Genomic DNA, 114,559 nt, shown 5'->3' with positions numbered 1-114,559 from the left:
CTCAGCACGAGGAAGCACTCCAGCTCGCGGATCTCCAACCCGGTCATGGCCTCCCACCGACACCGATCACCGTCACCGATTGATGGGCCCCCACCGATCGTCGAGCCCCCACCGATCGTCGAGCCTCCACCGATTGATGAGCCTCCACCGATCGTCGAGCCTCCACCGATCGTCGAGCCTCGCTCATGGAAGGCTGAAAACTTCGGCGTTGTTCCCGCCGGGGCACAGCTGTTCGCTAAAGGCATGTCCAATAGCACGGAACTCACCGCTCCGGCAGGCACATCCGGGTCACCTCCGGCGGTGCGCTCGCCGCTCGGAGCCCGGCTCGGGGGCTGGCTCGCCGTCGTCGCCGTCGCGGTCGGCACCTTCGGGGTGGTCACCACCGAGATGCTGCCGGTCGGCCTGCTCACCTCGATCGGCTCCGCGCTCGGGGTCTCGGACGGTACGGCGGGGCTGGCCATGACCGTGCCCGGCCTGGTCGCCGCGCTCGCCGCCCCGCTGCTCACCGTCACCGTAGGCCGCTACGACCGGCGGCTGGTGCTGTGCGGTCTGATGGTGCTGCTGGCCGTCGCCAATCTGCTCTCCGCGCTCGCGCCCGGCTTCGCCGTCCTGCTGTTCGCCCGCGTGCTGGTAGGGGTGAGCATCGGCGGGGTGTGGTCCATCGCGGGCGGGCTCGCGGTGCGGCTGGTGCCCGAGCGTTCCGCGGGCCATGCCACCACGTTGATCTTCAGCGGTATCGCGGTGGCCTCGGTGCTCGGGGTGCCGATCGGGACGGTCATCGGCGATCTGGTCCATTGGCGGGTCGCGTTCGCGGCCTTCGCCGCCCTGTCGCTGGCCGTGGCCGCCGCCATGGCCGTCACCCTGCCGCCGCTGCCCGCCACCGGGACCATCCGGCTGCGCGAGGTGCCGGGCCTGTTCCGCAACGTCCGGCTGCGGACCGGCCTCATCACCACCCTGCTGCTGGTCACCGGCCACTTCGGCGCGTACACCTACGTCCGCCCGGTGCTCGAGGAGGTCGCCGAGGCCGGTACGGGCCTGATCAGCACCCTGCTGCTGACGTACGGCGTGGCGGGCATCGCCGGGAACTTCCTGGCCGGCGCCACCGCCCACCGTGATCCGCGCCGCACCCTCATGGTCATCTTCACCCTGCTGGCGGCGGCCGAGCTGCTGGTCCCGCTCGCCGGCGCCACGACGGCGGGGGCGGCCGTACTGCTGCTGGTGTGGGGCCTGGCGTACGGCGGGGTGTCGGTGACCTGCCAGACCTGGGTGCTGCGCGCGGCACCGGACGCGCGGGAGGCGGCGTCGGCGCTGTACGTCGGCGTCTTCAACGTGGCGATATCGCTGGGCGCGCTGCTCGGCGGCCGGGCGGCGGACGGGGTGGCGGTCCCGAGTGTGATGTGGTTCGGGGGCGCGCTGGTGGTCCTCGCCTTGGCGAACGTGGCGCTGTTCGGGAAACGGAGGTGAGGGGGCGGGGAGGTGTGAGGGGAGTGAGGGGAGTGAGGGGAGTGAGGGGAGTGCGGAGGTCGTCGAGGGCCACGTCAGGTCATGAGGGCCACGTCAGGCCATGTGGACCTGGCGATCAGGTGAGACCCTGAAACCAGGGGACTCGTCGGCGGGAGTGGGTCCGATGGCAGTGAGCATGCACGTGGTCTGGAGCAAGTGCGAGCCGGGACGCGTCATCTACGAGACGCATTCCATCGAGACGGTCACCGACGGCTCGGGCGTCCACGCGACCGTCGACAGCCATACGTACGAGATCTCCCTCCGCAGCCAGGCCCAGGCGGAGTCCATCGCGGACGAGGAGGGCTTCGAGCTGTACCGGAAGGGCGAGGCGTGGGAGAGCCTCCCCGAGGAGGAGGGCTTCTCGGAGGGCTTCTCCGAGGAGAGCCTCTCTGAGGAGAGCCTCTCCGAGAAGGACGAATGAGTAAGGAGCAGCGCCCAGGGCGCTGCTCCTTACATTCCGCTCTTTACATCCTTTAAGTCCTTTACGTCACGCTCTGCCGGGCCCTCCCACTGAGGGCCCGGACTCACTCGTCGCCGTCGCCGTCGCCGTGCCCCAGCAGGAAGTCCACATCCCGCCGCTCGGTGCCCGCCGCGCCGCCAACCGTGATCTGGCGGGTCGCCGGGGCGTAACCGCTGGCCACCACCGTGTAGTGGTCGCCGGTCAGCGCCTCGAAGCCGAAGGACCCGTCCGTGCCGGTGATGGCCTGGCCGACCACGTCCCCGGAGGCGTCCAGCAGCGAGACCCGCGCATCCCCGAGCGGCCGGCCGCCCCGGTTCCGTACGGTGCCCCGGACCCGGGCCGCGGGCGGCAGCTCGGCGTCCACGCGCACCGGCTCACCGGCGGTGAGCTCCACCTGGGTGGCGTACGGCCGGTACCCGGCGGCGGCCACGGTCAGCGTGTAGCTTCCCGGGGCCAGCTCCGGCAGCGCGAACTCGCCCTTCTCGTCGGCGGTCACCGACCCCGCGACCTCGCCCTCGGGCCCGGTGGCGGTGGCGGTCGCACCGGTCAGCGGCTGCCCGCCGACGGCGCGTACGGACCCGGTCAGCCCGCCGCCCTCGCCGGACAGCCGCAGATCGCAGACGAGTGGCAGGTCCGACACCAGCAGCGTGGCGGCCTGCGGCTGATGCCCGGCGGCCGAGCCGATGAGGACGACGCTCGCGGTGTCGGGGGCGGGTAGGTGGTACCGGCCGTCGCGGCCGGTGACCGTACGGCCGAGCTGGCGGCCGCCCGTGTCGATGAGGGTGACGGCGGCGTCGGCGAGCGGGGTGTCGCCGGTGCCGAGGACACGGCCGTGGATGACGCTGCCGACGAGGTCGGGGAGGTCGTCGGCGACCTCGGCGACCGCGGCGCCGACGGCGACCGGAACGCCCGCGGGAACGGAGTCGGGGACCGGAACGGAATCAACCACAGGACCGGATTCGGCCACCGGGGCCGAAGTGGCCACCGGGCCCGAGCTGGCCGTCCGCTTGCCCCGCTGCCGCCCGGGCAGGCAGAGGGCGATCAGCAGACCGGCGATCGAGGCGGCGCACGCCACCATGAACGAGACCTTGAACCCGTCCTTGCTCGGCAGCGCCACCCCACCGAAGTCGATGGTCTGGTGCGCCAGGATCACGCCCACCACCGCGCTGGAGGTGGACATGCCGATCGACCGCATGAGGGTGTTGAGCCCGTTCGCCGCACCGGTCTCGGCGGCGGGGACGGCGCTGACGATCAGGGTGGGCATCGCCGAGTACGCGATGCCGATACCGACGCCGAGCGCGGTGGAGAGCACCACGATCTGCCAGATGTGGTCGATCATGACGAGCCCCGCACCGTACGTCGCGCCGATGACGAGCAGCCCGAGGACCAGCGAGACCTTCGGCCCGCTCGCGGCGTTGATCCGCGCGGACAGCGGGGAGACCAGCATCATCGCGACGCCCATGGGGGCGAAGTAGAGCCCGGCCATGACCATCGACTGGCCCAGGCCGTACCCGGTGGCCTCCGGCAGCTGCAGGAGCTGCGGAAGGATCAGCGACATCGCGTAGAACGAGAAGCCGACCATGATCGAGGTGAGGTTGGTCAGCAGCACCTGGCGCCGCGCCGTGGTCCGCAGATCGACCAGCGGCTCGGCGGTACGCAGCTCGAAGACGCCCCACAGCAGCAGGATCACGACGGCCGCGCCGAGCAGCCCGAGCGTGGTGCCGCTCGTCCACCCCCAGTCACCGCCCTTGGTGATGGGCAGCAGCAGACAGACGAGACCGGCCGTCAGCCCGAGCGCGCCGATGACGTCGAAGCGGCTGGGCGTGCGGACGGAGGACTCCGGGACGACGGCGAGCACCAGGGCGATGGATATCGCGCCCAGGCCCGCGGCCCCGTAGAAGAGCACATGCCAGTTGGTGTGCTGCGCCACGAACGCGGCGGCGGGCAGCCCCAGCGCGCCGCCGATGCCGAGTGACGAGCTCATCAGGGCCATCGCCGAGCCGAGCTTGTGCGGCGGAAGCTCGTCCCGCATGACGCTGATGCCGAGCGGAATGGCCCCCATGGCCCCGCCCTGGATGGCCCGGCCGACCACCATCATCACCAGGTCGGAGGTGACGGCGCAGGTCAGCGAGCCGATGACCATCAGCGCCAGCGCGACCATCAGCATCCGGCGCTTGCCGAACATGTCCCCGAGCCGCCCCATGACGGGCGTGGAGACGGCACCGGCGAGCAGGGTGGCGGTGACCACCCAGGACGCGTTGGAACTGGTGGTGTGCAGCAGCTGGGGCAGCTCGGTGACCAGTGGAACGACCAGCGTCTGCATGACGGACACGGCGATGCCGCAGAACGCGAGCACCGCCACGAAGCCGCCGCCGACCTCCCGCGGGAGCGGCGTGCCGGACGGCGCGGCGCTCAGAGGTTCCGCGACGCGAGGTGGGGCTGACTGGGGCATGCGAATGCCGCCTCCAAAGAAAGTTCAGTTGAGGAGATTGATGGAAGCATGAGAGATGTGCATCCTACACATGGTGTGTATCGTGCACACTTCCATTGAGGGGCGCGGGGGAGACGAGGAGGAATCGTGCTGGATCGTCGGCTGGAGCGGCTGGAACGCGAGCTGATGCTGGTGGCCAGGTGCTCAGTCCTGACCCCTCGGGAACGAAAGGGCCAGGGGCCGGACCCCGAGACCCCCCAGGCCCCCACGGCAAAACCGGACACCGGCGCGACTCCCCGCACCGAATCATGCATCCCCACCCGCCTGGACCGCTCCGGCTACCTGCTCCTCTCCCGCCTGGACGCGGAGGGCGCGATGACCATCGGCCGGCTGGCCGACGCGCTCCAGCTGGACGTCTCGACCGTCAACCGCCAGACCGGCGCCCTGCTCCGGGCCGGCCTCGTGGAACGCATCCCGGACCCGGAGGGCGGTCTGGCCCGCAAGCTCCGGGTCACCCCACAGGGCGCCGACCGCATGGCGGCGGAACGGACCTGCAGGCAGACCGATCTGTCCCGGCTCCTGGAGTCGTGGGCCCCGGAGGACGTGGCCCGCTTCGAGGACGTCCTGACCCGCTTCAACCGCGAGGTGGAACGCCAGGAGGGCCGGGCCTGGCCACGGGAGCCGGGCGAGGCGGCAAGCGCTCCGGAATGAGCGCGCCGCGAGGCGCGTTGCCACAAACAGGCAAGAACATGACGTCTGTCACACCCACCGAGGAGGCCAGGAAGAAATGCCCACCCCCGCTTCCCACCCCAAGACCACCGGCACCAGCGGCGGACACCGCGTGGACGTGGAACGCGGCGCGCAGCACGTCACGGTCACGATCGACGGCCGTGTCGTAGCGGAGTCGACCCGCCCCCTGCTGGTCCACGAGACCGGTCTCCCGGTCCGCTACTACCTCCCCCCGGAGGACGTGGACCTGACCCTCTTCGAGCCCACCGACACCCACACCACCTGCCCCTTCAAGGGCGAGGCCGCGTACTGGACCTACCGTGGCCCGGCAGGCGAGGGCGCGGAGCCGCGGCCGGACGTGGTGTGGGCGTACCCGCAGCCGATCGAGAAGGTGTCGGAGATCAAGGACCACCTGTCGTTCTACGACGAGGTGGCCAAGATCGACGTAGCCAAGTAAGAGAACCCCAGCAGGGCGGGTGGACCCTCGACATCACCCCATCAGGGGCCTTCCAGGAACCCCCCAGGGGGAACCTCTGACGCGTGCACATCCACGCGTACTCGTGGCTGGGCGAGAAGGAGCTGTTCGACCGGGAGGCCCTCCGCCGCCCACCCGACCGCCCCCACCCGCCCGTCACGGCGGAGGACGAGGAGCACTACCGCGCGCTCCTGGAAACGTTCCGCCGCTCGGAGCTCCCCCCACTGGAAACGTCCCTCTGGCTCCTGAAGACCCCCACCCTGATCCGCGCCACCTTCGAGGAACCGAAGGACGCGGCGGCGTGGCTGGGCCGCGAACTGACCGAACACGCCCCCGGCTTCCTCTCCCACCAGGAAGCCGACACCGCCCGCCTGGCCCGCCTGGTCACCACGGCCACCACTCGCCTGACCCACGGCACGGACGTCTCCTTCGGCTTCTACCTGGGCCGCACATCGTTCCTCTCCCTGGCCCTGGTGACGTGCACCCCCAACCACTGGACCCGGGCCCTCCGGTGCCCCCTCACCTGACCGGCGCCTTGGAGAGCGCGGCGGGTCTCAGCGCCGAGACGCGATGAGCCTCAAGGCTGGGCCGTCCACGAGGCATCGTCGATCCGGCTCCGCAGCTCGACTGCCCGCGCATCGTCGAACGCGGCCAACGTGCGCGACGCCTCCTCCCAGTGCCGCCGCGCCTCTTCCTCCACACCGTTCACCCCGGACCCGCGCAGCGCGCTCGCCAGACCGTCGAGCGCGAGCGCCAACTGCCAGGGGTCGTCGAAAGCCGCTCCAACCCACTGGTCCGGTTCACGAATCCGCGTATGTCTCCCGGAAGCTGCCGCGGCCGAGGAGTATCACCGTCAGTACCGTGTCGGCCCATCCCATGGAAGTGCACCCCGCCGCTCACATCGCGGGGCCTGCACCACATCCCCCGCGGACCCCGACAGCCGCGACTGCGTGCCATGTGGGCCCTGGGGCTGCGGGGATCGCGGAGATTCCTCCTGATGGCCTTCCCGCCCCATGTCCTCGTTGATCGTCTACTCCGCGGGTGTCGGAGGTGGCAGAGGCGCCACTTCGCGTTCGAAGTAGGACGCCATCTCTTCCCCGGCGTCAAAGAGCCCCTTGATGAAATCCTCCCAGGGGCTCAGTACATCCGGATCGACGAAGCGAAGCGCGCCGTCGCTCATCGCCCGGCTGTCGTAGATGACCTTGTACAAGGTCATCCCACCCAGCGAAACCAGCTCCGGAAGCGGCCCATTTTTCTCGAACCCTCGGATATGCTCAGGCCCGACCACCCTGATCCGCTCACCGCACTCCGCCCGCAGCCGCAACATATTCAGCTCCCACTGGAGATACGGGGTGAGAGGCTCCCGCACGACCCGCACCCGGTAGAGGCTGAAGTTGCGCTTGGCTGCCTCGCCCATAAATACCATGAGCTCATCGCGCCGTTTCTCGATCAGCTCCAGGGCGCCGCGCCAGTCACCCTGGGAGAACGCCTTCCAGCATCTGCCTCCCCCCGGCCCAGCTCGACCTCATCCTGGACGTCGGCATGGTCACGGATGCCGTCGAAGCGACCAAGCTCGCCCTTGTCGGTATCGACGTCCTCGGTGCCCTGGTTCCCTGGCGCACGGTCGTCCTCACGGCGGGGGCCTTCCCCCGCGACCGCGAGCACCTGGAGGTGCGACCGACGCGCATCGCGGAACGCCACGACCGGCAGGTCCACCAAACGGTCCGCGCCGCCCGCCCCGAACTCCCGGCCCCGCTGCTCTACGGCGACTACTCCGTGGAACACGCGCACAGCGCCAACATCTCCGCCCGCCCCTACGGCCCCCCTTACGGTCTGCTTCGCTACACCGCACCGCACGACTTCCTCATCGTTCGGGCGCCCCTCAGAGGCCCCGACCGTGCCGACCGCGTTCGTGCCATGGCCCGGCGCATAGTGACGTACGACGCCTTCCGCGGCATCGAGGACGCCACCTCCAGCGACGGTGAACGCTGGCTGCACACCTGCGCCTACGGCGACGGCTCGGTCGGCTCGGGCAACGCCGAGAAGTGGATCCAGGTGGGCCATCTGCAGCACATGAACTACGTCGCACGGCAGTCGCCCCATACGAAGTAACCCCGCCGGAGGGTCAATATCCGGCGGGGCCGTGGTGCGGGTGCCTGAGCCGTGGGGTGCCGCTCAGCCGAAGTTCACGTCACTGCACAGGAAGTACGTCTGGTCCATGTGCGAGGCCTGCCAGATGGTGTAGACGACGTGGCGGCCGGTGTAGCCGGAGGTGCTGACGTCGATCGAGTAGTTCTGGCTGGGGGCGTACTTGCCGGTCGTGGTGACCAGTTGCAGGTCACTCCACTTGAGCGGCTGGGTGGTGGGGTCGTACCCCTGGCGGGACACGTACACCTTGAAGTAGTCCGCGCCGTGGCTGGCCTGGTCGTACAGCTTGACGGTGAACTTGCCGCCGATCTTCGTCGTCTGCCAGGCGCCCGGCTTGTCCAGCGAGTTGTAGCGGCCGCCCTCGGTGTGGCCACCACTGCACAGCTGCCCGTCCGGGATCGCCGCCGGGAAGTTGCCGGCCGAGCCGTTGCGGTACAGCCCGTTCCAGTTCCACATGGCGTTCGGGTTGTCCTGCCACGCCTGCCAGCACATGGGGTCCAACCGCGCCATCTCCGGGTTCTGGAAGTCGCCTCCCCAGCGCAGCCAGCAGCCGTAGTTGCGGGACGCGGGGTCGACGACGGATCCATGGGCGCTCGCGGTGGTGGACCACGGGATCAGGCACAGCAGCGCCGCGGCCAGCAGGCCGAGGGCGCGAGATGCCCAACGTAAGGAACTGCCGCGTTCATGACAAATCATTTCGCGATCTTCCTCCATCGTCCTAGGGGGAGTGGGAGAGCGAGTGGGAGCGCTCCCAACCTGGCGGTTCCCCAAGAGGAAGTCCCCGAAACGTAGGGCTGCGGGCCACGTACCGAAAGGAACTTTTGGCACCCACCCCGACCAGGGGTAGTCGGCAGAGCATGGGCAAGATTCTGGTCGGCACGTGTTCATGGACGGACCGCGCTCTGGTGTCCAGCGGCTGGTACCCACCGGGGCTGCGCGACGCGGAGGGAAGACTGCGGCACTACGCCGCCCAATTCCCGGTGGTGGAGGTCGACGCCACGTACTACTCCCTGCCCAGCGCCCGCAACAGCACCCTGTGGACCGAGCGCACCCCGGACGGCTTCCGCTTCGACGTCAAGGCGTTCTCCCTCCTCACTGGCCACCCGACAAGCCCGAAGGCTCTACCTGGGGATCTGCGCGGCACACTGACCGGACGAAGGGCCGGACACCCGAGGCCCGCGGACATCGATCCGGAGCTGCTCGACGAGGTATGGCAGCGCTTCAGCGGAGCGTTGGAACCCCTGAAGAGGTCAGGACGGCTCGGCACCCTGCTCTTCCAGTTCCCGCCCTGGTTCACCCCCGGCGAGGCACAGTCAAAGGCGTTCCTCGCCCAATGCGCGCAGCGCACGGAGGGCTGGCCCGTCGCCGTGGAGTTCCGGCACCCCGCCTGGTGGCAGGAGGGCGAGCGGGCCAACACCGAGGCGGCGCTGAGGGACTGGGGCATGTCCGCCGTGGCGGTGGACATGACCCAGAAACTGCCCACCTCCATACCCCCGGTCACCCCAGTCGCCTCACCCCGCCTGGCCGTGGCCCGCTTCCACGGCCGCAACGACGCCTGGGGCACCGGCACCAAGGAGGAGCGCTTTCGCCACACCTACGCCACGGAGGAACTGAGGGAGTGGATCCCCCGCCTCCACGAAATGGCCGAACAGGCCGACGAGGTCCACGCCCTGTTCAACAACTGCTGCGCCGACGCGGCAGTCCGCGCGGCGGAGTCGATGCGGCATTTGCTCGGGACACCCGCGGGCTAGGGGTTGTCACATGGCCGCCGTCAGCGGCCAGCCTGACATCCCGTATCAGACAAGACAACGGCATACATCCCCGCCTGCGTGGCGTCCCAAAAGTACGCCACAATAAGTTACTTCACCGACTGAATCGGGGAGGGGCAGCGGAGTGACGTTCGCGCAAGAGTGGACCCAGCTCAAGCAGAATGCCGCGGGGCGGATGAGGCTGGACAGTGCCGAGACGGAGTCAACGGGCGGAGCGGGGGACCTGAAATCCAGCCAGGCGGCGTGGCGCAGGGCGGGTGAGGGCGTCGGGTCATTACGTGAGGGCATTCGCAAGGCGCTGACGAAGCTCGATGAGGGGCAGAAAGGGTTGGGCAAGGACGCGGGGTGCCAGACTGCTGCCGCCCAGCAGGCGGTCCTTGACTCCTGGAAGCGCTATGCCAAGGACGTGAGCAAGCGGTGCGGTGAGCTCAGGAAGGCGATGGAGCAGACGGGGCACGACCACGCGAACATCGACCAAGCGGTCAAGGACGAGGTCGACAAGCTGAAGACCAAGTACGAGGACACGCCCGCGGTCGGCGGCCGGACCGGGCACGGGTGAGACGGGCATGGACTTCAAGACGCTCAAGGCGCTCAAGCCATCGGAGTTCGAAGACGCTGCCGACGGGTATCGCGCGATGGGGAACATGGCATCAGCGGCCAAAGACCATATCGACAACCAGATCGCGGTCGAGATGCGGAATTCCCTGAAAGGGGAAGCTCTGGCGGCGGCGCAGGGACAGTTACGGCAGCTGTCGCAGAACTTCCACTACACACAGGTGGAATGCGGGCTGATCAGGACGGCACTGAACGGTTTCGCCTTCGATGTGGACACGGCGAAGAAAAAGCTGGATGCGGCATTGGAGGATGCCGGGTCTCACAAGTTCACGGTGAACTCCGATGGGTCGGTCAGCTATCCGGTGGCCGGCAAGGAGAGCGAGGGCAAGAAGCCCGAGGGCGGCAAGGCCGACGGTGTCACGGACCCGACGGCGTCAGCGGTCGACCGGCAGGCGGCAAACTTTGACCCCAATCCGAACTTCAGGATCGCCCAGGCCATCGCCAACCGCATCGCGCATGCGCTGGAGGAAGCCACGGAGGCGGACGAGAAGTGGGCGCCGAAACTGCGAGCGCTGAAGGCCGACGACGATCTGGTCGTTTCGGGCCGTGATTGGGTCGATGTGAAGTCCGACACCGGCGGGGTGAACAAGGCCGCCAAGGATTACTTGGACTTGATCAAGGACCCGCCGAAGCACGGCACTCCCAAGGAGAACGCCTCGTGGTGGAAGGGCCTCAGCGAGGAGCAGCGGGCCGAGTACATCACCATGCACCCCGACTCGGTCGGCCGGATGGACGGACTCCCAGCCGCCGTACGCAGTGAGGCGAACCAGCTCGTGCTCGCCGAAACCCGCGGCGCCGCACAGGGACAGCTCGATGATTGGCTGAAGAAGGAGCCGAAGCACTACGAGCCGTACCTCAACCCGATGACGGGCACCACTATGAAGAACGTGCAGGTGCCGACGGAGGAGTGGAAGAGGTGGGACGCGAAACGCAAGGAGATCCAGGGCCGTATCGACGGCATGGACACCATCCAGAGTCGCTTCGATTCCTACACCGGTGAGGGCAACCGCCCCTATCTCCTAGGCATCGACAACAAGAATCGTGGGCACGCCATCGTTTCCATAGGCAACCCCGACACGGCGGACAACGTGGCCACATACGTGCCGGGAACCTTCGCCAAGCTGAGTTCTGTCGACGGTGATATCCGCAGGGCGGAGCTCCTCCAGAGGCAGGCAGAACGCGCGGATCGGCATCACTCGACGGCGTCGATCCTCTGGCTGGGTTACGACGCGCCCCAGAGCATCATGGGAGAGGCATCGGACACCAAGTACGCCGACCACGCCCGTCAGCCCCTGAATGACTTCCTGACCGGTATCGATACGGCCCACGGCGGACATGTGAACTCGACGCTCGTGGGTCACAGTTATGGCAGCCTGGTGGCCGGAGAGACCATGCGAGACCACCCCGACGTGCCAGTGGACAACGCGATCGCCGTTGGCAGCCCGGGCATGGGGGTCAAGCATGCCGATGACCTGAACATTCCCAGGGACCACATGTGGGCTGCCACCGCGAAAAACGACTTGATCAACCTTGCACCTCCCAAAGCGGGATTCCTGGCGCCTTTGAATCCGATGGAATACGTGCGACTTTTCGACGATCACACGATCGTTCATGGGACTGACCCTACGACCGACAACTTCGGCGGCCAGACGTTCAAGGTCGCCGACGGAAAGCCTCCTGGCTCGGACGGACTCATGCCCGCTCACTCCCAGTATTGGGAGGGGGAATCCCTCGACCACATGGCCGAGATCGTTACCGGAGGACGACCGTGAAGCTACGCACCATGATGGTGGCGGTCACCCTGCTGGCCACAGCGCTCGCGACGGCAGCGTGTGGATCGGAGCAGGACGGGCAGGGTAAGCACGGCAAAGCGACATCGAAGCAGGTCACCATGGACGAAGAGCAGGCCACCAAGCGCGCGGAAGAGATCATTCAGCAGGCCGTCGCCGACATGTCGCCCAAGCCGACCCTCAAGCGAAGCGGCCCCGTGCCCGTGGGTCCCTGCGTCGCCGACGATGGTCGCGGTTCTGATGGTCGGCTACAGCTCAGCCTCAGCTACGACCTTACGGGCGTCCCGGGCTCTGCGGCCAAAAAGCTCGTGCGCCAGGCCCGGGACGCCTGGGTGAAGCAGGGCTATAAGTTCCAGGACTCCGATGAGGACTGGTCCAAGCCCTTTCCAACGGTCAACATGCGTACCGAACCCGATGACTTCTGGATGGACGCCGTCACCGGGGTCGTGGACCGGGCCAAGGGGGAGGGCCTCGCTTCCATCGGGGTGACATCGCCCTGCTTCGCCCCTGCTGGTGACTCGGCGTCCAAGGCTGACAACACGGCTCTGCACTCGGCTCCGGCCGCTGACGACCCTGGTGTGCGCCGTGCCCTCGACCACTCCAGCCGGATCTACGACGCGCTGCGGGTCAGGCACACCCCACGGGGCGAGGGCGACGGCGTGCGTACCGTTCAGGATGCCGACGGCACCTGGCTCCACCACGACTGGTCTACCGACCCGCTCACCGCCGAGGAAGCGGCCGACGCGATCGGACGGGCGCAGGCGTACCTCGAGAGCGCCAACTGGACCGTACGCCGCGTCGCCACGGACGCCTCTGTCCCTGCCCTGTTCGCCCTCCACGAAGCGGACAAAACGGTGGCGCAGCTCGTTCCCTCAGCCGAGGGGATGCTGCGCGTTGCGGTGACCACACCCGCCGCCCAAACCACCGTCACGGACATCTGACGGCGCCAAACCGCTCCGGGCTCCGGCCATCCACGCGCCTTGGGAATCAATGGCAACGACCCGCCGACTCGCGGCCTGGATGGTCCGGTGACCCGCCGGCGGGGCTGTGACGTGCGCACTGAGTCTTCAAATCCGGTTGCGTCAATGCAAAGACCCCGCACTCAGCGTCTGGGCTGATGACGGGGTCTGCTGGCACCTCATGCAAGGTGCCCCCGGCGGGGGACGCGGCAAATGGGGATAAACCGAGCCATTGGTGGGCGGTGAGCTGGTGATCCAGACGACCGTCCCGGTGCCGGTGACTCGAGCGCGCACGTAACCGACCTGCGCTCCGACCGCAGCGCACGGAGCCGCCTACGGTGGCTCGGCCGTGGCAGAGCCACCGGGCGGTGAGAAGAACCACACCGCTTCCGCCCCCGTGCGTGTTGGGTACGCCCGGCAGCGCGCGACGAACGCGCCGTCAGATCTTGGTGACGGTGACGTGTCCGCCGCACAGTGCCGTGATGTCCTCGGGGTCGGAGGTGAGCACTGTGGTGGGCCCGGGGGCGGCGAGTGCGGTGGCGCTGAGCATGGCGTCGATGGCGTACTTGTGGCCGTGCAGGCCGGTGTCAGCCAGGAGGGCGGCAGCATGGCGGGCGATGGCGTCGGTGACCGGCTCGACGACGACACGGGAGAGGGTCCACTCCAGGGCTGGCCGGTTGATCCGGGGGCGGACGACTTCCGCGAGGGTGGCGGCGCTGGTGATCACCCGGAGGTCGTCGGCGCGGGCCAGGGCGAACCAGCCGGTGACCGTGCGGTCCCGCAGTGCGGCCTTGGTGAGTTCCCTCGCTGTCGAGGACCAGGGTGCCGCCGGGTACGGCGGCGGGTGATCGCGTCATGCCGTGTTCGCTCCGTCGGGCGCCTGCTGCCCACGGGCCTGCTGGAGTTGGTTCCGGAGCGCTTGGACCTCCTCGTCGGTGATCGGTCCGTGTTCGGCCTCGGCGACCGTGATGAGCTCGTTGAGGTTGTCGCGTTCGATCTGGCAGGCCACGGCCGCGGCGACGTACGCGGACAGGCCGGACGGCCCGCTGCGAGCGCGAGCGGCTTCGGCGATGTCGGGTGGCATCGTGATCGAGTACTTCTGGGTGGGCTCGGACATGCTCCTTATGCTGCTACGCATACTCCACGCGATCCCGCGAGTTGTCAGGGTGCGAGGTCGGTCAGGAGATCGTCGAGGACGGTTTCCTCCTCGACGCGTACGCCGAGTTCGCTGAGGGCGGCCCGCAGGTCCGGGTCCCAGGGAGCGGTGGCAGGTGTGCCCGTCAGGGATGGCGCCATGGGGCTTCTGTCGGCGGCGACGCGGTAGTCGGCGGTGGTGTAGCGCCAGGGGTGCCAGGGGACGCGCCGGAGCAAGGCGGCGGCGATGCGTATGCCGCCCCAGTCGAAGTCGCCGTGGTAGAGCAGCTTCGCCCGGTGGGAGTGCAGGTGGCGCAGGAGGGTGAGGGCGGCGGCCGAGGGCTGGCCCTGGAGGCAGATCAGGGGTGGGCAGGCAGGGCCGTAGGTGTCGGCCGCGGTGGCGAGCACGGTCGGGTTCTCGCAGACGTGCACCACAGGGGGCGATGCGCGGGGAGGGGTGCGGGTGAGCTGGCGCAGGGTGAGTATGGCGGGTTCCCCGGTGTCGGTGGCCCAGTCGAGCGCGGGTGTGCCGCGCAGGCCCAGGGTCAGGACGGTAGAGGACAGGGCGTCCTTGAGGAGTCCCGCGGAGGCCCATGCTTCGCGGCGCCACTCGGCTCCGGTGCCGTCGGGGAAGCCGGTCAGGGCGCGGATGCCGGAGTGGACGAGGGTAGCCAGCGGGGTGCCGTCGTCGAGGGCGTGGGCATCGCCGAGGGTGCGGGCGGCGAAGGCCGGGAGGGAGACGGCCGGATCCGTGGGCAGGCTCCGCAGCGCCGTCGCGGTGGAGGTGAGCAGGGTCCGGGCGGTCTCCGGGCCGCGTGCGAGGCGGCGGACGAGGCCGCTCACGCGTATGTGCTCGCCCCAGTCGGTCAGTTCGGGCCGCTCGGAGCACAGGCCGGTGAGCGGGGTGTACGCGTCGTGCCAGGCGTCCGCCTCCCGCCGGCGTACGTCGCTGAGGAGGGTGACGGGTCCGGTGAGGGCGATGACGGCGGTGGCGAGGCCGTCGGGGCTGACACCGGAGCGGCGCAGGACGGTGTCGACGGCGTCGAGCCGGACGCTCAGCGAGCGCCCGCCGCCGGGGGCTCGGCCCAGCAGGCGCTCGGCGGCGGCTCGCTCACCGTCGGAGGGCGCGGTCAGGATGACCGGGCCGGTAAGCGGCTCGGCGCGTTCCATGCGGCGGCGTATCCGGTCCAGCAGCCAGGCACAGCCCGGATCGCCGAGGAGACGGGTGAGGCGGCCGTGGTCGACGCGCCCGATGGGGGCGTCGGGTGCGCTCATGTGAGGGTCTTCCCCCTTTCTCGCCACGGGCGGTCCTCCCACGCCACGGGCGGCCCCGCGTCACTTCTCATGCCCACAGGGCGTCCTGGCCGGATGCGGGGTTCTCGGTGGGGGTGGGCTCGGGCTCTCCGGAAGAGTCGGCGGGCTCCCCGGGGGAGTGTGCCGGTGCGGGGACCGTCGCCATGCGGCGGTCGGGTTCGGGGGCCCGTGCCCGCTCGGTGCCGTCCCACTGCCAGCGGGTCACCAGGACCGCGTCGATGTCGTCGACGCGGGAGAGCTGCGCGATGGCGATGCCGGGCACTTGCGGGTAGCAGGCCCATTCACGCTCGCTGGTCATCACCACGTCCAGGTCGAAGGCGTGGAGCAGGCCCAGGCACTTGGCGCGGGAGTCGTCGTCGACGCCGGCGAAGGCTTCGTCCAGGGTGACCAGGCGCGGGGCGTGTGGAGCGGCGGTGGCGTAGTGGGCGGAGGCGGCGGCGAACAGGGGTACGGAGACGGCCAGAACGCGTTCGCCGCCGGAGGCGGGCCCGGTGGCAGGCACCCAGGCGCCGTGCTGGTGGCGTTCGATGCCGAATTCGTGCCAGGCGCGGTAGTCGAGCGCGGTGGTGAGCACTTCCAGCCAGCTGCCTGTGGCGTTTTCGGCCTGCGCGCGGGCGATCTGGGCTTGCAGGAACTCGCCGACCGCCGCCCGGTCCTCGGCCGCCCAGGCATCGGCGGACTGGCGCAGCCGCGCCCGTGCCTGTGCCAGTCCGGCCGGTGCCTTGCGGGAGGGCCGCCACATCAGGCGCAGCTTCATGCCGGTGGAGGTGGGCCGCTGCTCAAGTTCGGTGTTCATGGCGCGTACCTGGCGCTCGGCGGTGTCGATCAGCTCCTGCAGGGTGCCGGCGACCTCGGTCAGCAGGTGGGTCTCCAGGATTTCGCGTTCGTGCGCCGACAGGATGCGGGTCAGCTCCTGGACCTCGGTGGCCAGGGCCCCGGCCAGTTCGGGCACGGCCCGCCCGTGGCCCTGGTAGACGAGGTCGACGATCATCCCGTCCTCGGTCATGCGCGCCGTGGCGCTGTGGCCGCCCCGGGAGAGGACGTCCTGGAGCTTCTTGTACTCCTCGCTGAGCCGCTTCTGTACGCGTTCCCAGGCGCCCTCGGAGTCGTCCGTACCGGACAGTGCCGCCTCGATCGCTCGGGCGAGTGCGATCGCCGGGGTGGCGGCCCAGGAGCCGCCGTCCAGCGGCGGTACGGGAGTCTCGGGCAGGGCGATGGTCAGCAGGCCGGTGGCCGCGAACCGCTGGAGCGCGGCGATGGCCTCGGCGCGTGTGGCCGCCGCTTCATGGACGTCCTTGTCCAGCTGCTCGATACGGCCCTCGGCGCGTCCGGCGCGACGGTCCGCGGCGGAGTACTCGTGGCGGGCCTGCTTCTGGTCCTGCTCGCACGTAGCGAGAGCACTCGCGGTTTCGGCCAGACGGCGCTCCAGTTCGGCGACGGCCGCGCCGACGGTCGAGCGGAGCGTGGTGTGGTGTTCGTCCGCGGCGGCGGCGAGCCGGGCCGCCTCGGCCATACGCTGGTCCAGTTCGGCCACCCGTTCCCCGGTCCGGCCGGTTTCCGCCTGCTCGTCGGTGACAGTGCGTCGCGCCTCGGCCCGGTCGCGCAGGGCCGGCCACAGGGCGGCGAGGGTGGCCGTGTGGTCGGCCAGGGACTGGCGGACGGCTGTGAGGGCCGGTCGGTCGGCGGGCAGGTTCACGGCGTCGGCCGTCTCGGTCAGTGCGGTGGCCGCTTCGGCCTCGCGGCGGGCCGTCTCGGTGAGTTCGGCCGCATGTTCCTCCTGGCGGGTGCGGGCCCGGTGGGCGGCGTCCGCCGCTGCGGCGGCCACCGCGTGGGCGTGGCGCAGGGGGGCGTCGTCGGGGACGGTGGCCAGTTCGGCGTCCAGGGTGCGTCGGCGCGCGGCCACCGTGGCGCGTTCGGCTTCGCGGCGTGCCGTGCTGGCGGCCAGCGCGTCCAGTTCGCCGCGCAGGGTGGCGATCCGGGCGCGGCGTGCTTCCTCGCGAGCGCCTTCACCCACGTACACTGCCGCTTCCTTCGACCAGCTGCCGGTCAGCGCGCCGATGCGGAAGCGACCGTCCGCCGCCACCCACGTGCCGGGCGCGCCGGTACCCCCGAGGCCGATGGCCGCCAGGAGAGCGGACACGGCCGGTTCGCCGACCTGCGTGGCCCGGGGGTCGCCGTGATCGACGGCGGGCCGCAGCGCGTCGGCGAGCACGGAGTCGGCCCGTGACGCATGCGAAGGCAGCGGGGACAGCAGCACGTCGTGCCCGCTCCCCTCCAGAACGGTGCCGTCCGGACACACCCATGCGTCCAGCAGCCCGGACGCCTCCAGCGCGGCCTCCAGCCCCGCCCGTTCGTCCGGAGTGACGTGGTCGTGGAAGTCGACCAGCCGCCACAGCGGCGCTCCGGGGGTCCGGTCGCGCAGGCCCGGGGTACGGGTGTGGGGTGCCTCCGGCCCGTGCTGGCCACCGGCCTCCAGCTCCGCCAGCTCCCTTCTCGCCGCGGTGCGCCGCTCGGCCAGTTCGGACAGCCGCTGGCCGAGTGCGGCGGCCCGGTCGGCCAGGTCCGCGGCCTGCTCGCGGTGGGCTGCCGCGGTCTGCTCCCGGGCGGGGCTGGGGCCGTGCAGATGCGTGCCCCAGTCGTGCAGAGCGTCCAGGAGCCCCGTCGGGTCGGGAAGGTCCAGTTCCGTGCACTGGTCGAGGTGTTCCCGTACGGCACCCACCAGGTCCTGGCCCGCCTGTGCGGCGGACGCCTCGGCTTGGGCCTGGCGTTCGGCGGTGTGGGCGGCCTCGGTCTGGGCCTCGTCCAGGCGGCGGGCGGCGGCCCGTCGTTCGCCGGCGGCCTGCTCGGCCCCCGAGGCCAGCTCTTCCACGTGGTCGAGGGTGCGCCTCCGGCGTGCCACCGACTCCTCGGCCGCGTGGCGCAGTTCTGCCTCCGGGACCGTGTCGTGGGGCCCCAGCACGTCGTGGAGCCGGGCCGCTCGGGCCGTATTCCGCGCCTGGCGCAGCGTGCTCTCGACCCGCTGCTCGGCCGCTGTCAGCCGTCCTTCGGCGCTCGTCAGGCGGCCGAGGGCGCGAGAGTTCGCCTGGGCGGCCTGGTCCCGGTCCGTCTCCGCTCGGGTCCGCTCGCCGGCGGTGCGCCGCGCATCGGCCGCCGCCTGCTCCAGCTCCCGGGCGCTGCGCATCTCCGGACCCGCGCGCAGCGCGGCGTCCTGGGCCGTCAGCCGGACGGCCGCCTCCTCCAGCTGGGCGATCCGCTCCGCAGCCTCCGTCCGTTGCCGCTCGGCCTCCTCCCGCTCGGTCCGCGCCTGGGACAGGTCACGGTGCAGCTGTTCGTAGCGGGCGTGTTCGCTGCGCGGCAGCCGGGCCCGTCGGCGGGTGGCCACGCGGGCGTAGCGGCGGTAGTGGTCGAGGAAGGCGGAAGCGGCCCGTTCGGCCTCACCGGCCGCTCGCAGTTCCTCCTTCTCCTCGTCCAGGGAGCGGAACGCCTCGGCCACATCGGCGATCACCGCCTGGTCCATGGGTGGCAGCGCCTCGGTCAGCGCGCGGGACAGCGCCGTCTCGTTCGGGCGCTTGGACAGCTGGGGCTGGCGCAGCTGGATGAGCAGGTCGACCAGGGCGGCGTAGCGCCGCTCGCCGAGCCCGAACAGCGCCTCGTCAACCGCCCTGCGGTACGCCTTCGCCTGGTCGTGGACCATGCCGCGGCCGGCGACGGCCTCGGCCAGGCGATCCCGCGACAGCGCGGTGCCGGTGGCGTCGAGCAGGGTCAGCTCCTCGCCGACGCGCTGGTCGGTGACCGCGTACCAGTGGCGGGCGATGCCGCGGCCCGTCACCGCTTTCAGCCCGCACAGCAACGTGCGGAAGTGGGCCCGGCCCGAGTCCTGGTCACGGCGCCCGAATTCGATCCAGGTGTAGCCGAGCCGCTCCGGGTGCGGGTGCCGGCCGCCGAGCAGCAGGTTCCACTCCATGCGCTTGCCCGGGTCGGCGTCGGGTTCCACCCGGCGGGCGGACAGGTCGCCGTCCAGGAGGAAGGGCAGGGTCAGGGCGAGCACCTTGGACTTGCCGGTGCCGTTGTTGCCGCGCAGCAGCAGGCGGCCGTCACGGAACCAGAACTCCTCCGTGTCGTAGTGGAAGAGGTCGACCAGGCCGATGCGCAGCGGCTGCCACCGGCCGGGTGTCGGGTCGGGCAGGGCGGTCACGACTGCGGTGCCTTTCGCTTGGGTGTGCGGGGCGTGCGAGGAGCACGGGGTGTGCGGGAGGATGCCTGTCCCGGTTCCGTCACGACGGCCTCGCCGACCGCGTACCGCGCGAGCGCGGGCAGGGGGACGATGCCCTTCGGGGTGGTGGCGACCAGGCCGAGCGCGGTGAGCCTCTCCAGCGCCTGGCCGACCAGCTCCGCCTCCGCGCCGGGCTGCTTGGCGCTCTTCGACCAGAACGAACCGTGTTCGGCGGCCAGCTTCTGAACCTTGCGTTCGAGGTCGGCGCGGCTCACCTCGCCGGCCATGGCCGCCAGGTGTTCGGCGAGCAGCAGGGTGACGTGCCCGTGCGTGCCCTGTTCCGGCATCCTCACGTCGGTCAGATCGTCGTGCGGGTCGACCATGGCGATGCCCTCGGCCCGCACTTCGGGAACCAGGCCGGTCAGTTCGGTGATGCGGGCGGTGAGGAAAGCGCGCTGGCGGGTCAGGTAGCCGAGTTCCTCGTCGGTCAGCTCCTCGTAGTACAGCACCGGGTCGTCCAGCAGCCTCCGGGTCAGCCGCTGGCGGATCGCGCGGAAACGGAGCTCGTCGCTGTCCAGCGCGCTCTCGGCGGTCAGCTCGGCCAGCCGGTCCTCGAAGTCCTCGGTGGTGATCGTCGACGGGCCCCGGCGGGCGGCCAGCAGCCCGGCCAGGACGCGCCGCTGCACGTCGTAGAGCACGTCGCCGCTACCGCTGACGTATGCCTCCTCCTCGCCGGCCACCCGCCGCAGCACCCCGTAGCGCAGCAGCAGCCGCACCACTGCCGCCAGGTCGAGGCGTTCGTCGCGCCGCTCCATGGTGAACTCCACCCCGGCGGCGGCCAGATGGGGATCGGCGGCGTCCAGCACCACCTGCTCGGCCAGGCGGCCCAGGGCGATCTGCGCCTCACCCCGCTCCAGCGCGGCCAGCGCCAGGCACAGCAGCACGTACCGGCGGCGCGTGAACGGGGCGCGGCCACGGGACGCCTCGCGCGCCGGATGGGTGGGATCGGCCAAGGTGCCGGGCGTCCGGGCCAGCCGGGCGGCCTCCGCGTCCACCCGCAGCGACCAGCCGGTGTTGCGGTCGAACCAGTCGCGCAGCTCCGAGGCGTGCTGCCGCACCAGCCGGAACTCGTCCGCGTGCGGGCCCCGCGCCAGCAACAGCGGCTCCTTCAACAGCGTCCGCGCCGCCTTGTGCACCTCGGCCGTTCGCCGGCCGTCCAGCACCTCGCCCAAGGGCGTGGTCATGGCTCCCCCTCAATCGTCTCGGCCGGTGCGTGTCCCGCGCCGCCGGGCCGGGTGAGGTCGGTGATCTCGATCAGGTGGTCGGGGCCGCGGAAGGTCCCGCCCGGCGTACGCACTTCGGCCGTCGTCCCGTCGGCGAGGGCCGTCAGCCGGATCTCCATCGAGCCGTCGTTGCTGGTCGCCACCGTGTTCGTCATACCGGGTCGCCATGTGGCCAGGGCATCGCCGAGCAGCTGCAGGAACAGCCCGAAGGCCACCGGGTCGAGTTCTCCCACCGCGGACAACCGCGTGGTGCCGTCCGTCGCGAGCCGGGCACGGGCGGCGGCGATCTCCTCCGCCTGCCTGGCGGCGATCTCGGCGAGCCGGTGTCGCTGCTCGGAGCGGTCCCGCACCCGGCGGGCCCGCCCGCGGCGTTCGTAGCTGCCGGTACGGCGCAGTTGCGGGCTGATCCGCAGCGGCTCGGCCTCGGCCCACGACGTGGACGCGGGCACCGGGCGGGCCGTGCGCTCGGCCAGCGTATCGGCGTCCACGGTCAGGTGACGTGCGGAGTACAGACCGAAGGCGGCGCGCCACAGCCGGTGGCGCGCCTCGTCGTCCGGGGCCTCGGCGAACCAGCGGGCCAGAGTGCGGAAGTCAGCGGACCGGTCCGAACGTCCGGCCCGTCGATCGTTCAACTGCCTGACGACCGCGAGGAGTTGCGGGATCGCCCCGAGGGCCCGCCCGCGCAGCAGCCGGGCCTGCGACTCACGGCCGTCCGCGGAGACGAACCAGGCGGTGAGCCCCGACCACTTCGCCGCCCACCGCTCATACGCCTGCTCCTCGGCGCTTTCGGCGTCATCAGGCGCGGCGTCGGCCGCCTCACGGGCCGCCGCCAGCCGCAGCAGCACACCGGCCCGCCCGTCCTGCTCCAGCTCGCCGATGAGCACCGCGATCCGCCCGCCCAGCGTGATCAGGTCCTGGATGAACCGCTCCAGGTACTGGATCAGCCGGTCCTTGTAGGCGAGGAACACCTCGACCTCCACCCCGTGCAGATCCATGGTGCGCTGCAACGACCCCATGAACGCCCGCGCGTTCTCCGCCAGCGCCTCGAACCGGCCGGTCAGCGCCGACAGCGCCAGATGCGCCTTCGCCGCGTCCGGCGCGCCCTCCTCCCGCTCAGCCGCGATCACCAGAAGGGCCCGCAGCTGCGTGACGATGTCGTGCAGCGCCACCGCCTGCAGCGCACCGCGCCGCCCCAGCGCCTCGTCGTACACCGACAACGCCTGCTCGGCGGCCTCCCCGGCCTGGGTGAGCTGGTAGATGAACCGCTTGCGGTAGAAGTCCTCGACCGCGGTGACCCGGGAGGTGTCCGGATCCGCCCGCAGATTGCCCCACTCCACGAGGCTGTCCAGCGCCTTCACCACCGCGTCCGGATCGGGCGGCCGGTGCTCCGGCTCCAGCGCGGCGTGCACGTCCTCGGGCCGCAGATGCACCGCGAACCGCTCCTTCGCCGTGAGGAACGCACGCATCACCTGTCGGTACAAAGCCGCGTTCGGCACGGTCAGATGGATGAACGGCGCGTGCCCGATGCCGCGCGGACCGGAAGCTGGTGACGTCATCGTCCCGGCATTCTTCCCGACGCCCGCGCCAGGGCGGAAATCCCCGCCGCGGGGGTTGACAGGATGCCCTGCCGCTTACGCGTCACACCCCGCATGCGCAGCGCGACCGGTCGCTCGCAGACCACACCGACCTCCCACCGAGAGCACGATGACACGACGTACCTCTTCGGCAGCCGGCTCCGCCCCCAGGAACATCGCCGGCCACGAAGAAAACCGTACGGCCCACCACTGACAGACCCGGCGGGCGCAGCACCGCCGCCGCCGCGTGTGGGAGGTGAGGGCGCGGCTCGCGTGCGGTCAGATCCTGATAACGGTGGCCCGGCTGCCGCACAGCGCGGCGAGGTCTTCGGGACCGGAGGTGAGGTTGGCGACAGGCCCAGAGAGGGCAAGGGCGTCGGCCTCTGCCGCACCCCGGCATTCCGTCAGCGGCAGGCGGGGCGCCTGTCAGCCAGAGCTTCGGGGTGTCCGCCCCCAGACCGTGAGCGGCTCTGAGCCGATGTATCGACCCTTCCGGAGTCACCCGCCTTACCCCGAAAAGCGGAGCTAGCATCTAAGTAGATCCAATCTACGCAAGAACGAATCTCTGTTTGATTGATGCTGGAGGTGTCTTCCAGGCGGCACGGGACCGCGACGGAGCCCGAGGCAGCGCCACGCGGGAGCGGAAGCCGGGGTCAGCAGACGACACGACAGCGGAGGAGGCCATGGAAGGGTTCACCGAGTCGGCTCTGCGGGCGTTGGCCGCCCCGCGCTCCTTCGAACGGGGGCTCGGCTACCTGGACGCGGTGTCCGGGGTCGATGTCGGTGACGGCTGGGTCACCGCGAGCGTTCACGGCACGGAGCGGTACGAGGTGGAGTTGACGCTGGACGGGCCGGGTGGGCTGTCCGGAGAGTGTGACTGCCCGTACGGTATTGAGGGCAACTTCTGCAAGCATCTGGTCGCCCTCGGTCTGACGGTGCTCGCACAGCGGGAGAGCCTGCCGCGGCAGCGGAAGGCGGCCCGGGACCGTGCGAAGGACCTTGACGGGTGGCTGTCCGGCCTGTCCAAGGACGAGTTGCTCGCTCTGGTGCGGGAACAAGTCGGCGAGGACCGGCAGTTACGGCGCCGTCTGGAGCTTCGGGCCGCGAGTGCTCGTGGGGACCTCGCCGCGGTCCGGGCCCGTATCCGCGATCTGCTGGATATCTCACCGTTCGCGCAGTACGGGTACGTCGAGTACGCCGATGCCCGTGCCTACGCCGACCAGGCCGGGCAGGCGGTGTCCGCGATCGGCGCGCTCACCGGCTCGGGCAGGGCTGATGATGCGATCACCCTGGCCCGGGAGGCGATGAAGCTGCTCGCCGACGCGGTGGAGAGTGTCGACGACTCGGACGGATGGCTCGGGCAGGTCGGTGCGGACCTCGCAGGCGTCCATCTCGACGCGTGCCGTGCGGCACGCCCCGACCCGGAGGAGCTCGCGCGCTGGCTGGTCGGCCATGCGCTCGGCGATGTGGACGACGGGCTCACGGACATCGATCCGCTCGACTACGAGGACGTCCTCGGCGAAGAGGGGATGGACGTCCTGCGGAAGCTGGCGGTCGAGGCGTGGCGGGGCAACCGTCGCGGCTGGGCGGAGAAGTACCTGATGGAGCGTCTGGCCAAGGCGGGAGGTGACGTCGACGCGGTGATCGCCGTGCATGCGGCCGACCTCTCACCGAACGGACACACGCACCTGGTCATCGCCCACGAGCTGGACAACGCCCGGCGCCCTGACGAGGCCCTGCACTGGGCGGAACGCGGCATCCAGGACGCCCGCGACCTCGCCGCCGTCGACACTGCCCTCGTCGACTACCTCTGCGACCGTTATACGCAGGCGGACCGGCTCCCCGATGCCGTCGCCCTGCGCCGCGACCACTTCGGCGCCCGCCGCACCCTGCTCGCGTACCAGCAACTGCGCGCCGCCGCTCGGGCTGCGGACCGCTGGCAGGCCGAGCGTGAGGGGGCGCTGGCCCTGCTGCGTGCCGACGCAGAGCAGCAACAGCACTCCCGGTACGGCGGCCCGGTCCTGATCGACGCCCTGCTCGACGACAAGGACACCGACGCGGCCTGGCAAGCCGCCACCGAGACCGGCGCCCACGACCAACAGTGGCTCACGCTCGCCGACCTGGCCCGTGCCGCCCGCCCCGCCGACGCGCTCGGCGTCTACCGGCGCCTGGCCGAACCCCTCACACAGCAGACGGGCAACGCGATCTACGAGCAGCTCACCAGCCTGCTGCTGAGCATCCGCGACTGCCACCGCCGCCTGGGTACACAGGACGAGTTCACCACGTACCTCACCGCCCTGCGCGCCGACCAGAAGCGCAAACGCAACCTGATGCGGCTGCTGGACAAGCACGGCCTGTGAATCCACAACCGCCCCGGAAGACCGCGCCCGTATGACCGGAGCCGGAGCCGAGCGGGTGGTAGGCAGCCATCGCATGGCGCGGACCGCTTGTTGTGGTGTGGCGCTGCCCGCACGTTCACCCTTGCCCCTTGCCCCTTGCCGCCGTTGGCGTCGTCGCTCCTGACCTCGGCCATCCACATGACGACTGTGGGGCGACCGTCTCACCTATGGGTGTGGTCCTGGATACAGTGGGTAGCCGCAGCGTGCTCGACCACCTCGACCGGAGGCAGACATGGCCCGTGCCTGGGAGGCCGACCCGTCCGCGTTATTCGACCGTCGGCTGGGGAAGTCGGCCGAAGAGCTGGGGAACTCCGACGGCAACGACGAGTGTCCGGACATCTGGCAGCTCGACAACGGTGATGTGGCTGTGATCGGCAGGGATCTGACGGCCGTCTACGGCCCCGCCTGCCGCAGGGAGTGAACCTCGGTCCTGATGAGCGGCTGGTCGTCATCCCGGGGAACATGCTCAGCGCGGCAAAGAAGGACATCCCCGATGCTTGACCTCCTCGCCCCCGATCTCGATCCCGAGCAGGGCGATCGGCTCATCCGCACCGCCTACAAGCAGGACTTCCGGCAGCGGGAGGACGCGGTCCGTGACGGGAGTTCCTGGAAGCTGGAGCGCCGACAGCACTTCGAGGAGCAGGGCAGTCCGAGCCGGGACGCCCTGCGCCGGGGTGACTGGGATGAGGCGCTTCGGCTCCTCGCCGACCGGCGCGACACCTTGGCCGCGACCGCTGAAGAGGACGAGCGCAGGGGGTATGCCTTTCACCGTGTGCGGGTGGTCGAGAGGCCACTGACGCCGTATGTGCAGTGGGAACTCCATTCCCAGCGGCAGCGTGGCGGAGTACGGGCAGCGGATCAGGATCGTCTCCGCCGCGCAGGTGGCCGCCTCGGAGGTCGCCGGCCCGCTTCCGGAAGTGGTGGTGCTGGGCGGCCGCACCCTCTTCCAAGACCTCTACACCGAAGCAGGAGTTGCGAACGGCGCGATCCGCTACACCGACCGTGATCTTGTCGAGCGCTGGGAGAACTACATCAAGGCGCTCTACGCGGGGGGTGAAGAGGTGATCTCCTACTTCGACCGCGAGGTGGCGCACCTTGATCCGCCGACGCTGGGCGCGGGAAGGGAGTAGGCCGATCGCATCGCCAGGCGGACAGGCCGATCACATCGCCAGGCGGACAGGACGAGCAGCTTGACGGACTGGTGGCCGTCACCCGTGAGCTGGACCCGTGGAACAAAAAATCGGGCGCCCGCAGCGAAGTGCTGGCACCCGATCATGACACCCGGGGTGGACAAACGCGGCATAACCGTCGCGTTCATTCCCATCTCCTGAGTGCCCCCGGCAGGATTCGAACCTGCGCACACGGCTCCGGAGGCCGTTGCTCTATCCCCTGAGCTACGGGGGCTTGCGGCTGTCGCTGCTGTCTCGCGGCGACAGGTAGAACACTATCAGCTCGCAGAGGGTGGTCATGAACGCTTATCGGGAGGCGGGGGTCGGGGCGGTGGAGGTGGGAACGGAGGGGCGTATACCGCATGTGGAGGGTGGGGTGCAGGGGTCTTGGGGAAAGGTCCCTCGCACGGGGCGGAAGTGGGGAAAACCCGGACGCAGCCGTGGCTGCGCGCCTACTCTTCAGGATGTGCCTGGCTTGTCCGGCCGGGTCCTTGTCGTCGACGACAACAAGGTCATCCGGCAGCTGATCAGGGTCAACCTCGAGCTGGAGGGCTTCGAGGTCGTGACCGCGGCCGATGGTGCCGAGTGCCTGGAGATCGTTCACCAGGTGCGGCCCGATGTGATCACTCTCGATGTCGTGATGCCCAGACTCGATGGGCTGCATACGGCGTCGAGGCTGCGTGCTGATGCTCGTACGTGTCATGTGCCCGTCGCGATCATCAGTGCGTGTACGCAGTACGAGATGGACAGCGGGAAGGCGCTGGGCGTCGATGCCTTCCTCGCGAAACCCTTCGAGCCCGTCGATCTTGTCGAGCTCGTGCGGCGGTTGATGCGGCAGGGGGCGGCCGGTGCGACCGGTGCGGCCGCGCCTGGTGATGCCGAGCCTGTTGTGGGGCCCACCGGGTAGTGGGTGGGCCCCGGCCCCCTCTTCCGGTTCCCTCGGGGACCGCTTGGGGCTGGTCCGGTCTCCCCGGTGTGTTCCCGTCTTCGCTTGCGTCGGTGCGCTCCGGGGAGTTCGGGTTCCGGTTTGGTGTCCGGCTTGCGGGTGCCGTCCGAAGGGCGAAACCGGTTCGCTTTCGTACCCCCCTCCTCCCATACGCTGGTCCCGTGACTCCCGCCCAGCTCTCCCGCACTGTGCTGCACACCGTGCGTCGTGCCGTTGAGGACGACGAGCTGTGCGTTGCCGTGCCGGAGCGGGTGAAGGTGCGGACGCCTCCTCGGCCCGGGTGTGGGGATTACGCCACCAATGTCGCCCTGCTGCTGGCCAGGGGCGAGGGGGCCAGGGGTGAGGGGGATGCGCTCTCTATCGCTGAGGTTCTGCGGCGGCGGCTGCTCCGTACGCCCGGGATCGCCCGCGTTGATGTCGCCGCTCCTGGGTTTCTCAACATCACCCTTGATGCCCGCTCCCATGCTCAGCTCGTGCGGGACATCCTCTCCCAGGCGTCTCGCTACGGGCACGGGGAGGCGCTTGCCGGGGTTTCGGTTCCGCTTGGGCCTGCGAACGAGGTGCGGGCCGCGCTGGTCGCTCATGTGGTGCAGGGGCTTGTCCACGCTGTTGGGGGAGTCGTCATCGCAGGTCGTGGGCCCGTCGTGAGGGCCTCTCCGGTCTCCGGGGCCGATCTGCTCCGCTCCCTCGGTCCCGACGCCGCCCGCTGGGCCTTGCTCCGGCCCGCCGGGCATGATCTGCCCGATCTCGACCCGTCCCGGCTTCTCTCGCAGCGCGAGGACAACCCCCTCTTCCGGGTTCGGTACGCCCACGCCCGCATTCGCGCCCTGGTGCGGAACGCCGCTCAGCTCCACATCACGCCCGAGCCCCAGTCCCTGTCCGGGGCGTATGACCACCCCGCCGAGATCGGGCTTCTCGGCCTCCTCGCCGATCATCCCCGCGTCATCGAGGCCGCCGCCCGCCATCGTGCGCCCGAACAGCTCGCTCGGCACCTCGTCGCCGTCGCCGATGCCTTCTTCCGGTTTCATGACGGCTGCCCGGTCCTGCCCTCCCACCAGCACAAACCCTCGGCCGTCCACCGTTCCCGGCTGGCCCTCGCCGACGCCACCGGGGCGGTGCTCGCCGGTGGCCTGCATCTGCTCGGCATCAGCGCACCCGAACATCTGTAAGACCTTGTGTAAGACCTTGTGTAAGACCTTGAGAGAGACAGCAGAGACAGCATGAGCCGTTCCGCCCATCCCGCCGGGCCCCGCCACGCCGATGTCCTTCCCGAGGGGCACTACGCCGCGCCGCCCGCCGATCTCAATCAGCTCGATCCGCGCGTCTGGTCCCGTACGGTCGGCCGGAACGCCGATGGCGTCGTGGCCGTCGGCGGGATCGACGTCACGACGCTCGCGGAGCAGTTCGGGACGCCCGCGTACTTCCTCGACGAGGCCGACTTCCGGGCCCGCTGTCGGGCCTGGCGGGAGGCGTTCCAGGAGCAGGGGGAGGAGAGAGAAGGTGAGGGCGCCGACGTGTTCTACGCCGGGAAGGCGTTCCTCTCCCGCGCCGTCGTGCGCTGGCTGAACGAGGAGGGGCTCAACCTCGACGTGTGCTCCACCGGGGAGCTGGCCACCGCGCTCGCCGCCGGGATGCCCGCCGAGCGGATCGCGCTGCACGGGAACAACAAGTCCACCGCCGAGATCGAGCGGGCGGTCGGGGAGGGCGTCGGGCGGATCGTGCTCGACTCGTTCCAGGAGATCGTGCGGGTCGCGCATATCGCCCAGCGGCTCGGCAAGCGGCAGAAGGTGCAGATCCGGGTGACCGTGGGTGTGGAGGCGCATACCCACGAGTTCATCGCGACCGCCCACGAGGACCAGAAGTTCGGCATTCCGCTCGCGGGCGGGCAGGCCGCCGAGGCCGTACGGCGGGCGCTCAAGCTCGACGGGCTCGAGCTCATCGGCATTCACTCGCACATCGGGTCGCAGATCTTCGACACGTCCGGGTTCGAGGTCGCGGCGCACCGCGTGGTCGGGCTGCTCAAGGAGATCCGGGACGAGCACGGCGTCGAACTGCCCGAGATCGACCTGGGCGGCGGCCTCGGCATCGCGTACACCTCGGAGGACGACCCGCGCGAGCCGCAGGAGATCGCCAAGGCGCTGCGCGACATCGTGCACCGGGAGTGCGACGCGGCCGGGCTCGCGGTGCCGCGGCTGTCGGTCGAGCCGGGGCGGGCGATCGTCGGGCCGACCGCGTTCACGCTCTACGAGGTGGGTACCGTCAAGGAGCTGCCGGGGCTGCGGACGTACGTCAGCGTCGATGGCGGGATGTCCGACAACATCCGTACCGCGCTCTACGACGCCGAGTACTCGGTGGCGCTGGTCTCCCGCGCCTCCACCGCCGAGCCGATGCTCTCCCGCGTCGTCGGCAAGCACTGCGAATCCGGCGACATCGTCGTACGGGACGCCTTCCTGCCCGCCGATCTGGCGCCCGGCGATCTGATCGCCGTCCCCGCCACCGGCGCGTACTGCCGCTCGATGGCGAGCAACTACAACCACGCGCTCCGGCCGCCCGTCGTCGCCGTACGGGACGGGCAGGCGCGCGAGATCGTCCGGCGTGAGACGGAGGAAGATCTTCTGCGACTCGATGTCGGCTAGCGAGATCCGCTACTGGCCGGCCGCTACCGCCGGCCGCTGCTCGCCGGCCGTTACCGTCGGCGGATTCAGCCGGCGGATTCAGCCAGCGAGAAATGGATCTCGGATACTGGACCCGGGACAGAAAATCCCGTCCAGTGCATGAGACTGGTGCACTAACGCGCTGATGCATTAACGCGATGGATGAGAAACGAGGGTCGGATGATGCGTACGCGTCCGCTGAAAGTGGCGCTGCTGGGCTGTGGAGTGGTCGGCTCAGAGGTGGCGCGCATCATGACGACGCAGGTGGACGACCTCGCGGCGCGCATCGGGGCCCCGGTCGAGCTGGCCGGGATCGCCGTGCGCCGCCCCGGCCGGGTCCGGGCGGGGGTGCCGGCCGAGCTGGTGACCACCGACGCCACGGCCCTGGTCAAACGCGGGGACATCGATGTGGTGGTCGAGGTCATCGGCGGGATCGAGCCCGCCCGCACCCTCATCACCACCGCCTTCGACCACGGCGCGAGCGTGGTGTCCGCGAACAAGGCGCTGGTCGCCCAGGACGGCGCGGCGCTGCACGCCGCGGCCGAGCAGCGCGCCGCCGACCTCTACTACGAGGCCGCCGTCGCGGGGGCGATCCCGCTGGTACGGCCGCTGCGCGAGTCGCTCGCGGGCGACAAGGTCAACCGGGTCCTCGGCATCGTCAACGGCACCACCAACTTCATCCTCGACCGGATGGACTCCAGCGGCGCCGGCTACAGCGAGGCGCTGGACGAGGCCACGGCCCTGGGCTACGCCGAGGCCGACCCGACCGCCGACGTCGAGGGCTTCGACGCCGCCGCGAAGGCCGCGATCCTCGCCGGGATCGCCTTCCACACCCGGGTCACCCTCGACGATGTGCACCGCGAGGGCATCACCGAGGTGACCGCCGCCGACATCGCCTCCGCCAAGCGCATGGGGTGCACGGTCAAGCTGCTCGCGATCTGTGAGCGGGCCGCCGACGGCCGGTCGGTCACCGCGCGGGTGCATCCGGCGATGATTCCGCTGAGCCATCCCCTCGCCTCCGTCCGCGAGGCGTACAACGCGGTCTTCGTGGAGGCCGACGCCGCCGGGAAGCTGATGTTCTACGGCCCGGGCGCGGGCGGTTCGCCGACCGCCTCGGCCGTCCTCGGCGACCTCGTCGCCGCCTGCCGCAACAAGCTGGCGGGCGCCACCGGACCCGGGGAGTCCGCCTACAGCCGGCTCCCGGTGAGCCCCATGGGCGATGTGGTCACTCGCTACCACATCAGCCTGGACGTCGCCGACAAACCGGGAGTTCTGGCGCAGGTCGCCACAGTCTTCGCCGAGCACGGCGTGTCCATCGATACGGTCCGCCAGCAGGGGAAGGACGGCGAGGCGTCCCTCGTCGCCGTGACCCACCGCGCGAGCGACGCCGCGCTCTCGTCGACCGTGGAGGCGCTCCGCCGGCTCGACACCGTCCGCGATGTCGCGAGCATCATGCGGGTCGAGGGCGAGTAGAGGGCGAGTGGAGGACCAGCCGTGGGCGAGCCGTGGGCGAGCAGAGGCCGGACAGCGGCCACTCGCACCGGCGCCGGACGGCGCGCACTGGCGCTGAGGCCGAACAGAGGGTGAGCGGAGAGTAAGGGAAATCATGAACGCAATCGCCGACGCCGGGCCTCGAATGTCCGGCACCCGCCAGTGGCACGGCTGGCGGGGCATCATCGAGGAGTACCGCGACCGCCTCCCGGTCGGCGGTTCCACCCCCGTCGTCACCCTGCGCGAGGGCGGTACGCCGCTGGTCCCCGCGCAGGTGCTCTCCGAGCGCACCGGCTGCGAGGTCCACCTCAAGGTCGAGGGCGCCAACCCCACCGGGTCGTTCAAGGACCGCGGGATGACGATGGCCATCAGCGCGGCCAAGGAGGCCGGCGCCAAGGCGGTCATCTGCGCCTCCACCGGCAACACCTCGGCCTCGGCGGCGGCGTACGCCGTACGGGCCGGGATGGTCTGCGCGGTGCTGGTCCCGCAGGGGAAGATCGCGCTGGGCAAGATGGGCCAGGCCCTCGTCCACGGCGCGAAGATCCTCCAGGTCGACGGCAACTTCGACGACTGCCTGACGCTGGCGCGCGGGCTGTCGGAGAAGTACCCGGTGGCGCTGGTCAATTCGGTCAACCCGGCCCGGATCGAGGGCCAGAAGACCGCCGCCTTCGAGATCGTGGACATGCTCGGGGACGCGCCCGACATCCATGTGCTGCCGGTCGGCAACGCCGGCAACATCACGGCCTACTGGAAGGGCTACACGGAGTACGCGGCGCCGTTCGCCGACAGTGAGCCGTGCGCCTCCCGTACGCCCCGGATGTGGGGCTTCCAGGCCTCCGGCGCGGCGCCGATCGTGCGGGGTGAGCCGGTCAAGGAGCCGAGCACCATCGCCACCGCCATCCGCATCGGCAACCCCGCCTCGTGGACCTTCGCCGAGCGGGCGCGCGACGAGTCCGGCGGCCTCATCGACGAGGTGACCGACCGTCAGATCCTCGCCGCCTACCGGCTGCTCGCCGCCCAGGAGGGCGTTTTCGTCGAGCCCGCCTCCGCGGCGAGCGTGGCGGGTCTGCTGAAGGCGGTTGAACAGGGGCTCGTCGACCCGGGGCAGCGCATCGTCTGCACGGTGACCGGGAACGGGCTCAAGGACCCGGACTGGGCGGTCGCGGGCGCGCCGCAGCCGGTCGTGGTCCCGGTGGACGCGGACGCCGCGGCCGTACGGCTCGGACTGGCCTGATACGGCGCACCAGGTCCCGGCCCTGATCAGGGCCGGGACCTGGTGCGATGAGGGTTTCGGCGGGCCGTCCTGCCCGGCCCGCCGGGCCTCTCCGCGCCCAGGCCGACCCCGGCCCGCCGAGGCCTCCCGCGCCCGCCGCCCGGCCCCTTCCGTGGCTTTTCTAAAGATCCACTCAAGCGGTGGCAGAGAAGCGCGAGGGCGCGCGGAGCGCTCCAGTAGAGTGGTCGCGGACGATGGCAGGGAGCGCGACACGCATCGTGCGCCTCCCGTGCGCCCTATGTCGCCACAGAACCTTCCTTCGATAGGCTGTACTGAATCCGCCCCGACGCAGAGCGCTCGCCTCTGCGCGGCGTCGCCGTACTTGTCACGGCCCTCGCGGTGTTCCGTACCTCTTCGAGCAATCGCACGTAACCACAAGGAGAGTCATCGAGCGATGGCCGGTCCAGCGTTCCGCGCCGCCGCCGTCCGAGTGCGCGTCCCCGCCTCCAGCGCCAATCTCGGGCCTGGCTTCGACGCCCTCGGCCTGGCCCTGGGCCTCTACGACGACGTGGTGGTCCGGGTGGCCGACTCCGGTCTGCACGTCGACATCGCCGGTGAAGGCGCGGAGTCGCTCCCGCGCGACGAGAACCATCTGCTCGTACGCTCCCTGCGCACCGCCTTCGACCTGCTGGGCGGACAGCCCCGCGGCCTCGAGGTGGTCTGCGCCAACCGCATCCCGCACGGCCGGGGTCTGGGCTCCTCCTCCGCCGCCATCTGCGCCGGGATCGTCGCCGCGCGCACGGTGACCATAGGTGGCGCCGAGCGGCTCGACGACGCGGCGATGCTGGAGCTGGCCACCGAGATCGAGGGCCACCCCGACAATGTCGCCGCCTGCCTGCTCGGCGGCTTCACCCTGGCCTGGACGGACGCGGGGTCCGCACGGGCGATCAGGATGGACCCCGCGGATTCCATCGTTCCGGTGGTCTTCGTCCCCGGCCGGCCGGTGCTCACCGAGACCGCCCGCGGCCTGCTGCCGCGCACCGTCCCGCATGTGGACGCCGCGGTCAACGCGGGCCGGGCCGCGCTGCTCGTCGAGGCCCTGACCAGGCGTCCCGAGCTGCTGCTGGCCGCGACGGAGGACCGACTGCACCAGGAATACCGTGCTCCGGCGATGCCCGAGAGCGTGAGCCTGGTGAACCGACTGCGCGCGGACGGCGTCCCCGCGGTCATCTCCGGTGCGGGCCCCACGGTGCTCGCACTGGTCGAGGACGGTGCGGCCGACAAGGTCGCACGACTGGCGGGCGAGGGGTGGGCGGCCAACCGGCTGGCTCTCGACGCCGGGGGGGCGAGCGTCCTGCCGCTCACCTGACACCGCGCTCCGGGGCGGCCCGGAGCCGGGAAAACTCGATAGCCGGTCTTGGAGAGGGGGAATGTTTGTTGGATCCGGTAGTGTTAACCTCAAGTCTGCACCCGATGCCTCTTGGATGTACTCGGAGGCGAGGTGCTCAGTGTCCCCGTCAGGGACCACCCTTCTTCCGGGAGCCTCCCACACTGCCTGAGCAGCCTGCCTGAGCAGTATCGAGCACGCTCCGGAATCGGCGTGGCGGATTCTCGTGAATCCTCCGCCGCGTCGGAACCATGAACTGATCTCTCCGCCGTACCCGGCGGACCACCGCCCCGGCCCGGTCCGTAACGGAAGGACCACAGCCGGACAGCACAACCGGTCGCCGAGCCAGACAGGCCGACGCCCGCTCCAGGGAAGGACCCTTCGTGAGCGACACCACCGATCTGATGGGCGTGAACGCCTCCGGCACCTCCGACAGCGGTGTCGGCAACAACGCGCCCGCCACGGACGCTTCCGCGCCCGCCAACGGTGCTGCCACTGGCGCTGCCCCGCGGCGACGCCGCTCGGGCACCGGCCTCGACGCCATGGTCCTGGCCGAGCTTCAGCAGCTCGCCTCGAGCCTTGGCATCAAGGGCACCGCGCGGATGCGCAAAGGCCAGCTGATCGAGGTCATCAAGGAGAAGCAGGCCGCGGGCTCCGGCTCCGCCCAGAGCTCCGAGAGCACTCCGTCCGACGCGGAGGGGGTGACCAAGCCGAAGCGCCGCACCACCTCCCGGGCCCGTACGGGCGACGACGTCGAGGAGAAGACCGGCGCCAAGTCCTCGAAGTCCGCCGGGAAGGCGGAGAAGGCCGACAAGGCCGACGCCGAGGAGAAGGCCGCGGCCCAGCAGCAGATCGAGATCCCCGGCCAGCCCGGTGAGCCCGCCGGCGATGAGCAGCCGGCCGGTGAGCGGCGCCGCCGCCGGGCCACCGCGCCCGCCACCACCCCCGACTCCGGGGGCACGGCCACCGCTGTCGAGACCAAGACGGAGGCGCGCAGCGACGTCTCCGCGAAGACCGAGGCCAGGACCGAGCCCAAGGGCGACGGGAAGGCCGAGGCCGCCGCCGACAGCGCCGAGGGCAAGGGCGCCAGGAGCGGTGACCGTCAGGAGCGCGGCCAGAAGGGCGACCGCCGGGACCGGCAGCGCGACCGCGGCGACCGCGGCGACCGCCGCGGCAAGGGCGAGGACGGCCAGCAGGGCGGCGGCGGCCGTCAGCAGCGCGACGGGCGCGGCCAGGGCCAGCAGCGCGCCGACGAGGGCGACGACGACTTCGATGGCGGGCGCCGCGGGCGCCGCGGCCGCTACCGCGACCGGCGTGGCCGCCGTGGCCGTGACGACTTCGGCAACGAGCCGCAGGTGTCCGAGGACGATGTGCTGATCCCCGTCGCGGGCATCCTCGACATCCTCGACAACTACGCGTTCATCCGGACCTCCGGCTACCTCCCGGGCCCGAACGACGTCTACGTCTCGCTCGCCCAGGTCCGCAAGAACGGTCTGCGCAAGGGCGACCACGTCACCGGCGCGGTCCGTCAGCCGCGCGAGGGCGAGCGCCGCGAGAAGTTCAACGCGCTGGTCCGGCTGGACTCGGTGAACGGCATGGCGCCCGAAACCGGGCGCGGGCGGCCGGAGTTCGGCAAGCTGACGCCGCTTTACCCGCAGGACCGGCTGCGTCTGGAGACCGAGGCCGGCGGGCTGACGACCCGGATCATCGACCTGGTCGCGCCGATCGGCAAGGGCCAGCGCGGTCTGATCGTGGCCCCGCCGAAGACCGGTAAGACCATGATCATGCAGGCGATCGCCAACGCGATCACCCGCAACAGCCCCGAGTGCCATCTGATGGTCGTCCTCGTCGACGAGCGGCCGGAAGAGGTCACCGACATGCAGCGGTCGGTCAAGGGCGAGGTCATCTCCTCGACCTTCGACCGCCCGGCCGAGGACCACACCACCGTCGCGGAGCTGGCGATCGAGCGGGCCAAGCGCCTGGTCGAGCTGGGCCATGACGTGGTCGTCCTGCTGGACTCGATCACCCGCCTGGGCCGTGCGTACAACCTGGCGGCGCCCGCCTCCGGCCGCATCCTGTCCGGTGGTGTCGACTCGACCGCGCTCTACCCGCCGAAGAAGTTCTTCGGTGCCGCGCGCAACATCGAGGACGGCGGCTCGCTGACCATCCTGGCCACCGCGCTGGTCGAGACCGGCTCGCGCATGGATGAGGTGATCTTCGAGGAGTTCAAGGGCACCGGCAACATGGAGCTCAAGCTCGACCGGAAGCTCGCCGACAAGCGCATCTTCCCCGCGGTGGACGTCGACCCGTCCAGCACCCGCAAGGAGGAGATCCTGCTGGCGCCGGAGGAGCTGAACATCGTCTGGAAGCTGCGCCGGGTGCTGCACGCGCTCGACTCCCAGCAGGCGATCGAGCTGCTGCTGGACAAGATGAAGCAGACGAAGTCGAACGCCGAGTTCCTGATGCAGATCGCCAAGACCACGCCCACTCCGGGCAACAACGGCGACTGACCGGACATCCGCCGGAACGCTCCGTAGCGAGGCCCCCCGCACCGCGGGGGGCCTCGTTGCGTTCCATGAGAGGTGAGCCACATCTTCCGGCCAGGCCGCGGACCGGTTCTGATCATGCTATCGCCCGCGAAAGTGCAGGTCAGAGCGGTAAGGCGGACGAAGGGGGCGAACGGTGCGCCCGGCGGCCCGCGCGAAAACCGGCCATCGCAGATATGCAACCCTGGCGGCCGGCCTTCCATCTGTCAGGTCGGAATACGGGGCCGGAACACAGGCTGATCCCACCGCGCAAACGCGACGCCACGCCTGACCGTGACGGCAGGGGGTACTCGGGCACCACAAAAGAGGACTGAGGAGCACATGGCCGAGGACAGCAGCAACGCACCGGTGAGCCCGGGGCGCCACCGCGCCCGCGGCTCGACGGCGGGACGCCGTCGCAAGCGGCCCAGCACGCGCCGTAGGGCCGTGCTCTACACGGTGTGGACGCTGGCCGCCGTGCTGGTGCTCGGCGGTGCCGGACTCGGCTACCTCTACTACAAGCTGAACGGCAACCTCACCGGCGTCGACGTCAACGCCGCCCTCGGCGCCAACCGCCCCGAGAACGTCGACAACGGCTCGATGGACATCCTCGTCCTCGGCTCCGACTCCCGGGCCGGCAAGAACGCCAAGTACGGCGCGGACGAGGGCACCTCGCGCTCCGACACGGCGATGATCGTCCACGTCTACAAGGGCCACAAGAAGGCCAGCGTCATCAGCATCCCGCGCGACACCCTCGTGGAGCGGCCGTCCTGCACCACCAAGGGCGGGCAGCAGACGCCCGCCGTGCAGGCGGCCATGTTCAACAGCGCCTACGAGGCCGGCGGTCCGGCCTGCACCATCAAGACCGTCGAGTCCATGACGGGCATACGCATGGACCACTTCCTCGAGGTCGACTTCTCCGGCTTCAAGCAGCTGATAGACGACCTCGGCGGCGTCAACATCACCACCACCGCCCCGATCCACGACCAGAAGAGCCACCTCGACCTGGAGCCCGGCGCGCACACCCTGGACGGGGAGCAGTCGCTGGGCCTGGTGCGCACCCGGCACGGCGTGGGCGACGGCAGCGACCTCGGCCGGATCAAGCTCCAGCAGGCGTTCGTCAAGGCGCTGCTCGACCAGATCAAGCACGTGGACGTGTTCGGCAACCCGAAGAAGCTCTACGACCTCGCGGACACCTCCACCAAGGCCCTCACCACCGACTCCGAGCTGGCCTCGGTGAGCAAGCTGAAGGGGTTCGCCGAATCCCTCAAGGGCATCGGCTCGGGCAACATGAAGATGACCACGCTGCCCGTCGAGTACGACCCGCAGAACCCGGCCCGGGTGCTGCCCATGGAGCGCAAGGCCAAGCTGATATGGACCGCGCTCCGTCACGACCAGCCGGTCCCCGCCTCCGCCACCAAGGGCTCCGCGGGCGACGCCACCAGCGCGGGCAAGGTCGTCAAGTAGGGCCGGGAAGAGCCTCATGGGCGGGCCGGGAATATCCCGGCCCGCCCCCCGGTTTTGGGGGATGCGGCCAGTACTGGCAAACTGGATCGTCGGTCCCGGTTCACGGCAGGCAATCCGCCCGTCGACCCGGTGCCCTCCCGAACCTAGGAGATTCCCTTGAAGCGCGACATCCACCCGGAGTACGTCGAGACGCAGGTCAGCTGCACCTGTGGCGCCTCCTTCACCACCCGTAGCACCGTGGGCGGCGGCACCATCCGTGCCGACATCTGCTCCGAGTGCCACCCGTTCTACACGGGCAAGCAGAAGATCCTCGACACCGGTGGCCGCGTGGCGCGGTTCGAGGCCCGCTTCGGCAAGAACGCCGGGTCCGCCAAGAAGTAGCGACCCGCACGGCGCCGGTCTTCGGTCGCCCCTTCCCTGGGGCGACCGGACCGGCGTTTTGTCGTCACCGGCCCTCCGGCACCTTCCGCAACGCCACCACGCAGACCTTTCAGGGAGCCCTCCGATGTTCGAGGCGGTCGAGGAACTCATCGGCGAACACGCCGACCTCGAGAAGCGGCTCGCCGACCCCGCGGTCCACGCCGACCAGCGGGAGGCCCGGCGGCTCAACAAGCGCTACGCCGAGCTGACCCCGGTGATCACCGCCTATCGCGCCTGGAAGCAGGCCGGGGACGACATCGAGACGGCCCGCGAGCTGGCCCAGGACGACCCCGACTTCATCGACGAGGTCAAGGAACTGGAGCAGGGCCGCGAGCGGCTCACCGACCGGCTGCGGCTGCTGCTGGTCCCCCGCGACCCGAGCGACGACAAGGACGTCATCCTGGAGGTCAAGGCAGGGGAGGGCGGCGAGGAGTCCGCGCTGTTCGCCGGCGACCTGCTGCGGATGTATCTGCGGTACGCCGAGCGGATCGGCTGGAAGGCCGAGATCCTCGACTCCAACGGATCCGACCTCGGCGGCTACAAGGACGTCCAGGTGGCGATCAAGGCCAGGGGCACCATCGAGCCCGGCCAGGGCGTCTGGGCCCGGCTGAAGTACGAGGGCGGGGTGCACCGGGTGCAGCGGGTGCCCGCCACCGAGTCCCAGGGCCGTATCCACACCTCCGCGGCCGGTGTGCTGGTCACGCCCGAGGCCGAGGAGGTCGAGGTGGAGATCGGCCCCAACGATCTGCGGATCGACGTCTACCGCTCCTCCGGACCCGGCGGCCAGTCGGTCAACACCACCGACTCCGCGGTGCGCATCACCCACCTGCCCACCGGCATCGTCGTCTCCTGCCAGAACGAGAAGAGCCAGCTCCAGAACAAGGAGCAGGCGCTGCGCATCCTGCGCTCGCGGCTGCTGGCCGCGGCCCAGGAGGAGGCCGAGCGGGAGGCGTCGGACGCGCGGCGCAGCCAGGTCCGCACCGTCGACCGGTCCGAGCGCATCCGTACCTACAACTTCCCGGAAAACCGGATCTCGGACCACCGTGTCGGTTTCAAGGCGTACAACTTGGACCAGGTGCTCGACGGTGAACTCGATCCGGTCATCCAGGCGTGCGTCGACGCCGACGCGGCCGCCAAGCTGGCGGCCGCGAGCTGAGCCCCCCACTGATCAACGCTTCGTGCCCTTGTCCGGACCGGCTGGAGGAATTCAGTGAACGTGCTGCTCGCCGAGGTGGCGCAGGCCACTCAGCGGCTGGCCGACGCGGGCGTGCCCTCACCGCGCTTTGACGCGGAGGAGCTCGCCGCCTTTGTGCACAGCGTCAAGCGGGGAGAGCTGCACGGCGTGCCCGACGCCGACTTCGACGCCCGCTACTGGGAGGCGGTCGCCCGCCGCGAGGCCCGTGAGCCCCTTCAGCACATCACCGGCCGCGCCTTCTTCCGCTATCTCGAGCTCCAGGTCGGCCCGGGGGTCTTCGTACCCCGGCCGGAGACCGAGTCGGTGGTCGGCTGGGCGATAGACGCGGTGCGCGCCATGGACGTCGTCGAACCGCTCATCGTCGATCTGTGCTCGGGTTCCGGGGCCATCGCGCTCGCGCTCGCCCAGGAGGTGCCGCGCTCCCGGGTGCACGCCGTGGAGCTGGACGAGGGCGCCCTGCGCTGGGCCCGCAAGAACGTCGAGGGGTCCCGCGTCGTTCTCCATCACGCGGACGCGTTGACGGCCCTGCCCGAGCTCGACGGGCAGGTGGACCTCGTCATCAGCAACCCGCCGTACATCCCGCTGACCGAGTGGGAGTACGTGGCGCCGGAGGCCCGCGATCACGACCCCCAGCTCGCGCTCTTCTCCGGTGAGGACGGCCTCGATGTCATCCGTGGCCTGGAGCGCACCGCCCACCGGCTGCTGCGCCCCGGCGGCGTGGTGGTCATCGAGCACGCAGACACCCAGGGCGGCCAGGTGCCGTGGATCTTCACCGAGGAGCGTGGCTGGGCGGACGCCGCCGACCACCCGGATTTGAACAACCGTCCCCGGTTCGCGACGGCGCGGAAGGCCATGCCGTGACCGGGGCGCGGCTTCGGGACCTGATACGAGGAGGTCCGTTAAGTGACTCCGCCCCCTGCCGGGCAGGCGGCTTCTCACTCGACCGCCGGGGCGACCTCATGACGGACAAGCCCTGCCCGGCGCCTTGTGGCGTGGGACGGATCGTATCAATCCGGTGACGCTCCGCACTACCGGATACAGCGAAGGAGAGATGATGGCACGGCGATACGACTGCGGGGACGCGACCGACCGCAAGACCGGCCTGCGCGAGGCCGCCTCCGCCGTCCGCCGCGGCGAACTGGTCGTGCTGCCCACCGACACCGTCTACGGGATCGGTGCGGACGCCTTCAACGCGGAGGCGGTCGGCGATCTGCTCGAGGCCAAGGGGCGCGGCCGCAACATGCCCACTCCGGTGCTGGTCGGCTCGCCGAACACCCTGCACGGACTGGTCACCGACTTCTCCGAGATGGCCTGGGAGCTGGTGGACGCCTTCTGGCCCGGCGCGCTCACCCTCGTCGCCCGGCACCAGCCGTCGCTCACCTGGGACCTGGGGGAGACCCGGGGCACCGTGGCGGTCCGGATGCCGCTGCACCCGGTGGCGATCGAGCTGCTGACGGACTTCGGCCCGATGGCGGTCTCCAGCGCCAATCTGACCGGACACCCCTCCCCGCAGGACTGCGACGCCGCCCAGGACATGCTGGGGGACTCCGTCTCGGTGTACCTCGACGGCGGGCCGACCCCGGCCGCCGTGCCCTCCTCGATCGTCGATGTGACCGGCAAGGTGCCGGTGCTGCTCCGGGCGGGCGCGCTCACCGCCGAGCAGCTCCGGGAGGTCGTACCCGACCTCGAGGTGGCCAATTGACAGCCCCTGAGGGGCGTGGCATAGCGGAACACCGTGAGAAGAACGCCGAGGCCACCTTCCGCATCCTCCACGTCAGCACCGGCAATGTGTGCCGCTCGCCGATCACCGAGCGGCTGACCCGGCACGCCCTCACCCACCGTCTCGGAAGTGTCCGCACCCGCGGTCTGATCGTGGAGTCCGCCGGCACCTGGGGCCATGAGGGCGCGCCCATGGAGGCGCACGCCGCGACGGTCCTGACCGACTTCGGCGCCGATCCGGCGGGCTTCCTCGGCCGTGAGCTGCTGGACGAGCACGTCATCCGCGCCGACCTGGTGCTGACCGCCACCCGCGACCACCGGGCGCAGGTGATCTCGATGGGGCACTCGGCGGGGCTGCGCACCTTCACGCTCAAGGAGTTCACCCGGCTGGTACGGGCCATAGACCCCGCGACGCTGCCCGACCCGGCGGAGGCGGGCGGCGTGGTGGAGCGCGCCCGCGCCCTGGTGCAGGCGGCGGCCGCGCTGCGCGGCTGGCTGCTGGCGCCCAACGAGGAGGCGGACGAGGTGCACGATCCGTACGGGGCGCCGATCACCTTCTTCCGCTCCATCGGGGACGAGATCAACCAGGCCCTGGACCCGGTCGTCACGGCGCTGACGGGCGTTCCCGCCCCCGCGTAGGGGCCCCTGCGCAGGGATTCCCGCCCCCGCGTGGCCCCTCGGGGACCCGGGGGCGCGCCGTAAGGGGGCCGTCACGGGCCGCACGGCGCGCCGTGCGGCGTCGCGGGGCCTACATTGGGGGTGTCCCCCCGAGTGTCGACCCGCCGTCCCCTCCGAAGGCTGTGAGCACGCCATGGCCGTCACCCCCTGGGGCCCCGATTTCGGGGGCCTCGCCCGCCAGGACCCGGAGCTGGCGGGAATCATCCTGAGCGAGATCGACCGCGTCTCCGGTGGACTCCAGCTGATCGCGGCCGAGAACTACGCCTCGCCGGCCGTGCTGGCGGCGCTCGCCTCACCGCTGGCCAACAAGTACGCCGAGGGCTATCCCGGCGCCCGCCACCACGGCGGCTGCGAGATCGTGGACATCGCCGAGCGGGTGGCCCAGGACCGGGCGAAGGCGCTGTTCGGCGCCGAGCACGCCAATGTGCAGCCGCATTCGGGGTCCTCCGCGGTGCTGGCCGCGTACGCCGCGCTGCTGCGGCCCGGGGACACGGTGCTGGCGATGGCGCTGCGACACGGCGGCCATCTCACCCATGGCTCGCCCGCCAATTTCTCCGGCCGCTGGTTCGACTTCATCGGCTACGGCGTCGATCCGGCGACCGGGCTGATCGACTACGAGCAGCTGCGCGGGCTCGCCCACGCCCACCGCCCGAAGGCGATCGTCTGTGGGTCGATCTCCTATCCCCGCCATCTGGACTACGCCGCCTTCCGTGCCGTCGCGGACGAGGTGGGCGCGTATCTGATCGCCGACGCCGCGCATTCGATCGGTCTGGTCGCGGGGAAGGCGGCGCCGTCCCCGGTGCCGTACGCGGACGTGGTGTGCGCAACGACACACAAGGTGTTGCGCGGGCCGCGCGGCGGGATGCTGCTGTGCGGTGCGGAGCTCGCCGAGCGGGTGGACCGGGCGGTGTTCCCGTTCACCCAGGGCGGGGCCCAGATGCACACCGTCGCGGCCAAGGCGGTGGCGTTCGGCGAGGCCGCGGCGCCCGCCTTCACCACCTATGCGCGGCGGGTGGTGGCCAATGCCCGGGTGCTGGCGGACGCGCTGGTCGGGGAGGGTCTGGCGGTCACCACGGGCGGCACCGACACCCATATGATCACCGCCGATCCGGCCCCGCTGGGCCTGGACGGACGCACCGCGAAGGGCCGTTGCGCGGCCGCCGGGATCGTCCTGGACACCTGCGCGCTGGCGTCCGCCACCGAGCCCCGGGGGTGCGTCAAGGGGCTGCGTCTTGGCACCGCGGCGGTGACCACCCAGGGAATGGGAGCGCCGGAAATGGAGCGCATCGCCAATCTCATGGGAACCGTTCTGCGGGACGAGGGCGTGGTACGGGAAAAGGTGGCGGAACTGGCCGGGAGATTTCCGCCCTATCCGGACGACGGCCGAATCATGCAACCATCCGAAGGTGTAGGACGTCTGTAAGTACGTTCACCGCGAGGCGTCGGACACGCATAGGGTGTGGGGCTGTGATGGCCAGCGATACCTCTGGGGCAGCCTGTGCGTGAATACCTGCTGACTCTGTGCATCACGGCCGCGGTCACCTATCTGCTGACCGGGCCGGTGCGGAAATTCGCCATCGCGGCCGGTGCGATGCCCGAGATCCGCGCCCGTGATGTGCACCGTGAGCCCACGCCACGGCTGGGCGGCATCGCCATGTTCGGCGGGCTGTGCGCGGGACTGCTGGTCGCCGCCCACCTGACCAACCTCAAGGACGTCTTCGAGGTCTCCAACGAGCCACGGGCGCTGCTGTCCGGCGCCGGGCTGATCTGGCTGCTCGGGGTGCTGGACGACAAGTGGGGCGTGGACGCGCTGATCAAGCTGGGCGGCCAGATGATCGCCGCCGGTGTGATGGTGCTCCAGGGTCTGACCATCCTGTGGCTTCCGGTGCCCGGTGTGGGACCGGTCTCGCTGACGCCCTGGCAGGGCACGCTGCTCACCGTCGCGCTGGTCGTCATCACCATCAACGCGGTCAACTTCGTTGACGGGCTCGATGGGTTGGCGTCCGGGATGGTGTGCATCGCCGCCGCCGCGTTCTTCATGTACGCGTACCGCATCTGGTACGGCTACGGCCTGGAGGCGGCCGCGCCCGCCACCCTGTTCGCCGCCATCCTCATGGGCATGTGCCTGGGCTTCCTGCCGCACAACGCCCACCCCGCCCGGATCTTCATGGGCGACTCGGGCTCGATGCTGATCGGGCTGGTGCTGGCGGCGGGCGCCATCTCCATCACCGGCCAGGTGGACCCGGACGCGATGAAGCTGTTCGAGGGGTCCGAGCAGGCCGCGGTGCACGCCACCGTCCCGGTCTACATCCCGCTGCTGCTGCCGCTGACCGTCATCGCGGTGCCCTTCGCCGATCTGGTGCTGGCGATCGTCCGGCGCACCTGGCGCGGTCAGTCGCCGTTCGCCGCCGACCGCGGCCATCTGCACCACCGGCTGCTGGAGATCGGCCACTCGCACAGCCGGGCCGTCCTGATCATGTACTTCTGGTCGGCGCTGATCGCCTTCGGCGCCGTGGCGTACTCGGTGAACTCGGCCGGTGTGTGGTTCGTGCTCGCGATCGTGGCGCTGAGCGGGGTCGGTCTGGTGCTGTTGCTGCTGCCGCGGTTCACCCCGCGCGTGCCGCGCTGGGCGGAGGGGTTCTTTCCGCCGCGCTACCGCCGTGCCAACCGGATCGCCGGGGCCGAGCGGAGCGCCGAGGCGGCCGCGGAGCCGGTGCCGGCCACGGCCGGTGCCGGGGCCGCCACCTCGGGGCCGGAGCCGGCCAAGCCCGAGCCGGTGGGCTCCGGGATGAACGGCGGCGCGAGCAACGGGGCGAGTGGCGGGGCGAACGGTGTGAACGGCGCCACCGCGATCGGCGACCGGTCCCGCTTCGCCCACCGCCGGCGCATCGGAACACCCCAGTAATCTCCCCAGTCATCGCCCCGATGTCCCCAGTCATCGCCCACGGAAGAGGGTGCGGTGAGAGCGGTGAAGATCACAGGACGGCGTCAGCACGGTACACACCTCATAACTCTCCCGTGTGACGTGCAGCACACTCGGTGGGTAAAGACCTCATCAAATAGTTTGTGATACCGTTCACTAAACCCGGTGCTAGACCCGAGGGGCCGTAGGGCGACGGCTCTTCCTCGTGAGGTCCTCTCTGTTCCCGGGGATACGCTCGTCCACGACGAATCGTTGCTTCCGACTCTTGCCGGAGAAACCCTTCATGCAGTCCAACGACGCCAGAACGCTCCTGAGTTGCGCCGTGCCCACAGCCATCGCCGGTGTGGTCGCCGTCGCCGTCGGTTCTGTGCTCGCAGGCGGCAAGGGAGCGATCGGCGCGGGCTTTGGCACATTCGTCGCCGTGGTGGTGATGGCTTCCGGGCTGATCGTGCTGGAGCGCACGGCGAAGCACCTGCCCCATCTGTTCCAGGCCATGGGCATGGTTCTCTTCATGGCCGAGTTCCTGCTGGTGGCGGTCGTGCTCGCGGTGTTCCAGGACACCACGCTGTTCAACGTCAAGGCTTTCGCCCTCGCCCTGCTCGCCGCGACCCTGGTGTGGGTCGGGGCTCAGACCCGTGCGCACATGAAGGCCAAGATCCTCTATGTGGAGCCGGAAGCCGAGGACGAACGCAAGCCCGGGGGAGCGAAGAAGTCCGCTCCCGCCGGGTCCACGCCGTGAGAAGTAGGGCCGGGATAAGAGCATGTGCGCTCACCTGCTATCGTCCGGTGCCATCTGAGGCACAGCGGGCGCAGGTAGCCGAACCCCCCGAATTCACGGGACGGAATCGGTGGCCCATGCAGCTGATGCCCGACATGCCACTCGGCCACGTGCCGATCAGCCGCTCCCACATTCGTAAGACCAGTCCAGTGCCGTTCCGTGGCCGTGTGCCGCGCCGACACAACGAGGTTGCCGTACCCATGCGCCACGCTGAAGGAGCTCGCGGTGAGTTCTGACCAGACGCTCGCCTTCGAGACGAACTGCCACATCTTCGACGGGTGCGGCTTCCCGGCACCCGGACTCCATTCGTTCAAGTTCGAGCCGCTCTTCTCGGTGGGCGGATTCGACTTCAACAAGCCGATGCTGCTCGCGCTGCTGGGCACCGTCGCCATTGTCTGGTTCTTCTGGGCCGCGTTCGGCCGGGCCAAGGTGGTCCCCGGCAAGCTGCAGATGGTCGGCGAAGCCGGTTATGACTTCGTGCGCCGCGGGCTGGTCTACGAGGCCCTCGGCAAGAAGGAGGGCGAGAAGTACGTCCCCCTCATGGTCTCGCTGTTCTTCTTCGTGTGGATCATGAACCTGTGGTCGATCATTCCGGTCGCCCAGTTCCCGGTGACGTCGATCATCGCCTTCCCGGCCGGTCTCGCCGCCATCGTCTACGTCCTCTGGATGTACCTGACCTTCAAGAAGCACGGCTTCGTCGGCGGCTGGAAGAACATCACCGGCTACGACAAGGAGCTCGGCGCGATCCTCCCGATGATCGTCGTGATCGAGTTCTTCTCGAACGTGATCATCCGGCCCTTCACCCACGCGGTCCGGCTCTTCGCCAACATGTTCGCCGGCCACCTGCTGCTGCTGATGTTCACCATCGGCTCCTGGTACCTGCTGAACGGCATCGGGATCGCCTACGCGGGCGCGTCCTTCGTGATGACGATTCTGCTGACCGCCTTCGAGCTGTTCATCCAGGCTGTCCAGGCGTACGTCTTCGTGCTCTTGGCCTGCAACTACGTTCAGGGCGCGCTCGCCGAGCACCACTGAGCACACCTGCCTCCCAGACCATCAGACGTCCGGTGGCCAACCCCCACCGGCCCATGAAACGCAAAGGAAGAACCGGCATGTCCGCTCTCCAGACCCTCGCCGCCGACGGCATCACCGGCAACCTCGGTTCGATCGGTTACGGTCTCGCCGCCATCGGCCCCGGCGTCGGCGTCGGCATCATCTTCGGTAACGGCACCCAGGCCCTGGCCCGTCAGCCCGAGGCAGCCGGCCTGATCCGCGCCAACCAGATCATGGGCTTCGCCTTCTGTGAGGCGCTCGCGCTGATCGGTATCGTCATGGGCTTCCTTTTCAAGTCCTGAACGGACCGCTTTAACCACGACAGACGGAAGGCACTGATGTGAACGCCCTGGTACAGGTGGCGGCTGAGGAGAGTGAGAACCCCCTCATCCCGCCGATCCCGGAGCTGGTCATCGGCCTGATCGCCTTTGCCATCGTCTTCATCTTCCTCGCCAAGAAGCTCCTCCCGAACATCAACCGGGTTCTGGAGGAGCGCCGCGAGGCGATCGAGGGCGGCATGGAGAAGGCCGAGGCCACTCAGGCCGAAGCCCAGCAGGTCCTCGAGGACTACCGAGCCCAGCTCGCCGACGCCCGTCACGAGGCCGCGCGACTGCGCCAGGAGGCACAGGAGCAGGGCGCCGCGCTCATCGCCGAGATGCGCGCGGAGGGTCAGCGGCAGCGTGAGGAGATCATCGCCGCCGGTCACTCGCAGATCGAGGCCGATCGGAAGCAGGCCGCTCAGGCCCTGCGCCAGGATGTGGGCAGGCTCGCCACCGACCTGGCCGGCCGGATCGTCGGTGAGTCGCTCGAGGACGTGGCCCGGCAGAGCCGCACCATCGACCGGTTCCTCGACGAGCTCGAGGCGAAGGCGACCGATGGCTCGAAGGCCGAGGCCGGCCGATGAACGGAGCGAGCCGGGAGGCACTGGCAGCCGCGCGCGAGCGCTTCGACGCCCTGACGGACAACACGGCCGTCGACGCGACGAAGCTCGCCGATGAGCTGGCCGCCGTCACCGCGCTGCTCGACCGCGAGGTCTCGCTGCGCCGGGTCCTCACCGACCCGGCGCAGCCCGGCGAGGCCAAGGCCACGCTTGCCGCGCGGGTGCTGGGCGGACAGGTCGGCGGCGAGACCATCGACCTGGTCTCCGGCCTGGTCCGGGCCCGCTGGTCGCGCTCGCGCGACTTGGTGGACTCGCTCGAGGAGCTGGCCAGCGCCGCCGACCTGGTCGCGGCCGAGCGGGCCGGCACCCTCGACGACGTGGAGGACGAGCTGTTCCGGTTCGGCCGGATCGTCTCCTCCTCGTCCGAGCTGCGCGGCGCGCTCACCGACCGGCGCGCGAGCGTCTCCGCCAAGTCCGGGCTGGTCGGCGAGTTGCTCGGCGGCCGTGCCGACCAGCGGACCGAGCGGCTGGTGATCCGTCTGGTGACCCACCCGCGGGGTCGTAGCCTGGAGGCGGGTCTCGACGAGCTGTCCAAGCTGGCAGCCGAGCGCCGGGACCGTACGGTCGCGGTCGTCACCTCCGCGGTGCCGCTCAGCGACCGGCAGAAGCAGCGGCTCGGTGACGCACTGGGGAAGCTGTACGGACGGAAGATGCACCTGAACCTGGACGTGGACCCCGAGGTCCTCGGCGGGATCTCGGTGCGCATCGGCGACGAGGTCATCAACGGGACCATCGCGGACCGCCTCGAAGAGGCGACCCGGCGGATGGCCGGCTGACACAGCCACCAACTCAACAAGCATGTAAGCGGCCCGAGTTGGGCCGTAGTCAAACACTTCGGGCCCAACAAGGAGAGCAGGGAACCCAGATGGCGGAGCTCACGATCCGGCCGGAGGAGATCCGGGACGCACTGGAGAACTTTGTCCAGGCGTACAAGCCGGACGCGGCCTCGCGCGAGGAGGTCGGGACGGTCAGCGTTGCCGGCGACGGCATCGCGAAGGTCGAGGGTCTCCCCTCGACCATGGCGAACGAACTGCTGAAGTTCGAAGACGGCACCCTCGGCCTCGCCCTCAACCTCGAGGAGCGCGAGATCGGTGCGGTCGTCCTCGGTGAGTTCAGTGGCATCGAGGAGGGTCAGCAGGTGCACCGCACCGGCGAGGTCCTCTCGGTCGCCGTCGGCGAGGGCTACCTCGGCCGCGTGGTCGACCCGCTGGGTGCCCCGATCGACGGCCTCGGCGAGATCGAGACCGACGGCCGCCGCGCCCTCGAGCTGCAGGCCCCCACGGTCATGCAGCGCAAGTCGGTGCACGAGCCGATGGAGACCGGCTACAAGGCCGTCGACGCGATGACCCCGATCGGCCGTGGCCAGCGTCAGCTGATCATCGGCGACCGGCAGACCGGCAAGACCGCGCTGTGCGTCGACACGATCATCAACCAGCGCGACAACTGGCGCTCCGGTGACCCGAAGAAGCAGGTCCGCTGCATCTACGTCGCCATCGGCCAGAAGGGCTCCACCATCGCGTCCGTGCGCGGCGCGCTGGAGGAGGCCGGCGCCCTGGAGTACACGACGATCGTCGCCGCCCCGGCGTCCGACCCGGCGGGCTTCAAGTACCTGGCGCCCTACACCGGCTCGGCCATCGGCCAGCACTGGATGTACCAGGGCAAGCACGTCCTGATCGTCTTCGACGACCTGTCCAAGCAGGCCGACGCCTACCGCGCGGTGTCCCTGCTGCTGCGCCGCCCGCCGGGCCGTGAGGCCTACCCGGGTGACGTCTTCTACCTGCACTCCCGGCTGCTGGAGCGCTGCGCCAAGCTCTCCGACGACATGGGCTCCGGTTCGATGACCGGTCTGCCGATCGTCGAGACCAAGGCCAACGACGTGTCGGCGTTCATTCCGACCAACGTCATCTCCATCACCGACGGCCAGTGCTTCCTGGAGTCGGACCTGTTCAACGCCAACCAGCGGCCGGCCCTCAACGTCGGTATCTCGGTCTCCCGAGTCGGTGGTTCCGCGCAGCACAGGGCGATGCGCCAGGTCTCCGGCCGGCTCCGGGTGGACCTCGCCCAGTACCGTGAGCTGGAGGCGTTCGCCGCCTTCGGTTCCGACCTGGACGCGGCCTCGAAGGCGTCGCTGGAGCGCGGTGCGCGCATGGTCGAGCTGCTGAAGCAGGGCCAGTACGCCCCGTACTCCACCGAGGACGAGATCGTCTCCATCTGGTCCGGCACCAACGGCAAGATGGACGACGTGCCGGTCGAGGACGTCCGCCGCTTCGAGCGTGAGCTGCTGGACTACCTGCACCGTGAGCACAAGGGGCTGCTGACCAGCATCGTCGAGGGCGGCAAGATGTCCGACGACACGATCGCTGCGCTGGGCGAGGCCGTCGACAGCTTCAAGAAGCAGTTCGAGACCTCGGACGGCAAGCTGCTGGGCGAGGGCTGAGTATGGGTGCCCAGGCCAAGGTCTACAAGAGGCGGATCAAGTCCGTCTCCGCGACCAAGAAGATCACCAAGGCGATGGAGATGATCGCCGCCTCGCGCGTCGTCAAGGCGCAGCGTCGCGTGGCCGCGTCGACTCCGTACGCCACCGAGCTCACCCGAGCGGTGGGCGCGGTCGCCAAGGGCTCCACCACCCAGCACGCGCTGACCACGGAGAGCGAGAACCCGACCCGCGCCGCGGTGCTGCTCATCACGAGCGACCGGGGTCTGGCGGGCGGCTACTCCTCCAACGTGATCAAGGCGGCCGAGGAGCTCACCGAGCGGCTCACCCGTGAGGGCAAGGAGGTCGACTCCTACATCGTCGGCCGCAAGGGCGTGGCGTACTACTCCTTCCGTGAGCGCAAGGTCACGGAGTCGTGGGGTGGCTTCACCGACAGCCCCACCTACGCGGACGCCAAGAAGATCGCGGGCCCGCTGATCGAGGCCGTCCTCAAGGCCACGGCCGAGGGCGGCGTGGACGAGTTGCACATCGTCTTCACCGAGTTCGTCTCGATGCTGACGCAGACCCCGGTCCAGGACCGGCTGCTGCCGCTCAGCCTCGCGGACAAGGCGGAGGAGCAGGAGAAGAAGGGCGAGATCCTCCCGCTCTACGACTTCGAGCCGTCGTCCGAGGACGTCCTGGACGCCCTGCTGCCCCGGTATGTCGAGGCCCGTATCTACAACGCCCTGCTCCAGGCCGCCGCCTCCAAGCACGCGGCGACCCGGCGGGCGATGAAGTCGGCGACCGACAACGCCGAAGAGCTCATCAAGTCGCTCACGCGGCTTGCCAACGCGGCCCGCCAGGCCGACATCACCCAGGAAATCAGCGAGATCGTCGGTGGCGCGAGCGCTCTGGCCGACGCCTCCGCGGGGAGTGACTGACACTATGACCACCACTGTTGAGCCAACCGCTGTGGCCGCCGGCCGCGTCGCGCGGGTCATCGGCCCGGTCGTCGACGTGGAGTTCCCCGTCGACGCGATGCCGGACATCTACAACGCGCTGACCGTCGAGGTCGCCGACCCGGCGCAGGAGGGTGCGAAGAAGACCCTGACCCTCGAGGTCGCCCAGCACCTGGGCGAGGGCCTGGTCCGCGCCATCTCCATGGAGCCCACCGACGGTCTGGTCCGCCAGGCCTCGGTGACCGACACCGGCGACGGCATCACGGTGCCGGTCGGCGATGTCACCAAGGGCCGGGTGTTCAACACCCTGGGCAAGATCCTCAACGAGCCCGAGGCCGAGTCCGAGGTCACCGAGCGCTGGTCCATCCACCGCAAGGCCCCGGCGTTCGACCAGCTCGAGTCCAAGACCGAGATGTTCGAGACCGGTCTGAAGGTCGTCGACCTGCTGACCCCGTACGTCAAGGGCGGCAAGATCGGCCTGTTCGGCGGCGCGGGCGTCGGCAAGACCGTCCTCATCCAGGAAATGATCATGCGTGTGGCCAAGCTGCACGAGGGCGTTTCCGTGTTCGCCGGTGTCGGCGAGCGCACCCGTGAGGGCAACGACCTGATCGAGGAGATGGCCGAGTCCGGCGTGCTCCCGCAGACCGCGCTGGTCTTCGGCCAGATGGACGAGCCCCCGGGCACCCGGCTGCGGGTCGCCCTGGCCGGTCTGACCATGGCGGAGTACTTCCGCGATGTGCAGAAGCAGGACGTGCTGTTCTTCGTCGACAACATCTTCCGCTTCACCCAGGCCGGTTCCGAGGTCTCGACCCTGCTCGGCCGGATGCCCTCCGCGGTGGGCTACCAGCCGAACCTGGCCGACGAGATGGGCCTTCTCCAGGAGCGCATCACCTCGACCCGTGGCCACTCGATCACCTCGATGCAGGCGATCTACGTCCCCGCGGACGACCTGACCGACCCGGCCCCGGCGAACGTCTTCGCGCACCTCGACGCGACGACGACGCTCTCCCGGCCGATCTCGGAGAAGGGCATCTACCCGGCGGTGGACCCGCTGGACTCGACGTCCCGGATCCTGGACCCGCGCTACATCTCGCAGGACCACTACGACTGCGCCTCGCGCGTGAAGTCGATCCTGCAGAAGTACAAGGACCTCCAGGACATCATCAACATCCTGGGCATCGACGAGCTCGGCGAGGAGGACAAGCTCACCGTCTTCCGCGCCCGTCGTATCGAGCGCTTCCTGTCGCAGAACACCCACGCGGCGAAGCAGTTCACCGGTCTCGACGGATCGGACGTGCCGCTGGACGAGTCCATCGCCGCGTTCAACGCGATCGCCGACGGTGAGTTCGACCACTTCCCCGAGCAGGCGTTCTTCATGTGCGGTGGCCTGGATGACCTGAAGGCCAAGGCCAAGGAGCTGGGCGTCTCCTGAGCCCGGTTGCTCCGCGAGAGGGGTGGGCCCGGTCCCGCCCCTCTCCGTACGCCCGTTATTCTTTGACGAAAGCCCTGCCCGACCCGGCAGGGAGAGACCCGAGGAGCCACGTTGGCTGCTGAGCTGCACGTCGAGCTGGTCGCGGCGGACCGTAGTGTCTGGTCCGGTGCGGCCACCTTGGTCATCGCGCGCACCACATCGGGTGACATCGGCGTCATGCCCGGCCACCAGCCGCTGCTCGGTGTGCTGGAGTCCGGCCCGGTGACCATCCGTTCGGTCGACGGCGGAACGGTCGTGACCGCGGTGCACGGTGGATTCATCTCCTTCGCGGACGACAAGCTCTCACTGCTGGCCGAGGTCGCGGAGCTGTCCGACGAAATCGATGTGAAGCGCGCGGAGCGGGCGCTGGAGCGTGCCAAGTCGGAGGCGGACGCCGCCGCCGAGCGGCGCGCCGACGTCCGGCTGCGCGCGGTGGCGGGAGCGCACTGAGCCTGTCACGTACGGTCGGAAAACCTCAGCCGCGGACCTCGCTGGAGCTCCCCTTCAGCGGTCCGCGGCTGAGGCGATGCAGGTGCGGTTTTTCCGGATGACGCGAGGAGGTCGGTGAAGATGGTCCTCGCTCTGCTTGTGGGCGGCGTGGTCGTCGCGCTGGTGGCGGTGGGACTCTTCGTCTTCGGACTCCGGCGGCGGCTGATCCAGCGGTCCGGCGGAACCTTCGACTGTTCACTGCGCTGGGATCCACCGTCAAGCGAATCCGAGCCCAGCGGCAAGGGCTGGGTGTACGGCGTCGCCCGCTACAACGGAGACCGCGTCGAGTGGTTCCGGGTCTTCTCCTACGCGCCCAGGCCCCGGCGGATCCTGGAGCGCGCCTCGATCGAGGTGCTGGAGCGGCGCACCCCCAAGGGCGAGGAGGAGCTGGCGCTGCTCTCCGACGCGGTGGTGCTCGCCTGCCGGCACGGCGGCACCCGGCTGGAACTGGCGATGAGCGACGACGCCCTGACCGGCTTTCTGGCCTGGCTGGAGGCCGCGCCCCCCGGCCAGCGCGTCAACGTGGCCTGACGCACCTCATCCGCGCGACCAGCCACGACGGCGCCGCAGTCGGCCGCCGACGCATCGCGACACTTCCGGCGGAGCGCTCAGCGCACGCCCAGTTCCTGGGCCAGCACCGCGGCCTGCACCCGGCTGCGCAGCTCCAGCTTGTTCAGCAACCGGCTGACGTGGGTCTTCACCGTCGCCTCCGCCATGGTGAGCCGCTCCGCGATCTGCGCGTTGGACAGCCCCTGCCCCAGACAGGCCAGCACCTCCCGCTCCCGCGGGGTGAGCGTGGCGAGCACCTCGGGGCCGGGTGCGGTGGGGGAGGGGACGGCCTGGGGCCGGGCGAACTCCGCGATCAGACGGCGGGTGACCGCGGTGGCGATCATGCCCTCGCCGCGCCCGACCGTACGGACCGCCTCGATCAGGTCGGCCGCCTCGCTGTCCTTGAGCAGAAACCCGGAGGCGCCCGCGCGCAGCGCCCCGAAGACGTACTCGTCCAGGTCGAAGGTGGTCAGCACCAGCACGTCCGCCAGTTGCTCGGCGACCACCTGGCGGGTGGCCGACACCCCGTCGAGCCGGGGCATCTGGACGTCCATCAGCACCACGTCGGGGCGCAGCGCCCGGGACATCTCCACCGCCTGGAGGCCGTCCACCGCCTCGCCGACCACCTCCACATCGGGGGCGGACCGCAGGATCAGCACCAGCCCGGAGCGGACCGAGCCCTGGTCCTCGGCGACCAGCACCCGGATCGGCTTGGACGCGGTACCGGTGGGCGGGGCGGGCGGGGTCACGGCGGCTCCTGTCGTCGAAGGGTCATGGCACAGTCTGGGCGTTCTCGTCGCCCAGCGGCAGCGCGGCCCGCACCCGCCACACCGTGCCCCCGGGCCCGGTGACCGGGCCGGCGTCGAGAGTGCCGCCGAGCAGGTTCACCCGCTCGCGCATCCCGATCAGCCCGGTGCCGGAGCCGGGCGCCCGGGGACCGTCGCGGTCGCCGTAGGGGCTGATGACGCGGACCTCGAGCGGGCCGTCCGCGTGATGCGCCAGCGTGATGTCCACCCGGCCCGGTGCGGCGTGCTTGAGGGCGTTGGTGAGCGACTCCTGGACGATGCGGTACGCGGCGAGTTCGACCGGGGCGGGCAGCGGGGCGGCGCCGGCCGGCCGCTCGTCGGCCAGGACGATGTCCTGGCCGCTGGGGCGGCCGTTGGCACGGGCCTGCTCCAGCAGGGTGTCGAGCGCGTCGAGGGTGGAGGTGGCGGCCGGTTCCGAGGTCTCCCCGGGGTCCCGCAACAGCCCGATCAGCCGGCGCATCTCGGTCAGGCCGCGGACGCTGTTCTCCCGGATGACGCCGAGCGCCTCGTCGGTCGCGGCGGGGTCCTTCAGGGAGAGCGCGGCACTGGAGTGGATGGCGATGGCGGAGAGGTGGTTCGCCACCATGTCGTGGAGTTCGCGCGCCATCCGGGAGCGCTCGGAGGCGACCGCCTCCCGCCGGTCCAACTCGGCCAGCAGGGCGATGCGTTCGGCCTCCAGACGGGCGGCCTGGGCCTCTTCGCGGTGGTTGCGGACCACCGTCCCGGTCCACGCCGGGACGACGACGATGAGTCCGACGAATGCTCCGGCCAGCAGCGCCCGGACGTCGTTGAGGACGGCCAGCGGCACCACGGTCGCCAGGCCCGTGGCGAGCCAGCAGAGCCGGGGGATGCGCTGGGCGGCGGCGGCGCCGGAATACATGACGGCCGCGTAGACCAGATCGGTGTACATCAGCACCGTCACGGCCAGCCCGCCGCTGATTATGTCGAGGGAGAGCGCCGCGGTCCCCACGCCCAGGGCGACGAGGGGCTTGGAGCGCCGCAGCAGCTCGGCCGCCGAGATCACGCCCAGCGCGATCAGCCCCAGGAACCGGGGGACATGGAAGAACGACGGGTTGTTGTGCAGCTCCAGCGCCCACATCAGGAGCCCGCCGAGCAGTCCGCCGAGGCCGATCAGGACGTCGTGCTGGTGCGGGCGTGGGAGGTGGGGACGGGACGGCATGGCACCCATCACACCATGTGGCGCGCCGCGTGAGCCTCCCCCTTTGGGCCGGGCCCGCCGCCCGGCGGTGTACATCGAAGGATGCAGTCGGGATTCATCGCCGACGACGACGCGAGCGCACCGCTCACCGGGGGAGGGTGGGGACCAAGGGCAGAGCGAGAGAGGAAACATCGTGGTTGTCGCGCTGATCATCGCCTGTGAGGTCGGCTTCTGGGTGCTGCTGGCCCTCGGCCTTCTGCTGCGCTACGTGGCGAAGATGCCGAAGGCGAGCACCGTGGTGCTGCTGTGCGAGCCGGTGCTCGAGCTGGTGCTGTTCGTGACGACCGTGATCGACTTGCGGAACGGCGCCGAACCGGACTGGAAGCACGGCCTCGCCGCGGTCTACATCGGCTACTCGGCCGCGCTCGGCCACTCGACCATCAAATGGGTCGACGCCCGGGTGGCGCACCGCTTCTTCGGCGGGCCGCCGCCGGTCAAGCCCGCGAAGTACGGCGCGGGGAAGACGCTGCACGAGTGGAAGACCGCGGGCCGCTGGGTGCTCGCCGCGGTCATCGCCATCGCACTGCTCCAGGGCGCGATCTGGTACGTCGGCGACGACGGTGAGATCGGCTCGCTGCGCGACTGGCAGCTGAAGATGCTGTTCCTGATCGGTATCAACGTGGCCATCGCGCTCAGCTACACGCTCTTTCCGAAGCGGGAGCGCTCCGCGTCGTCTGCTCGCTAACCCCCGTATCGGGCAGACGACGCAGGGCCCCGCCCCCGCCCCGTCGGCCCCGGCGCCGCGCTGCCACGCGCGACCGGGCCGGCGGGGCCGGTGGTTTTTCAGCGGTTCTCGCCCGGGACCCACAGGACGTCGCCGACCTCCTTGTTGGCCGAGCGGGCCAGGATGAACAGCAGATCCGAGAGCCGGTTGAGATAGGTGGCGGTGAGCGCGTTCATCGAGTCCCCGTGCTCGGCGAGCGCCGCCCAGGTGGAGCGCTCGGCACGGCGCACCACCGTGCACGCCTGGTGCAGCAGCGCCGCGCCCGGGGCGCCGCCCGGGAGGATGAAGCTGCGCAGCTTCTCCAGCCCCTCCAGGAAGCGGTCGCAGTCCGCCTCCAGCTTGTCGATATAGCTCTGCGCCACGCGCAGCGGCGGATGGGCGGGGTCCTCCACCACCGGTGTGCACAGGTCCGCGCCCACGTCGAACAGGTCGTTCTGAACGCGGACCAGCACCTTGACGATCTCGGCGGGCAGTTGGCCCAGTGCGATGGCCACCCCGATCGCGGCGTTCGCCTCGTTGGCGTCGGCGTACGCGCCGATCCGCGAATCGGTCTTGGCGGTGCGGCTCATGTCGCCGAGGGCGGTGGAGCCCGTGTCGCCGGTACGCGTATAGATGCGGGTGAGATTGACCATGACTCCGAGCCTAAAGGGGTCCTTGCACTATGAGCGCGCGACCCGGGCGGGCATAGGGCAAGGACCCCTAGGCCCCGGCCTGCCGGAAGAGCCGCGCCCCGAGGGTGACGGCCACGACCCCGAGCGCGGTGGCGACCAGCGCGGCCAGCGCGATCTTCCCGTCCCCGTACTCCCCGGCGAAGGCGGCCCGCACCCCGTCCACGAGATAGCGGAACGGCACGAAGTGCGAGGCGATGTCGAGCCAGCGGGGCCCGAGCGACATCGGCAGCAGGATCCCGGACAGCAGTATCGCGGGCATGGTGATGGAGTTGATGACCGGCGCGAACCCCTGCGGCGAGGACACCCGCATCGCCAGCGCGTAGGAGAGCGAGGCGAGCGAGATGGTCAGCGCGCCGACGAAGACGAAGCCGATCGCCACGCCCAGCACCGGGGCGCGCAGCCCGAGCGCCACGGCGACGCCCACCAGCACCAGGGACTGCCACAGCAACTGGACGACGTCCTTGAGCACCCGGCCCATGAGCAGCGCCAGCCGGCTGACCGGGGTCACCCGCATCCGCTCGACGACGCCCGTACGGCGCTCGAGGATCAGCCCGATCCCGGTGAACGAGGCGCTGAACAAGCCGAGTTGGACGAGGATGCCGGGGACGATGGTCTGCCAGGAACTGGCCCGGCCGCCGAGCGGCAGATCGGTGAGCAGCGGGCCGAAGAAGACGAGGAAGAGCAGCGGCTGGACCATCCCGAAGATCAGGGCGGGTTTGGAGCGCAGCGTCTGGCGGGCGTAGCGGCCGAATATCAGGGCCGTGTCGGCGACGAGATGAGGCATGGGGGCCTTGGTCCTCTGCTTGGGGTGGATCCGGGGCCTGCGGTCGGTGTCCTGGTCAGACGGCGAGCGGGGCGGGGTTCCGCGGGGTGGTGCCGCGCCCGGTGATGGCGATGAAGGCGTCCTGGAGGGTGGCGTCCGGTGCGCCGCCGTGCTCGGCCTTGAGCCGCTCCGCCGTCCCCTCGGCGGCCACCAGGCCCTGGTCGACGATGACCAGCCGGTCGGACAGCGCCTCCGCCTCGTCCAGGTAGTGGGTGGTCAGGAAGACCGTCATGCCGTGCTCGGCGCGCAGCCGCCGGATCGACTGCCACAGGTCGGCGCGGCTGCCGGGGTCGAGCCCGGTGGTGGGCTCGTCCAGGAAGAGGATCTCGGGCCGGTGGACCAGGCCGAGGGCGATGTCCAGCCGCCGCCGCTGGCCGCCGGAGAGCGCGGCGCAGGGGCGGTCCAGCAGCTCGGCCAGGCCCAGGTCCCGGGCCAGCTCCCCGGCGCGGGCGGCGGCCTCGGCCTTGCCCATCCGGTAGAGCCGCCCCTGGGTGACCAGTTCCTCCCGTACGGAGACGGTCGGATCGACCCCGCCGGACTGGGCCACATAGCCGATCCGCCGGCGGACCCCGGCCGGATCGCGGGCGAGGTCGTGCCCGGCGACGGTGGCGCTGCCGCCGGTGGGCGGGAGCAGCGTGGTGAGCATGCGCAGGGTGGTGGTCTTGCCCGCTCCGTTGGGTCCGAGGAAGCCGAGGATCTCACCGCGCTCGACGGTCAGGTCGATCCCGCGCACGGCGGCCACGGGGCCGCGCTTGGTCCGGAAGGTGTGGGTGAGGCCGTTCGTCGTGATGACTGCCATGGAACCCAGAAAAACAGAGACGCACCATTTTTGCAATCACCCCAAAAATCAAGGGTCCCCAGCGAAGCTAGGATGAGGCCATGGCGGAAGGACTCAGGGAGCGGAAGAAGCGACAGACCAAGCAGCACATCTCGGACGTCGCGACCGGGCTGTTCATGGCGCGCGGCTTCGAGGCGGTCACGATCGCGGAGATCGCCGAGGCGGCCGAGGTCTCCGTGAACACGGTCTACAACTACTTCCCGACCAAGGAGGACCTCTTCGTCGACCGCGAGGACGAGGTCATCGACCGTCCCTCCCGGCTGGTACGGGACCGAGCGGTCGGCCAGTCGGCGGCGCGGGCGATCATTGAACAGCTGCGCCAGGACATCCGGGAGCGGCACGCCTATGTCGGGCTGAGCGAGGGCTACGAGCGGTTCCGGCAGGTCATGACGGACTCGCCGACGCTGATGGCCAGGCTCTTCACCATCGCGGGGAAGACGGTCAACCACCTCGGCGTCACCCTGCGTGCGGAGGCGGCCGCCGCGCCCCAGGACCCGACACCCGAGTTCGTCGCCCACCAACTGGTCGGGCTCCAGAACGCGGTTCAGCGCTGCATCCTCCGCGGTCTCGCGGAGGGCGGCGGCGTGGACGCCGTCGCCGAGGACGCCCTCCGTAAGGTCGACGTCATGGAGTCCCTTCTCAGCGACGCGGTGCTCAACTATGCGGTGAAGAACACACCGTGACGCGCATTACTAGGGGCTGCCCGAAGGGGTGAACGGGCGTTAAGGTCCACGCACACCGAATGTCGACGAAAGGGTGTGTGTCGTGGCCAAGAAGCTCGCGGTCATCGGAGCCGGACTCATGGGGTCCGGTATCGCGCAGGTCTCGGCCCAGGCCGGCTGGGACGTGGTGCTGCGCGATGTGACCGACGAGGCGCTGCGGCGCGGCACGGACACCATCCGGGCCTCGTACGACAAGTTCGTCTCCAAGGGCAAGCTGGAGGCGGAGGAGGCCGAGCGGGCGCTGGGCCGGATCACCACCACGACCGACCTGGACGCCGCCGCCGACGCGGATGTCGTGGTGGAGGCGGTCTTCGAGAAGATCGAGGTCAAGCGGGAGATCTTCCGCACCCTCGATGAACTGGTCAAGGACGACACGATCCTGGCCTCGAACACCTCGGCCATCCCGATCACCAAGATCGCCGCGGCCACCCGGCGCCCCGAGCGGGTCGTCGGCACCCACTTCTTCTCGCCGGTGCCGATGATGCGGCTGTGCGAGCTGGTGCGCGGTCACAAGACGAGCGATGAAACCCTGGCCGCCGCGCGGGAGTTCGCGGAGGGCGTCGGCAAGACCTGTATCGTCGTCAACCGCGATGTCGCGGGTTTCGTCACCACCCGTCTGATCTCCGCCCTCGTGGTGGAAGCGGCGAAGCTGTACGAGTCCGGGGTCGCCACGGCCGAGGACATCGACACCGCCTGCAAGCTGGGCTTCGGCCATGCGATGGGACCCCTCGCGACGGCCGACCTGACCGGCGTGGACATCCTGCTGCACGCCACCGACAACATCTACACGGAGTCGCAGGACGAGAAGTTCGCACCGCCGGAGATCATGCGCCGGATGGTCGATGCGGGGGACATCGGCCGGAAGAGCGGCGAGGGCTTCTACCGCTACTGAGGGCCTTGGTGCGGCGCCAGGCCCGGAACTCACCCTCCTGGGTGAATTCGGTATCGGTTCGCTTACAGACGGCAACTTCCTCGTGTGAGGGGCAGTCAGTTCTGTAGACAGAAATGGCGCATTGACGACACGACGCACCGTATTGGGGAGCGCATATGCACATCAGGGGCGACCACGCCGAGCTGGTCGTCGGGGGCCGACTGGACGTCCGGAGCGCGGCGGACGCCCGTACGGCCCTGCACACCGCCGTCGACGCGGGCGGCGGGGATCTCGTCCTCGACCTGACCGAACTGGACTCCTGGGACGCCACCGGGCTCGGGGTGATCATGGGCGCGCACCGCCGCGCGGGCCGGGTGGGCAGACGGCTGGTGCTGCGCGGGGTGCCGCCCCAGATGCAGCGGCTGCTGGTGGCCACCCGGCTGCACCGCATCCTCGCGATCGAAGGCGGACTGGAGGCGGAGTCCCTGCCGCGGGTCTGAGCGGCGGGGACCGCCCGCCCGGGGGCCGGTGGGTTACCCGGGGTGGCGTGGGCGCCCTCCGGCGCGGTGGATACTGTGAGCAGGTCCAGGCCGTCCGTACGGCCCGGGGTTCGGTGAGCACCGGACACATTCCCTACGGCGGCACCGGACCAGAAGCGAAGGCAGGCCGGGGAGCCTTGGAGCACGCCACGCATCTGGGGGGCAAGGACATTGGACCCGAAGAACCGCGGATCGCAGGAGCACGGCCACGACGAGGCCGCGCCGGGTGCGGCTTCCGGTGCGTCGCGTGCGGCGGACGGCGCGGGCGACGGCTCGTCGCCGCGCCCGCCCGCGCCGCCCGCGCCGCCGGGGCCGCCGGGGGACGCACCGACGCCCCCGCCGGGCGCCCCGGTGCCCGGCGGGCCCGCCTCCCCGCCCTCCTCCGCCTCTTCCGCGTCCTCTTCCTCCTCCTCTCCCTCCTCCGCGTCCCCGGCCCGCATCGCGCGCATCGTCGCCGGTGACCATCTGCTCACGGTCAACCCCGTCGACGGCAGCGAGATAGAACCCTGTCCGCCCGGTGAGCGCCCCGCCCGGCCCGAGCGCCACGGCCCCGACGAGCGGGCCGAGCTGCGCCGCGCGGCCGCCGCGCCCCGCCCGTCCGGCACCGTCCTGCCCGAGCTGCCGGTGCTGGAGCGCGACGAGGAGCGGGAGCGGCTGGCCCGGCTGCTCGCCCGCGGCCGCTCGGTGCGGGTCACCGGGCCCTCCGGCGCCGGGCGCAGCACCCTGCTGGAGGCCGTCGCGGCCGACTGCGAGCGGCTGGCGCCCGACGGTGTCGTACGCCTCTCCGGCTACCACCGCACCCCCACCGACCTCCTCCACGACCTCTACGCCGCCGTCCTCAGCGCCCCGCTGTACCGGCCGGACCGCGCGGAGCTGCTGGAGTCGGTCCAGGAGATCGGCGCGGTCGTCGTCCTGGACGACATCGAGTTCGGCGGCGCCGCGCTGGACGAGTTCCTCGACGCGACCCCCGAATGCGCGTTCCTGATCTCCGCCACCCCCGATGTCCCGGCGCCGTCCCCCGACTCCCACCTGGAGGAGGTCTTCCTCTCCGGGCTCAGCCGTACGGCCGGACTCGAGCTGCTCGAGCGGGCCGTACGACGGCCCCTGGCGGAGGACGAGGCGAGCTGGGCGGCGGACCTGTGGTTCGAGTCCGAGGGGCTGCCGCTGCGCTTCGTCCAGGCGGGCGCGCTGCTGCGGCAGCGGGACGCCCGGCGCGACGGCGCATCCGCCCCGGACGCCGACATCCCGCTGCCCTCGATCGCCGAGGCGGCGTCCCCCGCCGCGCTGCTCGCCGCCGGGGTGGGCGAGGCGGCCCGGGACGCGCTGCGGTTCGCGGTCGCGCTCGGCGGCGAATGCCCGCACCAGGCCCATCTGCCCGCGCTGTCCGGGGACACCCACGCGGACACCGCCCTCGGCGAGCTGCTCGGCTGCGGTCTCGTCACCCCGGCCGGATCGCACTACCGGCTGGCGGCGCGCGTCACCGCCCAGCTGGCGGAGGAGGGCTACGCCGACGAGGACGCCGGGCGCGCCCACACCGTCGCCCAGCACTACGCCTGGTGGGCCGGCCACCCCTCGGTGGCCCCCGAGCGCGTCGCCGCCGAGGCCGACGCGATCCTCGCGGCCATGGCCGCGCTCATCGGCAGCCGCGAGGCGGGCCACGCCGACGCCGCCGTGCTCCTGGCCCGCGCCGCCGCGCCCGCCCTCGCCGCGGCGCTGCACTGGGGCGCCTGGGAGCGCGCGGTGCGGCACGGCCAGGAGGCCGCGCGGCTGGCCGGACAGGTCGCGGACGAGGCGTACTTCCACCATGAGCTGGGCGTCCTCGCGCTGTGCACGGGCCATCTGGACCGGGCCCGCGCCGAGTTGGAGGCGTCCATCGGGCTGCGGGGCGTCCTCGCGGACAAGCGGGGCACGGTCGCGGGCCGCCGCGCGCTGGCGCTGGTCGCCGACCGCTCGCCGGGATCGGCGATGGCCGGGGCGTTCGGGACGAGCGGTGGGAACCGTAAGGACGACGCGGCGCCCCCGGCGGCGAGTGGAGTGCCGGACGACACCGAGACCACGATCGTCACCCCGAAGGTGGCGACCACGACGCCGATGGCCGCCATGGGCGGCACGGCGGCGACGACGGCGGTGACGGCGGTGGTCCCGTCCGCCTCCCGGACCTCCGTGGCGGCCCCCGCCACCCCCACGGCCCGCACCGCCGCCTCCGCCCCCGCCGGGCCCTCGGGCGGCAAGCCGGGCGCTCTGCGGCGGCTGGTGACGCACGGTGCCCGGCGCAATGTGGTCGCGGCGGCAGCGGGCGTGCTGCTGGTGGCCGTGCTCGGCACCGTGGTGACCCTGGGCCTGGGCGGCACCTCGGGCGACGACTCCGACAGCCCGGCCGACAAGGTCAAGCCGGACCGTTCGGCCAGTCAGCGGGACGACGACAAGGGGCTGACCGCCGACGAGCCCACGAGCGGCACCGGCCAGGCCCCCCAGCCGGGCCTCAGCGGGGTGCCGAAGACGTCCACGTCCCCGACCGCGCCGAGCGGCAGCGGCTCGCCCAGCGGCTCCACGGCGACCAGTGGCCCGTCGTCCACCAGCGGCTCGCCCTCGGACACCGAGCAGCCGCCCTCGCCGCCGTCCTCGCACCCCACGACCTCCGACCCGGGGCCGACAACCAAGCCGCCGACCGGCAGGCCGACGACGCCGACCGGCGAGCCCACCAAGCCGACGCCCACCACGTCGTCCCCGACCACGACCCCCACCGGGGACACCTCCACCACCGCGAGCGCCCCCACGACCCACACGGCGTCGGGTACGGCCACCCCGGTCGCGTAGCGGCCCGGGAAGGCGGTGCCGGGGCGGGAGCGCCCGCCGGGGGCGCCGGATCGCGCCAGGGGGCGCCCCGCGCCCGTGGCGTGATGTGATCGGCTCAGGGGGGGCCGGACGCCTGCGGCGGGCTGTTCCCCTCCCCGCCCCTTCCCGAAACTGGGGCTCAGCCCCAGCCCCCGCTCCTCAATCGCCGGAGGGGCTGGAAGGCGGGGGTCTGCCCCAGGTCCTGCTTCTCAATCGCCGGAGGGGCTGGAAGGCGGGGCTCTGCCCCCAGGTCCTGCTTCTCACGCTTCCCCAGCTACCGCTGGGAGGTGCCCCTGGAGGGGCTGGAGGGTGGGGCTTCCGTCCCAGGGCCTGCTTCTCAATCGCCGGAGGAGCTGGAAGGCGGGGTTCCGTGCCAGAGTCCGGGGTCCAGGGGCGGAGCCCCTGGTAGCGGGAAGGGGCGGGGAGGGGAAAGCAACGCCGTCCGACCCGCCGCGTCGTCCGCCGGACGCGAGCCCGTACGACGGAAGGAGGCCGGGGCCGCACGGCCCAGGCCTCCCACGTCGGAGCGGGCCCCGCGTCAGAAGAGCCGGAGCTTGTCGTCCTCGATGCCCCGGAGCGCGTCGTAGTCCAGCACCGCGCAGCCGATGCCCCGGTCCGTGGCGAGGACGCGGGCCTGGGGCTTGATCTCCTGGGCGGCGAAGACGCCCTTCACCGGGGCGAGGTGCGGGTCCCGGTTGAGGAGTTCGAGATAGCGGGTGAGCTGCTCGACACCGTCGATCTCACCACGCCGTTTGATCTCCACGGCGACCGTCGCCCCGTCCGCGTCGCGGCAGAGAATGTCGACCGGACCGATGGCGGTGGGGTATTCACGCCGAATAAGCGTCCAGCCATCACCCAGTGTCTCGATACGATCGGCGAGCAGCTCCTGCAGATGGGCCTCGACACCGTCCTTGATCAGGCCGGGGTCGACGCCGAGTTCGTGCGAGGAGTCATGGAGGACCTCCTCCATGGTGATGATGAGCTTCTCGCCCGCTTTGTTCACGACCGTCCACACATCGTCGTCGCCTTCCTTCAGAGTGCACGGCGGAGACATCCAGTTGAGGGGTTTATAGGCCCTGTCGTCCGCGTGGATGGACACACTGCCGTCGGCCTTGACGAGGATCAGACGGGGTGCCGAGGGGAGGTGGGCGGTGAGGCGGCCGGCGTAGTCCACCGAGCACCGGGCGATGACGAGACGCATGGTCGGCAACGCTACTCGACCACCACCGCCGCACGCGATTCGTCCGTCGATGGACCCCTTCGGCGATGGCTGGTTGTGTGCCCATTCTCCTGGTGCGGGCGCAGTGGCCGAATTACCGTTGAAGCGGGCGGTCGTCGGACGGGTACGCTGCGTCGCCGTCCGCCCTTCCCATCCCTGAGACCCCGCACGTGGGGTCGCGAGAGGAGAACCCATGTCGCTCGACGTCTCACCGGCCCTGCTCGAACAGGCCGAGCGAGGCGAGGTCGACGAAGCGGCCTTCGTCGACTGCGTCCGGAACTCCCTACCGTACGCATGGGAGATGATCAGCTCGCTGGTGGCCCAGCTGAAGGTGGACGGCGGGGAGTTTGCCGACAACCAGACGCCGCCGCCCGACGAGCAGGCACGCGGTCAACTGCTCCGCGCACTCGCCAGTGACGCGATACGCGGCGCGCTGCAGCGCCACTTCGGGGTGCGGCTGGCCTTCCAGAACTGTCACCGGGTGGCGGTCTTCCCGATGGACGCATCGGCCGACGAGCGCCTCGCCCGCTTCACCTCGGTCCGGGGGCAGCTGCTCAACCAGTCACCCCAACTCCGCGACTGCTGACGGGACGTACGCTGCCGCTCCACCAGGGGGAGGTGTATCAGCGCAGGAGCGGCAGCACCTCACCACCGAGCCGTCGTACGTTCTCCTCCGTGGCCGAGAGATCGCCCGACCCCTCGACCAGCAGCGCGAACCGGTGGATCCCGGTGCGCTCCGCGGTCGCCGCCAGCCGGTCGGCGCACAGCCGCGGCGAGCCCACCGGATGCAGCTCGCACAGCAGCTCCGCATAGGCCACCGGGTCGCGCATCCGGCGCTCCCGGCCGTCGACCGTCACATGCGCCTCGAGACCCTGCCGCAGCCAGCCGGGCATCGCCTTGGTCAGGATCTCGGCCGCCGCGGTGCGGGTGTCCGCGATCTGCACCACCCCGGCCGAGACATGCCGCGCCGCCACCGCCTCGACATGCTCCGGTGAACGGCCCGCCGCCAGCGCGGACTTCCGCCACAGGGCGACCACCTCGGCCTTCTCCTCGTCCCCGCAGTGCATTCCGAGCAGCATGGGCAGCCCGCGCTCGGCGGCCAGCCGCACAGTGGCGGGCGAGGTGCAGGCGACGACCACCGGCGGGGTGCCCACCACCGGCCCGGCGAGGGCGTCGTCGGGGCGCGGCACCACCGCCACCTCGCGGAAGGCGAACCGCTCGCCGTCGGCCCCCACCCGGGGCTCGCGCAGCCAGCGCAGCAGCAGATCGAGCGATTCGGGGAAGCCCTGCTCGTACGCCCGCAGGCCCGACCCGAAGACCTCGAGGTCCACCCAGGGCCCGCCACGGCCGACACCCAGCGTGAACCGGCCACCGGAGAGGAGATGGAGCAGTGCCGCCTGCTCACCCAGTGCGACGGGATGCGCGGTCGGCAGTACGCTCACCGCCGTACCGACGCCGATCCGGCGGGTACGTCCCAGCAGCAGGGCGGCGAGGGTGACCGCGGACGGGCAGACGCCATACGGAACGAAGTGGTGCTCGGCGACCCAGACCGCGTCCAGCCCGGTCTCCTCGGAGAGCTCGGTCGACCGCACCGCCCGGTGCAGCGCCTCCTCCTGTCCCTGGCCTGGGAATTGAGCGGCCAGGATGAAAGCCCCCACATCCATGGTGAAAGTGCCTCCTTGTCGCGGCTGATGTGCCGGCGCGGGCATCCCCCCTCGTAGGCATTAACGCCTGACACGTGCCAAGGGCACGGCCAAGCATGAAGTTTTCATGATGATCAGAGCGTGGGTGTGGACGACGGCTTTCCCGGAGGGTGACCGTAGCGCGTACGCTGGTCACAGCCCGTTAGCTCCCAGCTCTGTCGAGGTGCCCCGTGTCTCCACGCCGAAACCGCCCGCGAGGCGGCGAAAAGCCCGTCGGCCACGAGGGCACGGGCCGGTACGGCCTCGACCGCATGGAGTCCTGGCAGGGCGAGGAGTGGGTGGTCCGGCAGGTCGGCGGCGGGGCGGCCGCCAAGCACTACCGCTGCCCGGGGTGCGACCAGGAGATTCCGCCGGGAGTGGCGCATGTGGTCGCCTGGCAGCAGCACATGGGCGCGGACGACCGGCGCCACTGGCACAAGGCGTGCTGGAGCGCACGGGACCGCCGGAGCGCGAAGCTCCAGCGGTCCCGTAACGCACCTCGATATTGACTCAGCCGCGGGTACGTCCGACTCGGACCCCGCGAGAGCTACACGTCGCGCTTCTCCAGCAGCACATAGGCGGCGATCATCGCTCCCGCCGTGACTCCGGCCAGCCCCCACAGCTGGGGCCAGCCGCTGTTCAGGCTCTCGTCGATCCGGAAGAGGGAGGCCAGCGCCTGGGGCGACGAGTACTCCTGCATCTTCTCCCCCAGTTCGCGGAGGCTGGTCGACATCATCAGGAACGCGGGAAGGATGGCCGGGAGCAGCACCACACCGAGCATCGTGGTGATCGCGCCCGCGGAGTGCCGCAGCATGCTGCCGACGGCCAGCGAGAGCAGTCCCAGCAGCGACACATAGAGCCCCGCGCCGACCGTCGCGCCCAGGAGCTGGTCACTCGTCGGCTCCTGGACACCGGGGCCACTGTGCATCCCGGCGGTGGCGAAGGCCACCAGCGCGAGTGCGAGGGTCGTGGTGGTGAACGAAAGGGTGAAGAACACCAGCGCCTTGGCGGTGAGCACCCGGGAGCGCTGCGGCGAGGCGGTGAGGGTGGTCCGGATCATTCCGGTGCCGTACTCGGAGGTGATCACGAGCACCCCGAGGGTGACGATGCACAGCTGGCCGAGCAGGGTGCCGAAGAACCCGGGGAGGGTGGTGGGGACGGTCTCGTAGTCGCTGTCGCTGGTGCTCGCCGACACCAGGAGCCCGATCCCGGCCACCAGGGCGACCATCACGCTCAGCGTCCAGATCGTGGAGCGCACCGACTTGATCTTGGTCCACTCGGAGGCGAGGGCATTGCCGAGGTGGGTCTGGCGGACCGGGATCGGGGAGGTGTACGGGCCGACACCGGCGTACGGCTGCGACGGGGGCCCGGAGAGCACCGGCTGGTGCGGGGCCGCCTGCGGGGCCGCCTGCGGCGGCATCTGCGGAGGACCACCCTGCGGCGGACCCTGCGGGGGGACGGGCGCCTGGTACTGCTGCTGGTACGGGGTCGTCATCGGGCGTCCTCGGTGTCGCTCTTGGTCAGATCGGCGGGGGCGGACGGCGCCGCGGGCGGCTGAGCCGGGGGAGTGGGGGGAGCCACGGGGGTCGCGGGGGTCGCGGGAGCCGCCGGGGTCGCGGGAGCCACGGGAGCCACGGGGGTCGCGGGAGCCGCCGGGGGAGCGGTGGGCATCGGGGCGCCCGGGGTGTGCGGGGCACCCGGGGCGTGCTGCTGTGGCGGGGCCGGGGGTTCGGCGTAGCCCGGCAGCGTGGTCCCCGGCGGGAAGCCCGTCTGCTGCCCCGGAGCACCCGGCGCATAGCCGTACGGCCCGCCCTGCGGCATCGCGCCCGCGCCCGACATCTGCTGCTGCAGGGCGGCGCGCTCGTCGACGGTCGAGCGGTAGTCCACCGCGCCCTGAGTCATCCGCATGTACGCCTCTTCCAGCGACGCCTGGTGCGGGGACAGCTCCCACAGCCGTACGTCCGCCCCGTGTGCGAGGTCGCTGATGCGCGGCAGCGGCAGCCCGGTCACCCGCAGCGCGCCGTCCTGCTCCGGCAGCACCTGGCCGCCCGCCTCGCTCAGCGCGGCGGTCAGCTTCTCGCGCTGCCCCGGGTCGCCCTCGGGGGTGCGGACGCGCGCGAAGTCCGCGGAGTTGTAGGAGATGAAGTCCTTGACGTTCATATCGGCGAGCAGTTGCCCGCGCCCGATCACGATCAGATGGTCGGCGGTGAGCGCCATCTCGCTCATCAGATGGCTGGAGACGAAGACGGTGCGGCCCTCTGCGGCCAGCTGCTTCATGAAGTTGCGGACCCAGAGGATGCCCTCGGGGTCCAGGCCGTTGACCGGCTCGTCGAAGAGCAGCACCTGCGGGTCGCCGAGGAGGGCGGCCGCGATGCCCAGCCGCTGGCCCATGCCGAGCGAGAAGCCCTTGGAGCGCTTGCGCGCCACGTTCTGGAGCCCCACCACGCCCAGCACCTCGTCCACCCGGCGGGCCGGGATGCCGGACAGCTGGGCCAGGCAGAGCAGGTGCTGGCGGGCGCTGCGGCCGCCGTGCACCGCCTTGGCGTCGAGCAGCGCGCCCACCTGGCGGGGGGCGTTGGGAAGCTTGCGGAACGGGTAGCCGCCGACCGTGACATGGCCCGCGGTGGGCTCGTCGAGGCCCAGGATCATTCGCATGGTGGTGGACTTGCCCGACCCGTTGGGCCCGAGAAAGCCGGTGACGGCGCCGGGCCTCACCTGGAAGGACAGGTTGTACACGGCCGTCTTGGCGCCGTAGCGCTTCGTCAGACCGACTGCCTCGATCATTCTCCGCCCCTCATGAGCATGGGTCGGGCGTGCTCGCCCCCGATGAGGGTTAGGAGGATAACCGCGTGTTGACGGTTCCCGTTATTCGGGAGATGAGAGCGCATCGTAACTCTTGGCGCCGCCGGGCCCGGCGTGCCGCCCGTGCCGCCCGTCCTCCGGGCAGCGGAGGAGGTCGGGCTGCGGCAGTGCCCAGCCCTCCTCCTGGAAGATTCGGGTGCCGGTTCCGCGTACGGCGGGGTCGCCGCCCGCGCGGGTGACCCAGGCACGGGGGTCCGGGCCGAGGAGTGCGCGCAGCCGTGCTGAGCCGGCGAGCAGGCGGGTGAGCAGGGCGCTCTGGTCCCCGCCGCCGGGGAGGGGGCGTTCGGTGCCGTCCGGGGACATCAGCACTCCGCGCTCGCCGACGTAGAGATACGCGCCGCGAAGCCGCTCGCCGGACGGCATGACCATCGGGTACCGGCTGCCGGGCAGCAGGACGCGGCGGTAGTTGGGGTACTCGGTGGCGTCCACGGCCGCGAGCTGTTCGGCGTCCAGCCAGCCGATGACGAGCGGGGTACGGGCGCCGGGTGCGGTGTACGGGGCGGAGGCCACGTAGCCGTACCGGCCGATGTGGGCCGAGCAGCCGACCGCGATGCCGTGTACGTCGACCGGGACCATGGGGACGGTGGCCGGGTGGCCGGGGCGGGACAGCTTGTGGTGGAGCTGGGCGGGGGAGGCGTTGGAGCCGACGGCGATGACGGGGTGACGGTGGGGGGTTGGGGGGTGGCCGAGGCGGGTGAGGACGGTGTCGAGTGGCTCGTCGGGCGCATCGTTGTGGTCGGGGCGTGAGTTGACGGTCCAGGTGCCGAGGCGGCGGCGGTCCGGGGTGGGGGTGAGGTCCCAGAGTTCGCCGGTGGTGAGGAGGGTGGGGTGGGTGATGGGGCGGCCGGGGTAGGTGAGGGGTTGTTGGGCGGGGACGTCGGCGAAGCCGAGGGTTTTGAGGGTGCGGTCGGTCACGGGGGGTTGCCTGCCCCACCCCGCCCCTCCCCGAAACCGGGCTCCGCCCCGGCCTGTGCGGGGGCTCCGCCCCCGAACCCCCGCTCCTCAATCGCCGGAGGGGCTGGATGGTTCGCCCGGAGGGGCTGGGGTGTTCGCCCGGAGGGGCTGGATGGTTCGCCCGGAGGGGCTGGGGTGTTCGCCCGGAGGGGCTGGGGTGTTGGGCGGCCGCGCCGCTACGTGGCCTTGCTGTCCGTAACATGCGCGTGCCCCGCGCCGCTTGGGCGGCGCGGGGCATCGGGCGCTCCGGTGTGACCGAGGGTCACCGGGACTGCTGGGCGGGGACGCCGCGGGTGGCGGCCTCGTCCTCGCCCGGGGCACCGGCCGCGGCCACCGCCGCGCCGGTCAGCGTGGCCAGCATCTCGCGGACGTTGGTCAGCTGGGCGTTGATGCTGTCGCGGCGGTTGGTGAGGGCCGCGAGCTCGCGCTCGGATTCGCTGCGGATGCGGTCCGCCTTGGCGTTGGCGTCGGCCACGATGTCCTCGGCCTGGCGCTGCGCGGTCTCCACCGTCTGGCGGGCGCGGCGCTCGGCGTCGGTGCGCAGCTTCTCGGCCTCCAGGCGGAGCTGCTCGGCGCGGTGCTCGATCTCCGCGAGCCGCTTCTCGGCCTTGGCCTGACGCGAGGCCAGGTCGCGCTCGGACTGCTCGCGGCGCTTGGCGAGGTTGGTCTCGAAGTCGGCGGCGGCCTGCGCGGCCTTGGCGCGGGTCTCCTCGAAGAGGGAGTCCGCCTCCTCGCGCTTGGACTGCGCGTCCTTCTGCGCCTCCTGGCGCAGCGTGGCCGCCTCGCCCTTCGCCTTCTCGACGATCCGCGCGCCCTCGTCCTCGGCCTTGGCCTTGCGCTCGGCGGCGAACGACTCGGCGTCGTTGCGAACCTGCTGGGCGGCCGACTCGGCCAGCTCACGGTGCTGTTCGGCGGCGCGGCGAGCCTCCTCGCGCAGATCCTTCGCCTCTTCCTCGGCGAGACGGAGGATCTTCTCGACCCGGGCGCCGAGCCCCGCGTAGGACGGCTCCGAATCGTTGATCTGGGCCTGAGCGTTCTGCGTCTCGAGGTGCAGCTCCTCGATGCGCTTTTCCAGAGAGGTGATACGGGCCAGTGCACTGTCACGATCGGCGACGAGCTTGGAAATGCGGTCGTCCACCTGACCGCGGTCGTACCCACGCCGCACGAGCTCGAAGCCGAAGGGGGAGGAAGTGTCGCTCATGGGGTTCCTGTCGAAAGAGACCGGTGAGGTGATAGAGGGAATCCTAGGGGGCCGAACGGCGTGTCATCGAGTCAACGTCTGTTTGATCTGCAGAATGTCCAGCCTTTTGAGTGGCAGTAAGACGGAGACCTCGTCACTCGTCGGGATGATACGGACATGCAGTGATGGACGCAGCCTGACGCGAGACTTACGCGAAACCGACGCGAGACTTAAGCGAAACCTCGATAGGCACAGCTGAGACTCGTCCCCCTGGACACGGTTACCCCTCCGACCGCTTTCCACTCCTCGTCGCACCCGCACCCGCCGCTGTCTTGACTTGGCCGTTCTCCTTGCCGCCCGCGCCACCCGACGCGGGGGTCTCGAAGGATTCCAACGCCTCGAGGACGTCCTGGACACGGGAGATCTCCGCGTTGATGTCCTCGCGGCGGCGCTTGAGCAACTCCAGCTCCCGCTTGCCCTCGTCCACGATCTGCTGTGCCTCGTCCGTGGCCTGGGCCCGGAGCCGGTTCGCCTCCCGCTCGGCCTCGGACTTCTTCTGCTCGGCCTCCTTCAGCAGACTCTCGGCCTTCTTCACCGCGGAGATCCGCACCCGGCTCGCCTCGCTCTCCGCCTCCGCGACCAGCGACTTGGCCTTCTCCTCGGCCTTCATCAGCTGCGCGGTGGCCGCCGCGACCAGCTTGTCGACCCGCTCGCCGGTGGCCTTCATCTGCTCCGCGGACTCCCGGCGGGCCCGCTCGTGCAACTCCTCGACCTCGGCCTCGGTACGGGCGCGCAGCTCCTCGGCGCGCTCCCGGATGGCCGTGGCGTCGCCCCGGGCCTCGCCCAGCATGGTGTCGGAGTCCGTACGGGCCTTCTCCACCATGGCGTTGGACTCGGCCGTGGCCTCGGAGACCAGCCGGTCCGCCTCGCGGCGGGCCACGCCCACCATGGTGTCCGCCTGCTCCTCGGCCGCGGTCGCCGAGCGCAGCGCGGCCTCCCGCGCCTCCGAGGTGAGCCGCTCGGCCTCCGCCGAGGACTCGGTGATCAGCCGGTCGGCCTGCTCGGCGGCGTCCGAACGCCGCTTGTTGGCGTCCTCGCGCGCCCGGTCGACCAGCCGGTCCGCCTCGGCCTGCGCCTCGTTGCGGATCCGCTCCGCCTCGGCCGCCGCCTCGGCCTCGACCCGCTCGGCCTCGGCGCGGGTGCGCGCCGCGTGCTGCTGCGCCGAACCGACGGTCTCCGCGGCCTCGCCGCGCAGCCGCTCCGCCTCGCCGCTCGCCTCCGCGCGCAGCCGGTCGGCCTCGTTCCGGGCCTCGGTGACCAGGCGGTCCGCCTGCTCGGCCGCCTCCGAGCGGATGTTGTTGGCGTCGCCGCGGGCCTGGGCCCGGGTGCGGGCCGCGTCCTGCTCCGCGGTCGCCCGCGCGTCGGACGCCTCCGTACGCAGCACCTGCGCCCGTGTGGTGGCCTCCGAGACCAGCCGCTGGGCCTCCTCGGTGGCGCCGCTGACGAGCGTATCGGCCTGTTCGGCGGCCTCGGCGCGGGACTTGTTGGCCGAGCGCCGGGCCTCGTCGAGCGTCTCATTGGCCTCGGCGCGCAGCCGCTCGGCCTCGTGGGTGGCCTCGGTGACCAGCCGGTCCGCCTGCTCGGCGGCATCGGCGCGGCGCCTGTTCGCCTCCTCGCGGGCCTGCTCGGTCAGCCGCTCCGACTCGGCGATCGCGTCCGCGACCGTGCGCTCCGCGAGCGACTTGGCGGCCTCGGACTCCTCCGTGGCCTCCCGCCGCACCCGGGTGGCGTCCTGCGAGGCGCGCTCCAGCTCCGCGTAGGCGTCCGCGCGGACCCGGTCGGCCTCGGCCTGCGCCTCCTCGCGCACCCGCTCCGCGGCGTGCTCGGCGGTGTTGCGCAGCGCGGTGATCTCCTGCTCGGCCTGCTCGTGCAGCCCGGCGACCGAGTCCCGCACCTGCTGGGCGGTCTGCTCGGCGGCGGCCACCAGATCGGCCGAGCGCCGCTCGGCCTCCTCGACCAGCCGCTGCGCCTCGGTCTGCGCCTCGGAGACCCGGTTGCGGGCGGCGGCCAGCAGCTCCTCGCTCTGCTCCCGCGCCGCCGTACGCTCCGTCTGCGCCTCCTCGCGGGCGTCGGCGAGCAGCTCCTCGGCCTCGCGGCGGCGGCGGGCCGCCTCCTCCTGGGCGGCGGCCAGGGCCTCGGCGGCCTCGGTGCCGATCCGCTCGGCGGCGCTCGCCGCCTCCGCGCGCACCCGGTCGGCCGTCTCCTGGGCCTCCGAGCGCAGCCGCTCGGCCTCCGCGGCGGCCTCGCCGCGCAGCCGTACGGCCACCGACTCGCCCTCGGCGCGGGCGTTCGACGCGTCCGCCGCGGCCTCGTCGCGCAGCCGGGCGGCCTCGTCCTCGGCCTGCTGACGCAAGCCGTTCAGCCGCTCGGCGGACTCGGTGCGCTGCCGCTCGATCTCCTCGCCGGTCTCCTTGCGCAGCCGCTCCGCCTCTTCGCGGGCGTCCCGCAGCGCCTCGTCGGCGGAGGAGAGCCGCTGCTCGGCCTCCTGGTGCAGCCGGTTGAGCTCGCCCTCGGCCTCGGCGCGGCGGTCCTCGGCGGCCCGCTCGGCCGCCTCGCGCAGCTCCTCGGCCGCGGTGGCCGCCTCCGACTTGACCCGTTCGGCCTGCTCCTCGGCCGAGGTCACCAGCTCCTCGGCCTCGCCACGGGCCCGCTTCAGCAGCTCATCGGCCTGCCGGCGCAGCGCGTTGGCCCGCTCGATGGCCTCGGTGCGCACCCGCTCGCTCTCGGCGGTGGCACCGGAGCGGGTCTCCTCGGCGTCGGCCTTGGCCTTGGTCAGCAGGTCCTCGGCGGTGCTGGCCGCCTCCTCGATCTGCTGGACCGCCTCCCGGCGGGCCTCGGCGCGGACCCGCTCGCCCTCGGCGGCCGCCTCCGACTTCAGCTGCTCGGCCTCGCCGCGCAGCCGGCGGGCCTCCTCCTGCAGCTCGACGGTCTTGGCGCGGTACTCCTTGGTGTCGTCCTTGGCCGTGCCCTTGAGCTGCTCGGCGGTGTCATGCGCCTCGGCCCGCAGCCGGTCGGCCTCCTCCTCGGCCTCGCGCCGGATCCGCTCCGCCTCGTCGGTGGCCGCCTTGGTGGTGGACTGCGCCTTCTCCGAGGCGCGGGTCAGCACCTCCTCGGCGCTCCGGGCCGCCTTGGCCAGCTGGGCCGCGGAGTCCTCGGCGGCCCTGGCCCGAGCGTCCTCGCCCGCCTCGGCGACCATCCGCTCGGCCTCGGTGCGGGCGTCGTCGCGCAGCTGCTCGGCCTCGGCCCGCAGCCGCTCGGCCTCCTTGGTGGCCTCGCCGACCAGCCGGGCGACCTCCGCCTTGGCGGTACGGGTGCGCTGCTCGTTGTCCGACTCGGCGGCCGTGAGCCGCTTGGCCGCCGCGTCCTTGGCCTCGGCGACCACCTTCTCGGCCTCGCTGCGCGCCTCCCGCAGCGCCTGCTCGGCCTCCTGCATCCGCTGCTCGGCGGCGCGGGTCTGCTCGGCCGCGGCACGGCGGGCCTGGTCCGCCTCGCTGGCGGTGGAGGTGCGCAGCTGCTCGGCGTGGTCGGTGGCCTCCTGGGCCTGGGCGCCCGCGTTGGTCAGCAGCCGCTCGGCGTCGGCACGGGCCCGGCGCAGGATCGCCTCGGCCTCGTGGCGGGCGGCCTCGGCCTCCGACCCCAGCCGCTGGCGCGCCTGTTCGGTCATCCGCTGGGCCTCGGCGCGGGCCTCGGCCAGGGCCTGCTCGGCCTCCGTCCGGGACTCGTCCATCAGCCGGCGGGCCTGCGCCTCGGTACGGGCCCTGAGCTGCTCGGCCCAGGCCACGTTCTCGTTGACGTGCGACTCGACGGTGGCGCGGCGCTCGGCCAGCTCCTGGTCCAGCCGCTGGCGCCGGGCCACGGCCTCGGCGTGCAGTTCGGCCTCGAGCCGGGACTGCCGCTCGGCCTGCTCCTGGAGCAGCCGCTGGGTCTGGGCGCGGGTCTCGCGCAGCTCCCGCTCGGCGTTGGCGCGCAGCTGGTCCGCCTGGAGCTGCGCGTCCCGCAGCAACTGCTCAGCCTGGTAGCCGACGTTGGCGCTGTCGTAGGCGGGGCGGGCCGCCAGATTACGGCGCGCCTCATGCAGCTTGGCGCGCAGCACCTCGACTTGGTAGCCGAGGTCGTCGGCGTGCTGGACGGCCTTCTCCCGCTCGGTCTTCAGCCGCTCCATCTCGGCCTCGAACTTCGAGAGCTGATCGTCAGGCTCGTAGCGGTCGTAGCCCCGCACTGCGCGGTCCCATCCGTCCCCTGGTCGCATTGGCGGCCGGCTCCGTAACCCTCCAGGCTCCCGTGGTCCCTTGCGGTGCCCCGAGGTCCCTCGACGGTTTACCTTGCGGTACCGACCAGGCGAGGTGCGTGCCGGGTCGGACCGGAGCTGGCCCTTCCGAAGAAATGGTGTCAGATCATCGGCGAAGCCCGGGCCGGACCCCGAACCCTCTCCGTTTCCGTACCCCGGCCGATGCAGCACTCTACCGGCCGGGGAAGGGGTAGGTCAGTGGTCCGCTTCAGTGATCCTCTTCGTCCTTGTGCGCGGCGGGGTTCGCGGCGGTGACGAGCTCGGTCAGCACACCGTGACAGTCCTTGGGATGGAGGAAGGTGATCCGGGAGTCCATCGAGCCGCGGCGGGGCTGCTCGTAGAGGACCCGGACGCCCTTGTCGCGGATGGCCTCGGAGTCGGTGTCGACGTCCGCGGTGCCGAAGGCGATGTGGTGGACGCCCTCACCGTTCTTGGCCATCCACTTGCCGACCGCGGAGTCCTCCCGGATCGGCTCGAGAAGCTGCAGGTAGGAGGCCCCGCCGTCGGAGGTCTCATTGATCTTGAGCATGGCCTCGCGGACGCCCTGCTCCTCGTTGATCTCGGAGTGGAACACCTCGAAGCCGTACGTGGCACGGTAGAACTCGACAGTCTTGTCGAGGTCGAAACAGGCGATCCCGATGTGGTCGATTCTCGTCAGCATGGGAACAGTGCACCGTCGTACGGTCGGTTACGCAACGTGCGCGCGATCACACCGATGGGCCGGTGACCGCGCGGGTACTCGTCAGTACATTGACGATAACCCTCGTTAACTTCCTTCTCCTCGTGAAGGGACGCACCAATGACTGGTACGACCTCTGTGATGGTGGCGGGCGCGCGTACGCCCATGGGACGCCTGCTCGGCAGCCTGCGCTCGTTCTCCGGTGCCGACCTGGGCGGAATCGCGATCAAGGCCGCGCTGGAGCGGGCCGGGGTCGGCGCCGAGCAGGTGCAGTACGTGATCATGGGGCAGGTGCTCCAGGCGGGCACCGGGCAGATCCCCGCCCGTCAGGCGGCGGTCAAGGCCGGTATCCCGATGAGCGTGCCCGCGCTGACGATCAACAAGGTCTGCCTCTCCGGTCTTGACGCGATCGCCCTGGCCGACCAGCTGATCCGCGCCGGTGAGTTCGACATCGTGGTCGCGGGCGGCCAGGAGTCCATGACCAACGCCCCCCATCTGCTGCCCAAGTCCCGCGAGGGGTACAAGTACGGCGCGGTCGAGATGCTCGACGCGATGGCGTACGACGGGCTCACGGACGCCTTCGAGCACATCGCCATGGGCGAGTCCACCGAGAAGCACAACACCCGGCTGGGCATCCAGCGCCCCGAGCAGGACGAGTTCGCGGCCCAGTCCCACCAGCGGGCCGCCGCCGCGCAGAAGAACGGCCTCTTCGACGCCGAGATCACCCCGGTGGAGATCCCGCAGCGCAAGGGCGAGCCGGTGGTTTTCGACAAGGACGAGGGCATCCGCGGCGAGACCACGGCGGAGCTGCTGGCCCGGCTGAAGCCCGCGTTCACCAGGGACGGGACGATCACCGCGGGCACGTCGTCGCAGATCTCGGACGGTGCCGCCGCGGTCGTCGTGATGAGCAAGGCCAAGGCCGAGGAGCTCGGGCTGGAGTGGATCGCCGAGATCGGCGCCCATGGAAATGTGGCGGGCCCCGACAACTCCCTCCAGTCGCAGCCGTCCAACGCGATCGCGCACGCCCTGGGCAAGGACGGGCTGACGGTGGACGACCTCGATCTCATCGAGATCAACGAGGCGTTCGCCGCGGTCGCCGTGCAGTCAATGAAGGACCTGGGCGTATCCCCCGAAAAGGTGAATGTGAACGGGGGCGCGATCGCCCTCGGCCACCCCATCGGGATGTCCGGCGCGCGTATCGCGCTGCATCTGGCGCTTGAGCTGCGGCGGCGCGGCGGCGGCACCGGCGCGGCGGCGCTGTGCGGTGGCGGCGGGCAGGGCGACGCGCTGATCCTGCGGGTGCCGGCGGGGAAGTAGTTCCCGTGCGGGTTCCCGCCCGGGGGTTCCCGTGCGGGGTTCCCGCGCGGGGATTCGGTCTCCGTTGTGATCGAGTGACTGTGCTCAAGTAACTGTGATCAAGCGATTGTGCTCGAGCGATAAGGAGTACGGCACCCATGGCTGATGTGCCCACGCTGGTGGAGCAGGCACGGCAGGGGCGGCCGCGTGCGGTCGCCCGGCTGATCTCGCTGGTCGAGGGCGCCTCGCCGCAGCTGCGCGAGGTGATGGCCGCGCTCGCTCCGCTGGCCGGGGGCGCGTATGTGGTCGGGGTGACCGGTTCGCCGGGGGTCGGCAAGTCCACGTCGACCTCCGCGCTCGTCGCCGCGTACCGGCGGACGGGCAAGCGGGTGGGCGTGCTCGCCGTGGATCCCTCCTCGCCGTTCTCCGGCGGGGCGCTCCTCGGCGACCGGGTACGGATGTCGGAGCACGCCTCCGACCCCGGCGTCTACATCCGCTCCATGGCCACCCGCGGCCACCTCGGCGGGCTCGCCTGGGCCGCCCCGCAGGCCATCCGGGTGCTGGACGCGGCCGGCTGCGACGTGATCCTGGTGGAGACGGTGGGCGTCGGCCAGTCCGAGGTCGAGATCGCCGCCCAGGCCGACACCAGCGTGCTGCTGCTCGCGCCGGGCATGGGCGACGGGATCCAGGCGGCCAAGGCCGGGATCCTGGAGATCGGCGATGTGTACGTGGTCAACAAGGCCGACCGGGAGGGCGCCGACGCCACCGCCCGCGAGCTCAACCACATGCTGGGCCTGGGCGAGGCCCGGTCGCCGGGCGACTGGCGGCCGCCGATCGTGAAGACCGTGGCGGCGCGCGGCGAGGGGATCGACGAGGTCGTCGAGGCGCTGGAGAAGCACCGTGCGTGGATGGAGGAGCACGGTGTGCTCGCGGAGCGCCGGATGCGGCGGGCCGCGGGCGAGGTCGAGACGATCGCGGTGACCGCGCTGCGGGAGCGGATCGGCGATCTGCACGGCGACCGCCGCCTGGGCGCGCTCGCCGAGCGGGTCGTCGCGGGCGAACTGGACCCGTACACGGCGGCGGACGAGCTGGTGACGGCGGTGACCGAGCGGGGCTAGCGCTGGGCTGGTGCGTTCGTTCCGGGTGCGCCGAGGGTGCGTTTCGGGTGCGTTCCCGGTGTGCTGAGGGTGCGTTTCGGGTGCGCTGAGGGTGCGTTCCCGGTGCGGGGCCGGGGCCTCCGGGGCGGGGCCCTGGACCGTATATTTACGGCGCCGACGGCCGATGAGCGTTGTGTTGGCCGGTAATTGGCGCCACAAATACACGTAAGTGTCCAGGACCCCGCCCCTCCGACCCCGCCCCCTCCTGCCTCGTCGGCGGCTCTCCCTAGTCGTCGTCGCCGTGGTCGTCGTCTGCCGGGGCCTGGGTGACCTTGCCCGAGTGGGCGTCTACGTTCAGGTCGCGCTCCTTGTGGTGCTTCACGGTCTCGACCTCCCATGACTGGGTGCGGTCGTCGTCGAACTCCACGGAGGTCACCGTGCCCTGGGACGCGGCCTTCTGAGCCGCCTCGGTGGCCGAGACGGTGGCCTGCCGCAGGGCCTTGGCCTCGGGGTCGCTGTCGTCGTCCCGGTCCACCCGCTGGCCGGTCACCTTGCCGTTGGCGTCCAGCGTGACCTCGTGCCACCTGCCGTCCTTGCCCAGGACGTCCGCCTCCCAGCGGCCGTGGTCGCGGTCGATGGAGTCCAGCGTGCCCGGGACGGCCCTCAGCGCGGCATGGGCGGCGTCGGACAAGGACGCGCGGGCGTCGGTCGCCCGGAAGGCGGTGGACGAGGACCGTGCGCCGTCCGTCCCGTCGCCCGCCACCGCGACGGCCGTACCGCCGCCGACCAGGGCGGCTGCGGCGACAGATGCGATGATGATGCGCTTCATGTGGGTTCCTCCCCATTCGTGTTCGGACGCCAACCACCCTGGCCGACCGATGCTGAAGCCCACCTGAAGCCGCCTGAAGAGATCTTCAGGTTCGCTCTGCGACGCTGGTCGCATGCGTGTGCTGATCGTGGAGGACGAGCGGCGGCTGGCCCTGTCGCTGGCCAAGGGGCTGCGGGCGGAGGGGTTCGCCGTCGATGTGGCGCACGACGGCCTGGAGGGGCTGCACCGCGCTCAGGAGGGGGTCTACGACCTCGTCGTCCTCGACATCATGCTGCCGGGGCTGAACGGCTACCGCGTATGCGCGGCGCTCCGGGCGGCCGGGCACGAGGTGCCGATCCTGATGCTCACCGCCAAGGACGGCGAGTACGACGAGGCGGAGGGGCTCGACACCGGGGCCGACGACTATCTGACCAAGCCGTTCTCGTATGTGGTGCTGGTGGCGCGGATACGGGCGCTGCTGCGGCGGCGCGGCCCCGGGGCGTCCCCCGTGGTGCGGGTGGGGCCGCTCACCGTGGACCGGGGTGCGCGCCGGGTGGAGCGGGACGGCCGGGAGGTGCCGCTGACCGCCAAGGAGTTCTCCGTGCTGGAGCAGTTGGCGACGCGGGCGGGGGACGTTGTCTCCAAGCCGGACATCCTGGAGCATGTGTGGGACTTCGCCTACGACGGCGACCCCAATATCGTCGAGGTGTATGTGAGCGCCCTGCGCCGCAAGTTGGGCGCGGGGCTCATCGAGACCGTAAGGGGAGCGGGGTACCGGCTCCGTGCGTGAGGTGTTCGGTTCGGTGCGGGCGCGGGCCGCGCTCGGGGCGACCCTGGTGGTGGCGGTGGCCCTGGTGGCGGCGGGGATCGCGGTGCTGCAGGTGCTGCGCTCCGACCTCGGGGACCAGGCACGGCTGAAGGCCCAGGTGGACGCGCGGGAGGTGGCGTCGAAGATAGCCGCCGGGGCGGGCTACGGGTCGCTGAAGCTGGACGAGAGCGTCCCGGTGCAGGTCGTGGACGAGGACGGCCGGGTGCGGGCGGTCAGCGAGGATCTGGAGGCCGTGACGGGCACCGGGAGCGCGTCCGTGAGGCCCGTCGCGGCGGGCGTCACGGACGACGACGACACCGACGATGACGACCGCGGCGCCGGAAAGGTCTCCTCCGGGGAGGAGTACGGCGACGGCTCCGCCCGTGTCGACGGGGAGACCGCCGACTACGTCTGGGCGGCCGTGCGGGCCACCGACACCTCCGGCGAGGACGTCACCGTCTACGCGGGCGCCCCGCTGGCCACCGAGCGCGGCGCGGTCACCACGGTGCGGAACGCGATGCTGCTCGGGCTGCCGCTGCTGCTGCTGGTCGTGGCGGCCGTGACCTGGCTGGTGACCCGGCGTGCGCTGCGGCCCGTGGAGGGCATCCGGCGCGAGATGGCCGCCATCACGGCGAGCACGGACCTGTCCCGGCGGGTGCCCGAGCCGGGGTCGCACGACGAGGTGGCGCGGCTGGCCCGGACCACCAACGAGACGCTCACCGCGCTGGAGGCGTCCGTGGAGCGGCAGCGGGCCTTCGTGGCCGACGCCTCCCATGAGCTGCGCTCTCCGGTGGCCTCGCTCCGCACCCAGCTGGAGGTGGGCGCCGCCCATCCGGAGCTGCTGGACCTGGACGGCGCGGTGGCGGACGTGGTGCGGCTCCAGCGGCTCGCGGCCGATCTGCTGCTGCTGGCCCGGCTGGACGCGGGGGAGCGGCCCACCGGAGGGACGCCGGTGGCGCTGGACGCCCTGGTGCGCGAGGAACTGGCCCAGCGGGTGACGGACCGGGTGCCGGTGCGGGACGAGACGGCGCCGGTCGCGGTGCCGGGCTCGCGCGGGCAGCTCGCCCAGGTGCTGGGCAACCTGGTCGACAACGCCCAGCGGCACGCCCGGAGCGGGGTGCGGGTGGCGGTGCGCGAGGAGGGCCGGTGGGCCGTGCTCGAGGTCGCGGACGACGGCGCGGGGGTGCCCGAGGCCGAGCGGGAGCGGATCTTCGAGCGGTTCGTACGGCTCGACGACGCCCGCAGCCGCGACGACGGCGGGGCCGGGCTCGGCCTCGCCATCGCGCGGGACGTGGCGGCGCGCCACGGCGGCACCCTGGCCGTCCGGACGGCCCCCGAGGGCGGCGCACTGTTCGAGCTGCGGCTGCCGACGTAGGTCGTGGGGCCGGTGCGGCCCACGGGGGATCCGGGGGGCTTCGCCCCTAGACCCGGCCCCGCTGGGTGCGCAGATGCTCCGCGACGGGCACCAGCGATCCGTACAGCGCCTTGAGGTCCTCCGGCGCGAGCAGATCGATGAAGTGCCTGCGCACGGACGCCACATGATGGGGGGCGACCTTGCGCATGGTGTCCCAGCCCTGCTCGGTCAGCACGGCGTACAGCCCCCGCCGGTCCGATTCGCAGTTCTCGCGGCGTACCAGACCGGCGTTCTCCATCCGGGTGATCTGGTGGGACAGCCGGCTCTTGGACTGCAGGGTCGCGGACGCGAGATCGCTCATCCGCATCCGGTGGTCCTCCGACTCCGAGAGATTGACCAGGATCTCGTAGTCGTTCATGGTCAGGCCGAACGGCTGCAGGTCTTTTTCGAGCTGGTAGGTCAGCAGCCGGCTGACGTCCAGATGGGTGCGCCAGGCGCGCTGTTCCTCGTCGCTGAGCCAGCGCGCAGCCGTGCCGTTCTCGGTCTCCATGGGATGTATTCTACCTATAGAAGTTGAATTCCGAACCAATGGATGTATCGGGCTAGAGGTCACCTGTTCGACGTTACACTCCGCACCTTCGTGCTCACGAACCGGTACCCCCTGTCTCGCCGACCGATATCTCGGCGACCACCTCCTCCGTGGACTGGAGCAGTACGGTCCCCGCGCCCACGAACTCGAATTGGTGCTCCTCGCCCGATGCGCCGCCGATGCCCGTATGCGACCGGACGGCTCCGAGGAAGCCGCGCAGATACTCGTGGTCGTAGTGGTGGCACGGCGTCGGGCAGTCCGCCCAGCCGACCAGCGCCTGGGGGTCCACCCGGATCGGCGGCTCCATGAAGACCACGGGCCCGTTGGAGGCGGCCACGAACTTCCCCGTGCCGAGGAGGGTGAGGAAGCCCGGCACGATGGACTGCTTCAGGGACAGCGAGGGCTGGAAGGCGAGCAGATTGCCGGACCGGATGGAGAGGTTGCCGTCGTCGAGGTCGTAGGAGTTGACGTCGAAGGCGCGGTCCGCGAGCACCATCTTGCCCTGGCCCTCGGCCACCACCCAGTCCGCCGCGTGCAGCGGGGAGTGGAAGCTGTGCGCGATGAGGTGGTCGAGGTGGCCGAGGCCGACGCCCTGGAAGTCGATCTGCCCGTAGTAGGCGACCATCTTCCCCTTCTGCAGGAACCACTGACCGTTCAGATCCACGCTGAAGGCGTACGGATTGATGTTGTCGTCGACGGGCAGCGTCCAGACGTCATGGATGACGGGGCCGTTCACAGCTTCTCCTCCGATGCCTGGACGTAGACCATGCCGGTGCCGGACAGCTCCAGTTGGAACGCCTCCCCCGAGCCGCGGCCCACCATTTCGCGCCAGCCGATCGCCGTCGAGAGCTTATTGCGAACATCACCCCGGTGGGCGACATAGGCTTGCGGATCGACATGCACCGGACGTCCCGGGCCGATCGGCAGCTCCAGCACCCCGCCGTGCGCCATGACCGCCGCGGAGCCGTGCCCCTCCAGGGTGGTGGTGAACAGCCCCTGGCCGGTGACCTGGCCGCGCACCATGCCCATCACCCCGCCCTGGGAGCCCAGGAACATCGTGCCCTGGCGCAGCGAGCCGTCGAAGGCCAGCAGCCGGTCCGACTCCACGTAGAGGGTGTCGCCGGCCAGGTCGACCACATGGACGTGGTGGCCGCCGTGCCCGAACATCACCGTGCCCTGGCCCTCGACGGTCATCAGCGGGGTGGCCTCGTTGGTGACCCGCCGCCCGATCATTCCCCGCACCCCGCCCTGGCCGCCGGTGATGCTGGGCGTGAAGTGGACGTCCCCGCGATAGGCGAGCATCGCGCCGCGCTGGCTGAACAGGGTCTGTCCGGGCATCACCCGGGCCTCCACCATCCGCGAGGTGAGTACGTTGAACGGCATCACACCTCACCCCCGATCGTGTTGCGCTCGCTCGGCTGGACGTAGACCAGCCCGTCCCCCTCGAAGCGGATCTGGAAGGACTCCCCGCCGCTCTCGCCTATCAGCGCGCGGAAGTTCACCCCCGCCTGGAAGTGCTGCTTGAGACCGCCGGTGTGGGCGATGTACGCGCCCGGGTCGACCTGGAGCGGTGTCTGCGGGGTGACGCGCAGCACGACCGCCGCGCCGTCGGAGACGAGCGCGGCCTGGCCGGTGCCCTCGACGGTGGTGGTGAACAGCCCGTTGCCCTGCGAGGAGCCGCGCAGCCCGGTGAAGGAGGTGCCGGTGCGCAGCGCGGCGTCCGTGCACAGCAGATTGCTGGCCTCCACATAGAGCTTCTCGCCCTGCAGCGACACCAGGTTGATCTCGCTCGCCCGGTCGGCGAAGTAGCACGTGCCGTGCCCCTTCACCTCCATGACCGCCATCTGCTCACCGGTGAGCCGGCGGGTCATGATCCCGCGCAGCCCCTCCCCGCCGCCCGTCCTCTTCTTGAAGGTCATCTCCCCCTCGTAGGCGACCATCGCGCCGTTCTTTGCCTTCACGGAGTCGCCGGTCAGGTCGACCGCGAGCACCCTGCTTCCCTGGAGCCGAAACTGAGCCACGGAGCCGACGTTAGCGGTCCGGCGACGTCGCCGGACAGGGAGCACCGGGGCATGAGGTGCCCCCCGGGCGGAGATCGCCCGCGAGGCTGCGACAATGGGCGAAAGCTTGTGCATTGCTTCACAAGCTGGTCCGTGTCTCTCTCTTCACACGAAGGTGCTCTCGTGGACTTCAAGACCGCCACCGCGCTGCGCCGGCTCCGCCTGGTCTCCGCGCCCGAGGCCGTGTCGTTCCTGCTGCTGCTCATCTGCTCGGTGCTCAAGCGCACCACGGACTTCAACGCGGTGCCGGTGATGGGCATGGTGCACGGCGTCCTCTTCATCCTCTACGTGGTCTTCTGGGCGGACGCCTGGAACCGCGCCAAGTGGAAGTGGCAGACCGCGGCCCTGTACTTCGTCCTCTCCGTCCTGCCCACCGGCGGCTTCTTCGCCGAGCGCAAGCTCAAGCGGGAGACCGAGGCCGGGGTGATCGCGGCCCGCGCCCGTAAGGAGGGCGTGGTCAACGCATGATCGTCGCCTTTTCGGTGACGCCGCTGGGCGTCGGCGAGGACGTGGGGGAGTACGTGGCCGACGCGGTGCGGGTGGTCCGCGAGTCGGGGCTGCCGAACCGTACGGACGCGATGTTCACCTCGATCGAGGGCGAGTGGGACGAGGTCATGGACGTCGTCAGGCGCGCCGTCGCGGTGGTGGAGGCGCGGGCGCCCCGGGTCTCGGTGGTCCTCAAGGCCGATATCCGCCCGGGTGTCACGGACGGTCTGACCTCCAAGGTCGAGACGGTCGAGCGGCACCTTTCCGCGTGAATCCTCGGGTAGGGCGGGGCACTCAGCCCCCGCCCACCAGGGCCATGCCCAGCGGGGTGCGCTCGTACAGCACCTGATGGCCCTGGCGGCGTGAGCTGAGCAGCCCGGCGGCGCGCAGCACCGCCAGATGCGCCGAGACCGACGAGGGCGCCAGCCGGTGCCGGGCGGCCAGGGCCGTGGTGGACGCGGGCTCCTCAAGACCGGAGAGGATCGCGGCGCGGCCGGCCCCCAGAAGCCGTACGAGCGCGTCCGCCGTGACCGCGTCCGGCTCCCGCCACAGCCCGCCGACCCCGCGCGCCGGATAGATCACCGTGGGCTGCCACGGCGGGGCGAAGCCGCTGATCACATCCGGCCAGACGAAGACGCTGGGCATCAGCAGCACCCCCCGGCCGTCGAGGTCCTGCGTCTGGGCGGGCACCACGGAGTTGCGGATGGTGAGCGTACCGTCGGTCCAGCGCAGCGCCGGGCGCAGATCCGCGAACAGCCGCTCCAGACCGCCCTCGGCCAGCTGCCGGGAGCGATAGGCGATATCGGCCTCCAGCAGGGCCCGCAGCCGGGGCCAGTCCGGTGCCACCAGGGCCCGCCAGGCGGCCTCGGTCACATCCCCCAGCCGCTGGACGGCCCGCGCCGGATCGTCCAGCATCGCCCGGCCCCGCGCGGACCCGGCCGCCCCCGGGGTGCACTCCAGCGACAGGGCCAGCTCACGGCGGGCGGCGGCGGGGTCCGTGGCCCGCAGCCGCGCCAGCTCGTCCTCGAACGGCGCGTACGGCACCTCCGGCGGCGGGCCCAGGAAGTCCGGGGTGTAGCCGCGCCCCGGCATCAGCAGCCACAGCTCCGACAGATCGAGCCCGGCCAGCGCCTCCCGCACCCGGCGCAGCCACGGCAGGTGATAGCCGTGCCGCTCGGTCCGGCGCAGCGTGCGCACCGCCTCATGGGTCTGGCACAGCGGCGAGATGGCGAACCGGCAGCGCAGCAGATCGTCGGCACCGAACTGCATATGCAGTGGCATGGCGTCACCCCCCGGGCCCGAAGATTCGGCTCAGTCCGAAACACTAGAGCGCGCCCCGCCCGCACGGGCACGCTTCCGGCATGTCAACGCCCTCCGGGCCCGGCACCACCGGCCCCCTCGAGTCGCGCCCCGGCGCGCAAGCCTCCCGACCCGAGCTCGCGTCCGGCGCCGACGAGGGGCCGCCGCGGGGCCCGGGGAGCGTTGGCTACCGCGCGGTGTTCGCGGTCCGGGAGTTCCGGGCCGTCTTCGCCGCGCATCTGGTCTCCATGCTGGGCGAGGTGGTCGGCCAGCTCGCGCTGTCCGTCCTGGTCTTCCGGCTCACCGGATCGCCGCTGCTCAGCGCCCTGACGTTCGCCACCTCGATGCTGCCGTACGTGATCGGCGGCGCCCTGCTGTCCTCCGTCGCCGACCGTTTCCCGGCCCGCCGGGTGCTGGTGGTCTGCGATCTGGTGCACGCCGCGTGCGTGGCCGCCATGGTGGTGCCGGGGATTCCGGTGGCCGTGCTGCTCGCGCTGCGCTGTGTGCCCGCCGCGATCTCCCCGGTGTTCAGCGGCACCCGGTCGGCGACGCTCGGCGACATCCTCGGCGAGGGCGACGCCTTCGTACTGGGCCGCTCGGTCATCCGGATCACCGCCCAGACCGCGCAGCTCGCCGGGTTCGGCGTCGGCGGGCTGCTGCTGGCCGCCGTCTCGCCGCGGGCCGCGCTGGCGCTCACCGCGGCGGCGCTCGTCGGCTCGGCGCTGGTGCTCCGCTTCGGCACCCGCCGCCGCCCGGCGCGGCAGGCGGCCGGGGGCGGGGCTCCCCCAGCTACCGCTGGGAGGTGCACCCTGCTCGGGGACTCGCTGAGCGGGATCCGGCGGCTGTTCGCGGACCGCCGGATCCGGGCGCTGATGCTGCTGTCGTGGGTGCCGCCGATGTTCGTGGTGATGCCCGAGGTCCTGCTGACGCCGTACTCCGATGGGCTGGGCCTCGGCTCGGTGGGTCTCGGGCTGCTGATGTGCGGGATGCCGGTGGGCGCGGTCGCCAGCGAGGCGCTGGTGGGCTCGCTGCTGGGGCCGCGCGCCCGAGCCCGGCTGACGCTGCCGGTCGGCGTCGCGGCGATGCTGCCCGCCCTGGGGTACGCCCTCCATCCGTCGTTCGGCTGGGCGCTGGCCCTCCAGGTGCTGACCGGCTGCGGTATCGCCTACAGCCTCGGCCTCGACCAGTGGTTCTTCGCCGCCGTCCCCGATGAGCTGCGCGGCCGCGCGATGACGGTGATGACGGCCGGGCTGATGACCGCGCAGGGTCTCGGCATGGCGGTCTCGGGCGCGGTCGCCGAGTTCGTACCGGTCCATGTGGTGGCCGCGACGGCGGGCGGCTGCGGGGCGCTGGGCTCGCTGCTGGTGGCGCTGGAGGTGCGGCGCACGGTCGCCGGGCCCGTGCGGCCCGAAGTGTGAGATAGGGCTGACCACGATATGACCGGCCGGTAGGGTCGGTGGTGTGCCGAAGCCGCTCAGCCTGTCGTTCGACCCCATCGCCCGCGCCGATGAGCTCTGGAAGCAGCGGTGGGGTTCCGTGCCGTCGATGGCCGCGATCACCTCGATCATGCGGGCCCACCAGATCCTGCTCAGCCAGGTCGACGCGGTCGTCAGACCCTACGGACTGACCTTCGCCCGCTATGAGGCGCTGGTGCTGCTCACCTTCTCCAAGGCCGGTGAGCTGCCCATGTCCAAGATCGGCGAGCGGCTGATGGTCCACCCGACCTCGGTCACCAATACGGTGGACCGCCTGGTCAAGTCGGGTCTGGTCGACAAGCGGCCGAACCCCAACGACGGCCGCGGCACCCTGGCCTCGATCACCGACCGGGGCCGCGAGGTGGTCGAGTCGGCCAGCCGCGATCTGATGGCGATGGAGTTCGGGCTCGGGGTCTACGACGCCGAGGACTGCGGCCGGATCTTCGAGATGCTGCGCCCGCTGAGGGTCTCGGCGGAGGACTTCGAGGACGACTGAGCGGGGCTTCGGGGGCGGCCGCCGAAGAGCCGCCGAGGAGCCGCCGAAGAACCGGGGGCGGCGAAGATCGCCCCGGAACGGGCGGTTACGCTCAGGGCATGAAACGCAGCGTGCTGACCCGCTACCGGGTCATGGCCTACATCACCGCAGTGATGCTGCTCGTGCTCTGCACCTGCATGGTGTTCAAGTACGGCTTCGACACGGGCGAGGACCTCACGCTCGTGGTCTCCCAGATCCACGGCGTGCTCTACATCGTCTACCTGGTCTTCGCCTTCGACCTCGGCTCCAAGGCCAAGTGGCCGTTCGGCAAGTTGCTGTGGGTCCTGGTGGCGGGCACCATCCCGACGGCGGCGTTCTTCGTCGAGCGTAAGGTCACCCACGATGTGGAGCCGCTGGTCAGCGGCGCCGAACCAGCGCCCGCCCAGGTCTGACCCACGGGTTCGAGGCACTCCGCGCGTCCCGTCCGGGCCCGGACGCGGCGCGCGGACGCATGTGCCGGGGTCACCCGTTCGGCCGGGTGTGGCGAGTCTCCCGTCGACAATTAGTAGGACGTCCAAGTACTTTTGAAGCATGGACGCCGAAGGCATTGAGGCGGGCCGCCGACGCTGGCAGGCCCGGTACGACGCGGCACGCAAGCATGACGCGGCCGGGGGTTTGGGGGCGAAGCCCCCAAGGGATTGGACGCGCAGCACGCTGTCGGGGGACCCCGTCGAGCCGGTCTACGGACCCGCCCCGGGCGACTCCGTGGAGGGGTTCGAGCGGATCGGCTGGCCCGGGGAGTTCCCGTTCACCCGTGGTCTCTACGCCACCGGGTACCGGGGCCGGGCCTGGACCATCCGCCAGTTCGCCGGGTTCGGCAACGCCGAGCAGACCAATGAGCGCTACAAGATGATCCTCAAGGCGGGCGGCGGCGGGCTCTCGGTCGCCTTCGACATGCCCACCCTGATGGGCCGCGACTCCGACGACCCCCGCTCGCTCGGCGAGGTCGGCCACTGCGGTGTCGCCATCGACTCCGCCGCCGACATGGAGATCCTCTTCAAGGACATCCCGCTCGGCGATGTCACCACCTCGATGACCATCAGCGGTCCGGCCGTCCCGGTCTTCTGTATGTACCTGGTCGCCGCCGAGCGCCAGGGCGTGGACATCTCACGGCTGAACGGCACGCTCCAGACGGACATCTTCAAGGAGTACATCGCCCAGAAGGAGTGGCTCTTCCCGCCGGAGCCGCATCTGAAGCTGATCGGCGACCTGATGGAGTACTGCTCCGAGGGCATCCCCGCGTACAAGCCGCTGTCCGTCTCCGGCTATCACATTCGCGAGGCCGGGGCGACGGCCGCGCAGGAACTCGCGTACACCCTCGCCGACGGCTTCGGTTACGTGGAGCTCGGCCTCTCCCGGGGCCTGGACGTCGACACCTTCGCGCCCGGCCTGTCCTTCTTCTTCGACGCGCATGTCGACTTCTTCGAGGAGATCGCCAAGTTCCGCGCCGCCCGCCGGATCTGGGCCCGCTGGATGCGCGATGTCTACGGGGCGACCACCGAGAAGGCGCAGTGGCTGCGGTTCCACACCCAGACCGCCGGGGTCTCGCTCACCGCCCAGCAGCCGTACAACAACGTGGTGCGGACCGCCGTGGAGGCCCTCGCCGCGGTCCTCGGCGGCACCAACTCGCTGCACACCAACGCCCTGGACGAGACCCTCGCCCTGCCCAGCGAGCAGGCCGCCGAGATCGCCCTGCGCACCCAGCAGGTGCTGATGGAGGAGACCGGGCTGCTCAATGTGGCCGATCCGCTGGGCGGTTCCTGGTATGTCGAGGCGCTGACCGACCGGATCGAGGCCGACGCCGAGAAGATCTTCGAGCAGATCAAGGAACGCGGCCGCCGCACGGTGCCGGACGGGCAGGAGCCGCGGTGGCCGATCACCGCGGGCATCCTCCAGGGCATCGAGGACGGCTGGTTCACCGGCGAGATCGCCGAATCCGCCTTCCGTTACCAGCGGGCCCTGGAGAAGGGCGACAAGAAGGTCGTCGGCGTCAACTGCCACGAGGGCTCGGTCACCGGCGATCTGGAGATCCTGCGGGTCAGCCACGAGGTCGAGCGCGAGCAGGTGCGGGTGCTGGGCGGCCGTAAGGCCGGGCGCGACGAGGCCGAGATCACCAAGGGGATCCGGGCGATGATCGCCGCCGCCCGCGAGGGCTCCAACATGATCGAGCCGATGCTGGCCGCGGTGCGCGCCGAGGCCACGCTCGGCGAGATCTGCGACGCCCTCCGCGACGAGTGGGGTGTCTACACGGAGCCGGCCGGCTTCTGAGCCGGGTCCGGGGCGGGTCCGGCGGCCGCCGCGCCGTCGGAGTCCGCTCCGGCCATCCCGTACAGCAGCAGATCCGTGAAGTCCCGCGCCCAGCGCGGGTCCACCGGCTCCGCGCTGACCATCAGCCGGTGGAGCACCGTCCCGGCGACCGCGTCGAAGATCAGGTCCGCGTTGCGGGCCGACGCCTCCGGGTCCTCCTCGCGCGGCAGCTCACCGCGGAGCCGGGCGCGCTCCCGGCCGATCGCCACCAGCCGCTTCTGCCGGTCCACGATCGCCGAGCGCACCCGGCGGCGCAGCGACTCGTCGTGCATGGCCTCGGCGAGGACGGCCATCAGCGCGGTGCCCGTCTCGGGGCGCTCCAGCAGCGCCCCCAGCCGGATCACCGCGGCCTCCACATCGGCGTGCAGACTGCCGTGGTCGCCCGCTTCCAGGTGTTCGTCGAAGACCGCCGCGACCGCGTCCACCACCAGTTCGCACTTGCTCGCCCAGCGGCGGTAGAGGGTCGTCTTGGCGACTCCGGCGCGTGCCGCCACATCGCCCAGGGTCAGCTTCGCCCAGCCCAGTTCCACCAGGGCGGCACGCGTGGCGCCGAGGATGGCGCGGTCGGCCTCGGCGCTGCGCGGGCGCCCGGTGCGGCGTGCGGACGGGCTCATGCGCGGCACCCTACCCGCCAGTACCGCGCATCGTCCCGGGTGAGTTACGCTACGACTCGTAGCGTAAGGGCATGCCACGGCCGGTCCATCGGCTGATGCGCTTTTCCCTTCACCGCGCTGAGAGGGGAGGATGGGACCATGCAGCCACGGAACATGTCCATGAGTGGAGTGGTCGACCTCGCCGCGGTGAAGGCGGCCGGAGAAGCGAAGCAGAAGGCGGAGCGGGCGCGGGCCGAGACGGCCCGCACCGGGGGCGCGCCGGCGCCCGGCCGTCTGATCTTCAATGTCGACGAGGCGGGTTTTCAGCAGGACGTCCTGCAGCGCTCCACCGAAGTGCCGGTCGTCATCGACTTCTGGGCCGAGTGGTGCGAGCCGTGCAAGCAGCTCGGTCCCGTCCTGGAGCGGCTGGCCACGGAGTACGCGGGGCGGTTCGTCCTCGCGAAGATCGACGTCGACGCCAACCAGATGCTCTTCCAGCAGTTCGGCGTCCAGGGCATCCCCGCGGTCTTCGCGGTGATCGCGGGCCAGCCGGTGCCGCTCTTCCAGGGCGCCGCGCCCGAGGCACAGATCCGCCAGGTGCTGGACCAGCTGATCCAGGCGGCGGAGCAGCAGTTCGGCATCGTGGGTGCACCGGTCGAACCCGGCGCCCAGGACGAGGGTGCCGAGGAGGCCGCCCCGGAGGTCCCCGAGTCGCCGCAGGACATCGCGCTCGCCGCGGCCCACCAGGCGCTGGACGCCGGTGACCTGGGCGGTGCGGTGCGGGCGTACCAGAACCTGCTCGCCGACGACCCCGCCAACAGCGAGGCCAAGCTGGGCCTGGCGCAGGCCCAGTTGCTGGAGCGCGTTCAGGGCGTGGACGCCGCGCAGGTGCGCAAGGCGGCCGCGGAGAACCCGGCGGACGCCAAGGCCCAGATCGCGGCGGCCGACCTCGACCTGGTGGGCGGTCATGTGGAGGACGCCTTCGGCCGGTTGGTGGACGTGGTGCGCCGTACGGCGGGGGAGGACCGGGACGCGGCCCGCGTTCATCTCCTGAGTCTCTTCGACGTGATCGGCGGTGAGGACCCCCGAGTGGTGGCGGCGCGCGGCGCGTTGGCGCGGGTGCTGTTCTGACCTCCGGCTCCTCAAACAAAACAGCGACCGCTCTTTGCCAAAACTTGGTAAACGCGGTCGCTGTTACTGCCAGTAAAGGCAACCCCGGACTTTGTCCGGTCTTGGAGTAAATCTCCCTCTCTTTCCGGTCACTGTCCGGCAACCGTACGTGCCCGATCTCGACCGTCCTGCCGCGGTTCGGTTATCCGTCCGTTACTCGCTAGTAACGAACCCCTTGTGCCCAAGCCGGGAATGGACCACGATCGGCCAAGCTCGGTCCATCCCCCCGTAGCTCGGCATCCGGTCGGCGCGTCGGTGTGGTTGGGTCCCCACCGGGCAGGTCGGCGGCAGTGGCGCCGACCGTGGACAGGGGGGTCTCTGCCCACAAGGCAGGGCCTGTCCAGGAGGTTGCGCGAGATTGCGTGGCCAGTGGTTGTCGCTCGGGGGTGATCGCCGGTGTTTCGGGTGCGGTGTGCGCCTGTGAGACGTGGGCGCTCTCCTTCCCGAGGACGTAGCACTTCTCCCATCCCAGGTCCGGGGCCCAGCCCCGGCCGGAGATGTACGTCCGAGAAGGAGGAAAGTCATGGAGTCCGTGGCTCGTGGCGGCACCAGATGGAAGCGGTTCGCCGTTGTCATGGTGCCGAGCGTTGCTGCCACGGCCGCGATCGGCGTCGCCCTGTCCCAGGGTGCGCTCGCGGCCTCGTTCAACGTGTCCGGTCAGCAGTTCAAGGTCTCGGTCGACCGGCTCGACGGCACCGGGTTCGCGCAGTACGGCGCGCTTGACACCCAGCACGGGGGCAAGAAGATCCCCGTCGCGGTGTCGGCGTTCAAGAGCGCGAAGCTCAAGGGCCTCTGCCAGTCGGTCGTGATCCCGGTTCCGGTCTTCGGCGATGTGTCGCTGAAGCTGACGGCCGGCAACGGCAGCAAGAAGGTTGAGGCCAAGAACCTCTTCATCGATCTCGATCAGCTCAACGCGGACGCCACGTTCCGTGGGATCGACATCGGTGTCGCGGCGGGTGACGCCCACAAGGGTCCCGGCATTCACAAGGGCGACGCTGCCGATCCCGGTTCGTTCGGCCAGCAGTCCGATTCCGCCACGCTGATCGGTGTGAAGCAGACCGCCTGGGCGACCAGCGCGGGCACGTTCAAGCTCTCCGGCCTTTCGATGAAGGTCAGCAAGGGCAAGAACGAGTGCTTCTGATCAGCTGAGCCATGGGTGGGGGGCCGCGGTGCTGCCCCTCACCCGGGCATCGACCCGCAGCGTGTATGCGCCAGGCTAGTACTCGCTGTAGAACAACCGCGATCACACCGATCGCCAGCCCCAGGGAGCTGTTTTCAATGAGTGCCGAGTCGCCGGGGGCGAGTGACCGTATCAGCCGTTGGCGGGAGTCCTTCAGGGCATGGCGCTGGCAGCGCCCGTTCTGGGCGGGGCTGTTGAGCCTGCTGGCAGGCGTACCGATCATGTACTTCCCGTACAACGACCTCAACGCCGGTGGATTCACCATCAACATGTCCACCACCGCCGGATCGGCCTCGCTGATCATCGGGGTGCTGTTGGTGGTCCTGGGCCTGACCATGTGGTTCCAGCCCATGGTGCGGGTGTTCGCCGGAGTCGCCACGATCCTGCTCGGTCTGGTGTCGATCCCCGTCTCGAACTTCGGCGGCTTCCTGATGGGATTCCTGCTCGCGCTCTTCGGCGGCGGCATGAGCATCGCCTGGGCGCCCGGGGAGGCTCCCTCCGCGCAGCCGGCCGAGGGGCCGGGAAACGTGTCGGAGGACGACGGGAACGGTGGAAGCGTGCCGGAGCCGGCCGGGGCCGGGTCCGCGCCGGACCAGGAAGCCACGAATGGGAGGCACCGTGCGGGGTGAAGACCGACCCGAGCGGCCGGAGGGAGTGAGCCCACGCCGGGTCAGAACCGGCCCACGGCACGCGGCACCGAAGAAGTCGGTCCTCACCCGCCTTCAGGTGCCAGCCGGTAAGGCCATAGCGCTGGCCGCCATGCCGACGGCCGTGCTGATGGGCATGGGGCTCACCCCGCAGCTCGCCTCGGCCAACCCCCGGCCCGAGGACCGCTACAAGCCCGGACCGTGTGTGTCCCAGCCGGACGAGACGGACAAGGACGACACCAAGGGCGGCAAGGACGCCTCGGACTCGCAGAGCGAGAACAAGGACTCCAAGGACGCCAAGGACTCCAAGGGTTCGTCCGAGAAGGGCTCCCAGGACGGCTCCAAGGGCTCTGAGGAGTCCTCGGACGGCCGGACCGGGTCCCAGGACGACAAGGCCGCTCACACGCCGTCTCCGTCCCCGTCCTCCTCCACTCCGTCCTCCGACTCCGCGGACGAGAAGGAGTCGAAGGAGCCCTCGGCCTCGCCGAGCCCCTCCAAGTCCAAGAACCCGCTGGACCCGCTGGGACTCGGGGACGTGCTGCACGACGTCCTCACGCCCGGCGACAAGAGCGGGGACGAGTCGGCCGGGCCGAGCGCCTCGCCGAGCCCGTCCGCCGGCGACAAGTCCGGTTCGTCGCCGTCTCCGTCGCCGTCCCCGTCCAAGTCCAAGTCCTCCGACAAGCCCACCGATCCGGTCAAGGACACGGTGGACAAGGTGGGCAAGGGCGTCAAGGACACGGTGGACGAGGTGGGCAAGACCGTCGACGACGCCAAGGACAAGGCGGACAAGGCGCTTCCCAAGCCCTCCGCGTCCGCCTCGAAGGACGCCGACGGCAAGGAGGCGTTCCCCTGCCCGAAGTTCGACGCCGACGCGTACGACAACGCCGAGACGGACCCGACCTCGAGCCTGCTGCCCGAGGACCCCTGGACCCTCAAGAGCACGATGCTGAGCCTGCACGGCCTGGACTACAAGGGCATCGTGGAGGTCAAGACGCAGGGGGGCCAGATCAAGAAGGTCCTGAAGTTCACCGCCTCGGGCGTGGACATCAAGGACCTCCACCAGCTCGTGGTGGGCCCGGCCGGGACCACCACGCATGTGCAGGCCCGCGAGGGGTCCACGTCGACCATTCGGGACGGCACGGTGACCATGTACACCGAGGAGCTGAAGGGGAACCTGCTGGGGCTCATCCCGATCACCTTCAGCCCCAAGAGCCCGCCGCCGGTGAACATCCCCGAGGTGTTCTTCACCGATGTCACGGTCACCCAGGCCGGCCAGTTCGGCGGCACCCTGACCGTTCCCGGTATGCACCTGTTCAAGACCGGGGAGTGATCCCGCGCCCCCACCGACCCGTTCGGGAGCCGCACACCCCTCCATGAGGAGGGAAACGCCCGTGGGCACCGCCTCCACTCGGAGACGGTGCCCACGGACGCGTTACGGGCGGGGTTCGGCGCCTACTGGTTCGCGCCGCCCAGGTGGTGCACCCGGACCATGTTGGTGGTGCCGGGGACGCCGGGGGGCGAACCGGCGGTCATGATCATGGTGTCGCCCGCGGAGTAGCGGCCCAGCTTCAGCAGTTCGGCGTCGACCAGGTCGACCATCGCGTCGGTGTGCTCGACGTACGGCACCACGAAGGACTCCACGCCCCAGCTCAGCGTGAGCTGGTTGCGGGTGGACGCGTCGGTGGTGAAGGCCACGATCGGCTGCTGGGCGCGGTAGCGGGACAGCCGGCGGGCGGTGTCACCGGACTGGGTGAAGGCCACCAGCGACTTGGCGCCCAGGAAGTCGGCGATCTCGCACGCCGCACGGGCCACCGAACCGCCCTGGGTGCGCGGCTTCTTGCCGGGCACCAGCGGCTGCAGACCGCGCGAGAGCAGCTCCTGCTCGGCGGCCTGGACGATCCGGGACATCACCTTGACGGTCTCGATCGGGTACGAGCCGACCGAGGACTCGGCGGAGAGCATCACCGCGTCGGCGCCGTCCAGGATCGCGTTGGCGACGTCGGACGCCTCGGCGCGGGTGGGCCGGGAGTTGGTGATCATCGACTCCATCATCTGGGTCGCGACGATCACCGGCTTGGCGTTGCGGCGGCAGAGCTCGATCAGCCGCTTCTGCACCATCGGGACCTTCTCCAGCGGATACTCCACCGCGAGGTCACCACGGGCCACCATCACCCCGTCGAAGGCCGCGACGACATCGGTCATGTTGGCGACCGCCTGCGGCTTCTCCACCTTGGCGATCACCGGCACCCGGCGGCCCACCTCGTCCATGATCCGGTGGACGTCCCGGACGTCGGCCGCGTCCCGGACGAAGGACAGGGCGACCATGTCGCAGCCCATCCGCAGGGCGAACTTCAGGTCCTCGATGTCCTTCTCGGACAGCGCGGGCACATTGACCGCCGCACCCGGCAGGTTGATCCCCTTGTGGTCGGAGATCACCCCGCCCTCGATGACGATGGTCCGCACCCGCGGGCCCTCGACGGCGGTGACCCGCAGCTCGACGTTGCCGTCGTTGATCAGGACCTGGTCGCCCTTGGAGACATCGCCCGGCAGCCCCTTGTAGGTGGTGCCGCAGATGGTCCGGTCACCGTCCACGTCCTCGGTGGTGATGATGAACTCATCACCGCGGACCAGCTCCACCGGTCCGTCCTTGAAGGTCTCCAGACGGATCTTGGGGCCCTGGAGGTCGGCGAGGACGCCGACCGCGTGCCCGGTCTCCTCGGAGGCCTTGCGGACGCGGTGGTACCGCTCCTCATGCTCCGGGTGGCTTCCGTGGCTCATGTTGAACCGGGCCACGTTCATCCCGGCCTCGATCAGGGACTTCAGCTGGTCGTAGGAGTCGACGGCGGGGCCCAGAGTGCAGACGATTTTGGAACGGCGCATGGGGCAGATCCTATCGGGTTTGTTTCGGAGCGGAATATTCAAGTCAAGGGGCATAGCGGAACGGAACCGGAGCCTAGGGTCCTGCTGACGGACCCTAAGCGCTGACCAGGCGATACGTCTGGCCGGCGATCTCCAGCTCCTCATCGGTGGGCACCACGGCCACCGCGACCCGGCTGGTCTCCGTGGAGATCAGCCGCGCCGTGGCGGAGCGCAGCGCGTTGCGGACGCCGTCCACCTCGATGCCGAACGCGGTGAGGCCGCGCGTCGCCGCCTCCCGTACCGCCGCGGAGTTCTCCCCCACACCGGCGGTGAACGCGATGGCGTCCACCCGTCCGAGCACCGCGGTGTACGCACCCACATACTTCCGCAGTCGGTGGATGTAGATGTCGAAGGCGAGCTGGGCGGCCTGGTCGCCCTCGCCCATCCGGCGGCCGATCTCGCGCATGTCGTTGTCCCCGCACAGCCCGGCAAGACCGCTGCGCTTGTTGAGCAGCGTGTCGATCTCATCGGTCGACATACCGCCCACCCGGGACAGATGGAAGATCGCCGCCGGGTCGATGTCCCCGGACCGGGTACCCATCACCAGGCCCTCCAACGGCGTCAGCCCCATCGAGGTCTCCACGCAGGTGCCGCCGCGCACCGCCGAGGCGCTGGCCCCGTTGCCCAGGTGCAGCACGATCGTGTTGACCTCCGCGGGCTCCTTGCCCAGCAGCTCCGCGGTGGCCCGGGAGACATACGCGTGCGAGGTGCCGTGGAAGCCGTAGCGCCGCACCCCCCAGCGGTCGGCGGTCGCCACGTCGATCGCGTAGCGCGCCGCCGCCTCCGGGATGGTGGAGTGGAACGCCGTGTCGAAGACCGCGACCTGCGGCAGGTCCGGGCGCAGCGCTCGGGCCACCTTGATCCCGGTGACATTGGCCGGGTTGTGCAGCGGGGCCAGCGGGATCAGCTTCTCGATCTCCTCGACCACCTCGTCGGTGATCAGGGTCGGCTCGGTGAACCGGGTGCCGCCGTGCACCACCCGGTGGCCGACCGCCGCCAGCTCGGGCGAGTGGAGGCCCAGGCCCTTGGCGGCCAGTTCGTCGGCCACCTGCTTCAGGGCCGCCGCGTGGTCGGTGACGGGGCCCTCGCCGATGCGCTCCACGATGCCGGAGGCCGGACGGGAGCCGTCGGCCATGTCCAGCAGCTGGTACTTCAAGGACGAGGAGCCGGAGTTGAGGACGAGGACTCGGGAGCCGTTCACGCGGACTGCGCCTTCTGTGTCGGGGACGTGGGGGAGGTGGCGGTGACCGGGGACTGGGCCTGGATGGCGGTGATCGAGACGGTGTTGACGATGTCCTGTACGAGTGCCCCGCGGGACAGGTCGTTCACCGGCTTGCGCAGGCCCTGGAGCACCGGGCCGACCGCGACGGCGCCCGCCGAGCGCTGCACGGCCTTGTAGGTGTTGTTGCCGGTGTTCAGGTCCGGGAAGATCAGCACGGTGGCCCTGCCCGCCACCTCGGACTCGGGCAGCTTGGTCGCCGCCACCGCGGCGTCCACCGCCGCGTCGTACTGGATCGGGCCCTCGACCAGCAGATCCGGGCGGCGCTCGCGGACCAGCTCGGTCGCCTTGCGGACCTTGTCCACGTCGGCGCCGGAGCCCGAGGTGCCGGTGGAGTACGACAGCATCGCGATCCTCGGCTCCACCCCGAACTTGGCGGCCGTCGTCGCCGACTGGATGGCGATGTCCGCGAGCTGCTCGGCGTCCGGGTCCGGGTTGACCGCGCAGTCGCCGTACACCAGCACCCGGTCGGCCAGGCACATGAAGAAGACCGAGGAGACGATCTGGGCGCCCGGGGCGGTCTTGATGATCTCGAAGGCGGGCCGGATGGTGGCGGCGGTGGAGTGCACCGCGCCCGAGACCATGCCGTCGGCCAGCCCCTCCTGCACCATCAGGGTGCCGAAGTACGACACATCGGCCACCACGTCGTACGCCAGCTCGTAGGAGACGCCCTTGTGGGCGCGCAGCTTCGCGTAGCCCTCCGCGAAGCGCTCCCGCAGCGGGGAGGTCTGCGGATCGATGATCTGCGCCTCGGCGAGCTGGATGCCGAGCTCGGCGGCGCGCTTGCGGATCGGCTCCTCCTCGCCCAGCAGTGTGAGATCGCACACATCGCGGCGGAGCAGTACGTCGGCGGCGCGCAGCACCCGCTCCTCCGCGCCCTCGGGCAGCACCACCCGGCGGCGGCGGGACCGGGACCGCTCGATCAGCTCGCGCTCGAACATCATCGGGGTGACCCGGCTGGAGCGGCCCACCGAGATGCGCTCGGTCAGCGCCGCGGTGTCCACATGCCGCTCGAAGAGGCCGAGCGCGGTCTCCGCCTTGCGCGGCGCGCTCGCCGTGAGCTTGCCCTCGACGGCGAACAGCTCGGCCGCGGTCGGGAAGGACCCGCCCGCCACCGACACCACCGGGGTCCCCGGGGCCAGCCGCGAGGCCAGCGCCAGGATGTCGGGACCCGGCCGCTCGTCCAGGGTGAGCAGCACCCCGGCGATCGGCGGGGCGCCCGCGCTGTGCGCGGCGAGCGCGCCGACGATCAGGTCCGCGCGGTCCCCGGGCGTCACCACCAGGCAGCCCTCGGTCAGCGCGGGCAGGAAGGTCGGCAGCATCGCGCCGCCGAAGACGAAGTCCCGTACGTCCCGGGAGAGCCCGGTGTGATCGCCGAGCAGCACCTCGGCGCCCAGGGAGCGGACGATCTGGGAGACGGTGGGCGCCGACAGCGACCCGTCCTCGGGCAGCACATAGCTGGGCACCGGTAGCTTGGCGGCCAGCCGCTCGGCGATGGCCGCGCGGTCGCCGGGCGCCACCCGGTTGACGACCACCGCGACCACCTCGCAGCCCCGCCCCTCATAGGCGCGGTAGGCGTTGTGGGCCTCGGCGCCGGCCGACTCGGCGGTCTGCTTCTGCCCGCCGACCACCGTGATCACCGAGGCGCCGAACTCATTGGCCAGCCGCGCGTTCAACCCCAGCTCGTCGGGGAGGCTGGTGGCCGCGTAGTCACTGCCCAGCACCAGGACGTAGTCATACGCGTCGGCCACCTCGTGGAAGCGGCCGACCAGCTGCGAGACCAGCTCGTCGGTGCCCCGCTCGGCCTGGAGCGTGGCCGCGGCCTCGTAGGTCATGCCGAAGACGGACTCCGGGGACTGGCCGAGCCGGTAGCGCGCCCGCAGCAGGTCGAAGAGGCGGTCGGGGTCGTCGTGCACCAGGGGGCGGAAGACGCCGACCCGGTCGACATGGCGGGTCAGGAGCTCCATGACTCCCAGCTCCACGACCTGGCGTCCGTCGCCACGCTCGACTCCGGTCACGTACACGCTGCGTGTCACGCGTGCTCTCCGTTCCTCTGGGGTTCGTCGGTGTTTTCGTTATGTGCGCCCATCGGACACAAATTGGCCACATTGACTGGCCCAGTCCTCTTGACAATACCCGCGACCGTGATTAAGGCGCTTGTCGCTCGGGGGGATACAGCACTACTCCGCCCATGAAACAATCGGACTGGCTCACATCTACCCGTAGGGAGCAGGAGACACAGCACGATGCGCATCGGAGTTCTCACCGCAGGCGGCGACTGCCCCGGTCTCAACGCTGTGATCCGGTCGGTGGTGCACCGCGCGGTCGCCGGCCACGGAGACGAGGTGATCGGTTTCGAGGACGGCTTCAAGGGGCTCCTCGACGGCCGCCACCGCAAGCTCGACCTCGACGCCGTCAGCGGCATCCTCGCCCGCGGCGGCACCATCCTCGGTTCCTCCCGCCTGGAGCGCGCCCGGCTCCGCGAGGCGTGCGAGACCTCGAAGGACCACGCCCGTGACTACGGGATAGACGTACTGATCCCGATCGGCGGCGAAGGCACCCTCACCGCGGCGCGGATGCTCTCCGACGCCGGGCTGCCGATCGTCGGCGTCCCCAAGACGATCGACAACGACATCTCCTCCACCGACCGCACCTTCGGCTTCGACACCGCCGTCGGCGTCGCCACCGAGGCCATGGACCGGCTGAAGACCACCGCCGAATCCCATCAGCGGGTGATGGTCGTCGAGGTCATGGGGCGCCACGCGGGCTGGATCGCGCTGGAGTCCGGGATGGCCGGCGGCGCCCACGGCATCTGCCTGCCGGAGCGGCCCTTCGAGGTCGACGGGCTGGTGAAGATGGTCGAGGAGCGGTTCTCGCGCGGCAAGAAGTTTGCCGTCATCTGCGTCGCCGAGGGCGCGCACCCGGCCGAGGGCTCCATGGACTACCAGAAGGGCGAGATCGACCAGTACGGCCATGAGCGGTTCACCGGCATCGGCAACCGCCTCGCGGCCGAGTTGGAGCGGCGCCTGGGCAAGGAGGCCCGCCCGGTCATCCTGGGCCATGTGCAGCGCGGCGGCACGCCCACCGCGTACGACCGCGTACTGGCCACCCGCTTCGGCTGGCACGCCGTCGAGGCGGCGCACCGGGGCGACTTCGGCATGATGACCGCGCTGCGCGGCACCGACATCACGATGGTGCCGATCGCCAACGCGGTCACCGAGCTCAAGACCGTGCCGGTGGACCGGATGGACGAGGCCGAGTCGGTCTTCTGATCCGCCTTCTGATCCGCCACGGCCGCCGGTTCGTCGCGCTTACCCGTCTTCGTCGGCCGCAGCGGTCTTGATCATCCCCCCGTTGAAGATCAAGACCGCTGCGGCCGTGTGCTGTTGGCGAGGTCCACTCTTGAACAAGTGCCTGGTGTGAACAAGGCTGTCCCGTGTCCGGGACACGTTCCGGTGGCGGTCCCGGACAGGGCCGGGACAAGGGGCGGGACACAGGGGTGGGGGAGAGAACGACAGATGACCGATGCCGACAGAGCTCCGGATCCACGGGAGGCGCGCAGCGCCCCCGAGTTCATCGCCGCGCTGCAGGCGCTCAAGGACTGGTCCCGGCTGACCTACCGGGAGCTGGCCGCGCGGGCGGACGCGCTCGGGGACGTACTGCCGCGCAGCACGGTCGCCAATATGCTCGCGCGAGCCACGCTGCCCCGCGAGGAGCTGGTCGCGGCCTTTGTACGGGCGTGTGGGGTGGGGCCCGCGGAGCTCACGGTGTGGCTGGCCGTACGGAAGGATCTCGCGACCTCGATCGAGCGGGCCGAGCGGGTCGAGTCGGCCGAGCGGGTCGAGCGGGTCGAGTCGGCCGAGCGGGCCGAGTCGATCGAGTCGGCCGAGCCCGCCGCCCGGCCGGCGGAGGCGGCCCGTCCCGCCGAGGCGGGTGCGCGGCGCTTACGGATGCCGATGCTGAGCGCCGCGCTCGGGCTGACGGTCGTCGTGGCCGCCGTCGCCGCCGTGCTCATATGGCGGACACACGACGACAGGGGAGGCGGGGGCGAAGGATCGGGCACCAAGGGCGGGCCCGTGGCCGTCTCTCCGGATGACGTGGCGCCCACGCCGCCGCCCGCCCCCGGGAATTACCGGATCCGGGCCGTCCACTCCTCGCTGTGCCTGTCCGAACGCCGGACGGACAAGACCTCCTGGGTCTATCAGGTGCCGTGCGCGGAGGTCTTCCCCTCGTTCTCGCTCAAGCGCCTGGACGACGGGCTGTGGCGGATCGCCACCCTGCACCCCGAACACGGTCCGGGCTGCTCCGGGATCATGGGCCAGAGCAAGGCCGAGGGCGCCTGGCTGGGGGACGACTACTGCGAGAGCCGGGGAGCGGGCGAGGAGTTCCGGCTGGAGGCCGTGGACCGGCCCACCGAGGGGTTCCGGCTGCGGCCCGCGCACACCGGCCAGTGTCTGGCGCTGCCCGGCGGCACCACCCGGCGCTGGGCGCATGTGGTCCAGCTGCCGTGCCGGTCCGGCGCCCCGGGGCAGGTCTTCCGCTTCGACCCGGTGGGCTCCGGGACGGAGGGCTCGCCGCCCGGCGAGTCCGGGGCGAAGGGCTCGCCGCCCGGCGCGAAGGGGTAGCCCGCGCCGCCGCCGTGGTCCCGGCCCTCTGATACTGTCCCCGCTTGATCAAGGGGGGAACTGGTCAGGGGATGTAAGGAGTTAAGGGCGGGATGCGTGGTTTATGGGGCCGTGTGTGGCAGCGCCGCACGCCTCTTGTCGTACTGATGGCGGTCGTGGGGATCGCGGGGGCCGTCCTCGTGACCCGGGACACCGACGGCGGCCATCTCGCCGCCAACCGGGCCCAGTTGAGGAAGGCATGCGACGGCACCCTGCCGTACGGGGACCTCGAACGGCTGGTGCGTGACGAGCGGCCGGGCGAACTCAGACAGCACGGCACGATGCTCGCCCCCGGCCAGGAGAGCCGCTCGTTGCTGGACTGCTCGCTGTCGTGGGGCGACGGATACGGGGTCACGGTCCACGCCGAGGCGCTGGTCTCCGATGTGCCCGAGGCCGTCGAGACCCGGGACCTCCTCGAACCGGCCGGTGGGCGTGGCACCTTCGTCGCGCCGGGCACCACCGGCCAGTACGGGAAGCGGGGCGCCTGGCTGGTGGCCGACTGCCTGGGCGGGCTCGGCGGCCGGGTCCGCCCCACGACCGACCTGTATGTGACGGCCCGGGTGACGGACGGGACCGACTCGGCGGACGAGGCCGACGAGGCGGCGGCGGGGAACGGCAAGCCGGACCGCGCCACCGCGCTGCTCGGCTTCCGTACCGCCGTACACGTGGCCAACGCCCTCACCAAGGCCCAGCACTGCGGCTCCGGCCCGCTCACGACGCCGACCGCCGTGGTGGACACGGACGAGACCCATGGCGCGCCCGGTCGGGGCCTGCGCACATGCGAGTGGATCGACGGCTCCTCGCTCCCCGGTGTCGCCTCCGGCTCCTGGACCACCCTCGGCGATCTCCAGGAGTCCACCGGTCTGAGCGCCTGCGCCGGGGAGTGGGACGCGGAGCAGAACGCCGGTGCGCGTCCGCGCCCGAAGCAGTGGCAGATCACCGAGGTCGAGGCGGCCAGCTGGTCGGGGATCCTCGGCCGGTCGGCGTACGACTCCTACGAACGCGAGGGCCATGTGCCCGGATGGGGGGCGGAGGACGGCAAGCGCCCCTCCGAGGCCGGTTCCGAGCCGGACGCGGGCGCTGACACCGGGCGGGAGGACCGCGTCTCCTCCTACGCCGGACGGCCCCAACTCGCCCTGTGGGCCCGGTCGGTGTGCGGCGGCCGCACCACCTACCACCGGGTGGCCGTCCTCCCCGAGATCCGGCTCGAGGACGGCGAGACGGCCGTCATCGGCGGCAAGGACCGCGCCAGGCTCTCCACCGTCGCGCGTACGGTCCTGGACCGCTATCTGGACGCCGGCGACGGCTGGCCCACGTCGGCGAAGTGCCGCGACACCAAGGTGCTCGGGGAGGTGGAGCAGTGGCACTGACCCGCCCCACACTCACCCGGCTCACCCAACTCACGTGGCTCACCCGGCTCACCCGGCTCCGGATCCGCGCCCTGGTGGCCGTCGCGGTGGCGCTGGCCGCCGTCACCGGGGCGTTCGTCTGGTTCGCGGGCGGCGCGGACCGGGCGCTGAAGGGGGCCTGCGACGGGGTGCTTCCGGTCGGCGAGGTCCGCGCGGTGCTCGGCGACGACACCGAACTGGACGTCACGAACCGCACCGAGGGTTCCTTCGGCAGGAAGGCCGACAGCGCCGCCAAGAGCGACAAGAACGGCGCCGGGCGGGCCAACTCCCTCTCCGTCCACTGCCGGATCACCGCCGAGGCCACCGGCCACATCGCCGTCTCCATCGCGGGCTCGCCCCGCCCCCGCGCCGAGTACGGATACGACGACCTCTACCCCGCCGTACCCGCCCGCCGCACCCTCCCCGTCCCCCTCGGCCACGGCTGGTCCGGCCTGTTCGCCACCGACACCACACGGCTGGACGACGAAGAGGACGGCACGGCCACCACCGCCGTACTGCTCGACTGCGCCCGGCGCGGCGACAGTCTGCTGATCACCGTCGAGACCGCGCTGCGCGGCGCCACCACCCTCGACGACCCCGCCGTCCGCCCCGACTTCGTCCGCACCGCCACCGCGACCGCCGAGGCGGCGAACGACCACTGGGGTTGCCACGCGCCCCTGGGCAAGCCGGTCCGTACCGTCGGCCTGCCGGTGAACGAGGACGAGTACGAACCGCTGCTCGGCGCCGAGGGCACCTGCGCGGCCGTCCCCACCGCCTCCCGCTCCGCCGTCTCCACCGCCCGCGAGACCGCCCGCGACCGCGCACCCCGCGAAGCTTGCGTCCTCGGCACCCGGGACGGCTCACCCCTCTACCGCCTGGAGGCGTATTACGGCCCCTACGCGGAGGACGCCCGCTCCCAGTACATCCGGGACTACGACTACGAGAACGTGACCCCCGCCGAGAAGCCCGCCGGGCGGCTCGGCCAGAGCGCCTACTGGGCCGGTGCCGGCTGCCCGCGCGGCGCCGAGTCCGCCCTCTACCTCATCCGCGCCGACGCCGCCGACGGCGAGACCCGCCGCCGCCCCGACCTCGCCTACGAACGCGCCGCCCTGGCGGCTTTCGCCACCGCCTCGGCCGAACACCACGGCTGCGCGGCGCCGACGCTGCCCGAGGGCTGAATCACCGGCCGGACCGGTGGCGGCGCCGTCATCCCTTGACGGCGCCGCCCAGGGCGAAGCCGCCGCCCAGGCGGCGGGAGATCAGGATGTAGAGCAGGAGCACGGGCGTGGAGTAGAGGATCGAGAAGGCGGCGAGCTGGCCGTAGACCACCTGGCCGTAGTTGCCGAAGAAGGTGAAGATCGACACGGACGCGGGGAGTTGTTCGGGGGAGAGCAGGAGCATGAAGGGGACGAAGAAGTTGCCCCACATCATGATGAAGCTGTAGATCATCACGACCGTGATGCCCGGACCCATCAGCGGCAGGATCACCCGGATCAGGCTCTGCGGCCAGGACGCGCCGTCGGTCCACGCCGCCTCCTCCAGGATCACCGGCACGCCGTCCATGAAGTTCTTCATCAGCCAGATGGCGAACGGGAGCTGGGAGGCGGCGAGGAAGAGGGCCGTGCCGTACATGGTGTCGATGAGGTTCACCTGGACGAAGAGTCCGTAGACCGGAACCATGATCGCGGTGATTGGCAGACAGGTGGTGAAGAGCACCGTCAGCAGGTACGGGCGCACGACGCGGGAGCGGAAGCGGGAGAGGGGGTAGGCGGCGAGGGCCGCGCAGGCGACGGTCAGGATGGTGGCGCCGCCGCACAGGAGCAGGCTGTTGAGCATCGGCGTGAAGGTGATCTCGTCCGTCCACACCGCGGAGAAGTTGTCCAGCGTGGGCGATCCGGGCGCCGAGACCCGCAGGGTGGCATCGTTGTCGATCGAGGCCAGGACCAGCCAGGCGAGCGGGAGCAGGAACGCGGCGGCGACGAGCAGCAGGGCGGCGTCGGCGGCCAGCCGGCGGCGCAGCCGCGGGGACCAGCGGGGGCCGCCGGTACGGCGCTTGGCGGAGCGGGGCCAGGGGTGGGCGGGGCGGGCGGAGAGCGCGGACAACCTCGGACCTCCTCGCGCGCTTGCGAGCGCAGTCGATCAGCGTCCGTCCATGAAACCGGTTGTCAGTCGCGTTGGGGAAGACGCGTGCGCGGTTCGCGCCTCAACGCTTCGCCGCCGGAGTGGGTGGGGCGAGGGCCACCGGCTGGTCGTTCCGCAACTGGTCGAAGAGGCGCCGCGCCTGCGTCTCGTCCCACTGCACGGCGCTGCCCTTGGAGGTCCGGAGGTTGGTGTTGGACACCGGGACGTTGAGCTGCTTGCCGTCGCCCGAGGTGACGCCCTTCACCGCCTCGAACATGGACATCAGGGTCGGCAGCCCCATGTCCTTGTCCACGATGAGCGTGTCCAGACCCGCGCGTACGGTCGGGAAGGCCGCGAACGGGTTGGCCAGGACGCCGGGTGTGGCCGCCTTGTCGGCGAGGGCGGCCAGGAACTTCTGCTGGTTCCGGGTGCGGCCCAGGTCGCCCTTGGCCTCCTGCTTGCGCTGGCGGACGAACGCGAGCGCCTTCGCGCCGTCGAGGGTTTGGCAGCCCTTCTTCAGGTCCAGCCCGGACTTGGGGTCCTTGATGTCGCGGTCCACGCACATCCGCACGCCGCCGACCGCGTCCACGACGCCCACGAACCCGGAGAAGCCGATCTCCGCGTAGTGGTCGATGCGCAGTCCCGTGTTGCGCTCGATGGTCGAGACGAGCAGATCGGGGCCGCCCATCGAATAGGCCGCGTTGAGCTTGTTCTGGGACGGGTCGTAGCGCCGGCCGGTCTCGGGGCGGACGAAACCGGGGATGTTCACCCAGGAGTCGCGCGGCAGGCTCATCATCGTGGTGCCGTTGGAGCCGGTGTGCAGCACCATCATCGAGTCGGTGCGGCGGCCCTCGGCCGAGCCGGTGCGCAGGCTCTTCCTGGCCTCCTCGGAGAGGCCCTCCCGGCTGTCGGAGCCCACGATGAGGTAGTTGGTGCCCTTGCCGGGCGGCGGGCGGTCCGGCGCCCGGCCGAGGTCGACCTCGCGGTTGAGCTGGGTGTCGGCCCAGACGTAGGCGCCGCCGGAGGCGAGGAGCAGCGCGGACACCGCCACGACGGCCAGCCGGACGATCCGGCGGCGCCGGCTGAGCGGCTCCTTGGGGGCGCGGCGCCGGACGGTGGGGGCGGGTACGGGCGGGGTGGGTACGGGCGGGGGTACGGGCTCGGGGGCGCGGGTCTCGTCGCCCGTCCGGTAGGGGGCCGGTTTGGTGGGCATGCCATGGGGCGCGGGGACACCCGGTGACGCGGACGGCCCCTGCGCGGGGACACCAGATGGCGCGGACGGCCCCTGCGCGGGGACGCCCTGGGGTCCCGCCGCGGGCATGCCCTGGGCCCCCTGCACGGGGATGCTCTGCGTGTCCGCCGTCGAGATCTCCCAGGCCCGCGCCGACGGCTGGTCTCCGGCGGTCCACCCGTCCAACCGATCGCTCATGGGCGGCAGTCTGCCGAGCGGCCGGAGGCGCCCGCCGTCCGTTCATAGAGGTATGACAACTTCGGGTCCGCGTTGAACGCGGCCCCGGTCGCCGTACGTCGCCCCGCCGTACGTCGCCCCGCCGTACGTCACCCCTCCGTGGGCCACCCCGCCGCACGTCACCGCGGTGTCAGGCTCCGGCGCGCGGGTGCCTCGCCGAGCGCCTGCGCGGCCGTCCCGGAGCGCTGGATGCGGTGCCACCGCAGCCGCGTCCCGAGCAGCAGGGCGACCACGGACTGGATGACCACCAGATACATGAGCTGCCGGTAGACGAAGAGCTGGAACGGCAGGGACCACAGCGCCCGCATCCGCTCCCCGTCCAGCCGCAGCGCGTACCCGGCGCAGATCACCTGGATGGCGAGGTAGCCGAACCACACCCCGGCCGCCTTCGCCGGGTCGAGGAAGAGCGCGCCGTACAGGGCGAAGAGGTCGATCACCGGCGCCAGCAGCGGCAGCAGCACCTGGAAGAGCGTGAGATAGCTGAGCCCGCGGCGGCCGAACCGCCCCACCGAGCCCAGCGAGATCACCGCGCGCCGGTGCTTCCACATGGCCTGGAGCGTGCCGTACCCCCACCGGTACCGCTGCCGCCACAGCTGGCGCAGCGAGGTGGGCACCTCGGTCCAGGCGACGGCGGTCTCCTCGTACACCACCCGCCAGCCCGCCCGCCACAGCGCCATGGTGAGGTCGGTGTCCTCGGCGAGGGTGTCCTCGCTGACCCCGCCGACGCCCATCAGCGCGTCCCGCCGGAAGGCCCCGATGGCGCCGGGCACGGTCGGCATGCACTCCAGCACCTCGAACATCCGGCGGTCGAGGTTGAACCCGAAGACGTACTCCAGGTGCTGCCACCTGCCCAGCAGACTGCGCCGGTTGCCCACCTTGGTGTTGCCGCTGACGGCGCCGATGGCCGGGTGGGCGAGCGGCTGGATGAGCTGGTGGATGGCGTCCGGTTCGAAGACGGTGTCGGCGTCGACCATCACCACGATGTCGTGCCTGGTGTGCACGAGACCGGTGTTGAGGGCGGCCGCCTTGCCCGCGTTGGGCTGGCGGACCACCAGCACCCGGCGGTCCTCGACGCTCGCGGCGATATCGGCCGTACGGTCCGTCGAGCCGTCATCGATCACGATCACCTGCAGCCGCTGATGGGTGGAGGCGAGCAGCGAGCGGATGGTGGCCTCGATGCCCGCCTCCTCGTTGTACGCGGGGATCAGCACCGTCACCGGCTCGTTCACCTCCCGCAGCCAGGGCGCGCCGGGCCGGAAGCGGGTGAGCCGCCGGACATGGGTACGGGCGAACAGCACGAGCATCAGCAGCCGCAGCACCCCCAGCGCCCCCGCGATCCCCAGCACCCAGGTCATGGTGGACACAAAGCTCCGGCCGATGGCCGCGACCCAGATCAGCGCCTTGCCCTCCCAGCGCTCCAGGCCGGAGACCGGGACGTCGACCGGGGGCACGCCGAGCCCGCCGGTCACGGTGGTGAACTTCTTGGCGCGCGGGTCCTTGAGCAGCTTCTCCGTCTCCTGGTACGCGGTGCCCGTCTGGCTGAACTGCCGGACCATCCCCTGGGAGGGCTTCGTGCCCGACCGGTCGGCGGCCACCAGCGCATAGCCCTCCGCGGCCACCCGCCGCGCCGCCTGCCACTCGTCGCCGCACAGCGTGTCCACATCGGTGGTCAGCGGCAGCCGCAGCAGCCTCGGCTGGACCCCCACGGACCCCGCCAGCGCCGATTCGGTGAGGGACAGCTCCATCCGGGACCGGCCGGCGGACGCCGTGCCCATGTCGGCGCCGGTGTAGGTGTTGGACCCGATCTCATGGCCCTCGGCGCGGATCCGGCGTACGAGGTCGGGGTACTGGGCCGCCTTGGCGCCGGAGACGAAGAACGTGGCCCGCGCGTCGTAGCGGCGCAACAGGTCCAGCAGACGCGGGGTCTGGACGGGGTCGGGCCCTCCGTCGTAGGTCAGCGCCACCGTCCCGGCGGGCATGCCCACGGTCCGCACCCGGCCCCCGTTGATCTGCACCACCGGCCCGCCGTCGGCCAGCGCCCGCGGCACCGGGCTGGTGCACGGCCGCCGCGTCTTCGCCGCGTCCACCTCGTGGTTGGTCCAGCCCTGGAACATCAGCAGGCCGAACATGGCGGGAAGGACGAGCAGAAGGAGCAGCCAGTGCGCGCGGGGATCACGGGACCGCTTGTGCCGACCTCCCCGGGGCAGGTGGTTTGGTTCCTGGCGTTTTTTCGACCGGTTGCCCTCAAACATGGTTGGTCGCACCGTAGTTGCGGGGCGCGCGGCGGATCCGGTGAAGCAGCGGGAATGGATAAGAATTCCCGGGACGCTCCCCGCCGCGTGGCCGGATCGCGTAGGGGGGAGCACGCGGAACCCCCGCCTCCGTGGGTCGGCTCTGCTTGACTGACGCGATGACCTCTTCCGTTTCCTCCGTCTTCGAGACCGCCAAGCCCGCGTCCGCCGACTACCTCACCCGCCTCGCCGCGAGTGACGCGGGGCGCGACTACAAGGGGCGGATGCAGGACGCCCTCGGCCTCCGGGCCGGGCTGACCGTTCTCGACGCGGGCTGCGGCCCCGGCACCGATCTCCCGGCCCTCGCCGAGGCGGTGGCCCCCGGCGGTACGGTCATCGGGGTCGACCGCGACCAGGAGATGCTGGACGCGGCGGCGGCGCGCACCGCCGCGCATCCGTGCGTCGAGCTGCGGCGGGCCGATGTCCACGCCCTCCCGCTGGACGATGCCGCGGTGGACCGCGCCCGCACCGACCGGGTGCTGCAGTGGGTGGACGACCCGGCCCGCGCCCTCGCCGAGTTCCACCGGGTCCTGCGGCCTGGCGGGCGGCTGGTGATGGGCGAGCCCGACTGGGACACCCTCGCCGTCGACCACCCCGACCCGGCGCTCTCCCGCGCGTACACCCGCCACGTCACCGAGCGGGTGATCCGCAACCCCGCCATCGGCCGCCAGCTCGCCCGGCTCGCCACCGACGCCGGGTTCCGGGTGCCGGACGTCATCCCGGCCACCCAGGTCTTCCGCGATGTCCGCACGGCGGACCGGGTCTTCGGATTCGAGCGCACCACCCGCCGCGCCGTCGAGGCCGGCCACCTCACCGAGGACCAGGCGGCCGAGTGGCTGGACCACCTGGCCCACGGCCCGTTCTTCGCCTCGGCGACGCTGTACGTGGTGGTGGCGGAGGCGTAGCCGGTTGGCCTCAGACGGCCCGGAACCAGGTGTTCAGCGCCTCGTGCAGACCGTCGTTCGTGGTGCCCTGCCAGGCGACGTAGGCGTCGGGCCGGAGCAGCAGGGCGGTGTCGAGGCCGGGGACGGTCGCGGTGTCGACGTGGGGTGACCAGGGGCCCGGGTCGAGGGTGCCGGTGGGGTCCAGGAGGAGGGGGCGGGCGGTGCGGGTCAGTTCGCGGAGGCCCGGGAGGTCGGGGGCCCAGTGGCCGACGAGGGGGCCGGTCGCCGGGCCCATGGCGTAGGTGATGTCCGCGCCGGAGAGCAGCCCCGCGAGGTGCCGCCGGGTCGTGGGCTGGTCGAGCAGTTCGCCGAACAGCTCGCGCAGCGCCGTCACATCGTCGCCCGGCCGGGTCAGCAGCGACTGCGCCTGGGTGTGCATGGCGACCCGCCGCGCCGCCGGGTGCCGCTCCGACTCGTACGTGTCGAGCAGCCCCTCCGCCGCGTGGCCGCGCACCTCGGCGGCCAGCTTCCAGCCGAGGTTCACCGCGTCCTGGAGGCCCAGGTTGAGCCCCGGGCCGCCGATCGCCGAGTGCACATGGGCGGCGTCGCCGAGCAGCAGGACGCGGCCCGCGCGGTACCGCTCGGCGATCCGGGTGTTGCCGCCGAACAGCCGCCGCATCAGATGCGGACCCGGACCGGTCGGCGGGTCGAGGGTGATGTCCGCGCCGAGCACCCGGCGGGCGCTGGCCCGCAGCTCGTCCAGCGATGCCTCGCCCTCGGCCGGCTGCCCCCATTCCACGGTGGTCAGCTTGTGGGCACCGTCCGGGGACGGCGCCCAGGCGATCAGCCCCTGCTCGGTCCGCAGATGCTGGTACGGCGGTATGACGCCGAAACCGGGCACGGTCAGGCCGCCATCAGCGCCGATCGCGTCCGGGGACACGCCCACATGTCCGGTGCGCGACACCGAGTCGTCCGTCGTCACGCCGGGGAAGTCGATCCCGACGAGCTTGCGGACCGCGCTGCGCCCGCCATCGGCGCCGACCACGAACTCCGCCTCGATCGGGTCCTGTTCGCGCAGCTCGACCGTCACCGACTTCTCGCCCTGCGTCAGCCCGACGACCTCGTGGCCGCGCCGGATGTCGACGCCCAGCTCGACCGCGCGCTCGGCGAGCATGCGCTCGATCCGGAGCTGCGGCACCAGGAGCGTGTAGAGCGGGTTGTCCGGCAAGTCGCTCAGGTGGAGCGGGAACGCGCCGAAGGTGAAGCGGGGCGCCGGTTCGGGGGTGGTGCCGGGCGCGGTCAGCCGCTCGTACAGTCCGCGCCGGTCGAGCATGCGGATGACCTGGCCCACGAGGCCGTTCGCGCGCTGTGTGTCGGTTGGTTCGGTGAGGCGCTCCAGGACGACCGGGCGCACACCGGACAGGGCGAGTTCGCAGGCGAGCATCAGGCCGTTGGGCCCGGCGCCTGCGATGACGACCTCGATCATGAATTCCCCTTCGGGGCAGGTTGGTTGAGTGGCCTTACGGGGTGGAAAGCCCCGCCGTGATGCGGGCGAGGGCGTCCGTGAGCAGGCGGCTCACCGGCACGGCCGCGTCGGTGCGGAGATGGTGGGCGATGGCGGTGTTGACCGCGCCCATGACCGCCGAAGCGACCAGGTGCGGATACAGGTCCTGCTCCAGGTCGTTGCCGGTACGTTCCGCGACGGCCGCCGCGATCTCGGCCTCGGCGGTGGCCCCGGCCCGCAACATCTCGCCCCGCAGGGCCGGTTCGGCGACCATCACCCGCACGCCCTCCGTCCACCGCTCCGCGTCGGCGACGGGCGGATGGGCGATCGCCTCCGCGTCCGGTGCGAACTGCCGCAGCACGGAGCCGGTGATCGCGTCCCACAGCGGCTCGCCCGACCGTTCGCGCACCTCGTCCGCGACGCGCAGACAGCGGTCGAGGTGGCGGAACGCGATCGCCTCGGCCTTGCTCGAGAAGTAGTTGTTGAACGTACGCGGCGAGACCCCTGCGGCCTCGGCGATGTCCTCCACCTTGACCTTGTCGAACCCACGCTCCACGGTCAGCCGCACGGCGGCCCAGCTGAGCGCGGCATGCGTCTGGGCCTTCTTCCGCTCTCGCAGTCCCATGCGGTGAGCGTAGCAAAACTTGCGTGCCCCGCAAATGTGCGGGGCCCGCAATTTTTTAGGGTTCGAGAGGCCAGCGATGTCGTCCGTCCGGAACGTGCCACGCGTACTGGTGACCGTCGGCTTCGCGGGCATAGCCGAAACGGTCCTGAGCGGGGCGGCCGTGGTCGTTCCACCACTGCCAGGCGGCCTCCGCCCGCCGCCACAGGTCGGCGCTTCCGCCGTACGTGACGGTGGTGGTGTGTTCATCGGCGATCGGCGCGCGTGCCCATGTGCCGTCGCGCCCCTGGAGCTGGAGCGACATGGCCCCGGTGTCGTCGTCCATGTGATACACCAGCTCGGCGCCGGGAAGGTGGAAGGCGAGCAGCAGCCGGAACGGGTAGTGGGCGCGGATGTCGGCAGCGGTGAGCGAGGCGGAACGGGCCCCGGCCAGTGGCGCGTAAGGCGCCCGCCCGGGGTGTCGGTAGGCATGCGCGTCACTGCGGGCGGCCATGAACCGGCCGGTTGTGGTGGTGAAGTGGCCCACGGCACGTCCGTCTTCGTCCACGGTCAGGCGGACCAGGCCACCCTCGATGCCCAGGGACACGTCGGCGAGGATCGCGCCGCCGGGTCGCGTCTGCTCGATCCAGGCAGCGGGGATGCGGGGGACCGAGCAGGTCGCGATGGTCCGGTCGAACGGTGCCGGGTGCCCCGGGAAGCCCTGCTGCCCGTCCCCGGCGGCGAGGTGCGGCCGGTACCCGGTGGAGGCGAGCCGGCCACGGGCGACGTCCACGAGGTCGGGGGAGACATCGACGGAGTACACGAGGCGATCACCCAGCCGGGCGCACAGGAGTGCGGCGTTGTACCCCGTGCCGGTGCCGACTTCCAGCACTCGGTGGCCGTCCGCCACGCCCAGGTCCTCCAGCATCCGCGCCATGAGGCTGGGCAGTGTGCTGGAGGATGTCGGAATACCGGTCCACGCTCGCTCGTCGACGCGTTCGGCGGTGTCGGGGTCGAGTGCCGTGACGAGGTTCTGGTCGCTGTAGACGGTGGCTTCCCGGGTATCACGGTCGGCCGCGTCATGTCGGCGCCATACGGTGATGCCCCTGCTGTCGGCCTCCTGCCCGTACCACTCGGGCACGAAGATATGGCGCGGCACCTTGGCGAACGCCCCGGCCCAGGCGGCCGAACGGATCGCTCCGGCCCGCTGCAAGTCCTCGACCAGCGAGCGCAGTCGCGGCGGCGCGCCGTCGAAGCGGGGGACACTCACGTGGGTACTCCTTTTCCCTGCGACGCGGTCAGGTCCAGCTCGGCCCAGATCTCCTTGCCGACGGTGCGTTCGCGGACGCCCCAGCGGTGGGCGAGGGCGCGGACGATGAGCAGGCCGCGGCCGTGCTTGTCGCGGGGCGACGGGCGGCGGGGCCGGGGGAGTCGCTCGCCCCGGGGGTCGGATACGGCGATCCGCAGGCGGCTTTTGGTGAGCGTGAGCTCAACGCGGAAGAGCCGCCCGGGTACGTGCCCGTGTCGTA

102 protein-coding genes, 1 tRNA gene and 4 pseudogenes (1 of these 107 cut by a window edge) are annotated in these 114,559 nt (G+C 71.1%); 65 read left to right on the top strand and 42 right to left on the bottom strand.

The window, feature by feature from the left end:
* Positions 1–47, bottom strand: partial view of a LysR family transcriptional regulator gene (locus NP777_RS25250; protein WP_256652476.1) — the start only. 844 nt of this gene lie to the left of the window's left edge; 47 of the gene's 891 nt are visible here — the first part of the coding sequence; it begins with the start codon at positions 45–47; its stop codon lies off the left edge, out of view.
* 196 nt (positions 48–243) lie between these two features.
* Between NP777_RS25250 and NP777_RS25245 the strand changes: the two genes are divergently transcribed.
* Together NP777_RS25245 and NP777_RS25240 are read left to right on the top strand one after the other, a co-directional pair.
* Positions 244–1,464 (top strand): MFS transporter, encoded by a 1,221-nt coding sequence (locus NP777_RS25245; protein ID WP_256652475.1) that lies wholly within the window; start codon positions 244–246, stop codon positions 1,462–1,464.
* A gap of 163 nt (positions 1,465–1,627) precedes the next feature.
* Positions 1,628–1,924, top strand: a complete 297-nt coding sequence (locus tag NP777_RS25240; RefSeq protein WP_256652474.1) for a hypothetical protein — start codon at positions 1,628–1,630, stop codon at positions 1,922–1,924.
* Between the two features lie 103 nt (positions 1,925–2,027).
* On the opposite strand, the gene NP777_RS25235 is transcribed toward NP777_RS25240, so the two are convergent.
* Positions 2,028–4,415, bottom strand: a complete 2,388-nt coding sequence (locus NP777_RS25235; protein WP_256652473.1) for an MFS transporter — start codon at positions 4,413–4,415, stop codon at positions 2,028–2,030.
* A 129-nt stretch (positions 4,416–4,544) separates the two neighbouring features.
* Between NP777_RS25235 and NP777_RS25230 the strand changes: the two genes are divergently transcribed.
* From NP777_RS25230 to NP777_RS25220, 3 genes are all read left to right on the top strand, one after another.
* Positions 4,545–5,105 carry a MarR family winged helix-turn-helix transcriptional regulator gene (locus tag NP777_RS25230; protein WP_391858572.1) on the top strand — a complete coding sequence of 187 codons (561 nt, stop codon included), beginning with the start codon at positions 4,545–4,547 and terminating at the stop codon, positions 5,103–5,105.
* 76 nt (positions 5,106–5,181) lie between these two features.
* Positions 5,182–5,580: a DUF427 domain-containing protein gene (locus tag NP777_RS25225; protein ID WP_256652471.1), complete on the top strand. Its 399-nt coding sequence runs from the start codon at positions 5,182–5,184 to the stop codon at positions 5,578–5,580.
* 83 nt (positions 5,581–5,663) lie between these two features.
* Positions 5,664–6,125 (top strand): hypothetical protein, encoded by a 462-nt coding sequence (locus tag NP777_RS25220; protein WP_256652470.1) that lies wholly within the window; start codon positions 5,664–5,666, stop codon positions 6,123–6,125.
* A 50-nt stretch (positions 6,126–6,175) separates the two neighbouring features.
* On the opposite strand, the gene NP777_RS25215 is transcribed toward NP777_RS25220, so the two are convergent.
* A complete protein-coding gene (locus tag NP777_RS25215; protein ID WP_256652469.1) occupies positions 6,176–6,355 on the bottom strand; it encodes a hypothetical protein in 180 nt (59 codons plus the stop codon).
* A gap of 273 nt (positions 6,356–6,628) precedes the next feature.
* A pseudogene (locus tag NP777_RS25210) lies at positions 6,629–7,081 on the bottom strand (DUF6879 family protein); the annotation flags it as partial.
* 14 nt (positions 7,082–7,095) lie between these two features.
* Here NP777_RS25210 and NP777_RS25205 point away from each other — a divergent pair.
* On the top strand, positions 7,096–7,710 hold the full coding sequence (locus NP777_RS25205) for a beta family protein (RefSeq protein ID WP_256652530.1): 615 nt from the start codon (positions 7,096–7,098) through the stop codon (positions 7,708–7,710).
* 63 nt (positions 7,711–7,773) lie between these two features.
* On the opposite strand, the gene NP777_RS25200 is transcribed toward NP777_RS25205, so the two are convergent.
* The gene (locus tag NP777_RS25200; protein WP_256652467.1) at positions 7,774–8,442 is read right to left on the bottom strand and encodes a lytic polysaccharide monooxygenase auxiliary activity family 9 protein; all 669 of its coding nucleotides are present in this window, start codon (positions 8,440–8,442) and stop codon (positions 7,774–7,776) included.
* A gap of 161 nt (positions 8,443–8,603) precedes the next feature.
* On the opposite strand from NP777_RS25200, the gene NP777_RS25195 reads away from it, so the two are divergent.
* From NP777_RS25195 to NP777_RS25180, 4 genes are all read left to right on the top strand, one after another.
* Positions 8,604–9,497: a DUF72 domain-containing protein gene (locus tag NP777_RS25195; protein WP_256652466.1), complete on the top strand. Its 894-nt coding sequence runs from the start codon at positions 8,604–8,606 to the stop codon at positions 9,495–9,497.
* Between the two features lie 142 nt (positions 9,498–9,639).
* Positions 9,640–10,074 carry a hypothetical protein gene (locus tag NP777_RS25190; protein WP_256652465.1) on the top strand — a complete coding sequence of 145 codons (435 nt, stop codon included), beginning with the start codon at positions 9,640–9,642 and terminating at the stop codon, positions 10,072–10,074.
* Positions 10,075–10,081: 7 nt separating this feature from the next.
* Positions 10,082–11,902: an alpha/beta hydrolase gene (locus NP777_RS25185; protein ID WP_256652464.1), complete on the top strand. Its 1,821-nt coding sequence runs from the start codon at positions 10,082–10,084 to the stop codon at positions 11,900–11,902.
* Positions 11,899–12,861 carry a hypothetical protein gene (locus tag NP777_RS25180; protein ID WP_256652463.1) on the top strand — a complete coding sequence of 321 codons (963 nt, stop codon included), beginning with the start codon at positions 11,899–11,901 and terminating at the stop codon, positions 12,859–12,861. Before NP777_RS25185 ends, NP777_RS25180 begins: the two co-directional genes overlap by 4 nt.
* Before the next feature lie 457 nt (positions 12,862–13,318).
* Here NP777_RS25180 and NP777_RS25175 read toward each other — a convergent pair.
* The 6 genes and pseudogenes from NP777_RS25175 to NP777_RS25150 form a co-directional block, all read right to left on the bottom strand.
* Positions 13,319–13,736: pseudogene (locus NP777_RS25175) on the bottom strand (PIN domain-containing protein).
* A complete protein-coding gene (locus NP777_RS25170; protein ID WP_256652462.1) occupies positions 13,733–13,996 on the bottom strand; it encodes a CopG family transcriptional regulator in 264 nt (87 codons plus the stop codon). Before NP777_RS25170 ends, NP777_RS25175 begins: the two are co-directional and overlap by 4 nt.
* A gap of 44 nt (positions 13,997–14,040) precedes the next feature.
* Positions 14,041–15,288, bottom strand: coding sequence for a TIGR02679 family protein (locus tag NP777_RS25165; RefSeq protein WP_256652461.1), 1,248 nt, complete (start codon positions 15,286–15,288; stop codon positions 14,041–14,043).
* A 67-nt stretch (positions 15,289–15,355) separates the two neighbouring features.
* The gene (locus NP777_RS25160) at positions 15,356–19,522 is read right to left on the bottom strand and encodes a TIGR02680 family protein (protein WP_256652460.1); all 4,167 of its coding nucleotides are present in this window, start codon (positions 19,520–19,522) and stop codon (positions 15,356–15,358) included.
* Positions 19,519–20,784, bottom strand: coding sequence for a TIGR02678 family protein (locus NP777_RS25155; RefSeq protein WP_256652459.1), 1,266 nt, complete (start codon positions 20,782–20,784; stop codon positions 19,519–19,521). The genes NP777_RS25160 and NP777_RS25155 overlap by 4 nt, the downstream gene beginning before the upstream one ends.
* Positions 20,781–22,379 carry a TIGR02677 family protein gene (locus NP777_RS25150; RefSeq protein WP_256652458.1) on the bottom strand — a complete coding sequence of 533 codons (1,599 nt, stop codon included), beginning with the start codon at positions 22,377–22,379 and terminating at the stop codon, positions 20,781–20,783. Before NP777_RS25150 ends, NP777_RS25155 begins: the two co-directional genes overlap by 4 nt.
* Positions 22,380–23,080: 701 nt before the next feature.
* Here NP777_RS25150 and NP777_RS25145 point away from each other — a divergent pair.
* From NP777_RS25145 to NP777_RS25135, 4 genes and pseudogenes are all read left to right on the top strand, one after another.
* Positions 23,081–24,757, top strand: coding sequence for an SWIM zinc finger family protein (locus NP777_RS25145; RefSeq protein ID WP_256652457.1), 1,677 nt, complete (start codon positions 23,081–23,083; stop codon positions 24,755–24,757).
* 271 nt (positions 24,758–25,028) lie between these two features.
* Positions 25,029–25,297, top strand: a pseudogene (locus tag NP777_RS25140) (hypothetical protein).
* Positions 25,230–25,574, top strand: a pseudogene (locus NP777_RS48555) (hypothetical protein); the annotation flags it as partial. The pseudogenes NP777_RS25140 and NP777_RS48555, both read left to right, overlap by 68 nt.
* A gap of 25 nt (positions 25,575–25,599) precedes the next feature.
* The gene (locus tag NP777_RS25135) at positions 25,600–25,926 is read left to right on the top strand and encodes a DUF6879 family protein (protein ID WP_256652456.1); all 327 of its coding nucleotides are present in this window, start codon (positions 25,600–25,602) and stop codon (positions 25,924–25,926) included.
* A gap of 202 nt (positions 25,927–26,128) precedes the next feature.
* Here NP777_RS25135 and NP777_RS25130 read toward each other — a convergent pair.
* Positions 26,129–26,200, bottom strand: a tRNA-Arg gene (locus NP777_RS25130).
* Between the two features lie 240 nt (positions 26,201–26,440).
* On the opposite strand from NP777_RS25130, the gene NP777_RS25125 reads away from it, so the two are divergent.
* The 25 genes from NP777_RS25125 to NP777_RS25005 all read left to right on the top strand — a co-directional run bounded on the left by NP777_RS25125 (position 26,441) and on the right by NP777_RS25005 (position 53,217).
* Positions 26,441–26,872: a response regulator gene (locus NP777_RS25125; RefSeq protein WP_164428100.1), complete on the top strand. Its 432-nt coding sequence runs from the start codon at positions 26,441–26,443 to the stop codon at positions 26,870–26,872.
* Positions 26,873–27,072: 200 nt separating this feature from the next.
* Positions 27,073–28,080, top strand: coding sequence for an ArgS-related anticodon-binding protein NrtL (nrtL, locus tag NP777_RS25120; protein WP_256652454.1), 1,008 nt, complete (start codon positions 27,073–27,075; stop codon positions 28,078–28,080).
* A gap of 51 nt (positions 28,081–28,131) precedes the next feature.
* Positions 28,132–29,547 (top strand): diaminopimelate decarboxylase, encoded by a 1,416-nt coding sequence (gene lysA / locus NP777_RS25115; protein WP_256652453.1) that lies wholly within the window; start codon positions 28,132–28,134, stop codon positions 29,545–29,547.
* Positions 29,548–29,745: 198 nt separating this feature from the next.
* Complete coding sequence (locus NP777_RS25110) at positions 29,746–31,038, top strand: homoserine dehydrogenase (protein ID WP_256652452.1); 1,293 nt, start codon at positions 29,746–29,748, stop codon at positions 31,036–31,038.
* Between the two features lie 133 nt (positions 31,039–31,171).
* The gene (thrC, locus tag NP777_RS25105) at positions 31,172–32,290 is read left to right on the top strand and encodes a threonine synthase (RefSeq protein WP_256652451.1); all 1,119 of its coding nucleotides are present in this window, start codon (positions 31,172–31,174) and stop codon (positions 32,288–32,290) included.
* 433 nt (positions 32,291–32,723) lie between these two features.
* Positions 32,724–33,638: a homoserine kinase gene (gene thrB, locus NP777_RS25100; RefSeq protein WP_256652450.1), complete on the top strand. Its 915-nt coding sequence runs from the start codon at positions 32,724–32,726 to the stop codon at positions 33,636–33,638.
* A 401-nt stretch (positions 33,639–34,039) separates the two neighbouring features.
* Complete coding sequence (gene rho, locus NP777_RS25095) at positions 34,040–36,166, top strand: transcription termination factor Rho (protein WP_256652449.1); 2,127 nt, start codon at positions 34,040–34,042, stop codon at positions 36,164–36,166.
* A 357-nt stretch (positions 36,167–36,523) separates the two neighbouring features.
* Entirely contained in the window at positions 36,524–37,648 is a 1,125-nt protein-coding gene (locus NP777_RS25090) for an LCP family protein (RefSeq protein ID WP_256652448.1), read from the top strand.
* 156 nt (positions 37,649–37,804) lie between these two features.
* Complete coding sequence (rpmE, locus tag NP777_RS25085) at positions 37,805–38,029, top strand: 50S ribosomal protein L31 (RefSeq protein WP_030823398.1); 225 nt, start codon at positions 37,805–37,807, stop codon at positions 38,027–38,029.
* Positions 38,030–38,153: 124 nt separating this feature from the next.
* The gene (gene prfA, locus NP777_RS25080; protein WP_256652447.1) at positions 38,154–39,224 is read left to right on the top strand and encodes a peptide chain release factor 1; all 1,071 of its coding nucleotides are present in this window, start codon (positions 38,154–38,156) and stop codon (positions 39,222–39,224) included.
* 54 nt (positions 39,225–39,278) lie between these two features.
* Positions 39,279–40,124, top strand: a complete 846-nt coding sequence (gene prmC, locus NP777_RS25075; RefSeq protein WP_020868414.1) for a peptide chain release factor N(5)-glutamine methyltransferase — start codon at positions 39,279–39,281, stop codon at positions 40,122–40,124.
* A 193-nt stretch (positions 40,125–40,317) separates the two neighbouring features.
* Positions 40,318–40,965 carry an L-threonylcarbamoyladenylate synthase gene (locus NP777_RS25070; protein ID WP_014054918.1) on the top strand — a complete coding sequence of 216 codons (648 nt, stop codon included), beginning with the start codon at positions 40,318–40,320 and terminating at the stop codon, positions 40,963–40,965.
* Positions 40,962–41,621 carry an arsenate reductase/protein-tyrosine-phosphatase family protein gene (locus tag NP777_RS25065; RefSeq protein ID WP_256652446.1) on the top strand — a complete coding sequence of 220 codons (660 nt, stop codon included), beginning with the start codon at positions 40,962–40,964 and terminating at the stop codon, positions 41,619–41,621. Before NP777_RS25070 ends, NP777_RS25065 begins: the two co-directional genes overlap by 4 nt.
* Before the next feature lie 172 nt (positions 41,622–41,793).
* Positions 41,794–43,083 carry a serine hydroxymethyltransferase gene (locus NP777_RS25060; protein WP_256652445.1) on the top strand — a complete coding sequence of 430 codons (1,290 nt, stop codon included), beginning with the start codon at positions 41,794–41,796 and terminating at the stop codon, positions 43,081–43,083.
* Positions 43,084–43,146: 63 nt separating this feature from the next.
* On the top strand, positions 43,147–44,565 hold the full coding sequence (locus NP777_RS25055) for an MraY family glycosyltransferase (RefSeq protein WP_256652529.1): 1,419 nt from the start codon (positions 43,147–43,149) through the stop codon (positions 44,563–44,565).
* A 301-nt stretch (positions 44,566–44,866) separates the two neighbouring features.
* Complete coding sequence (locus NP777_RS25050) at positions 44,867–45,322, top strand: hypothetical protein (RefSeq protein WP_086880583.1); 456 nt, start codon at positions 44,867–44,869, stop codon at positions 45,320–45,322.
* Between the two features lie 264 nt (positions 45,323–45,586).
* Positions 45,587–46,396 carry a F0F1 ATP synthase subunit A gene (atpB, locus tag NP777_RS25045; RefSeq protein WP_256652444.1) on the top strand — a complete coding sequence of 270 codons (810 nt, stop codon included), beginning with the start codon at positions 45,587–45,589 and terminating at the stop codon, positions 46,394–46,396.
* A gap of 77 nt (positions 46,397–46,473) precedes the next feature.
* Positions 46,474–46,716, top strand: coding sequence for an ATP synthase F0 subunit C (gene atpE / locus NP777_RS25040; protein WP_037951036.1), 243 nt, complete (start codon positions 46,474–46,476; stop codon positions 46,714–46,716).
* A 38-nt stretch (positions 46,717–46,754) separates the two neighbouring features.
* A complete protein-coding gene (locus NP777_RS25035; protein WP_256652443.1) occupies positions 46,755–47,318 on the top strand; it encodes a F0F1 ATP synthase subunit B in 564 nt (187 codons plus the stop codon).
* Positions 47,315–48,130, top strand: coding sequence for a F0F1 ATP synthase subunit delta (locus NP777_RS25030; protein ID WP_256652442.1), 816 nt, complete (start codon positions 47,315–47,317; stop codon positions 48,128–48,130). Before NP777_RS25035 ends, NP777_RS25030 begins: the two co-directional genes overlap by 4 nt.
* Before the next feature lie 89 nt (positions 48,131–48,219).
* Positions 48,220–49,791 carry a F0F1 ATP synthase subunit alpha gene (gene atpA / locus NP777_RS25025; protein WP_256652441.1) on the top strand — a complete coding sequence of 524 codons (1,572 nt, stop codon included), beginning with the start codon at positions 48,220–48,222 and terminating at the stop codon, positions 49,789–49,791.
* A 2-nt stretch (positions 49,792–49,793) separates the two neighbouring features.
* On the top strand, positions 49,794–50,708 hold the full coding sequence (locus NP777_RS25020) for a F0F1 ATP synthase subunit gamma (RefSeq protein ID WP_256652440.1): 915 nt from the start codon (positions 49,794–49,796) through the stop codon (positions 50,706–50,708).
* A 4-nt stretch (positions 50,709–50,712) separates the two neighbouring features.
* Positions 50,713–52,158 carry a F0F1 ATP synthase subunit beta gene (atpD, locus tag NP777_RS25015; RefSeq protein ID WP_256652439.1) on the top strand — a complete coding sequence of 482 codons (1,446 nt, stop codon included), beginning with the start codon at positions 50,713–50,715 and terminating at the stop codon, positions 52,156–52,158.
* 111 nt (positions 52,159–52,269) lie between these two features.
* A complete protein-coding gene (locus NP777_RS25010; protein WP_256652438.1) occupies positions 52,270–52,647 on the top strand; it encodes a F0F1 ATP synthase subunit epsilon in 378 nt (125 codons plus the stop codon).
* Between the two features lie 120 nt (positions 52,648–52,767).
* Positions 52,768–53,217: a DUF2550 domain-containing protein gene (locus NP777_RS25005; protein ID WP_256652437.1), complete on the top strand. Its 450-nt coding sequence runs from the start codon at positions 52,768–52,770 to the stop codon at positions 53,215–53,217.
* Between the two features lie 77 nt (positions 53,218–53,294).
* Here NP777_RS25005 and NP777_RS25000 read toward each other — a convergent pair whose 3' ends face one another.
* Positions 53,295–53,984 (bottom strand): response regulator, encoded by a 690-nt coding sequence (locus NP777_RS25000; protein WP_256652436.1) that lies wholly within the window; start codon positions 53,982–53,984, stop codon positions 53,295–53,297.
* A 22-nt stretch (positions 53,985–54,006) separates the two neighbouring features.
* Positions 54,007–55,221 (bottom strand): sensor histidine kinase, encoded by a 1,215-nt coding sequence (locus tag NP777_RS24995; protein ID WP_256652435.1) that lies wholly within the window; start codon positions 55,219–55,221, stop codon positions 54,007–54,009.
* Between the two features lie 172 nt (positions 55,222–55,393).
* Between NP777_RS24995 and NP777_RS24990 the strand changes: the two genes are divergently transcribed.
* Positions 55,394–55,945, top strand: coding sequence for a hypothetical protein (locus tag NP777_RS24990; protein WP_256652434.1), 552 nt, complete (start codon positions 55,394–55,396; stop codon positions 55,943–55,945).
* Positions 55,946–56,043: 98 nt separating this feature from the next.
* On the opposite strand, the gene NP777_RS24985 is transcribed toward NP777_RS24990, so the two are convergent.
* The 3 genes from NP777_RS24985 to NP777_RS24975 form a co-directional block, all read right to left on the bottom strand.
* Positions 56,044–56,616 (bottom strand): cob(I)yrinic acid a,c-diamide adenosyltransferase, encoded by a 573-nt coding sequence (locus tag NP777_RS24985; RefSeq protein ID WP_256652433.1) that lies wholly within the window; start codon positions 56,614–56,616, stop codon positions 56,044–56,046.
* 67 nt (positions 56,617–56,683) lie between these two features.
* Complete coding sequence (locus NP777_RS24980; RefSeq protein ID WP_256652432.1) at positions 56,684–57,439, bottom strand: ABC transporter permease; 756 nt, start codon at positions 57,437–57,439, stop codon at positions 56,684–56,686.
* A 55-nt stretch (positions 57,440–57,494) separates the two neighbouring features.
* Complete coding sequence (locus tag NP777_RS24975; RefSeq protein ID WP_256652431.1) at positions 57,495–58,277, bottom strand: ABC transporter ATP-binding protein; 783 nt, start codon at positions 58,275–58,277, stop codon at positions 57,495–57,497.
* Positions 58,278–58,357: 80 nt separating this feature from the next.
* Here NP777_RS24975 and NP777_RS24970 point away from each other — a divergent pair, with 80 nt between their 5' ends.
* The 4 genes from NP777_RS24970 to NP777_RS24955 all read left to right on the top strand — a co-directional run bounded on the left by NP777_RS24970 (position 58,358) and on the right by NP777_RS24955 (position 63,265).
* Positions 58,358–58,999 (top strand): TetR/AcrR family transcriptional regulator, encoded by a 642-nt coding sequence (locus NP777_RS24970; RefSeq protein ID WP_256652430.1) that lies wholly within the window; start codon positions 58,358–58,360, stop codon positions 58,997–58,999.
* Positions 59,000–59,081: 82 nt separating this feature from the next.
* Positions 59,082–59,930 (top strand): 3-hydroxyacyl-CoA dehydrogenase family protein, encoded by an 849-nt coding sequence (locus NP777_RS24965; RefSeq protein ID WP_256652429.1) that lies wholly within the window; start codon positions 59,082–59,084, stop codon positions 59,928–59,930.
* Between the two features lie 155 nt (positions 59,931–60,085).
* Entirely contained in the window at positions 60,086–60,409 is a 324-nt protein-coding gene (locus NP777_RS24960; RefSeq protein ID WP_014054940.1) for an STAS domain-containing protein, read from the top strand.
* Positions 60,410–60,619: 210 nt separating this feature from the next.
* The gene (locus NP777_RS24955) at positions 60,620–63,265 is read left to right on the top strand and encodes an ATP-binding protein (RefSeq protein ID WP_256652428.1); all 2,646 of its coding nucleotides are present in this window, start codon (positions 60,620–60,622) and stop codon (positions 63,263–63,265) included.
* Between the two features lie 556 nt (positions 63,266–63,821).
* Here the strand turns inward: NP777_RS24955 and nucS are convergent.
* Entirely contained in the window at positions 63,822–64,484 is a 663-nt protein-coding gene (nucS, locus tag NP777_RS24950; RefSeq protein WP_037951157.1) for an endonuclease NucS, read from the bottom strand.
* Positions 64,485–64,695: 211 nt separating this feature from the next.
* Between nucS and NP777_RS24945 the strand changes: the two genes are divergently transcribed.
* Entirely contained in the window at positions 64,696–65,088 is a 393-nt protein-coding gene (locus NP777_RS24945) for an SCO5389 family protein (protein WP_256652427.1), read from the top strand.
* Positions 65,089–65,125: 37 nt separating this feature from the next.
* On the opposite strand, the gene NP777_RS24940 is transcribed toward NP777_RS24945, so the two are convergent.
* Positions 65,126–66,166: an LLM class flavin-dependent oxidoreductase gene (locus NP777_RS24940; protein ID WP_256652426.1), complete on the bottom strand. Its 1,041-nt coding sequence runs from the start codon at positions 66,164–66,166 to the stop codon at positions 65,126–65,128.
* 209 nt (positions 66,167–66,375) lie between these two features.
* Here NP777_RS24940 and NP777_RS24935 point away from each other — a divergent pair, with 209 nt between their 5' ends.
* The gene (locus tag NP777_RS24935; RefSeq protein WP_256652425.1) at positions 66,376–66,693 is read left to right on the top strand and encodes an ATP/GTP-binding protein; all 318 of its coding nucleotides are present in this window, start codon (positions 66,376–66,378) and stop codon (positions 66,691–66,693) included.
* A gap of 38 nt (positions 66,694–66,731) precedes the next feature.
* Here the strand turns inward: NP777_RS24935 and NP777_RS24930 are convergent, their stop codons facing one another.
* The 6 genes from NP777_RS24930 to mce form a co-directional block, all read right to left on the bottom strand.
* On the bottom strand, positions 66,732–67,679 hold the full coding sequence (locus NP777_RS24930) for an ABC transporter permease (RefSeq protein ID WP_256652424.1): 948 nt from the start codon (positions 67,677–67,679) through the stop codon (positions 66,732–66,734).
* Complete coding sequence (locus NP777_RS24925) at positions 67,676–68,968, bottom strand: ABC transporter ATP-binding protein (RefSeq protein ID WP_256652423.1); 1,293 nt, start codon at positions 68,966–68,968, stop codon at positions 67,676–67,678. The genes NP777_RS24930 and NP777_RS24925 overlap by 4 nt, the downstream gene beginning before the upstream one ends.
* Before the next feature lie 81 nt (positions 68,969–69,049).
* Positions 69,050–69,961 (bottom strand): hypothetical protein, encoded by a 912-nt coding sequence (locus NP777_RS24920; RefSeq protein ID WP_256652422.1) that lies wholly within the window; start codon positions 69,959–69,961, stop codon positions 69,050–69,052.
* Between the two features lie 301 nt (positions 69,962–70,262).
* Positions 70,263–71,201, bottom strand: coding sequence for a cellulose-binding protein (locus tag NP777_RS24915; protein ID WP_256652421.1), 939 nt, complete (start codon positions 71,199–71,201; stop codon positions 70,263–70,265).
* Positions 71,202–71,460: 259 nt separating this feature from the next.
* Positions 71,461–75,489 (bottom strand): polarized growth protein Scy, encoded by a 4,029-nt coding sequence (scy, locus tag NP777_RS24910; RefSeq protein ID WP_305890099.1) that lies wholly within the window; start codon positions 75,487–75,489, stop codon positions 71,461–71,463.
* Between the two features lie 247 nt (positions 75,490–75,736).
* Complete coding sequence (gene mce, locus NP777_RS24905) at positions 75,737–76,189, bottom strand: methylmalonyl-CoA epimerase (protein ID WP_037958445.1); 453 nt, start codon at positions 76,187–76,189, stop codon at positions 75,737–75,739.
* Between the two features lie 138 nt (positions 76,190–76,327).
* Between mce and NP777_RS24900 the strand changes: the two genes are divergently transcribed.
* Both NP777_RS24900 and meaB read left to right on the top strand, forming a co-directional pair.
* Positions 76,328–77,524 carry an acetyl-CoA C-acetyltransferase gene (locus NP777_RS24900; protein WP_256652420.1) on the top strand — a complete coding sequence of 399 codons (1,197 nt, stop codon included), beginning with the start codon at positions 76,328–76,330 and terminating at the stop codon, positions 77,522–77,524.
* A gap of 137 nt (positions 77,525–77,661) precedes the next feature.
* A complete protein-coding gene (gene meaB, locus NP777_RS24895) occupies positions 77,662–78,621 on the top strand; it encodes a methylmalonyl Co-A mutase-associated GTPase MeaB (protein WP_256652419.1) in 960 nt (319 codons plus the stop codon).
* Between the two features lie 265 nt (positions 78,622–78,886).
* Here the strand turns inward: meaB and NP777_RS24890 are convergent, their stop codons facing one another.
* Positions 78,887–79,429 (bottom strand): PepSY domain-containing protein, encoded by a 543-nt coding sequence (locus tag NP777_RS24890; protein ID WP_256652418.1) that lies wholly within the window; start codon positions 79,427–79,429, stop codon positions 78,887–78,889.
* Positions 79,430–79,541: 112 nt separating this feature from the next.
* Here NP777_RS24890 and NP777_RS24885 point away from each other — a divergent pair, with 112 nt between their 5' ends.
* Both NP777_RS24885 and NP777_RS24880 read left to right on the top strand, forming a co-directional pair.
* Complete coding sequence (locus tag NP777_RS24885) at positions 79,542–80,198, top strand: response regulator transcription factor (RefSeq protein WP_256652417.1); 657 nt, start codon at positions 79,542–79,544, stop codon at positions 80,196–80,198.
* On the top strand, positions 80,191–81,591 hold the full coding sequence (locus NP777_RS24880; protein ID WP_256652416.1) for a sensor histidine kinase: 1,401 nt from the start codon (positions 80,191–80,193) through the stop codon (positions 81,589–81,591). The genes NP777_RS24885 and NP777_RS24880 overlap by 8 nt, the downstream gene beginning before the upstream one ends.
* 46 nt (positions 81,592–81,637) lie before the next feature.
* On the opposite strand, the gene NP777_RS24875 is transcribed toward NP777_RS24880, so the two are convergent.
* The 4 genes from NP777_RS24875 to NP777_RS24860 all read right to left on the bottom strand — a co-directional run bounded on the left by NP777_RS24875 (position 81,638) and on the right by NP777_RS24860 (position 84,180).
* Entirely contained in the window at positions 81,638–82,120 is a 483-nt protein-coding gene (locus tag NP777_RS24875; protein WP_256652415.1) for a MarR family winged helix-turn-helix transcriptional regulator, read from the bottom strand.
* A gap of 94 nt (positions 82,121–82,214) precedes the next feature.
* Entirely contained in the window at positions 82,215–82,895 is a 681-nt protein-coding gene (locus NP777_RS24870) for an AIM24 family protein (RefSeq protein WP_256652414.1), read from the bottom strand.
* Complete coding sequence (locus NP777_RS24865) at positions 82,892–83,542, bottom strand: AIM24 family protein (RefSeq protein ID WP_256652413.1); 651 nt, start codon at positions 83,540–83,542, stop codon at positions 82,892–82,894. Before NP777_RS24865 ends, NP777_RS24870 begins: the two co-directional genes overlap by 4 nt.
* The gene (locus NP777_RS24860; protein ID WP_256652412.1) at positions 83,542–84,180 is read right to left on the bottom strand and encodes an AIM24 family protein; all 639 of its coding nucleotides are present in this window, start codon (positions 84,178–84,180) and stop codon (positions 83,542–83,544) included. Before NP777_RS24860 ends, NP777_RS24865 begins: the two co-directional genes overlap by 1 nt.
* 162 nt (positions 84,181–84,342) lie before the next feature.
* Between NP777_RS24860 and NP777_RS24855 the strand changes: the two genes are divergently transcribed.
* Together NP777_RS24855 and NP777_RS24850 are read left to right on the top strand one after the other, a co-directional pair.
* Positions 84,343–84,687, top strand: a complete 345-nt coding sequence (locus tag NP777_RS24855; protein ID WP_020868373.1) for a DUF3817 domain-containing protein — start codon at positions 84,343–84,345, stop codon at positions 84,685–84,687.
* Positions 84,684–84,977, top strand: coding sequence for an MTH1187 family thiamine-binding protein (locus NP777_RS24850; RefSeq protein WP_256652411.1), 294 nt, complete (start codon positions 84,684–84,686; stop codon positions 84,975–84,977). The genes NP777_RS24855 and NP777_RS24850 overlap by 4 nt, the downstream gene beginning before the upstream one ends.
* Before the next feature lie 22 nt (positions 84,978–84,999).
* Here NP777_RS24850 and NP777_RS24845 read toward each other — a convergent pair whose 3' ends face one another.
* Entirely contained in the window at positions 85,000–85,986 is a 987-nt protein-coding gene (locus NP777_RS24845) for an ArsR/SmtB family transcription factor (RefSeq protein ID WP_256652410.1), read from the bottom strand.
* Positions 85,987–86,066: 80 nt separating this feature from the next.
* Here NP777_RS24845 and NP777_RS24840 point away from each other — a divergent pair, with 80 nt between their 5' ends.
* The 4 genes from NP777_RS24840 to NP777_RS24825 all read left to right on the top strand — a co-directional run bounded on the left by NP777_RS24840 (position 86,067) and on the right by NP777_RS24825 (position 90,282).
* A complete protein-coding gene (locus NP777_RS24840) occupies positions 86,067–87,422 on the top strand; it encodes an MFS transporter (RefSeq protein WP_256652409.1) in 1,356 nt (451 codons plus the stop codon).
* 43 nt (positions 87,423–87,465) lie between these two features.
* Positions 87,466–87,975 (top strand): MarR family winged helix-turn-helix transcriptional regulator, encoded by a 510-nt coding sequence (locus NP777_RS24835; RefSeq protein WP_020868369.1) that lies wholly within the window; start codon positions 87,466–87,468, stop codon positions 87,973–87,975.
* Positions 87,976–88,073: 98 nt separating this feature from the next.
* A complete protein-coding gene (locus NP777_RS24830) occupies positions 88,074–88,406 on the top strand; it encodes a DUF3817 domain-containing protein (RefSeq protein WP_256652408.1) in 333 nt (110 codons plus the stop codon).
* A gap of 139 nt (positions 88,407–88,545) precedes the next feature.
* A complete protein-coding gene (locus NP777_RS24825) occupies positions 88,546–90,282 on the top strand; it encodes an acyl-CoA mutase large subunit family protein (RefSeq protein WP_256652407.1) in 1,737 nt (578 codons plus the stop codon).
* On the opposite strand, the gene NP777_RS24820 is transcribed toward NP777_RS24825, so the two are convergent.
* The gene (locus tag NP777_RS24820; protein ID WP_256652406.1) at positions 90,258–90,935 is read right to left on the bottom strand and encodes a TetR/AcrR family transcriptional regulator; all 678 of its coding nucleotides are present in this window, start codon (positions 90,933–90,935) and stop codon (positions 90,258–90,260) included. The two genes, NP777_RS24825 and NP777_RS24820, sit on opposite strands and share 25 nt — an antisense overlap.
* 138 nt (positions 90,936–91,073) lie before the next feature.
* Here NP777_RS24820 and NP777_RS24815 point away from each other — a divergent pair, with 138 nt between their 5' ends.
* The 4 genes from NP777_RS24815 to NP777_RS24800 all read left to right on the top strand — a co-directional run bounded on the left by NP777_RS24815 (position 91,074) and on the right by NP777_RS24800 (position 95,241).
* Complete coding sequence (locus tag NP777_RS24815) at positions 91,074–92,045, top strand: tetratricopeptide repeat protein (protein WP_256652405.1); 972 nt, start codon at positions 91,074–91,076, stop codon at positions 92,043–92,045.
* Positions 92,046–92,607: 562 nt separating this feature from the next.
* The gene (locus tag NP777_RS24810) at positions 92,608–93,225 is read left to right on the top strand and encodes a DUF6230 family protein (RefSeq protein ID WP_256652404.1); all 618 of its coding nucleotides are present in this window, start codon (positions 92,608–92,610) and stop codon (positions 93,223–93,225) included.
* Positions 93,226–93,362: 137 nt separating this feature from the next.
* Positions 93,363–93,893: a DUF6114 domain-containing protein gene (locus tag NP777_RS24805; protein WP_256652403.1), complete on the top strand. Its 531-nt coding sequence runs from the start codon at positions 93,363–93,365 to the stop codon at positions 93,891–93,893.
* Positions 93,871–95,241 carry a hydrogenase expression protein HypF gene (locus NP777_RS24800; RefSeq protein WP_256652402.1) on the top strand — a complete coding sequence of 457 codons (1,371 nt, stop codon included), beginning with the start codon at positions 93,871–93,873 and terminating at the stop codon, positions 95,239–95,241. The genes NP777_RS24805 and NP777_RS24800 overlap by 23 nt, the downstream gene beginning before the upstream one ends.
* 122 nt (positions 95,242–95,363) lie before the next feature.
* Here NP777_RS24800 and pyk read toward each other — a convergent pair whose 3' ends face one another.
* The 3 genes from pyk to pta form a co-directional block, all read right to left on the bottom strand.
* Complete coding sequence (pyk, locus tag NP777_RS24795; RefSeq protein WP_256652401.1) at positions 95,364–96,791, bottom strand: pyruvate kinase; 1,428 nt, start codon at positions 96,789–96,791, stop codon at positions 95,364–95,366.
* A 94-nt stretch (positions 96,792–96,885) separates the two neighbouring features.
* Positions 96,886–98,031: an acetate kinase gene (locus NP777_RS24790; RefSeq protein WP_256652400.1), complete on the bottom strand. Its 1,146-nt coding sequence runs from the start codon at positions 98,029–98,031 to the stop codon at positions 96,886–96,888.
* The gene (pta, locus tag NP777_RS24785; protein WP_256652399.1) at positions 98,028–100,145 is read right to left on the bottom strand and encodes a phosphate acetyltransferase; all 2,118 of its coding nucleotides are present in this window, start codon (positions 100,143–100,145) and stop codon (positions 98,028–98,030) included. Before pta ends, NP777_RS24790 begins: the two co-directional genes overlap by 4 nt.
* A gap of 210 nt (positions 100,146–100,355) precedes the next feature.
* Between pta and NP777_RS24780 the strand changes: the two genes are divergently transcribed.
* The 4 genes from NP777_RS24780 to NP777_RS24765 all read left to right on the top strand — a co-directional run bounded on the left by NP777_RS24780 (position 100,356) and on the right by NP777_RS24765 (position 105,339).
* Complete coding sequence (locus NP777_RS24780; RefSeq protein WP_256652398.1) at positions 100,356–101,381, top strand: 6-phosphofructokinase; 1,026 nt, start codon at positions 100,356–100,358, stop codon at positions 101,379–101,381.
* A gap of 246 nt (positions 101,382–101,627) precedes the next feature.
* Complete coding sequence (locus tag NP777_RS24775; protein ID WP_256652397.1) at positions 101,628–102,734, top strand: RICIN domain-containing protein; 1,107 nt, start codon at positions 101,628–101,630, stop codon at positions 102,732–102,734.
* Between the two features lie 92 nt (positions 102,735–102,826).
* The gene (locus tag NP777_RS24770) at positions 102,827–104,143 is read left to right on the top strand and encodes a hypothetical protein (protein ID WP_256652396.1); all 1,317 of its coding nucleotides are present in this window, start codon (positions 102,827–102,829) and stop codon (positions 104,141–104,143) included.
* Positions 104,134–105,339 (top strand): hypothetical protein, encoded by a 1,206-nt coding sequence (locus NP777_RS24765; protein WP_256652395.1) that lies wholly within the window; start codon positions 104,134–104,136, stop codon positions 105,337–105,339. Before NP777_RS24770 ends, NP777_RS24765 begins: the two co-directional genes overlap by 10 nt.
* A 28-nt stretch (positions 105,340–105,367) precedes the next feature.
* On the opposite strand, the gene NP777_RS24760 is transcribed toward NP777_RS24765, so the two are convergent.
* From NP777_RS24760 to NP777_RS24750, 3 genes are all read right to left on the bottom strand, one after another.
* Positions 105,368–106,264 (bottom strand): carbohydrate ABC transporter permease, encoded by an 897-nt coding sequence (locus NP777_RS24760; protein ID WP_391858569.1) that lies wholly within the window; start codon positions 106,262–106,264, stop codon positions 105,368–105,370.
* Between the two features lie 100 nt (positions 106,265–106,364).
* Positions 106,365–107,711, bottom strand: coding sequence for an LCP family protein (locus tag NP777_RS24755; protein ID WP_256652394.1), 1,347 nt, complete (start codon positions 107,709–107,711; stop codon positions 106,365–106,367).
* Positions 107,712–107,869: 158 nt separating this feature from the next.
* A complete protein-coding gene (locus NP777_RS24750; protein WP_256652393.1) occupies positions 107,870–110,002 on the bottom strand; it encodes a glycosyltransferase in 2,133 nt (710 codons plus the stop codon).
* A 158-nt stretch (positions 110,003–110,160) separates the two neighbouring features.
* On the opposite strand from NP777_RS24750, the gene NP777_RS24745 reads away from it, so the two are divergent.
* On the top strand, positions 110,161–110,946 hold the full coding sequence (locus NP777_RS24745) for a methyltransferase domain-containing protein (protein ID WP_256652392.1): 786 nt from the start codon (positions 110,161–110,163) through the stop codon (positions 110,944–110,946).
* A gap of 10 nt (positions 110,947–110,956) precedes the next feature.
* Here the strand turns inward: NP777_RS24745 and NP777_RS24740 are convergent, their stop codons facing one another.
* The 4 genes from NP777_RS24740 to NP777_RS24725 form a co-directional block, all read right to left on the bottom strand.
* Positions 110,957–112,411: an FAD-dependent monooxygenase gene (locus NP777_RS24740; protein WP_256652391.1), complete on the bottom strand. Its 1,455-nt coding sequence runs from the start codon at positions 112,409–112,411 to the stop codon at positions 110,957–110,959.
* A 34-nt stretch (positions 112,412–112,445) separates the two neighbouring features.
* Positions 112,446–113,054 carry an acyl-CoA-like ligand-binding transcription factor gene (locus NP777_RS24735; protein ID WP_256652390.1) on the bottom strand — a complete coding sequence of 203 codons (609 nt, stop codon included), beginning with the start codon at positions 113,052–113,054 and terminating at the stop codon, positions 112,446–112,448.
* 55 nt (positions 113,055–113,109) lie between these two features.
* The gene (locus tag NP777_RS24730; protein WP_256652389.1) at positions 113,110–114,300 is read right to left on the bottom strand and encodes a methyltransferase domain-containing protein; all 1,191 of its coding nucleotides are present in this window, start codon (positions 114,298–114,300) and stop codon (positions 113,110–113,112) included.
* Positions 114,297–114,559: ATP-binding protein (locus tag NP777_RS24725; protein WP_256652388.1), on the bottom strand; the 263-nt coding region annotated here is incomplete at its 5' end. The genes NP777_RS24730 and NP777_RS24725, both read right to left, overlap by 4 nt.

Source organism: Streptomyces rugosispiralis (assembly GCF_024505145.1).
Classification (GTDB): Bacteria; Actinomycetota; Actinomycetes; order Streptomycetales; family Streptomycetaceae; genus Streptomyces; species Streptomyces rugosispiralis.
Note: the sequence above shows the minus strand (reverse complement) of the source record. Positions and strands in the feature narration are given on the sequence as shown.

Bases quoted from the DNA above. Each gene is read 5' to 3' on its own strand.
- NP777_RS25245 (WP_256652475.1), top strand. From the start codon at position 244: ATGTCCAATAGCACGGAACTCACCGCTCCGGCAGGCACATCCGGGTCA.
- NP777_RS25240 (WP_256652474.1), top strand. From the start codon at position 1,628: ATGGCAGTGAGCATGCACGTGGTCTGGAGCAAGTGCGAGCCGGGACGC.
- NP777_RS25235 (WP_256652473.1), bottom strand. From the start codon at position 4,415: ATGCCCCAGTCAGCCCCACCTCGCGTCGCGGAACCTCTGAGCGCCGCG.
- NP777_RS25225 (WP_256652471.1), top strand. From the start codon at position 5,182: ATGCCCACCCCCGCTTCCCACCCCAAGACCACCGGCACCAGCGGCGGA.
- NP777_RS25200 (WP_256652467.1), bottom strand. From the start codon at position 8,442: ATGATTTGTCATGAACGCGGCAGTTCCTTACGTTGGGCATCTCGCGCC.
- NP777_RS25195 (WP_256652466.1), top strand. From the start codon at position 8,604: ATGGGCAAGATTCTGGTCGGCACGTGTTCATGGACGGACCGCGCTCTG.
- NP777_RS25185 (WP_256652464.1), top strand. From the start codon at position 10,082: ATGGACTTCAAGACGCTCAAGGCGCTCAAGCCATCGGAGTTCGAAGAC.
- NP777_RS25170 (WP_256652462.1), bottom strand. From the start codon at position 13,996: ATGTCCGAGCCCACCCAGAAGTACTCGATCACGATGCCACCCGACATC.
- NP777_RS25165 (WP_256652461.1), bottom strand. From the start codon at position 15,288: ATGAGCGCACCCGACGCCCCCATCGGGCGCGTCGACCACGGCCGCCTC.
- NP777_RS25155 (WP_256652459.1), bottom strand. From the start codon at position 20,784: ATGACCACGCCCTTGGGCGAGGTGCTGGACGGCCGGCGAACGGCCGAG.
- NP777_RS25150 (WP_256652458.1), bottom strand. From the start codon at position 22,379: ATGACGTCACCAGCTTCCGGTCCGCGCGGCATCGGGCACGCGCCGTTC.
- NP777_RS25145 (WP_256652457.1), top strand. From the start codon at position 23,081: ATGGAAGGGTTCACCGAGTCGGCTCTGCGGGCGTTGGCCGCCCCGCGC.
- NP777_RS25135 (WP_256652456.1), top strand. From the start codon at position 25,600: ATGTGCAGTGGGAACTCCATTCCCAGCGGCAGCGTGGCGGAGTACGGG.
- lysA (WP_256652453.1), top strand. From the start codon at position 28,132: ATGAGCCGTTCCGCCCATCCCGCCGGGCCCCGCCACGCCGATGTCCTT.
- NP777_RS25110 (WP_256652452.1), top strand. From the start codon at position 29,746: ATGATGCGTACGCGTCCGCTGAAAGTGGCGCTGCTGGGCTGTGGAGTG.
- thrC (WP_256652451.1), top strand. From the start codon at position 31,172: ATGAACGCAATCGCCGACGCCGGGCCTCGAATGTCCGGCACCCGCCAG.
- thrB (WP_256652450.1), top strand. From the start codon at position 32,724: ATGGCCGGTCCAGCGTTCCGCGCCGCCGCCGTCCGAGTGCGCGTCCCC.
- NP777_RS25090 (WP_256652448.1), top strand. From the start codon at position 36,524: ATGGCCGAGGACAGCAGCAACGCACCGGTGAGCCCGGGGCGCCACCGC.
- prfA (WP_256652447.1), top strand. From the start codon at position 38,154: ATGTTCGAGGCGGTCGAGGAACTCATCGGCGAACACGCCGACCTCGAG.
- NP777_RS25070 (WP_014054918.1), top strand. From the start codon at position 40,318: ATGGCACGGCGATACGACTGCGGGGACGCGACCGACCGCAAGACCGGC.
- NP777_RS25060 (WP_256652445.1), top strand. From the start codon at position 41,794: ATGGCCGTCACCCCCTGGGGCCCCGATTTCGGGGGCCTCGCCCGCCAG.
- NP777_RS25050 (WP_086880583.1), top strand. From the start codon at position 44,867: ATGCAGTCCAACGACGCCAGAACGCTCCTGAGTTGCGCCGTGCCCACA.
- atpE (WP_037951036.1), top strand. From the start codon at position 46,474: ATGTCCGCTCTCCAGACCCTCGCCGCCGACGGCATCACCGGCAACCTC.
- NP777_RS25030 (WP_256652442.1), top strand. From the start codon at position 47,315: ATGAACGGAGCGAGCCGGGAGGCACTGGCAGCCGCGCGCGAGCGCTTC.
- atpA (WP_256652441.1), top strand. From the start codon at position 48,220: ATGGCGGAGCTCACGATCCGGCCGGAGGAGATCCGGGACGCACTGGAG.
- NP777_RS25020 (WP_256652440.1), top strand. From the start codon at position 49,794: ATGGGTGCCCAGGCCAAGGTCTACAAGAGGCGGATCAAGTCCGTCTCC.
- atpD (WP_256652439.1), top strand. From the start codon at position 50,713: ATGACCACCACTGTTGAGCCAACCGCTGTGGCCGCCGGCCGCGTCGCG.
- NP777_RS25005 (WP_256652437.1), top strand. From the start codon at position 52,768: ATGGTCCTCGCTCTGCTTGTGGGCGGCGTGGTCGTCGCGCTGGTGGCG.
- NP777_RS24995 (WP_256652435.1), bottom strand. From the start codon at position 55,221: ATGCCGTCCCGTCCCCACCTCCCACGCCCGCACCAGCACGACGTCCTG.
- NP777_RS24985 (WP_256652433.1), bottom strand. From the start codon at position 56,616: ATGGTCAATCTCACCCGCATCTATACGCGTACCGGCGACACGGGCTCC.
- NP777_RS24980 (WP_256652432.1), bottom strand. From the start codon at position 57,439: ATGCCTCATCTCGTCGCCGACACGGCCCTGATATTCGGCCGCTACGCC.
- NP777_RS24975 (WP_256652431.1), bottom strand. From the start codon at position 58,277: ATGGCAGTCATCACGACGAACGGCCTCACCCACACCTTCCGGACCAAG.
- NP777_RS24970 (WP_256652430.1), top strand. From the start codon at position 58,358: ATGGCGGAAGGACTCAGGGAGCGGAAGAAGCGACAGACCAAGCAGCAC.
- NP777_RS24960 (WP_014054940.1), top strand. From the start codon at position 60,086: ATGCACATCAGGGGCGACCACGCCGAGCTGGTCGTCGGGGGCCGACTG.
- nucS (WP_037951157.1), bottom strand. From the start codon at position 64,484: ATGCGTCTCGTCATCGCCCGGTGCTCGGTGGACTACGCCGGCCGCCTC.
- NP777_RS24945 (WP_256652427.1), top strand. From the start codon at position 64,696: ATGTCGCTCGACGTCTCACCGGCCCTGCTCGAACAGGCCGAGCGAGGC.
- NP777_RS24940 (WP_256652426.1), bottom strand. From the start codon at position 66,166: ATGGATGTGGGGGCTTTCATCCTGGCCGCTCAATTCCCAGGCCAGGGA.
- NP777_RS24930 (WP_256652424.1), bottom strand. From the start codon at position 67,679: ATGACGACCCCGTACCAGCAGCAGTACCAGGCGCCCGTCCCCCCGCAG.
- NP777_RS24925 (WP_256652423.1), bottom strand. From the start codon at position 68,968: ATGATCGAGGCAGTCGGTCTGACGAAGCGCTACGGCGCCAAGACGGCC.
- NP777_RS24915 (WP_256652421.1), bottom strand. From the start codon at position 71,201: ATGAGCGACACTTCCTCCCCCTTCGGCTTCGAGCTCGTGCGGCGTGGG.
- scy (WP_305890099.1), bottom strand. From the start codon at position 75,489: ATGCGACCAGGGGACGGATGGGACCGCGCAGTGCGGGGCTACGACCGC.
- mce (WP_037958445.1), bottom strand. From the start codon at position 76,189: ATGCTGACGAGAATCGACCACATCGGGATCGCCTGTTTCGACCTCGAC.
- NP777_RS24900 (WP_256652420.1), top strand. From the start codon at position 76,328: ATGACTGGTACGACCTCTGTGATGGTGGCGGGCGCGCGTACGCCCATG.
- meaB (WP_256652419.1), top strand. From the start codon at position 77,662: ATGGCTGATGTGCCCACGCTGGTGGAGCAGGCACGGCAGGGGCGGCCG.
- NP777_RS24890 (WP_256652418.1), bottom strand. From the start codon at position 79,429: ATGAAGCGCATCATCATCGCATCTGTCGCCGCAGCCGCCCTGGTCGGC.
- NP777_RS24885 (WP_256652417.1), top strand. From the start codon at position 79,542: ATGCGTGTGCTGATCGTGGAGGACGAGCGGCGGCTGGCCCTGTCGCTG.
- NP777_RS24875 (WP_256652415.1), bottom strand. From the start codon at position 82,120: ATGGAGACCGAGAACGGCACGGCTGCGCGCTGGCTCAGCGACGAGGAA.
- NP777_RS24865 (WP_256652413.1), bottom strand. From the start codon at position 83,542: ATGCCGTTCAACGTACTCACCTCGCGGATGGTGGAGGCCCGGGTGATG.
- NP777_RS24850 (WP_256652411.1), top strand. From the start codon at position 84,684: ATGATCGTCGCCTTTTCGGTGACGCCGCTGGGCGTCGGCGAGGACGTG.
- NP777_RS24845 (WP_256652410.1), bottom strand. From the start codon at position 85,986: ATGCCACTGCATATGCAGTTCGGTGCCGACGATCTGCTGCGCTGCCGG.
- NP777_RS24840 (WP_256652409.1), top strand. From the start codon at position 86,067: ATGTCAACGCCCTCCGGGCCCGGCACCACCGGCCCCCTCGAGTCGCGC.
- NP777_RS24830 (WP_256652408.1), top strand. From the start codon at position 88,074: ATGAAACGCAGCGTGCTGACCCGCTACCGGGTCATGGCCTACATCACC.
- NP777_RS24825 (WP_256652407.1), top strand. From the start codon at position 88,546: ATGGACGCCGAAGGCATTGAGGCGGGCCGCCGACGCTGGCAGGCCCGG.
- NP777_RS24820 (WP_256652406.1), bottom strand. From the start codon at position 90,935: ATGAGCCCGTCCGCACGCCGCACCGGGCGCCCGCGCAGCGCCGAGGCC.
- NP777_RS24815 (WP_256652405.1), top strand. From the start codon at position 91,074: ATGCAGCCACGGAACATGTCCATGAGTGGAGTGGTCGACCTCGCCGCG.
- NP777_RS24810 (WP_256652404.1), top strand. From the start codon at position 92,608: ATGGAGTCCGTGGCTCGTGGCGGCACCAGATGGAAGCGGTTCGCCGTT.
- NP777_RS24805 (WP_256652403.1), top strand. From the start codon at position 93,363: ATGAGTGCCGAGTCGCCGGGGGCGAGTGACCGTATCAGCCGTTGGCGG.
- NP777_RS24800 (WP_256652402.1), top strand. From the start codon at position 93,871: ATGGGAGGCACCGTGCGGGGTGAAGACCGACCCGAGCGGCCGGAGGGA.
- pyk (WP_256652401.1), bottom strand. From the start codon at position 96,791: ATGCGCCGTTCCAAAATCGTCTGCACTCTGGGCCCCGCCGTCGACTCC.
- NP777_RS24780 (WP_256652398.1), top strand. From the start codon at position 100,356: ATGCGCATCGGAGTTCTCACCGCAGGCGGCGACTGCCCCGGTCTCAAC.
- NP777_RS24775 (WP_256652397.1), top strand. From the start codon at position 101,628: ATGACCGATGCCGACAGAGCTCCGGATCCACGGGAGGCGCGCAGCGCC.
- NP777_RS24770 (WP_256652396.1), top strand. From the start codon at position 102,827: ATGCGTGGTTTATGGGGCCGTGTGTGGCAGCGCCGCACGCCTCTTGTC.
- NP777_RS24755 (WP_256652394.1), bottom strand. From the start codon at position 107,711: ATGAGCGATCGGTTGGACGGGTGGACCGCCGGAGACCAGCCGTCGGCG.
- NP777_RS24750 (WP_256652393.1), bottom strand. From the start codon at position 110,002: ATGTTTGAGGGCAACCGGTCGAAAAAACGCCAGGAACCAAACCACCTG.
- NP777_RS24745 (WP_256652392.1), top strand. From the start codon at position 110,161: ATGACCTCTTCCGTTTCCTCCGTCTTCGAGACCGCCAAGCCCGCGTCC.
- NP777_RS24740 (WP_256652391.1), bottom strand. From the start codon at position 112,411: ATGATCGAGGTCGTCATCGCAGGCGCCGGGCCCAACGGCCTGATGCTC.
- NP777_RS24735 (WP_256652390.1), bottom strand. From the start codon at position 113,054: ATGGGACTGCGAGAGCGGAAGAAGGCCCAGACGCATGCCGCGCTCAGC.